The 114,788-nt window shown below is 66.2% G+C and carries 110 protein-coding genes and 3 pseudogenes (1 of these 113 running past the window's edge); 68 read left to right on the top strand and 45 right to left on the bottom strand.

All coding sequences use genetic code 11. The features are described 5' to 3' along the window. Positions 1–496 carry the 5' portion of a class I SAM-dependent methyltransferase gene (locus ABDV69_RS02115; protein ID WP_343571692.1) on the bottom strand. It extends 416 nt beyond the left edge of the window, so the window shows 496 of its 912 coding nt (coding positions 1–496); it begins with the start codon at positions 494–496; its stop codon lies off the left edge, out of view. 305 nt (positions 497–801) lie between these two features. Between ABDV69_RS02115 and secY the strand changes: the two genes are divergently transcribed. The 9 genes and pseudogenes from secY to ABDV69_RS02070 all read left to right on the top strand — a co-directional run bounded on the left by secY (position 802) and on the right by ABDV69_RS02070 (position 10,906). Continuing rightward, on the top strand, positions 802–2,127 hold the full coding sequence (gene secY, locus ABDV69_RS02110; RefSeq protein ID WP_343571691.1) for a preprotein translocase subunit SecY: 1,326 nt from the start codon (positions 802–804) through the stop codon (positions 2,125–2,127). After that, positions 2,124–2,669, top strand: a complete 546-nt coding sequence (locus ABDV69_RS02105) for an adenylate kinase (protein ID WP_343571690.1) — start codon at positions 2,124–2,126, stop codon at positions 2,667–2,669. Before secY ends, ABDV69_RS02105 begins: the two co-directional genes overlap by 4 nt. A gap of 2 nt (positions 2,670–2,671) precedes the next feature. Further along, the gene (gene map, locus ABDV69_RS02100; RefSeq protein ID WP_343571689.1) at positions 2,672–3,472 is read left to right on the top strand and encodes a type I methionyl aminopeptidase; all 801 of its coding nucleotides are present in this window, start codon (positions 2,672–2,674) and stop codon (positions 3,470–3,472) included. Between the two features lie 359 nt (positions 3,473–3,831). Continuing rightward, positions 3,832–3,939: pseudogene (locus ABDV69_RS02095) on the top strand (hypothetical protein); the annotation flags it as partial. A gap of 230 nt (positions 3,940–4,169) precedes the next feature. After that, positions 4,170–5,936, top strand: coding sequence for a thiamine pyrophosphate-binding protein (locus tag ABDV69_RS02090; RefSeq protein ID WP_343571688.1), 1,767 nt, complete (start codon positions 4,170–4,172; stop codon positions 5,934–5,936). Continuing rightward, positions 5,917–6,582: an SRPBCC family protein gene (locus ABDV69_RS02085; protein ID WP_343571687.1), complete on the top strand. Its 666-nt coding sequence runs from the start codon at positions 5,917–5,919 to the stop codon at positions 6,580–6,582. The genes ABDV69_RS02090 and ABDV69_RS02085 overlap by 20 nt, the downstream gene beginning before the upstream one ends. Positions 6,583–6,589: 7 nt before the next feature. Then, positions 6,590–7,609, top strand: a complete 1,020-nt coding sequence (locus ABDV69_RS02080) for a ketoacyl-ACP synthase III family protein (RefSeq protein WP_343571686.1) — start codon at positions 6,590–6,592, stop codon at positions 7,607–7,609. Between the two features lie 97 nt (positions 7,610–7,706). Then, a complete protein-coding gene (locus ABDV69_RS02075; protein ID WP_343571813.1) occupies positions 7,707–8,405 on the top strand; it encodes an ABC transporter ATP-binding protein in 699 nt (232 codons plus the stop codon). Next, positions 8,399–10,906, top strand: coding sequence for an FtsX-like permease family protein (locus ABDV69_RS02070; RefSeq protein WP_343571685.1), 2,508 nt, complete (start codon positions 8,399–8,401; stop codon positions 10,904–10,906). The genes ABDV69_RS02075 and ABDV69_RS02070 overlap by 7 nt, the downstream gene beginning before the upstream one ends. Positions 10,907–10,974: 68 nt before the next feature. On the opposite strand, the gene ABDV69_RS02065 is transcribed toward ABDV69_RS02070, so the two are convergent. From ABDV69_RS02065 to ABDV69_RS02050, 4 genes are all read right to left on the bottom strand, one after another. Beyond that, positions 10,975–11,280: a hypothetical protein gene (locus tag ABDV69_RS02065; protein ID WP_343571684.1), complete on the bottom strand. Its 306-nt coding sequence runs from the start codon at positions 11,278–11,280 to the stop codon at positions 10,975–10,977. 393 nt (positions 11,281–11,673) lie between these two features. Continuing rightward, on the bottom strand, positions 11,674–12,306 hold the full coding sequence (locus ABDV69_RS02060; RefSeq protein ID WP_343571683.1) for a class I SAM-dependent methyltransferase: 633 nt from the start codon (positions 12,304–12,306) through the stop codon (positions 11,674–11,676). Beyond that, positions 12,303–12,905 carry a DUF4389 domain-containing protein gene (locus ABDV69_RS02055; protein WP_343571682.1) on the bottom strand — a complete coding sequence of 201 codons (603 nt, stop codon included), beginning with the start codon at positions 12,903–12,905 and terminating at the stop codon, positions 12,303–12,305. Before ABDV69_RS02055 ends, ABDV69_RS02060 begins: the two co-directional genes overlap by 4 nt. Then, the gene (locus ABDV69_RS02050; RefSeq protein ID WP_343571812.1) at positions 12,893–14,143 is read right to left on the bottom strand and encodes an NAD(P)/FAD-dependent oxidoreductase; all 1,251 of its coding nucleotides are present in this window, start codon (positions 14,141–14,143) and stop codon (positions 12,893–12,895) included. Before ABDV69_RS02050 ends, ABDV69_RS02055 begins: the two co-directional genes overlap by 13 nt. A gap of 403 nt (positions 14,144–14,546) precedes the next feature. On the opposite strand from ABDV69_RS02050, the gene ABDV69_RS02045 reads away from it, so the two are divergent. Beyond that, complete coding sequence (locus ABDV69_RS02045; RefSeq protein ID WP_343571681.1) at positions 14,547–14,753, top strand: hypothetical protein; 207 nt, start codon at positions 14,547–14,549, stop codon at positions 14,751–14,753. A 46-nt stretch (positions 14,754–14,799) separates the two neighbouring features. Beyond that, complete coding sequence (locus ABDV69_RS02040; RefSeq protein WP_343571680.1) at positions 14,800–15,318, top strand: MarR family transcriptional regulator; 519 nt, start codon at positions 14,800–14,802, stop codon at positions 15,316–15,318. Positions 15,319–15,455: 137 nt separating this feature from the next. Here ABDV69_RS02040 and ABDV69_RS02035 read toward each other — a convergent pair whose 3' ends face one another. The 3 genes from ABDV69_RS02035 to ABDV69_RS02025 form a co-directional block, all read right to left on the bottom strand. Continuing rightward, positions 15,456–16,679: a GAF domain-containing sensor histidine kinase gene (locus ABDV69_RS02035; RefSeq protein ID WP_343571679.1), complete on the bottom strand. Its 1,224-nt coding sequence runs from the start codon at positions 16,677–16,679 to the stop codon at positions 15,456–15,458. Continuing rightward, positions 16,676–17,326, bottom strand: a complete 651-nt coding sequence (locus tag ABDV69_RS02030) for a response regulator transcription factor (RefSeq protein ID WP_343571678.1) — start codon at positions 17,324–17,326, stop codon at positions 16,676–16,678. Before ABDV69_RS02030 ends, ABDV69_RS02035 begins: the two co-directional genes overlap by 4 nt. 136 nt (positions 17,327–17,462) lie before the next feature. Further along, entirely contained in the window at positions 17,463–17,747 is a 285-nt protein-coding gene (locus ABDV69_RS02025) for a type II toxin-antitoxin system Phd/YefM family antitoxin (RefSeq protein WP_343571677.1), read from the bottom strand. A gap of 114 nt (positions 17,748–17,861) precedes the next feature. Here ABDV69_RS02025 and ABDV69_RS02020 point away from each other — a divergent pair, with 114 nt between their 5' ends. Further along, a complete protein-coding gene (locus ABDV69_RS02020; protein WP_343571676.1) occupies positions 17,862–18,371 on the top strand; it encodes a haloacid dehalogenase in 510 nt (169 codons plus the stop codon). On the opposite strand, the gene mmsB is transcribed toward ABDV69_RS02020, so the two are convergent. From mmsB to ABDV69_RS01995, 5 genes are all read right to left on the bottom strand, one after another. Continuing rightward, positions 18,368–19,237 (bottom strand): 3-hydroxyisobutyrate dehydrogenase, encoded by an 870-nt coding sequence (mmsB, locus tag ABDV69_RS02015; protein WP_343571675.1) that lies wholly within the window; start codon positions 19,235–19,237, stop codon positions 18,368–18,370. The two genes, ABDV69_RS02020 and mmsB, sit on opposite strands and share 4 nt — an antisense overlap. A gap of 13 nt (positions 19,238–19,250) precedes the next feature. Further along, entirely contained in the window at positions 19,251–20,417 is a 1,167-nt protein-coding gene (locus ABDV69_RS02010) for an acyl-CoA dehydrogenase family protein (protein WP_343571674.1), read from the bottom strand. A 7-nt stretch (positions 20,418–20,424) separates the two neighbouring features. Continuing rightward, positions 20,425–21,945, bottom strand: coding sequence for a CoA-acylating methylmalonate-semialdehyde dehydrogenase (locus ABDV69_RS02005; RefSeq protein ID WP_343571673.1), 1,521 nt, complete (start codon positions 21,943–21,945; stop codon positions 20,425–20,427). Positions 21,946–22,061: 116 nt separating this feature from the next. Further along, a complete protein-coding gene (locus ABDV69_RS02000; protein ID WP_343571672.1) occupies positions 22,062–22,547 on the bottom strand; it encodes a hemerythrin domain-containing protein in 486 nt (161 codons plus the stop codon). Then, a complete protein-coding gene (locus ABDV69_RS01995; protein WP_343571671.1) occupies positions 22,544–23,521 on the bottom strand; it encodes a Rieske 2Fe-2S domain-containing protein in 978 nt (325 codons plus the stop codon). The genes ABDV69_RS02000 and ABDV69_RS01995 overlap by 4 nt, the downstream gene beginning before the upstream one ends. A gap of 205 nt (positions 23,522–23,726) precedes the next feature. Here ABDV69_RS01995 and ABDV69_RS01990 point away from each other — a divergent pair, with 205 nt between their 5' ends. Together ABDV69_RS01990 and ABDV69_RS01985 are read left to right on the top strand one after the other, a co-directional pair. Continuing rightward, positions 23,727–24,260, top strand: coding sequence for a MarR family transcriptional regulator (locus ABDV69_RS01990; protein ID WP_343571670.1), 534 nt, complete (start codon positions 23,727–23,729; stop codon positions 24,258–24,260). 239 nt (positions 24,261–24,499) lie between these two features. Next, a complete protein-coding gene (locus tag ABDV69_RS01985) occupies positions 24,500–24,799 on the top strand; it encodes a PE family protein (RefSeq protein ID WP_343571669.1) in 300 nt (99 codons plus the stop codon). 241 nt (positions 24,800–25,040) lie between these two features. Here the strand turns inward: ABDV69_RS01985 and ABDV69_RS01980 are convergent, their stop codons facing one another. The 5 genes from ABDV69_RS01980 to ABDV69_RS01960 form a co-directional block, all read right to left on the bottom strand. Then, positions 25,041–25,268, bottom strand: coding sequence for a deoxyribodipyrimidine photolyase (locus ABDV69_RS01980; protein WP_343571668.1), 228 nt, complete (start codon positions 25,266–25,268; stop codon positions 25,041–25,043). Between the two features lie 84 nt (positions 25,269–25,352). Then, positions 25,353–25,955, bottom strand: a complete 603-nt coding sequence (gene rfbC, locus ABDV69_RS01975; protein WP_343571667.1) for a dTDP-4-dehydrorhamnose 3,5-epimerase — start codon at positions 25,953–25,955, stop codon at positions 25,353–25,355. 1 nt (position 25,956) lies between these two features. Continuing rightward, positions 25,957–26,952 carry a dTDP-glucose 4,6-dehydratase gene (rfbB, locus tag ABDV69_RS01970; RefSeq protein ID WP_343571666.1) on the bottom strand — a complete coding sequence of 332 codons (996 nt, stop codon included), beginning with the start codon at positions 26,950–26,952 and terminating at the stop codon, positions 25,957–25,959. 22 nt (positions 26,953–26,974) lie between these two features. Then, a complete protein-coding gene (locus ABDV69_RS01965; RefSeq protein ID WP_343571665.1) occupies positions 26,975–27,838 on the bottom strand; it encodes an LLM class F420-dependent oxidoreductase in 864 nt (287 codons plus the stop codon). 20 nt (positions 27,839–27,858) lie between these two features. After that, a complete protein-coding gene (locus ABDV69_RS01960; RefSeq protein ID WP_343571664.1) occupies positions 27,859–28,710 on the bottom strand; it encodes an LLM class F420-dependent oxidoreductase in 852 nt (283 codons plus the stop codon). 912 nt (positions 28,711–29,622) lie between these two features. On the opposite strand from ABDV69_RS01960, the gene infA reads away from it, so the two are divergent. The 8 genes from infA (at position 29,623) to truA (ending at position 34,315) form a co-directional block, all read left to right on the top strand. Continuing rightward, positions 29,623–29,844 carry a translation initiation factor IF-1 gene (gene infA / locus ABDV69_RS01955; RefSeq protein WP_003418601.1) on the top strand — a complete coding sequence of 74 codons (222 nt, stop codon included), beginning with the start codon at positions 29,623–29,625 and terminating at the stop codon, positions 29,842–29,844. Positions 29,845–29,894: 50 nt separating this feature from the next. Continuing rightward, positions 29,895–30,008: a 50S ribosomal protein L36 gene (gene rpmJ, locus ABDV69_RS01950; protein WP_003879483.1), complete on the top strand. Its 114-nt coding sequence runs from the start codon at positions 29,895–29,897 to the stop codon at positions 30,006–30,008. A 255-nt stretch (positions 30,009–30,263) separates the two neighbouring features. Then, entirely contained in the window at positions 30,264–30,638 is a 375-nt protein-coding gene (rpsM, locus tag ABDV69_RS01945) for a 30S ribosomal protein S13 (protein WP_343571663.1), read from the top strand. Positions 30,639–30,642: 4 nt separating this feature from the next. Next, entirely contained in the window at positions 30,643–31,065 is a 423-nt protein-coding gene (gene rpsK / locus ABDV69_RS01940; protein ID WP_343571662.1) for a 30S ribosomal protein S11, read from the top strand. A gap of 15 nt (positions 31,066–31,080) precedes the next feature. Beyond that, complete coding sequence (gene rpsD / locus ABDV69_RS01935; protein ID WP_343571661.1) at positions 31,081–31,686, top strand: 30S ribosomal protein S4; 606 nt, start codon at positions 31,081–31,083, stop codon at positions 31,684–31,686. An 87-nt stretch (positions 31,687–31,773) separates the two neighbouring features. Beyond that, positions 31,774–32,820, top strand: a complete 1,047-nt coding sequence (locus ABDV69_RS01930) for a DNA-directed RNA polymerase subunit alpha (protein ID WP_343571660.1) — start codon at positions 31,774–31,776, stop codon at positions 32,818–32,820. 75 nt (positions 32,821–32,895) lie between these two features. After that, a complete protein-coding gene (gene rplQ, locus ABDV69_RS01925) occupies positions 32,896–33,429 on the top strand; it encodes a 50S ribosomal protein L17 (protein ID WP_343571659.1) in 534 nt (177 codons plus the stop codon). A gap of 10 nt (positions 33,430–33,439) precedes the next feature. Then, complete coding sequence (gene truA, locus ABDV69_RS01920; protein WP_343571658.1) at positions 33,440–34,315, top strand: tRNA pseudouridine(38-40) synthase TruA; 876 nt, start codon at positions 33,440–33,442, stop codon at positions 34,313–34,315. A 55-nt stretch (positions 34,316–34,370) separates the two neighbouring features. On the opposite strand, the gene ABDV69_RS01915 is transcribed toward truA, so the two are convergent. Next, a complete protein-coding gene (locus tag ABDV69_RS01915) occupies positions 34,371–35,027 on the bottom strand; it encodes a cutinase family protein (RefSeq protein WP_343571657.1) in 657 nt (218 codons plus the stop codon). A gap of 39 nt (positions 35,028–35,066) precedes the next feature. Next, on the bottom strand, positions 35,067–35,870 hold the full coding sequence (locus tag ABDV69_RS01910) for a cutinase family protein (RefSeq protein WP_343571811.1): 804 nt from the start codon (positions 35,868–35,870) through the stop codon (positions 35,067–35,069). 187 nt (positions 35,871–36,057) lie between these two features. Between ABDV69_RS01910 and eccB the strand changes: the two genes are divergently transcribed. Continuing rightward, positions 36,058–37,509: a type VII secretion protein EccB gene (eccB, locus tag ABDV69_RS01905; protein ID WP_343571656.1), complete on the top strand. Its 1,452-nt coding sequence runs from the start codon at positions 36,058–36,060 to the stop codon at positions 37,507–37,509. On the opposite strand, the gene mycP is transcribed toward eccB, so the two are convergent. Both mycP and eccD read right to left on the bottom strand, forming a co-directional pair. After that, the gene (mycP, locus tag ABDV69_RS01900) at positions 37,417–38,736 is read right to left on the bottom strand and encodes a type VII secretion-associated serine protease mycosin (protein WP_343571655.1); all 1,320 of its coding nucleotides are present in this window, start codon (positions 38,734–38,736) and stop codon (positions 37,417–37,419) included. The two genes, eccB and mycP, sit on opposite strands and share 93 nt — an antisense overlap. 35 nt (positions 38,737–38,771) lie before the next feature. Next, positions 38,772–40,136 carry a type VII secretion integral membrane protein EccD gene (gene eccD, locus ABDV69_RS01895; RefSeq protein WP_343571654.1) on the bottom strand — a complete coding sequence of 455 codons (1,365 nt, stop codon included), beginning with the start codon at positions 40,134–40,136 and terminating at the stop codon, positions 38,772–38,774. A 98-nt stretch (positions 40,137–40,234) separates the two neighbouring features. On the opposite strand from eccD, the gene eccCa reads away from it, so the two are divergent. The 9 genes from eccCa (at position 40,235) to ABDV69_RS01850 (ending at position 50,491) form a co-directional block, all read left to right on the top strand. Beyond that, on the top strand, positions 40,235–44,062 hold the full coding sequence (gene eccCa, locus ABDV69_RS01890; protein WP_343571653.1) for a type VII secretion protein EccCa: 3,828 nt from the start codon (positions 40,235–40,237) through the stop codon (positions 44,060–44,062). A 347-nt stretch (positions 44,063–44,409) separates the two neighbouring features. Beyond that, a complete protein-coding gene (locus tag ABDV69_RS01885; protein WP_343571652.1) occupies positions 44,410–45,264 on the top strand; it encodes a type VII secretion-associated protein in 855 nt (284 codons plus the stop codon). Between the two features lie 86 nt (positions 45,265–45,350). Then, complete coding sequence (locus tag ABDV69_RS01880; protein WP_343571651.1) at positions 45,351–45,677, top strand: WXG100 family type VII secretion target; 327 nt, start codon at positions 45,351–45,353, stop codon at positions 45,675–45,677. An 11-nt stretch (positions 45,678–45,688) separates the two neighbouring features. Next, positions 45,689–45,994: a WXG100 family type VII secretion target gene (locus ABDV69_RS01875; protein WP_343571650.1), complete on the top strand. Its 306-nt coding sequence runs from the start codon at positions 45,689–45,691 to the stop codon at positions 45,992–45,994. A gap of 337 nt (positions 45,995–46,331) precedes the next feature. Beyond that, entirely contained in the window at positions 46,332–46,775 is a 444-nt protein-coding gene (gene rplM, locus ABDV69_RS01870) for a 50S ribosomal protein L13 (RefSeq protein WP_343571649.1), read from the top strand. A 64-nt stretch (positions 46,776–46,839) separates the two neighbouring features. Further along, the gene (gene rpsI, locus ABDV69_RS01865) at positions 46,840–47,337 is read left to right on the top strand and encodes a 30S ribosomal protein S9 (RefSeq protein WP_343571648.1); all 498 of its coding nucleotides are present in this window, start codon (positions 46,840–46,842) and stop codon (positions 47,335–47,337) included. Positions 47,338–47,437: 100 nt separating this feature from the next. Next, the gene (gene glmM / locus ABDV69_RS01860; RefSeq protein WP_343571647.1) at positions 47,438–48,775 is read left to right on the top strand and encodes a phosphoglucosamine mutase; all 1,338 of its coding nucleotides are present in this window, start codon (positions 47,438–47,440) and stop codon (positions 48,773–48,775) included. A 41-nt stretch (positions 48,776–48,816) separates the two neighbouring features. Then, positions 48,817–49,119 (top strand): type VII secretion target, encoded by a 303-nt coding sequence (locus tag ABDV69_RS01855; protein WP_343571646.1) that lies wholly within the window; start codon positions 48,817–48,819, stop codon positions 49,117–49,119. Between the two features lie 49 nt (positions 49,120–49,168). Continuing rightward, positions 49,169–50,491: a hypothetical protein gene (locus tag ABDV69_RS01850; RefSeq protein ID WP_343571645.1), complete on the top strand. Its 1,323-nt coding sequence runs from the start codon at positions 49,169–49,171 to the stop codon at positions 50,489–50,491. A gap of 8 nt (positions 50,492–50,499) precedes the next feature. Here the strand turns inward: ABDV69_RS01850 and ABDV69_RS01845 are convergent, their stop codons facing one another. Both ABDV69_RS01845 and ABDV69_RS01840 read right to left on the bottom strand, forming a co-directional pair. After that, positions 50,500–51,342 (bottom strand): hypothetical protein, encoded by an 843-nt coding sequence (locus tag ABDV69_RS01845; RefSeq protein ID WP_343571644.1) that lies wholly within the window; start codon positions 51,340–51,342, stop codon positions 50,500–50,502. Positions 51,343–51,368: 26 nt separating this feature from the next. Further along, positions 51,369–51,818: a cupin domain-containing protein gene (locus ABDV69_RS01840; protein ID WP_343571643.1), complete on the bottom strand. Its 450-nt coding sequence runs from the start codon at positions 51,816–51,818 to the stop codon at positions 51,369–51,371. A 77-nt stretch (positions 51,819–51,895) separates the two neighbouring features. Between ABDV69_RS01840 and ABDV69_RS01835 the strand changes: the two genes are divergently transcribed. From ABDV69_RS01835 to ABDV69_RS01825, 3 genes are all read left to right on the top strand, one after another. Next, positions 51,896–52,150 (top strand): hypothetical protein, encoded by a 255-nt coding sequence (locus ABDV69_RS01835; protein ID WP_343571642.1) that lies wholly within the window; start codon positions 51,896–51,898, stop codon positions 52,148–52,150. A gap of 74 nt (positions 52,151–52,224) precedes the next feature. Beyond that, positions 52,225–54,093, top strand: coding sequence for a glutamine--fructose-6-phosphate transaminase (isomerizing) (glmS, locus tag ABDV69_RS01830; RefSeq protein WP_343571641.1), 1,869 nt, complete (start codon positions 52,225–52,227; stop codon positions 54,091–54,093). Between the two features lie 425 nt (positions 54,094–54,518). Then, complete coding sequence (locus ABDV69_RS01825; RefSeq protein ID WP_343571810.1) at positions 54,519–55,118, top strand: DUF1684 domain-containing protein; 600 nt, start codon at positions 54,519–54,521, stop codon at positions 55,116–55,118. A gap of 121 nt (positions 55,119–55,239) precedes the next feature. Here the strand turns inward: ABDV69_RS01825 and ABDV69_RS01820 are convergent, their stop codons facing one another. Further along, entirely contained in the window at positions 55,240–57,033 is a 1,794-nt protein-coding gene (locus tag ABDV69_RS01820; protein WP_343571640.1) for an ABC transporter substrate-binding protein/permease, read from the bottom strand. Between the two features lie 225 nt (positions 57,034–57,258). Between ABDV69_RS01820 and ABDV69_RS01815 the strand changes: the two genes are divergently transcribed. The 8 genes from ABDV69_RS01815 (at position 57,259) to tsaD (ending at position 65,071) form a co-directional block, all read left to right on the top strand. Then, entirely contained in the window at positions 57,259–58,689 is a 1,431-nt protein-coding gene (locus tag ABDV69_RS01815; RefSeq protein ID WP_343571639.1) for an NAD(P)H-hydrate dehydratase, read from the top strand. Between the two features lie 10 nt (positions 58,690–58,699). Further along, the gene (locus tag ABDV69_RS01810) at positions 58,700–60,085 is read left to right on the top strand and encodes a glutamate decarboxylase (protein ID WP_343571809.1); all 1,386 of its coding nucleotides are present in this window, start codon (positions 58,700–58,702) and stop codon (positions 60,083–60,085) included. Positions 60,086–60,187: 102 nt separating this feature from the next. Next, positions 60,188–61,348 carry an alanine racemase gene (gene alr, locus ABDV69_RS01805; RefSeq protein WP_343571638.1) on the top strand — a complete coding sequence of 387 codons (1,161 nt, stop codon included), beginning with the start codon at positions 60,188–60,190 and terminating at the stop codon, positions 61,346–61,348. A gap of 38 nt (positions 61,349–61,386) precedes the next feature. Continuing rightward, positions 61,387–62,472 carry an alpha/beta hydrolase gene (locus ABDV69_RS01800; RefSeq protein WP_343571808.1) on the top strand — a complete coding sequence of 362 codons (1,086 nt, stop codon included), beginning with the start codon at positions 61,387–61,389 and terminating at the stop codon, positions 62,470–62,472. After that, positions 62,465–62,980: a tRNA (adenosine(37)-N6)-threonylcarbamoyltransferase complex ATPase subunit type 1 TsaE gene (tsaE, locus tag ABDV69_RS01795; protein ID WP_343571637.1), complete on the top strand. Its 516-nt coding sequence runs from the start codon at positions 62,465–62,467 to the stop codon at positions 62,978–62,980. The genes ABDV69_RS01800 and tsaE overlap by 8 nt, the downstream gene beginning before the upstream one ends. Continuing rightward, positions 62,977–63,600: a tRNA (adenosine(37)-N6)-threonylcarbamoyltransferase complex dimerization subunit type 1 TsaB gene (tsaB, locus tag ABDV69_RS01790; RefSeq protein WP_343571636.1), complete on the top strand. Its 624-nt coding sequence runs from the start codon at positions 62,977–62,979 to the stop codon at positions 63,598–63,600. Before tsaE ends, tsaB begins: the two co-directional genes overlap by 4 nt. After that, complete coding sequence (gene rimI / locus ABDV69_RS01785; protein ID WP_343571635.1) at positions 63,597–64,049, top strand: ribosomal protein S18-alanine N-acetyltransferase; 453 nt, start codon at positions 63,597–63,599, stop codon at positions 64,047–64,049. The genes tsaB and rimI overlap by 4 nt, the downstream gene beginning before the upstream one ends. Then, complete coding sequence (tsaD, locus tag ABDV69_RS01780) at positions 64,046–65,071, top strand: tRNA (adenosine(37)-N6)-threonylcarbamoyltransferase complex transferase subunit TsaD (protein ID WP_343571634.1); 1,026 nt, start codon at positions 64,046–64,048, stop codon at positions 65,069–65,071. The genes rimI and tsaD overlap by 4 nt, the downstream gene beginning before the upstream one ends. An 8-nt stretch (positions 65,072–65,079) precedes the next feature. Here the strand turns inward: tsaD and ABDV69_RS01775 are convergent, their stop codons facing one another. After that, positions 65,080–65,730, bottom strand: coding sequence for a C39 family peptidase (locus ABDV69_RS01775; RefSeq protein WP_343571633.1), 651 nt, complete (start codon positions 65,728–65,730; stop codon positions 65,080–65,082). 240 nt (positions 65,731–65,970) lie between these two features. Between ABDV69_RS01775 and groES the strand changes: the two genes are divergently transcribed. The 3 genes from groES (at position 65,971) to ABDV69_RS01760 (ending at position 69,465) form a co-directional block, all read left to right on the top strand. Continuing rightward, positions 65,971–66,273 (top strand): co-chaperone GroES, encoded by a 303-nt coding sequence (gene groES, locus ABDV69_RS01770; protein ID WP_163779981.1) that lies wholly within the window; start codon positions 65,971–65,973, stop codon positions 66,271–66,273. Positions 66,274–66,346: 73 nt separating this feature from the next. Beyond that, positions 66,347–67,966, top strand: coding sequence for a chaperonin GroEL (gene groL, locus ABDV69_RS01765; protein ID WP_343571632.1), 1,620 nt, complete (start codon positions 66,347–66,349; stop codon positions 67,964–67,966). A 278-nt stretch (positions 67,967–68,244) separates the two neighbouring features. Next, positions 68,245–69,465, top strand: coding sequence for a CoA transferase (locus ABDV69_RS01760; protein WP_343571631.1), 1,221 nt, complete (start codon positions 68,245–68,247; stop codon positions 69,463–69,465). Positions 69,466–69,482: 17 nt separating this feature from the next. Here the strand turns inward: ABDV69_RS01760 and ABDV69_RS01755 are convergent, their stop codons facing one another. Then, positions 69,483–69,791, bottom strand: a complete 309-nt coding sequence (locus ABDV69_RS01755) for a WhiB family transcriptional regulator (RefSeq protein WP_343571630.1) — start codon at positions 69,789–69,791, stop codon at positions 69,483–69,485. Between the two features lie 319 nt (positions 69,792–70,110). Here ABDV69_RS01755 and ABDV69_RS01750 point away from each other — a divergent pair, with 319 nt between their 5' ends. The 3 genes from ABDV69_RS01750 to ABDV69_RS01740 all read left to right on the top strand — a co-directional run bounded on the left by ABDV69_RS01750 (position 70,111) and on the right by ABDV69_RS01740 (position 72,260). Then, the gene (locus ABDV69_RS01750) at positions 70,111–70,920 is read left to right on the top strand and encodes a hypothetical protein (RefSeq protein ID WP_343571807.1); all 810 of its coding nucleotides are present in this window, start codon (positions 70,111–70,113) and stop codon (positions 70,918–70,920) included. Positions 70,921–71,002: 82 nt separating this feature from the next. Then, complete coding sequence (locus ABDV69_RS01745) at positions 71,003–71,581, top strand: sigma-70 family RNA polymerase sigma factor (protein ID WP_343571629.1); 579 nt, start codon at positions 71,003–71,005, stop codon at positions 71,579–71,581. After that, positions 71,574–72,260, top strand: a complete 687-nt coding sequence (locus tag ABDV69_RS01740; protein ID WP_343571628.1) for an anti-sigma-D factor RsdA — start codon at positions 71,574–71,576, stop codon at positions 72,258–72,260. Before ABDV69_RS01745 ends, ABDV69_RS01740 begins: the two co-directional genes overlap by 8 nt. 30 nt (positions 72,261–72,290) lie before the next feature. On the opposite strand, the gene ABDV69_RS01735 is transcribed toward ABDV69_RS01740, so the two are convergent. Next, entirely contained in the window at positions 72,291–72,698 is a 408-nt protein-coding gene (locus tag ABDV69_RS01735) for a DUF5319 domain-containing protein (protein WP_343571627.1), read from the bottom strand. 168 nt (positions 72,699–72,866) lie between these two features. Here ABDV69_RS01735 and guaB point away from each other — a divergent pair, with 168 nt between their 5' ends. From guaB to ABDV69_RS01720, 3 genes are all read left to right on the top strand, one after another. Next, a complete protein-coding gene (guaB, locus tag ABDV69_RS01730) occupies positions 72,867–74,468 on the top strand; it encodes an IMP dehydrogenase (RefSeq protein ID WP_343571626.1) in 1,602 nt (533 codons plus the stop codon). Between the two features lie 27 nt (positions 74,469–74,495). Next, positions 74,496–75,623, top strand: a complete 1,128-nt coding sequence (locus ABDV69_RS01725) for a GuaB3 family IMP dehydrogenase-related protein (RefSeq protein ID WP_343571806.1) — start codon at positions 74,496–74,498, stop codon at positions 75,621–75,623. Positions 75,624–75,719: 96 nt separating this feature from the next. Next, positions 75,720–77,519, top strand: a complete 1,800-nt coding sequence (locus tag ABDV69_RS01720) for a GMC family oxidoreductase (RefSeq protein ID WP_343571625.1) — start codon at positions 75,720–75,722, stop codon at positions 77,517–77,519. Here the strand turns inward: ABDV69_RS01720 and ABDV69_RS01715 are convergent. The 3 genes from ABDV69_RS01715 to ABDV69_RS01705 form a co-directional block, all read right to left on the bottom strand. After that, positions 77,503–79,896, bottom strand: a complete 2,394-nt coding sequence (locus ABDV69_RS01715; protein WP_343571624.1) for a glycoside hydrolase family 65 protein — start codon at positions 79,894–79,896, stop codon at positions 77,503–77,505. The genes ABDV69_RS01720 and ABDV69_RS01715 overlap by 17 nt on opposite strands. Before the next feature lie 9 nt (positions 79,897–79,905). Next, complete coding sequence (locus ABDV69_RS01710; RefSeq protein WP_343571623.1) at positions 79,906–80,640, bottom strand: beta-phosphoglucomutase family hydrolase; 735 nt, start codon at positions 80,638–80,640, stop codon at positions 79,906–79,908. A 149-nt stretch (positions 80,641–80,789) separates the two neighbouring features. Beyond that, positions 80,790–81,401 (bottom strand): TetR/AcrR family transcriptional regulator, encoded by a 612-nt coding sequence (locus tag ABDV69_RS01705; protein WP_343571622.1) that lies wholly within the window; start codon positions 81,399–81,401, stop codon positions 80,790–80,792. A 23-nt stretch (positions 81,402–81,424) separates the two neighbouring features. Here ABDV69_RS01705 and ABDV69_RS01700 point away from each other — a divergent pair, with 23 nt between their 5' ends. Beyond that, positions 81,425–81,610, top strand: coding sequence for a hypothetical protein (locus tag ABDV69_RS01700; RefSeq protein ID WP_343571621.1), 186 nt, complete (start codon positions 81,425–81,427; stop codon positions 81,608–81,610). Here ABDV69_RS01700 and ABDV69_RS01695 read toward each other — a convergent pair. Further along, positions 81,597–81,677: pseudogene (locus ABDV69_RS01695) on the bottom strand (hypothetical protein); the annotation flags it as partial. The gene ABDV69_RS01700 and the pseudogene ABDV69_RS01695 overlap by 14 nt on opposite strands. 121 nt (positions 81,678–81,798) lie before the next feature. Here ABDV69_RS01695 and guaA point away from each other — a divergent pair. The 3 genes from guaA to ABDV69_RS01680 all read left to right on the top strand — a co-directional run bounded on the left by guaA (position 81,799) and on the right by ABDV69_RS01680 (position 85,835). After that, positions 81,799–83,364 carry a glutamine-hydrolyzing GMP synthase gene (guaA, locus tag ABDV69_RS01690; protein WP_343571620.1) on the top strand — a complete coding sequence of 522 codons (1,566 nt, stop codon included), beginning with the start codon at positions 81,799–81,801 and terminating at the stop codon, positions 83,362–83,364. A gap of 204 nt (positions 83,365–83,568) precedes the next feature. Then, the gene (locus tag ABDV69_RS01685; protein ID WP_343571619.1) at positions 83,569–84,243 is read left to right on the top strand and encodes a hypothetical protein; all 675 of its coding nucleotides are present in this window, start codon (positions 83,569–83,571) and stop codon (positions 84,241–84,243) included. Next, positions 84,240–85,835 (top strand): DNA polymerase Y family protein, encoded by a 1,596-nt coding sequence (locus ABDV69_RS01680; protein WP_343571618.1) that lies wholly within the window; start codon positions 84,240–84,242, stop codon positions 85,833–85,835. Before ABDV69_RS01685 ends, ABDV69_RS01680 begins: the two co-directional genes overlap by 4 nt. 91 nt (positions 85,836–85,926) lie before the next feature. Here the strand turns inward: ABDV69_RS01680 and ABDV69_RS01675 are convergent, their stop codons facing one another. From ABDV69_RS01675 to ABDV69_RS01650, 6 genes are all read right to left on the bottom strand, one after another. Next, positions 85,927–86,964 carry a nucleoside hydrolase gene (locus ABDV69_RS01675; RefSeq protein WP_343571617.1) on the bottom strand — a complete coding sequence of 346 codons (1,038 nt, stop codon included), beginning with the start codon at positions 86,962–86,964 and terminating at the stop codon, positions 85,927–85,929. Between the two features lie 101 nt (positions 86,965–87,065). Continuing rightward, complete coding sequence (locus tag ABDV69_RS01670; protein ID WP_343571616.1) at positions 87,066–89,087, bottom strand: SDR family oxidoreductase; 2,022 nt, start codon at positions 89,085–89,087, stop codon at positions 87,066–87,068. A gap of 63 nt (positions 89,088–89,150) precedes the next feature. Beyond that, positions 89,151–92,051 (bottom strand): MMPL family transporter, encoded by a 2,901-nt coding sequence (locus ABDV69_RS01665; protein WP_343571615.1) that lies wholly within the window; start codon positions 92,049–92,051, stop codon positions 89,151–89,153. Beyond that, entirely contained in the window at positions 92,048–92,494 is a 447-nt protein-coding gene (locus ABDV69_RS01660; RefSeq protein ID WP_343571614.1) for an MmpS family transport accessory protein, read from the bottom strand. Before ABDV69_RS01660 ends, ABDV69_RS01665 begins: the two co-directional genes overlap by 4 nt. Then, on the bottom strand, positions 92,491–93,090 hold the full coding sequence (locus tag ABDV69_RS01655) for a TetR/AcrR family transcriptional regulator (RefSeq protein ID WP_343571613.1): 600 nt from the start codon (positions 93,088–93,090) through the stop codon (positions 92,491–92,493). Before ABDV69_RS01655 ends, ABDV69_RS01660 begins: the two co-directional genes overlap by 4 nt. A 69-nt stretch (positions 93,091–93,159) precedes the next feature. Then, positions 93,160–93,870 carry a histidine phosphatase family protein gene (locus ABDV69_RS01650; protein WP_343571612.1) on the bottom strand — a complete coding sequence of 237 codons (711 nt, stop codon included), beginning with the start codon at positions 93,868–93,870 and terminating at the stop codon, positions 93,160–93,162. 121 nt (positions 93,871–93,991) lie between these two features. Here ABDV69_RS01650 and ABDV69_RS01645 point away from each other — a divergent pair, with 121 nt between their 5' ends. Genes ABDV69_RS01645 through ABDV69_RS01635 form a run of 3 tightly spaced genes read left to right on the top strand, consistent with a single transcriptional unit; the run spans position 93,992 to position 95,506 of the window. Continuing rightward, complete coding sequence (locus tag ABDV69_RS01645) at positions 93,992–94,876, top strand: MaoC/PaaZ C-terminal domain-containing protein (protein ID WP_343571611.1); 885 nt, start codon at positions 93,992–93,994, stop codon at positions 94,874–94,876. A 28-nt stretch (positions 94,877–94,904) separates the two neighbouring features. Then, on the top strand, positions 94,905–95,090 hold the full coding sequence (locus tag ABDV69_RS01640; protein ID WP_343571610.1) for a hypothetical protein: 186 nt from the start codon (positions 94,905–94,907) through the stop codon (positions 95,088–95,090). Next, a complete protein-coding gene (locus ABDV69_RS01635; RefSeq protein ID WP_343571609.1) occupies positions 95,090–95,506 on the top strand; it encodes a PaaI family thioesterase in 417 nt (138 codons plus the stop codon). Before ABDV69_RS01640 ends, ABDV69_RS01635 begins: the two co-directional genes overlap by 1 nt. Here ABDV69_RS01635 and otsB read toward each other — a convergent pair whose 3' ends face one another. Beyond that, the gene (otsB, locus tag ABDV69_RS01630; RefSeq protein ID WP_343571608.1) at positions 95,507–96,604 is read right to left on the bottom strand and encodes a trehalose-phosphatase; all 1,098 of its coding nucleotides are present in this window, start codon (positions 96,602–96,604) and stop codon (positions 95,507–95,509) included. Between the two features lie 61 nt (positions 96,605–96,665). Then, positions 96,666–98,069, bottom strand: coding sequence for a wax ester/triacylglycerol synthase family O-acyltransferase (locus ABDV69_RS01625; protein WP_343571607.1), 1,404 nt, complete (start codon positions 98,067–98,069; stop codon positions 96,666–96,668). A gap of 291 nt (positions 98,070–98,360) precedes the next feature. Between ABDV69_RS01625 and ABDV69_RS01620 the strand changes: the two genes are divergently transcribed. Both ABDV69_RS01620 and ABDV69_RS01615 read left to right on the top strand, forming a co-directional pair. After that, entirely contained in the window at positions 98,361–101,645 is a 3,285-nt protein-coding gene (locus tag ABDV69_RS01620; protein ID WP_343571606.1) for an error-prone DNA polymerase, read from the top strand. Positions 101,646–101,658: 13 nt separating this feature from the next. Next, on the top strand, positions 101,659–102,303 hold the full coding sequence (locus tag ABDV69_RS01615) for a nitroreductase family protein (protein ID WP_343571605.1): 645 nt from the start codon (positions 101,659–101,661) through the stop codon (positions 102,301–102,303). Between the two features lie 44 nt (positions 102,304–102,347). On the opposite strand, the gene ABDV69_RS01610 is transcribed toward ABDV69_RS01615, so the two are convergent. Both ABDV69_RS01610 and ABDV69_RS01605 read right to left on the bottom strand, forming a co-directional pair. After that, positions 102,348–102,818 (bottom strand): tRNA (cytidine(34)-2'-O)-methyltransferase, encoded by a 471-nt coding sequence (locus ABDV69_RS01610; RefSeq protein WP_343571604.1) that lies wholly within the window; start codon positions 102,816–102,818, stop codon positions 102,348–102,350. A gap of 281 nt (positions 102,819–103,099) precedes the next feature. After that, positions 103,100–103,264, bottom strand: a complete 165-nt coding sequence (locus ABDV69_RS01605) for a hypothetical protein (RefSeq protein ID WP_343571603.1) — start codon at positions 103,262–103,264, stop codon at positions 103,100–103,102. A 1-nt stretch (position 103,265) separates the two neighbouring features. Here ABDV69_RS01605 and ABDV69_RS01600 point away from each other — a divergent pair, with 1 nt between their 5' ends. Genes ABDV69_RS01600 through ABDV69_RS01585 form a run of 4 tightly spaced genes read left to right on the top strand, consistent with a single transcriptional unit; the run spans position 103,266 to position 107,310 of the window. Then, positions 103,266–105,851 (top strand): ATP-binding protein, encoded by a 2,586-nt coding sequence (locus tag ABDV69_RS01600; protein ID WP_343571602.1) that lies wholly within the window; start codon positions 103,266–103,268, stop codon positions 105,849–105,851. Continuing rightward, complete coding sequence (locus ABDV69_RS01595; protein WP_343571601.1) at positions 105,852–106,337, top strand: roadblock/LC7 domain-containing protein; 486 nt, start codon at positions 105,852–105,854, stop codon at positions 106,335–106,337. 6 nt (positions 106,338–106,343) lie between these two features. After that, on the top strand, positions 106,344–106,727 hold the full coding sequence (locus ABDV69_RS01590) for a DUF742 domain-containing protein (RefSeq protein WP_343571600.1): 384 nt from the start codon (positions 106,344–106,346) through the stop codon (positions 106,725–106,727). Next, a complete protein-coding gene (locus ABDV69_RS01585; protein ID WP_343571599.1) occupies positions 106,708–107,310 on the top strand; it encodes an ATP/GTP-binding protein in 603 nt (200 codons plus the stop codon). The genes ABDV69_RS01590 and ABDV69_RS01585 overlap by 20 nt, the downstream gene beginning before the upstream one ends. Positions 107,311–107,408: 98 nt before the next feature. Here the strand turns inward: ABDV69_RS01585 and ABDV69_RS01580 are convergent, their stop codons facing one another. Together ABDV69_RS01580 and ABDV69_RS01575 are read right to left on the bottom strand one after the other, a co-directional pair. Further along, positions 107,409–110,096: an FHA domain-containing protein gene (locus ABDV69_RS01580; protein ID WP_343571805.1), complete on the bottom strand. Its 2,688-nt coding sequence runs from the start codon at positions 110,094–110,096 to the stop codon at positions 107,409–107,411. Between the two features lie 52 nt (positions 110,097–110,148). Continuing rightward, entirely contained in the window at positions 110,149–111,351 is a 1,203-nt protein-coding gene (locus ABDV69_RS01575; protein ID WP_343571598.1) for an NADH:flavin oxidoreductase, read from the bottom strand. Positions 111,352–111,510: 159 nt separating this feature from the next. On the opposite strand from ABDV69_RS01575, the gene ABDV69_RS01570 reads away from it, so the two are divergent. Together ABDV69_RS01570 and ABDV69_RS01565 are read left to right on the top strand one after the other, a co-directional pair. After that, positions 111,511–112,359 (top strand): bifunctional methylenetetrahydrofolate dehydrogenase/methenyltetrahydrofolate cyclohydrolase, encoded by an 849-nt coding sequence (locus ABDV69_RS01570; protein WP_343571597.1) that lies wholly within the window; start codon positions 111,511–111,513, stop codon positions 112,357–112,359. Positions 112,360–112,361: 2 nt separating this feature from the next. Beyond that, complete coding sequence (locus ABDV69_RS01565; RefSeq protein ID WP_343571596.1) at positions 112,362–112,634, top strand: DUF3017 domain-containing protein; 273 nt, start codon at positions 112,362–112,364, stop codon at positions 112,632–112,634. Here ABDV69_RS01565 and ABDV69_RS01560 read toward each other — a convergent pair. After that, positions 112,634–113,017: pseudogene (locus ABDV69_RS01560) on the bottom strand (DUF732 domain-containing protein); the annotation flags it as partial. The gene ABDV69_RS01565 and the pseudogene ABDV69_RS01560 overlap by 1 nt on opposite strands. A gap of 140 nt (positions 113,018–113,157) precedes the next feature. Here ABDV69_RS01560 and ABDV69_RS01555 point away from each other — a divergent pair. Then, on the top strand, positions 113,158–114,585 hold the full coding sequence (locus ABDV69_RS01555; protein WP_343571595.1) for an FAD-binding oxidoreductase: 1,428 nt from the start codon (positions 113,158–113,160) through the stop codon (positions 114,583–114,585). The last annotated feature ends 203 nt before the right edge of the window (positions 114,586–114,788 follow it).

The raw sequence follows: 114,788 nt of genomic DNA, 5'->3' as shown, positions 1-114,788 counted from the left end.
TCGGCCAATCGTCGCGCAGGTCGATGCTGACTGTGCGACGGCGCGCCGTCGGTTCGGCGCCCAGTTGGGACATGGTCTCGGTTTTGAACGCGACGACCTCAGGTTGGTCGACCTCGTAGACGACGCTGCCAGCCGGCCAGTTCAGCCGGTATGCCCGCGAGTCCAGGCCGGCGGCCAGGATCACGGCCTGGCCGATGCCCGTCGCGGCGGTGCCCAAGAAGAAGTCGTCGAAGAACTTGGTGCGCACCGCCAGCGAGTCGGTTTCGGTCTGCAGTTCGTCTGTCCCGTTCTCGCCGGCATCAGCCGGGTCGATGTCGCCGTCGACCACCCGGGTGAAGAAGTCGATGCCCACCGCCCGGACCAAGGGGGCGGCGAACGGGTCGTTGATGATGGGGTCGGTGTCCTCGGTGGCCAGCGCCCGGGCCGCCGCGACCATCGTCGCTGTGGCGCCCACGCTGGTGGCCAAATTCCATGTGTCGGTGTCGGTGCGTGTCATGATCACCCTTTCTATGCACAACTCGGCTCTAGCAGTTTCATATTTAGCCAAGGTAAAGAAAACCTTACGCCCTGTTGCTGTGCGGCGGCCTCGGAACGTCAGCCCTGCTAATTCTCCGCCCCAGCCCACCCATCCGCGGGCGGGCGCTTCATGCGCTGTTAGTCTCGTAGACTGTCTGACACGCGCCAGAACACGTCCTGCCTGCATGTGCTCGGCGCGCGACGTAAGACCATCCAGGACAGTCCGGTGCTGGACACACCAGCCAGTAGGCATGCCGCATTTAGACCGGCTGCGCAGGAGGAAGAGTGCTTTCGGCTTTCATCTCATCGCTGCGAGCAGCCGACCTGCGACGGAAGATCCTGGTCACGTTGGCCATCATCATCTGCTACCGGCTGGGTGCGACGGTGCCGTCGCCCGGCGTCAACTACCCCAACGTGCAGAAGTGCATTGCGCAGGTCAGCGGTGGGGACTCGGCGCAGATCTATTCGCTGATCAACCTGTTCTCCGGTGGCGCACTGCTCCAGCTGACCGTATTCGCGGTCGGCGTGATGCCTTACATCACCGCGAGCATCATCGTTCAGCTGCTCACCGTGGTCATTCCGCGGTTCGAAGAGCTGCGCAAAGAAGGCCAGGCCGGCCAGGCCAAGATGACGCAGTACACCCGCTACCTGGCGATCGCGCTGGCCATCCTGCAGGCCACCAGCATCGTGGCGCTGGCCGCCAACGGTGGCCTGTTGCAGGGCTGCAACCTGGACATCATCGCCAACCAGAGCATCTTCGCCCTGCTCGTGATCGTGCTGGTGATGACCGCCGGCGCGGCACTGGTGATGTGGATGGGCGAGACGATCACCGAGCGCGGCATCGGCAACGGCATGTCGCTGCTGATCTTCGCCGGCATCGCCGCCCGTATTCCTGGTGAAGGCAAAAGCATCCTGGACGGCCGTGGCGGGGTGGTGTTCGCGGCGGTCTGCGTGGCAGCGCTGATCATCGTGGTTGGCGTGGTGTTCGTCGAGCAGGGCCAGCGCCGCATCCCGGTGCAGTACGCCAAGCGGATGGTGGGCCGGCGGATGTACGGCGGCACCTCCACGTACCTACCGCTCAAGGTCAACCAGGCCGGCGTCATCCCGGTCATCTTCGCGTCGTCGCTGATTTACATTCCGAATCTGATCACCCAGCTGATACGCAGCGGCAGCGGCGGTCGGGGCAACAGCTCGTGGGACAAATTCGTCGCCAATTACCTGACGAACCCCGCCAGCCCGGTTTACATCAGCATCTATTTCGGGCTGATCATCTTCTTCACGTACTTCTATGTCTCGATCACGTTCAACCCCGACGAGCGTGCCGACGAGATGAAGAAGTTCGGCGGCTTCATCCCCGGCATTCGGCCGGGCAAGCCGACCGCCGACCATTTGCGCTACGTGTTGAGCAGGATCACCCTGCCCGGCTCGATCTACCTCGGTGTCATCGCCGTGCTGCCCAACGTCTTCCTCAAGATCGGGAGCACCGGAACGGTACAGAACCTGCCGTTCGGCGGTACCGCCGTGCTGATCGCCATCGGGGTCGGGTTGGATACGGTGAAGCAGATCGAAAGTCAGCTCATGCAACGCAATTACGAAGGGTTCCTCAAGTGAGAGTGGTGTTGCTGGGCCCGCCCGGAGCAGGCAAGGGCACGCAGGCCGTCAAGCTGGCCGAGAAACTCGAGCTGCCGCACCTGTCCACCGGGGACCTCTTCCGGGAGAACATCGGCAATGGCACCGAGTTGGGGCGCAAGGCCAAGAGTTACCTGGACGCCGGCGACCTGGTGCCCTCCGCGCTGACCAACGAACTTGTCGACGACCGGCTGGATAACCCCGACACCGACGACGGTTTCATCCTGGACGGCTACCCGCGCTCGGTGACGCAGGCCAAGGCGTTGCACGACATGCTGGAGCGCCGCGAAACCGGACTTGACGTGGTCCTGGAGTTCCGGGTGCCCGAGGAAGTCCTGTTCGAGCGACTCAAGGCGCGCGGCCGCGCCGACGACACCGACGACGTCATCCATAACCGGATGAACATCTACCGCGACGAGACCGCTCCGCTGATCGAGTACTACAGCAACGAGCTGAAGACCGTCGACGCCGTCGGCTCGGTCGACGAGGTGTTCGCGCGGGCCCTGCAGGCCCTCGGAAAGTAACGGTGATCGGCCTGGCCGGCCTGCGCAGTCGCAAGGTGGTGGCGCAGCGCAGTGCGGCCGAACTCGACGCGATGGCCGCCGCCGGCGCCGTGGTCGCCGCCGCGTTGGCGGCGGCGCGTGCGGCCGCAGTTCCCGGAGCCACCACACACGATCTCGACCAGATCGCCGAGTCGGTGATCCGCGACGCCGGTGCGACGCCGTCGTTCCTCGGCTACCACGGCTTCCCGGCCTCGATCTGCTCGTCGGTCAACGACCGCGTCGTGCACGGCATTCCGTCGACGGCCGATGAACTCGCAGTCGGCGACCTGGTCTCGGTCGATTGCGGCGCCATCCTGGACGGCTGGCACGGCGACGCCGCGATCACCTTCGGCGTCGGCCCGCTCATCCCGGCCGACGAGTTGCTTTCGCAGGCCACCAAGGAGTCCATGGAGGCCGGAATCGCGGCCATGATCGTCGGCAATCGCCTGACCGACGTGTCGCACGCCATCGAAACCGCCACCCACGCGGCTGAGGTCCGTTACGGGCGAAAGTTCGGCATCGTCGAGGGCTACGGCGGGCACGGCATCGGCCGTCAGATGCACATGGACCCATTTCTGCCGAATGAAGGCGCCCCCGGCCGCGGCCCGCTGCTGGCCGCTGGGTCGGTGCTGGCGATCGAGCCGATGCTGACCCTGGGAACCCGAAAAACCACGGTGCTTGACGACGAGTGGACGGTCACCACCACCGACGGCTCGCGCGCCGCGCACTGGGAGCACACCGTGGCTGCCACCGAAGACGGGCCTCGCATCCTGACTCTCGGCTGACTCCGTCCCGGACCACGTGAACCCGACGGACACCTAAACCGTGTCGTCACCGGAACGCTGGTGATGGACATACCGGAGACCGGCGCAGACTCGGACGCGTTGAGGCGGCTATGGGGCTGACATGCCGCCGCTTTGTGGCGCTTGGCGTAGCGGTTGACCGGTGATCCTGCCGATGCCGAAGATGTGGTGCAAGAGACCTTGCTGCGGGCATGGCAACGCCCGCACGTCTTCAGCAAGTACTGCGCCAGGCTTTGGTTGAGATGGGGCTGGAGACTGGGGGAGCGCAACGACGGAGCCTCGGCAAGGGAAAAGGCCCGGCGAGGGCTAACCGACGTCCGCAGGTCGCTCACAAGTATGCGATGTGGGACGCCGCCTATGTGCTGGGCGCGCTGTCGGACGTCGACCGGCGCGAACTCGAGGCGTACATGCTCGGCTGTATTTCGTGTCGGGAGGCCGTGACCGAGCTGACCGCCGTGTCCTGACCTGCTCACGCCGTTGCTGGCGAAGGCCGACCAGCGGTCGGCTGCTCCGCAGGCCGGCATCTCGACGCCGGTCGATCAGATCGATACAGTGCAAAGAGGGTGTCCGCCGTCGACGGCCAGGTGCTCCCAGAGCGCTCGCTATAAGTTCCGCCGGGCGTGAGATGAAGTTACTTGCCCACAGTGTCCTTGCCATCGCCACGAGTTGGGGTGATCAGATGCCCAGTCAGCACCGAGCAATCGATCACATCGTCGGATGTCTCGCGGCGCTTGGGGTCGACTACATCTTCGGTGTCGACGGCGCCAACATCGAGGACCTGTACGACGCCGCGTATTTCCGGCCGGATATCACAGCGGTGTTGGCTAAACACGAATTCTCTGCCGCCACGATGGCCGACGGGTACAGTCGCGCCGGCACCGGTTTGGGTGTGGTGGCGGCGACCTCTGGCGGGGGCGCGCTGAACCTCGTTGCCGGGCTTGGGGAATCGTTGGCCAGCCGGGTGCCGGTGTTGGCGTTGGTCGGCCAGCCGGCCACCACGATGGATGGTCGGGGCAGCTTTCAGGACACCAGTGGCCGCAACGGTTCGCTCAACGCCAACGCGGTGTTTTCGGCGGTGTCAGTGTTCTGCGAGCGGGTGCTCACCCCAGCCGACATCATTTCGGCGCTTCCTCGGGCCATTTCGGCGGCGCGGGCCGGTGGCCCCGCGGTGTTGTTGCTGCCCAAAGACATTCAGCAGGGACTTATTGGCGTCGATGACCGCAGGTACCCCAATGGCCACGCCACGCAGGATCTGCGATTGCCGCCGGCGCCCATCGGCAACCCGTATCCGATCGTCCAGGCACTGCGCCGCGCGAACGGCACGGTCACGATCATCGCCGGCGAGCAGGTGGCTCGTGATGACGCCCGCGTAGAACTCGAGGAGTTGCGGGCTCTGCTGCGCGCGCAGGCGGCTACCGTCCCCGACGCCAAAGATGTCGCCGGGACACCGGGCTTCGGGTCGTCGTCAGCGCTGGGTGTGACCGGTGTCATGGGTCATCCCGGTGTGGCGGAGGCGGTGACGGGCAGTGCGTTGTGCCTGGTCGTTGGCACCCGCCTGTCCGTGACAGCTCGCACTGGCCTCGATGAAGCGCTCGCGGCGGTGCGGACGGTCTCGATCGGATCGGCGCCGCCGTACATCGCGTGCACGCACGTGCACAGCGACGATCTGCGCGCGTCGTTGCGGATGCTGACCAGCGCGCTCACCGGCCGCAGGCGCCCAACCGGGATTCGGGTGCCCGATGTGGTGCCGCGCACGGAGCTCACCCCGCCGCCTTTCGACGGTCCGGGCGTGCGCTACCGCGACGCCATGATCGCGCTTGATCGCGTGTTGCCCGACGGGACGGATATCGTCGTCGATGCCGGCAACACCGGGGCGTCGGCCATCCATTACCTGCCGGTGCGGCGCGGGGGCCGGTTCGCAGTGGCACTCGGCATGGGTGGCATGGGCTACAGCTTCGGTGCCGGTATCGGAATGGCTTTCGGCCGTGTCAAAAACGAGTATGGCCGGCGTGTCGTGGTGATCGCCGGGGACGGTGCGTTCTTCATGCATGGCATGGAGGTGCATACCGCCGTGCACTACCGGCTTCCGGTGACGTTCGTGTTGTTCAACAACAACGCGCATGCCATGTGCGTGAACCGCGAGCAGCTCTACTACGACGACGTCTATAGCTACAACCGGTTCGCTCCCAGCCGGCTCGGGGCCGGTCTGGCCGCAATGTTCCCCGGGCTGAGATCAGTCGACGTCGCCGACGCGGACGGATTTAGCGCGGCGATGCGCGCAGCGCTTGAAGTCGACGGCCCGTCGGTAGTCAGCGTCGAATGCTCTGCCGACGAAATCCCGCCCTTCGCAACATTACTCAATCAGTCAGTGGTCAAACCCGTTGCGCCCAGACATCATGTCCCAACCGCACAGGAGGACCGCGCCCATGTCACCGCCCGCGCTTGACGATATCGTCACCCACACCGGCACCAGCGCGCCTATCGAAGGCGTGATCCGCATCGAAACCAGCCCCCGGGAGAAGGCCACTCCGATCATCATGGAGATGATGCGGTCGGTCTACCCGCACGACCAAGTCTTCGGCCAGTATTGCACCGTCAACGATTACATCGACTGTCCGCCGGATGAGTTGTACGGGTACTTGGCCGACACTCGCAGCCTGGAAGAGTGGACGTACAGTCTGCGCGGCTTCACCCCCACCGACGAACCTGGTCTGTGGCTGGCCTACGACCGACTCGGTTCCGAGACCAAGATCTACACCCGAACGGTCGCCAACAAGCAGGCCCGTACCGTCGACTACCACTGCGCCTGGGATCAGGGGAAGCACCTGTGGATGATCTACCTGATGCGGGTCCTCGATGCGGAGGTGGTGTTGAACAAGCCCGGTTCGGTTGTGCTGTGGACCAATTGCCACCACCCGTTCTACGACCGCAACCCCTATCCGGAGGCCGCACCACCCGAACGCCCGGTGTGGGTCGGTGACTTCTGGGAGATGTTCGGCGCCGGTCACCTGCTGGAAATGAAGAGCCTCAAGGCAATCGCTGAGTACCGCCATCGCAACGGCCTGCCGGTAACCCCTGCCTGGATGAGATGAGGAGATCATGAGCCAGCCCACCGTCAGTTTGATCGACGTGTCCACCTACCTGCCGGGCGAGCCGATCAGCGCTGATTACTACGCGCAATTCGCCAAGACCGACGACCTGAGCGACAACGTCATGTTCCGCGCTCCGAAGTTCCGCCATCACATCGCACCGGACGAGAGTCCGGCCGACATGGTCGAGCGTGCGGTGCAAGGTTTGATCGAACGGCATGGCCACGATGCCATCGAAGGCGCCGACGTGTTAATCACGCACACCCAGGTACCGGACATGGCGTTCTACGGCGAAGGCGGCGGCATCGCGCACCGCCTGGGCTTGCGGCCCTCCTGGGTGCTCGACCTGAATAACGGCGGTTGCGCTGCGTTTGTGTTGGCGCTCAACGTGGCTCGTAAGCTGCTCTCGTCGGGCGAAGGGCGCACCGCGCTGATCGCTATCGCGCAGAATGCGGCCGGGCAGTTTTTCGATCAGGTTGGAGTTCGCCGCAAGGCGCAGTCGGCGGTGCCCGGCGACGGCGCCGCGGTGGGCCTGGTCACGCTGTCCGACCAATCACCCGTTCTCGATATCGAATGTCGCACATTCGGCGAATACGCCGGTGAGATGACGCTCTCCTACGACCCGCCCCGCAAGTGGTGGCAGGCCGGACCCGGTGAGGGCAGCATCGGTTTCACTGAAAGCAAGATCACCAAGGTGCTGGCCCGCGGCAACCGGCTGGTTCCCGAAGTGGCGCTGGCGGTCTGTGACCGAATCGGCCTGCCCTCCAGAGAAATCGACCTGCTGGTCACTAACCAGCCCAACCGGGCGTTTCTGCGCAATTGGCGCGATGCGCTCGAGCTGCCCAAGGAACGCCATCAGGACACCTTTGACGAGTGCGGCAACCTGTTCGGTGCCGGTATCCCGGTCAACTTGGATCGGGCGATATCCGAGGGTCAGGTCGAGGCCGGTGACGTGGTCATGATGGCCGCCTTCGCGCACGCCGGTGACTTCGCCGGCGCGGCCGCTGTCCGCTGGGGCGGACGACCCTGATGACCGAATCAGGCGCGGCTGTCGCGCGCTGCTAGCGCGGTCTAGCGGGAGGATAATCATCACACGACTCGGTGCCTCGGATTCAGCCGACCACGAACTGACCATCGAACTCCGCAATGTGTTGCGCGAGTACAGGGTCGGCGGTCAATCGGTGCGTGCACTCGACGCGATCAGTCTGCGGCTCTCGGGCGGGCAGTTCGTATCGATCGTCGGGCCGTCGGGGGCGGGGAAGAGCACGTTGCTGCACCTGCTCGGCGCGTTGGATTCCCCCGATTCTGGCTCGATCACATTCGACGGCGACGAGATCAGCCGCCTCGGCGATGAGCAACAGTCGGACTTTCGCCATCATCGGGTGGGGTTCGTCTTTCAGTTCTTCAACCTGTTGCCGACCCTGTCAGCGTGGGAGAACGTCGCGGTCCCCAGGCTGCTCGACGGCGTCCGACTGGGCAAGGCCAAAGCTGATGCGGTTCGGCTGCTGGACCGAGTAGGGCTCGGCAACCGGACCCGGCACCGACCGTCGGAACTGTCCGGCGGTCAAATGCAGCGGGTCGCGGTGGCACGTTCATTGATGATGGACCCACCGCTGATCCTCGCAGACGAGCCGACGGGGAATCTCGATTCCGCAGCGGGCGCTTCGATCTTGGCGCTTCTCGCCGAGGTGGCACACGAGGGCGGGCGCGGTCGGTTGGTGGTGATGGTGACGCACAATTCGAATGCCGCGGCGGCGACCGATCGGGTGATCACCCTGCAGGACGGTCGGATCGGATCCGACGAGTTGTCCGCAGTCCAATGGTGAGGCCGGCCGCCGCAACGGCTGCCGCGGCTAGCCGGCTACGTCTGTTCAGCCTGCGTGAACTCAGTGTGCATCGGAGACGCACAACCGCCTCGATCGCTGTAATGGCAGTGTCCGCAATGTATCTCGTCGCGGTCATCGGCATCTTCGGTTCGATCACCGGATCGGTCAACCGGCTAGCCGATGGAATCGCCGGCATCGCCGCCCTCGAGGTGTCGGGTATCACCGACGCCGGATTTCCCGACACGATAACAGCCGATGTCGCTGCCGTTCCCGGCGTGGCGGCCGCGGCGCCGATGATACGGACGTCTGCATCCACGGCGACGGGATCGGTTCTGCTCTTCGGTGCAGACGCCAGCAGCGCTGCGTTGGGGGGTGCGTTGCAAGATGCGGTGCGCCGACCGTTAGCGGAGCTGTCCGCAAGGCCCAACGGTGTCCAGGTCGGGCCGGGTGTCGGTCATGCGAAAGGCCGGACATTCCAGCTTGGCTCGGGCTCGGTCACCGTCACGGAAGTGCTCACCGGCAAGCAACTCTCGGATCTCAACGGCGGCCACTATGTCCTTGCCCCGCTTGCTTTGGCGCAGAACATTACCGGGCGAAAAGGTCAGCTCGACTCGATACTGATCACCACGAAGCCGGGCGCTGCTCTAGCAACCGTGCGGGCCGGGATCACCGCCGCTGTGAACGGCCGAGCGATCGTTGCGGATCCGGGCATGCGCGCAACTCGGGCCGGCGACGGTGTCAAGCTGATGGATTACATGGCCTTGATGGGCGCGGCCGTTGCTTTGGTGGTCGGTGCATTCCTGATCTACACCACGATGACCATGGCGATCAACCAGCGCCGGCCGGTCATCTCGATGCTGCGCGCGATCGGCGGCCGTCGTGTCACGATCGTCCGCGACATGCTCGCCGAAGCCGCGATTCTCGGACTGATCGGCGGTTCCGTCGGGTCAGGCATCGGAATACTGATGGGCCGCATCGCGATTGGTCGATTGCCTCCGGTGATCACGCAAGGGCTCGAAGCTCGGGTCGAATACCGGCTACCCGGCTACGCGATACCGGTTGCCCTCGTGGCGACGGTGCTCACCAGCGTGGCCGCGTCGGCGATGGCTGCGCGGCAGGTCTACAAGGTTTCACCGATCGAGGCATTGGCACCCGTCGGGGTCTCAGCGGCGGACTTCGTGCCACGATGGCTGCGGATGGCAAGCGGGATTGGAGCCGTCGCGGTGTTCGCGGCGTCGACCCTGATCGTCGTCGACCGACGTGGCACCTTCGCCTTCGGCGCGATCTTCGCTGTGTTCTGTGCCGAGATCGCGCTTGGCTTCGCGCTCACCGTGCTCATCGTCAAAGCTGCAGCCGCAACAGCCCGGATTTTCGGATCGGTTGGTCCACTGGCGGCGGCCACGATCGAACGTGCGCCGCGGCGCGTGTGGGCCACCGTCATGACCGTTCTCATCGCGGTTGTCACCACCATTGTGATTACCGGTACGAACGCCGACATGATCCGATCGGCGCGTGGCATCTTCGCACCGGTCGCAGACGTCGATGTGTGGGTGAGCGCAGACCCTCCCGACACCTATCCCGTCGACGCGCTGCCGCAAGGTCTCACCCGCAAGGTGGCCGCAATGCCGGGCGTGACGCGGATCACCGAGGGCGCATTCGGGTTCGCTGTGCTCGGCGGGACGCGGGTGATGCTTGACGGGTTTTCCTCCGGAACCAGCGATCCGCTCTACCGCGCGCTCGACGAACAGACACGTAACGAGGTACTCGCCGGTCGGGGCGTGGTGCTGTCGCAGAATCTGGGCAAGACTCTCGGCGTCCGGGTCGGCGACCTACTGCCGCTGCAAACGCCGCGCGGTCTGCATCGGACGACCGTGCTGGCCCTGGTGCCGTACTTCTCGACGGTTATCGGCACCGTCGGGATCAACCTCGAGCAACTGCGGACGTGGTTCGATCGTCCGACGGCGACCACACTCCAGATCACCGCGGACCCGGCTGTTGACCCGAATCGTCTGCTGACCGAGGTTCGCCGCGTCGTGCCCCCACCGAACTACGTGTACGACGGTCGCGCGGCGCTGGCAGGGCTCGAGGCGCCGCTGCATCAGAGCATGTTCATCGCCAACGCCGTGTGGATCATCGTTATGTGTGTGGCCGCAGTCGCGCTGTTCAACACGTTGACCCTGTCGGTACTCGAGCGGCGCCGTGAAATAGGCGTGCTGCGAGCGATGGGATCCAGCCGTCGGTTCACCTTGCGGATGGTGCTGGCCGAGGCCGTAGGCATCGGTCTCGTCGGCGGCGTGTTGGGACTGCTGTTCGGGCTGACGGACCAGTGGCTCTACAGCCTGGTCAGCGCGGACATGATGAATTTCAACGTCGCCTTCCGGCCCAGCCCGTTGGCGCTCGTCTTCGCGATCGGCGCGCTGGCGATCAGCCTGCTCGGCTCCGTGGCGCCCGCGCGGCGCGCGGCGCGCTTGAACATCATCGATGCTGTCGGCGTCGAGTAACACCCCGTGCGCCTGCTCGACGGACTCAATCAGCCGAAGTTGCCTCGGCTGGCCGCGGACCGCTGAGATCAGAAGCCCAATGGAAGCAGCGCAGTAAACAGTTCGGCCAACGGGTCCGTGAAAGGAAGCGTGGACGTGAAATCGAGGGCCGGATCGCTCGGAACTATGAAGGTGTTTATTGTCTCCCCGGCCACCCCTATGCCCGTATCTGCGGGCGCCCCGAACGCCGCTAGGCCATCAGAGGGGTCAGCCCCAGAAGTCAAAATATCTGTGAACAACTGATTGGAAATAATAGTCGCAACAAACTCATTGTCCCCGGGGTCGGCAAATGATTGGTCCGTGAATATGCCGAAATCTTGCAGCGGTCCACTCATAAAGTCTGTGTCCCCTCCTGGGGTGGCATCGTCACCGTCGGCGTGGGCGGAAGCGGCGGTTGCCAACGGGATGAGCCCAGCAGCCAGCAAAGCACCGGCAGCCGTACCGAGGACGAGCGAAAAGTACCGAGCCCTCATGGCAGACTCCAATTCGCGAATCGTTGGATGATGTGCATGGCGGGCTCCCCGCAGCCGACGATTCGCCCCGTTCGATTCGGTGATGATGTTGTGGGTCGCCCACAGCCGGCGACTCGCGAGCGACGAGTTACCGTCTGTAATAGATACACCAGCCGACGATGAACTGCGCCCTCCTGAAAGATGAACAAGAGATGACGGTCTGCGGCTGGCGGGAAACTGACTCAGACGAAGGCCATGCGCCGGCGGGCGCCCCGTTCAACCATTGCCCTGCACCACGGTGGCGAATCCCTGCACATGAGGTGTGCACGGCGGCGGCACCGCGGTTCGTCGGATGCTGCGCAATCCCCCGGTATCGAATCCGGCCGCGGCGATGGCATCGATGGTTCGGCGGTTGGGCTCGCAACCGGAAGCCAACCACGACCACGGCTTTGCGATCAGGTCCTGGAATCGACCCATCGCGCCCTCCCCGCGGACATGCTCGAGCACGACCAGTCGGCCTCCGGGAGCCAGCACCCGTCGGATCTCGCCGAGAGTAGCGGCCACGTCGTCGACCGAGCACAACACAAGCCCGGTGTGTACCGAGTTGAAACTGTTGTCCGGGAATGGAATCGACTCGCCGATCCCATAGACGATGTCGACCGCAATGCCGCTGCGGCGGGCCAGCGCGGAAGCCATTCGGCGCATCGCCGCCTCCGGCTCCACGGCGGCGACCGACGTCACCGTGGACGGAAGGAATAACAAGTCGGTTCCCGGGCCGACACCGAGCAGCAGCAGCCGGCCGATCGCATTGCTCATCGCCTCTCGGCGATACCGGCGATAGAACAGCCGGTCGAAAATCGGCATGCCGAGTCGATAGATATACGGGAACAACGGATTACCGCGTGTCATCTGTCGCCCAGATCCAGTCGGAACGGCGGATATTCGTCGCGCATCAAGGAGACATACACGGCCACGCGATACCGCCACCGAGTGATGCCCAGGAGAAGGTCGAACATGCCCCGCGGGATCGTCCCGGTGCACAACAACCACACCGGTGCGATGACGCACAGCAATTGCAGCAGCGGCTCCATCGCCCAGCACATGAGTATCTGCGGGATCGCCAATAGCCACTTGACTAGCACGGCCCAGTTCGTGAGCCGTGCGGGATAGTCCACCTCTAGATCGCCTGGATAGCCGGGCCGAGACGCGAGCGTGAAAGGCGGGTACTTGTCGGTGCTGTTCATCGGAAATCTGTAATTCATGACCCGCCACGACCAGCGCAGCACGCCCACGTTGAAGTCGAAGATGGGGCGCGGATACCGTCCGGTGAACAAGATGGCGACGCCGGCAACCACGGTCAGCAGCGGATACACGAGGTAGAGCAGGATCAATATGGGGTAGTGGGGGACAGCCAGCACGCACCACTTGAGAAGCCAGAGCCAGCGTGAGGGCGCGTCGAAATCGCCGCGTACCCGTACGGAATCGTCCGGATTGTTCACCGGTTCCATGCTTGATACTCCCTGACTTGTTCATCGCCGTCGACAAGACGGGTCGTCGTCGCGGTCGCCAGCTCTTGGCTGATCTCCGCTGACATCCGGCGGTGACTTGTCCAACGCAGAAACATCGTCAGCGCCCAGGTCATCAACCGATCCGAGATCATCGCCGCCGGTCTCAGCACGGACTCACCATGGGAAACCGGCAGCGACGCCACCCAGGACACGGCGATGACCTGGCGTCGCCTGGTCTTCTCGTACCAGCGCAGGGCGCTCGAGAGATCACCGAAGCTGGCGTTCTTTCCCTTCCGGAAATCCGAAAGCGCTTTGCACAGCACCATCGTGTCGAGCAGCGCCTGATTGGTCCCTTGCGCGAGGGTGGGCGGCATCGTGTGCGCGGCATCGCCGAGCAACGTGAGCAGACCTTGGCCCGGCCGGGGACTGGGGTGCCGAAAATGTGGGTAAGGCGAACGGGCCAGATGGTCGTCGGTCAATCTCGCGAGCAGGCGGTCGACCGAATCGGACCATCCGGCAAAGTGGGACCGGATCACGTCGATCGGACGTTCCGGTCTGACGAAATCCGGCGACCATGGCAAGTCGAACCACCACTGCACATCGGAAGCTCCAGCCGGCCACAGGCCCAGGTTTCCGTGCTCGCCGATCACCATCAGGGCGACGCGCCTGTCGGCGACGTCTGGAAGGGCGACCAATCCCTGCCAGCTGCACCAGCCGGTCGGCTCCGCCTGTCGCGCGCCGACAGCATCTCGAACGACCGAGTTCAGCCCATCCGCACCGATCAACAGATCTCCTTCGGCCGAGCTGCCGCCGTCGAACTCGACCCGCACTCCGTCGTGCGTACTGACCACCCGGACCGCACGGGAATTGCAGCGGATGCGATCGACCGGGAAGCCGTGCAGCAACCGTTCGAGTAAGACCCGGCGTGGGACCATCCGAACAGGTGCGCCCAACCGGTCCGCCATTGCGTCGACGTCGGGACTAGTGACCGCGCGACCCGTGGATGTCAGGACGCGCAGGGCGGACAGCAGCTGACCGGCCCCGTCCATGTCGACACCCAGTTGTCCTAGCACCGTCGCGCCATTGGGCCAGATGGTCACGGCGCCGCCACCTGCCCGCACATCCGGCCGCTGATCGAAGACAGTGACGTCATGCCCGTCGCGCAACAAACCCCGAGCAACGGAAATGCCGCTTACACCGGCGCCGATGACGAGGACTCGAAGCGACCGAGTCGACAGTGAGTTCGCTACGAAAACCCGCTTCGCGGAACACCCGTAGCCGGGCAGATGTCGAAATCGGCTTACGTCTGGTTTTGTCCCCACGCCTAAATCTATGACGGTAACGGGCAGCGGAACAAGGTTAGGGCCTTAGCTTGAAACTGCCATGAGCTGCTGCGGTGAGAGCCGTCGTGGTTAGCGTGAAATGCGCCGGGTGCGGTGGCGGCGTCTCGATGATTTTGCGGATACCCGGCAGAAGTTCGTCGGCAGCAGCTAAGTGAATATGTTCTCGACGATATACCGATGCTCTTGCGGAATTTGGTCATCACCGCGGCGTACCAATTGGCCAAAGTTGTCGGCATGTACGGAAGGCTGACCGTCACCCGATCGCCCGACAGGCGGCTTCGTATCGGTCTACACCGCCGTGAAGAACCGGATCGCGATAGGTGTCCACGGCACGGACTCGCACGCCAACTTCGTGTACCTGCCGCCGAGGGGTCGGCCGCGGCACGAGGTGTCCGCCGAGGTCGGGCCACGGGTCCGCTGCTGCCCCGATGGCGCGCGGGTGAACGTCGGTGATCTCCCGGCGACGCTGGCCGTCCCGTCCGCGGTGGAAAACTCGCCGGCATAGCGCCACGGATCGCCGCGGTGCCCCGTCAAGTGCGGTATGAAAGGACGTGGCCCCATCCAGTGACCGCGGAAAACCCGACAACCGCGACCCGATCGCCGTCGCGCGTGCGAATTGGGAACGGGCCGGATGGGGCGGCGTCGCCGAAGGAATGGTCGCGGTCACGTCGGTGATGCGTGCTCACCAGATTCTGCTGGCCCGTGTCGAGAATGCGCTGCGGCCGTACGATTTGAGCTTCTCCCGGTACGAACTGTTGCGCCTGCTGGCATTCAGCCGTAGCGGGGCGTTGCCGATCACCAAGGCATCCGACCGGCTGCAGGTGCACGTCACCAGCGTCACCCACGCCATCCGCCGGCTGGAAGCCAACAAACTGGTGCAACGGGTTCCGCACCCGACCGACGGGCGCACCACGCTGGTCCAGATCACCGACCTGGGCCGTTCCACCGTCGAGGACGCTACCGTCACGCTCAACGAGCAGGTGTTCGCCGACATCGGCATCTCGGAGCGCGAATCGCAGGCGCTGGTGGCGTCCATCGAGACCCTGCGGCAGCGCGCCGGCGACTTTTGAGCGTGAGCAGACGCAGAATCGCACAGGGAAGGCCCGTGCAATGCGATTTCACGTCTGCTCGCGCCGCTACGCTGCTCGCGCCCGCTACGCTGCTCGCGCCCGCTACGCTGCTCGCGCCCGCTACGCTGCTCGCGCCGCTACGCCGTCAGCGCGGGCAGCGGAATCGTCGCGGTGACCGCCGTCCCGGAACCCGGGCGCGAGCGGATGTTCAGCCTGCCGCCGACCAACTCGGCCCGTTCGGCCATCGACAGCACCCCGTAGCCGCCCATCTCGTCGCCTCCCAGCGGGTGCTCGAAGGTATCGAAACCTATTCCATTGTCTAGGATTTCGAGTCGAGCGATGGCTCCGGCGTCGACCGTGAACCGCAGCCGTGCCACCGAGGCATTCGCGTGTTTGACGATGTTCTGCAAACCTTCTTGGGCGATCCGGTACAGCGCGATCTCGATGTGCTCGGGCAGCCGGACGTCGGCGAGGTCGAGTTCGGTGTCCAGGTGCGGGATCGACCGGGCCAGGCTGGCCAGCCCGCCGGCCAAACCCAGGTCGTCGAGCACCGGCGGGCGGAGCCCGCTGATCGCGACCCGGGCCTCGCCCAACGTCAGGCCGACCAGGTCGCGGGCCTCGGCGAGTTGGCTGGCGGCCTCGGCGGGATCGTTGCCCACGGCGCGCGCCGCCGCGTCGAGTCGGTAGGACAGTGTGATCAGGCGCTGCGAGATGCCGTCGTGAATATCGCCGGCGACCCGGCGACGTTCGATCTCCTGCGCCTCGATCACCTGCTCGACGAACAACTCATGGGCGCGCTCCCTGGCCACCAGCTGCCGGTGCAACCGCGCCTGATGCATGGCCCCGGCGATCAGGCGGCCGATCACCCGCAGCAGATCGACGTCGCCGTCGGTGAATTCGCGGCGCGCGACCGTGTGCACGTTGAGCACGCCGACCAGCCCGCCCGGATCGGTCTCCATCGGCATGGACACCATCGAGGTGAAGTCGCGGCCACGCAGCGACTGGATCGGCAGGTAGCGCGGGTCAGCTTCCTTGTCGTCGGTGATGACGACCGGCTCGCGATGTTTGGCAACCCAGCCCGAAATGCCGGATCCCAACGGCAGCCTGATCTTCCCCACCTGTCCGTCGAACGGGGGCGTCGCTCCGGCGAGAGTCAACGACCGGTCGCTGTCGTCGAGGACGTGCACGAAGCACACGTCGGTTCCGGTGGCCGCGGTGATCATCCGCGCCGCGGCGGCGGCCAGCGGCTCGACGCCGGGTCCGGTCGAGGCGGCTTGGATGAGCTCGCGCAGCAACGCCAATTCACGATCGCTGTCGACGAGATCGCGCACGGCATGCGATCCGCGGGACACGGTGCTCATCGGTAGATGCCCTCGCGCAGTGCGGTTGCCACCGCGCCGGTGCGGTCGTTGACGCCGAGCTTGCGGTAGATCGCCCGCAGATGGCTCTTGACCGTCTCCTCGCCGATCACCAGCTTGCCGGCGATCCCCCGATTGGACAGTCCGTTGACCATGCAGGACAAGATTTCGCTCTCGCGTTGCGTCAGCCCTTGCCGGGCGCCCGGCCAGAATTCGTCGCGCTGCATGCGGGCCGCGGTGTCGGCCGCGCGGGCCGCCATCCCCGGATCGATGACGGTGTCGCCCCGATGTGCCAATTCGAGCTGGCGCACCAGGTCGTCGCTGCTGATGCTTTTCAGCAGGTAGCCGCTCGCACCCACCCGCAACGCCTGGTACAGGTACTGCTCGTCGTCGTAGACCGACAGCATCACGACTTTGCGGTCCGACTGACGCTCACGCAGCATCTTGCACAGGTCCAATCCGCTGGAACCCTGCATGCGCACGTCGCACAACACCACGTCGGGCCGCAGTTCGTCGACAACCTCGACGGCGCGCTCGACTCCGACGGCCTGGCCGACGACCTGCACCCGGTCGTTGAACGAGGTCAGCATCGCCTTGAGGCCCTCGATGACCATTTCGTGGTCGTCGACCAGGACGAGACGTACCGGCATGGCAACACCATAGTGCTGACCAGTTCGGGTGCCTGGCGGTGACCGGGACACTTCGTGCGCCGACTCTGGAAGGATGAACACCTTGCCGTTTGCTTTTTCGCCGTCGGCGCCACGACCAACTCGTATCGCCGAGCGGTCACGTCCTAGCTCGGCGCGCCCGCATTGCCGCAGCCAGGCTGTCCTGGTTCTCTTTTTCTCCGCGAGCTAGCTCAGCGTCAGCGTCGCCAAGCGCGTGCAGTGTTGCGGCATCCGACAACACCGCGATGGTTTCCTCAAGTGACTCCAGATCGTCGACAGCGATAAGGACCGCGACAGGACGTCCGTGCACCGTAACCGTGATTCTCTCGTGCTGATCGCCGACGCGGGCCACCAACTCCGACAGATGCGCCTTCGTTTTGGCGAGTGAACTGACCTCGGCCATAGTCATAAGTATGACCAATGATGGGCTGGTCGTCGGAGGAGGCGCAGGTTATCGCCACCACAATCCCCCTAATGGGGGAGGCTGGGCAGGCCCTGTTCGGGGCAGTCTGTGGGCGTGCGAATCGAGGGGCAGACTCGTCCGATTCGGACGTTCTGGTGGGACCGGGAATCACGGACGGAAGCCGATGAACTGCGTGCGGTGATTTTCGACGCGGATTCCGCGCTGGCTCGAATCGAACATCGCGGTCCCGGGACCGATCTCGTCGATGCAGTGGTGAGCCTATTTGTCGCGGGTATCTGGGTGAGCGTGGTGAGCACCCGGCCGCGGTCCCAGGTGGAAAAGCTGGTGCGGCACATCCTCGGCGACGGTCTGGTCGAGACGATCGTAACCATCGACGACCTCACTGAGCCCGACGCGACGCTAGCCCGTGGTGGCGAATTGTACCGGCTCGCGTTGTGGGAGATGGGAATTACTGCCCGTAGCGCTCTGGCCGTCACGGGCCCGGATGCCGATGCGCTTGCGTCGACCGCTGCGGGATTGCCCGCGGTTGTTGTCGATGACTCGTTGTCGGTGGCCAGTTGCCAGCAGGCGCACCGCCGCTGGTGGATACGCCAAGCTGCCTAACGCAGCGTCTCGATGATCGCGCTGAAGTCCAAGGCGGCGTTGGCGGTTGCGAATTTGGCGTAGAGGTCGGCGGCGTGGCTGCCCAATGGCGCCGATGAGCCGGTCGAGTTGACCGCATCCATCGCCAGGCCGAGGTCCTTGTTCATCAGCGCGGTGGCGAAGCCGGGTTCGAAGTGGTTGTTGGCCGGCGACGTCGGCACCGGGCCGGGCACCGGGCAGTTGGTGTGCACGGCCCAGCAGTTTCCGGTGGCGCCGGTGATCACGTCGAACAGCGACTGGGCTGACAGGCCGAGCTTTTCGGCGAGCACGAACGCCTCGCCGACCGCGATCTGGTGTACGGCCAGCACCATGTTGTTGCAGATCTTGGCGGCCTGGCCGGCTCCGGCGTCGCCGCAGTGAATGATCTTGCCCGCCATGGGTTCCAGCACCGGGCGGGCCCGCTCGAGCGCAGCACTGTCGCCGCCGACCATGAAGGCCAGCGTGCCGGCCGCCGCCCCTGTGACTCCGCCGGAGACCGGCGCGTCGAGCTGGTCCACGCCGTGCGATGCGGCGAGCGTGTGGACTTCACGGGCGTCGTCGACGGAAATGGTTGAGCTGTCGATGAGTAGCGTCTCCGCGTTGGCCGCGGCCAGCAGCTCGGCATAGCAGCGCTTGACCGCATCGCCGTGCGGCAGCATGGTGATGACGACGTCTGCGCCGGTCACCGCTTCCGGGCCGCTGCCGAACACCGCGACGCCGTGGCCGATCGCGGCTTCCACCGCTGCCGGCATCGGGTCGAATCCCCGTACGGTGTGGCCGGCGTCGACCAGGTTTTTCGACATCGGGCCACCCATGTGGCCGAGCCCTAAAAACGCCACGGTCGACATTGCTCTGGCCCTCCTAGGCGCTGGCGCGGACGCGGGCGGCTTCGGCACGGCCGATGACCACCCGCATGATTTCGTTGGTTCCCTCCAGGATGCGGTGCACCCGAAGGTCGCGCACGATCTTCTCCAGACCGTACTCGCGCAGGTAGCCGTAGCCACCGTGCAATTGCAGGGCCTGGTCCGCGACCTCGTAACACGTGTCGGTGACGTAGCGTTTGGCCATCGCGCACAACTCGACCTTGTCGGCAGCGCCGGCATCCAAAGCAGACGCGGCCCGCCACAACATCAGTCGCGACGCCTCCAGCGCGGTGGCCATGTCGGCCAGGGTGAATCGGATGGTGGGCTCGTCGAGCAGGGCAGCGCCGAACGCCTCGCGGTGTGCGACATAAGTTGCGGCCTTGTCGTAGGCGGCCTGCGCGCCGCCCAGTGAGCAGGCGGCGATGTTGATCCGGCCACCGTTGAGGCCGTTCATCGCAATGCCGAAGCCGCCGCCCTCGCCGTCGGCGCCGCCGAGCATCGCCTCAGCCGGCACCCGGACGTGATCCAGAACGACCTGTGCGGTCGGCTGGGCGTGCCAGCCCATCTTTTCTTCGTGGGCACCGAAACTCAGTCCCGCGCTGTCTTTTTCGACGATGAACGCCGAGATTCCGCGTGGGCCGCTCGATCCGGTGCGCGCCATCACCAGGTAGAGGTCCGAGGTGCCGGCACCGGAGATGAATTGCTTGACGCCGTCCAGCACGTAGTCGCCGCCTGCCCTGACGGCCTTGGTGCTCAACGCGCCGGCGTCCGAACCGGCGCCGGGCTCGGTCAGGCAGTAGCTGGCGATGGCGTCCATCGAGGCCAGCCGCGGCACCCAGTCCTTGCGTTGCTCGTCGGTGCCGAACGCGTCGACCATCCACGCGCACATGTTGTGGATCGATAAGAACGCCGCGATGGTCGGGTCGGCCATCGCCAGTTGTTCGAAGATCCGCACTCCATCGAGGCGGCGCAGCGCACTGCCGCCCACGTCGTCGCGGCAGTAGATCGCCGCCATCCCCAGACCGGCCGCATCTCGCAGCTCGTCTATCGGGAAATGGTGGGCCGCATCCCATTCCAGCGCGTACGGGGCAAGCTTCTTGGCGGCGAACGCGGCGGCCGTCTCGGTGATGACCCGTTCGTCGTCGTCCAGACCGAAAAGTTGCATCGTCGGGCTAGTTCATCGTCGGGATGGAGAAATCGGCGCCGTCTTTGATGCCCGAGGGCCAGCGCTGCGTGACGGTCTTGACCTTGGTGTAGAACTGGATCGAGGCGGGCCCGTGCTGGTTGAGGTCGCCGAAGCCGGACCGCTTCCAGCCGCCGAAACTGTGGTAAGCCACTGGAACCGGGATCGGTACGTTCACCCCGACCATGCCGACCTGCACCCGGGACACGAAGTCACGGGCGGCATCACCGTCGCGGGTGAAAATCGCCACCCCGTTGCCGTATTCGTGCTCGGAAGCAAGCGCAAGTGCTTCTTCGTAGTCGTGCGCCCGCACGATGCACAGCACCGGGCCGAAGATCTCGTCGGTGTAGATCGCCATGTCGGTGGTGACGTTGTCGAACAGCGTGGGCCCGATGAAAAAGCCCTGCTCCAAACTGGTGTCGTCAAAGGTCAACTCGTCGGTGGTGCGCTCGCGGCCATCGACCACCAGATCCGCACCCGCCTGCACACCCTGGCCGATGTAGCCGCGCACCCGCGCCAGCGCGGCCTCGGTGACCAGCGGGCCGTAGTCGGCCTTCGGGTCCAGGCTGTGCCCGACCCGCAACCCGTTGATCCGTTCAACGAGCCGATTCCGAAGCCGATCCGCCGTTTCCTTGCCGACCGGCACCGCGACGCTGATCGCCATGCACCGCTCACCGGCGCTGCCGTAGCCCGCCCCGATCAACGCGTCCACCGCCTGGTCGAGGTCGGCGTCGGGAAGGATGACCATGTGGTTCTTCGCCCCACCGAAGCACTGCGACCGCTTGCCGTTAGCTGCCGCGGTTTCGTAGATGTACTGCGCGATATCGCTGCTGCCGACGAACCCGACGGCCTGGACGTCGGGATGGTGCAGGATGGCGTCGACGGCTTCCTTGTCGCCCTGGACCACCTGGAACACCCCCGCCGGCAGACCGGCTTCGAGAAACAACTCGGCCAGTCGCAACGGCACCGACGGGTCACGCTCAGAAGGCTTGAGAATGAACGCGTTTCCGCATGCCAGCGCCGGACCGGCCTTCCACAGCGGGATCATCGCCGGGAAATTGAACGGCGTGATGCCCGCGACCACACCCAACGGCTGGCGGATCGAGTAGACGTCGATTCCGGTGCCGGCGCCCTCGGTGAACTCACCCTTGAGCAGGTGCGGGATACCGATCGCGAACTCGATCACCTCAACCCCGCGCTGAATGTCACCCTTGGAATCGTCGACGGTCTTGCCGTGCTCCAGGGAAAGGAGCTCGGCCAATTCTTCTACGTTGGCGTTGACCAACTCGACGAACTTCATCATCACCCGGGCCCGGCGCTGCGGGTTGAACGCCGCCCACTGGATCTGCGCCTGCACCGCCGAGGACACCGCGGTGTCGACATCGGCCTTCGACGCCAGTAGCACCTGCGCCTGCACCTCACCAGTGCTCGGGTTGAGCACGTCGGCGGTGCGGGTCGAGGACAGGTTGCTCCGTCGCCCGTCGATGAAATGCGGAATCTGACTGATCATGGCGTCCCTCGGACATGGAGAGTGAGCACGTTAGTTACTAGGATATCCTAGTAACTGGTTCCGGGTGCTGGCAAGCGGCTGCGCGCCAGGACGGGGCGGCCGGCTGGTGCGCGGCGCTAGAGCGAGTGGACCAGGGCCGCCCGGCCCTTGGTGCGCAAGCGGTGCACTGCGGACCTGCGGTACTGCTCCATCCGAGTAGACATTGCCTGACCGAGAGTCTCGAGTTCTTCCGCGGAAATCTGAACCTCCGGCGGAGCCGGGATCAAGTCGCGCTCCTCCTCGTCAGCGTGGGCCTCCAGCACCGTCTTGAACGAGTTCCATTCGTCCTGGTAGCCGGGGGCGCTCGGCGAAGTTTTCAACAACACCGACAGTTGGTCGACCACCTGACGGTGCTCGGCGTGCGCAATGGCAATCAGCTGGCTGGCCGCGTTGAGTGCCGGGTAGTACAGGTCATCCTCGATGCGAAAGTGAATGTCGAGTTCGACCAGCATGTCGTCGAGCAGTGCGCGACGTTCGTCGCTGCCGACCGGTGCTTCGCTGATCTTTTTGCCGAAACCCTTGAGCACGATGTGATGTTCTTTGAGTACCTGGTAAGCATTCACTGCGTCGGTCCCTTTCCAACCGCGCGTCGCGACCGGGAACGTGTCGGATCTTCGCCGCGCACTTCGATCATCCCGTCGACCACCCTGGCCTGGTAGCACGGCAGCGGCACCGCCGACGGACCACGCAGCACTTCGCCAGATTCGGTCGCGAACCACGATCCGTGCCAGGGGCAGACGAGTCGGCCGCGATCGACCCAGCCGTCGGCCATCGGGGCCGCCAGATGCGGGCAGAACTCGCCGAAGGCCGAGACCCGCCCCGGTTCGGTCTGGCACACCACCAGGCCCACACCAGCTACCTCTACGCGCACCGGCTTGCCGTTCAGCTTGTGCACCGGGAGTACCGACGTCCACTCGGTTGTCCGCAACCGCCGGCCCGATTGGTCGACCCCGATGCCGGAATCGAATACCAGGGCCCCGCCCAGATAGCTGCCGCCGACGGTGACGGCGTATCCGAGGGCGGTAAGCGCCATTCCGCGACCGTTTCGTCCCTGCAGCCGGTCCCACCAGGACTGCGCGTAGAGCGCCGTGGCCGCCACGTTGATCACACCGTGCACCAACCCCACGCGGCGATCGCTCTCGTGGGTGTGCTGCCAGTCGGTGACGCCGGTAATAGCCGAGCCGATGCTGGCAAGGATCCCGATCCCCAGCGAACGGCGGGCAAACTGCGATGCGCCGGCGCCTTCGGAGGTGGGTCGGTACGGCAAGATGCTGAGCGCGTCGAGCACTACCGTCGTACCCAGTGCACCGCTGGTCAGCGAAGCCAACGGCGGGTGCACGGGATGGCCGAGCCAGACGCCGTTGAGCGCGTTCATCACGGTGTTGCGCGCGCCGCCCAAGCTGTTGTAGGCGAAGCTCAGGACATGCTCCAGTCGGTAACTGGGCCGGTCCAGCCACTGCTGTCGACCGATTGCAGCCACTGCTGCGGGTCCGAGCCGGCGTAACCGAGCTCGCGTGCGCTGTGACTGGGCCGCCATGGCACCAACTCCTCGGTCTTTACCAAACATCGGCGAGAAAAATTTAGCATAGCAACTGTTGCTTATGGCAAGAGTATTAGTAAGGTGCAAAACCCCGGGCAAGTTCTCCAGGGTCGCGACGGAAACCGACCGTTGTCTGCGGCGATAGTCGCCGGCGGCAATGGTGGCCTGGGCGAATTAGTTCGCCGCTGCTAGCATTCGCCGGATGGCCCGCCAGACTGTAGGCAAAAACCGGACGTCGCCGGTCGGGAGCGGGAAATCGTCCAGTGGGGATGCGGCGCAAGATGATTCGGTAGACGCGATCGCCGATGCGCTGCTGACCGCGTCTCGGCTGCTGGTGGATATATCTCGACGCTCCATCGCGCGGGTGGACGGGACCCTCACGATCCCGCAATTTCGCGTCTTGCTGATCCTGTCGTCTCAGGACACCGTCAATCTTGCAACGCTTGCCGGCCTGCTAGAGGTCAAGCCGTCGGCGGCAGGCCGGATGGTCGATCGGCTCGTCGGCGCCGAGCTTATCGATCGCTGCCCACACCCGACTTCGCGACGCGAACTGCTGGTTGCCCTGACCCCGCGGGGGCGCAAGGTCGTACGGGAGGTGTTGGTGCGGCGGCGCAAGGAGATCGCGGAAATCGTCGAGAACATGCCCACCCCGGACCGGCGAGGCTTGACGCGGGGACTGAAGGCCTTCACCACTGCCGGTGGTGAGCCCGCTGTCCTTCTCGACGACGAACCCTGATCGACCCCGATCAGATTGCGCGGCGAAGCATCTGGCCACCCGTGATCGTGATCAAAGACGAGGAGTTGGCCGGAGAGCAGCCGCGCTTTAGTTTAGGCACGTCAGAGCTGGTTCGGGCCGCGGACGACCAGATGCTGTCCAGCCTGGTCAAGAGGGCGCAAAGCGCGTAATACGCGCCAGGCGGGCCAACAGGCCTACAGTATTCGTAGATGCGATGTTCGTACTTGAGGAGATAGCACATGTCATTCGTGACCACACAGCCCGAGGCCCTGAGCTCGGCGGCAACTGCGCTGGGCGGCATCGGCTCGTCGTTCAGCGCGCAGAACGCCGCGGCCGCGGCGCCGACGACCGGTGTCGTTCCCGCCGCGGCTGACGAGGTGTCGGCCCTGACTGCCGTGCAGTTCGCCGCGCACGCGCAGTTGTATCAGGCCGTCGCCGCGCAGGCCGCCGCGATCCACGAGCAGTTCGTGAACACGCTGGGCACCAGCGCCGGGTCGTACGCGGCGACCGAAGCCGCCAACGCCGCGTCGGCGGGCTGACCAACAACGCTGTGGCCGTGCGGGACGCTCTCGGTCTCCAAGACGGCGACGACGTTCTTTTTCGCGTGGAAGGCGATCGCGCGGTGGTCGCCTGAACGCCGAAATTTCCTGACCTTGCCGATACGGTCCGGATGTCAGCGGCGCAACGCAACGTCGCGTGCGTCGCCGCAACCGGAAGCCAAGGGTCTCAGTGCAACTCCCGATCGTCGCCAACGACGAGTCACCGCTCTGCTGGGCGAAGCTACTTTTTGGACGGGATGAAAATCACCACGATCAGGGTCAGGATGCTGAAGAGCAGCCCAAGGATTCCCCACCCGAATGGGTTGCGGCCCTTGATCGCAGCGATGGCTCCACAAATGATTGCCGCGAATATGCTGCCGATGGCGACAAAGATTCCTTTGATGCCGCGCAGAATAAAGCCTGCAGCTTCCGGCTGGCTGTAGCTGGCCAGCAAAAGTTGGTGAACCATGACGACCTCCTCGACGTCGAAAGGGGTCTTCCGTCTGAAACCCAGGCTGAAGATACCCCAGCCGGCCCGAACCAAACCGCCGTTCTAACCGTTGCGCAGGCCCTCGACGAAAGCCCGGGCTTCGTCCCACGACGGCAGCAGACCGGCGGCGCGCACCTCGGCCAAGGTCGGCGCGGCGGCGTCCCGGTCAGACAGCACGGGTCGGTGGCCGCTCGGCCACTCGATCGCCAGGGCCGGGTCGGTGGCGGCGATGGTGTGTTCGCGCTGTGGGCTGTACTCGGCCGAGCACAGGTACATCACCGTCGAATTGTCTTGCAGTGCAAGGAAGCCGTGGGCGAGTCCTTCGGAGATGTACACCGACTTGTGGCTGTGGTCGTCGAGCGTCACGGCGTCCCACCGGCCGAACGTCGGCGAGCCCACCCGAACATCAACCACGACGTCGAACACCGAACCGGACAGGCAGGTCACGTATTTGGCTTGGCTCGGCGGGAGTTGGGCGTAATGCAGTCCGCGCAGCACGCCGGCCGCCGACACCGAGCAGTTGGCCTGCCGGACGTCCAGCCGATGACCGGCGAATTCCGCGAATTCACCGGCCGTCAGCCATTCGAAGAACAGGCCGCGTGAATCGGTGCGCAGTTGCGGGGTGATCTCCCACGCGCCGACGATGTCGAGTTCCCGGACTTCCATGTCACTGAGCCCATTGTTCGTATCGCGCCTCCACGGCGTCTTTGATTGGCCGCCACCAGGTTTCGTTGCTGCGGTACCAGTCGATGGTGGTGCGCAGGCCCTCGGTGAAGTCGGTATGTTTTGGGGCCCAGCCCAATTCGTTGCTCAACAGCGACGGGTCGATCGCGTACCGAAGGTCGTGACCAGTCCGGTCGACAACCTGGTCGAAGTCGTCGGGGTCCTGTCCCAGCAACTCGAGCACGGTGCGCAGCACCGAGAGGTTGTCGCGCTCGCCGTCGGCGCCGATCAGATAGGTCCGCCCCGGCTGGCCGTTGTCCAAAATGCGGCGGACCGCGTCGTTGTGATCGTGGACGTGGATCCAGTCCCGGACGTTGGCGCCGGCGCCGTACAGCTTCGGCCGACGCCCGGTCAGCACGTTGGTGATCTGCCGGGGGATGAACTTCTCCACGTGCTGATAGGGCCCATAGTTGTTGGAGCAGTTGGAGATTGTCGCGCGCACGCCAAAGGACCGCACCCACGCGCGCACCAGCAGGTCGGAGGCGGCCTTGGTCGAGGAGTACGGACTCGACGGGTTGTACGGGGTGGCCTCGGTGAACCGCTGCGTGTTGTCCAGCTCGAGGTCGCCGTAGACCTCGTCAGTGGAGACATGATGCAGCCGCACACCGTGTCGGCGGACCGCCTCCAAGATCGTGAACGTCCCGACGACGTTGGACTGTAGGAACGGCGCCGGGTCGGCCAGCGCGTTGTCGACGTGGGTTTCGGCCGCGAAGTGCACCACCGCGTCGGACTCGGCGACCAACTGGGAAACCAGCTCCGCGTCGGTGATATCGCCCTTCACCAGCGTGATGTCGCCCGAGACGGGAGCCAGCGATTCGTGACTGCCCGCGTACGTCATCGCGTCGAGCACCGTCACCGTGTCGTCGGGATGGTCGCGCACAGTGGAATGCACGAAATTGGCGCCGATGAATCCAGCACCACCGGTAATGAGCAACCGCATGGAGCAAACCCTAGCCCTGCGGTCAGTTCGGAGGCGTCAACCCCAGCGGTTCGGCCAACGCCTCCAGCGCGCCCAGCAGCTTGCCGTCGGGCCCGCCCAGCACCTGGATCGCCACGTGATCGGCCCCGGCCGCCAGGTGTTCGTCGAGGTGCGCGGCCACTTGCTCGGCGGTGCCGTGGGCGACCACCGCGTCAATCAGCTTGTCGCTGCCGGGTTTACGCACATCGTTGTCGGTGAATCCGAGTCGGCGCCAGTTGTTCACGTAGTTGCTCAGGTCCAGATAGAACTCGACGGTTCGCCGCCCGATTTCGCGGGCCTCGTCGGCGTTCTCAGTCAGGACGACTTTGTGTTCGGGAGCCAGGAACACCGTATTGCCCACCACTTCGCGCGCCTGCGCGGTGTGCTCGGGCGTCGTCAGGTACGGATGGGCGCCGGCGCTGCGCTCGGCTGAGAGCGCCAGCATCTTCGGGCCAAGTGCCGCCAGCAGCCGCCGACTGGTCGGCACCGAGGCCCCGTCCAACTCGTCGAGATATCCGACGAGTGCGTCGTAGGGCTTCTGGTACACATCGGTGTGTTCCGGATGACCGACGCCGATGCCCAGCAAAAACCTTCCCGGGTAAGCACTTTCGATGCGGTGGAACGATTCGGCCAGCTGTGCGGCCGGCGATGCCCAGATGTTGATGATCCCGGTCGCCAACTGCAGCGTCGACGTCTCCGCCAGCGCGGGTTCGACCCAGCTGAGGTCGGCGTCGGGAGATCCCCCGACCCAGACGGCGCCATAGCCCAGCGATTCGATCTGTCGCGCGACGTTCGGACTGACGGATCGGCTGGCAAGCCAGACGCCGTATCGACCCAAGTCAGGTATGAGCGAAACGCCTTCGGTCATCGAGATCCCCTTATGGTTCGTCAGGCAGGTGTCAGTCCGAGCGGCCCCGCGAGTTCGGCCAGAGCCGACACCAGGTTTTCATCTGTGGTCAGGACCTGCACAGGCACGTGATCGGCACCGGCGTCCAGGTGCTCTCGCAACCGCGCCGCGATCGCCTCCGGAGTGCCGTACGCCACCAGCGCATCGATCAAGCGGTCACTGCCCGGGTAAGTGGTCTCGTCTTCGGAGAACCCGAGCCGTTTCCAGTTGTTGCGGTAGTTGGCCAGGTTGAAGTACACCGGCAGCGCTTTGCGCGCGACGGCGCGCGCCTGCTCGGCATCGGTGGTCAGCACCACCTTGTGCTCGGGGGCCAAAAACGCCGCCGGTCCGATGAGTTCGCGAGCCTGCGCGGTGTGCTCCGGAGTGGTCAGATACGGGTGCGCGCCCGCACTGCGTCGCGCCGACAGCTTCAGCACCTGCGGCCCCAGCGCCGCGACGACTCGACGGTTGGCGGGGACACCGTGTTCGTCGAGCTGATCCAGGTACTCCACCAGCGCGTCGTAGGGCTTGCGGTATTCGGTGATCGCCTCGGGATGACCGACGCCGATACCCAGCAGGAACCGGCCCGGGTAGGCGCGGTCGATGCGGTGGAACGACTCAGCGACCGGCTCGGCCGCATCCGACCAGATGTTGACGATGCCGGTGGCCACCTGCAAAGTCGTGGTCGCCGCCAGAATGGGTTCAACCCAGGCCAGCTCGGCGGGCGGCGAACCGCCGACCCAGACCGCCCCATAGCCGAGGGCTTCGATGTCTTTGGCTTGCTCAGGCTTTACCCCGCGGCCGAACGATCCGAACCGGCCGAGGTTGGGTTTACTCGCAGCTGAATCGGTCATGGTGACTCCAACTTACCGCTCGGCCTCCGCTATTCCAGGTCTGGGCTGGCTGGGCCTGGGCAGCACTGCCTGGACGCTTTCGCTGCCGGCTCGGCTCGTTATCGCGGCCCCAAGCACGTGCTTGACGCAGTGCTTTTGCCGACCGTCGTCGCGGCCGCATGTGGCGTCACCGTCTCGGAATACGTTGCATGGCATGGATTTTGGAACAACATATAAGTGTTCTTTACGACCGCGCACGTTCTTCGGCGGCGTCGCCGTCTTGCGGCAGCGCCACGTCGACGACCGGCGACATCCCGTAGAAGTCGCCGAGATTGGTGCCCAGTAGCTCGAATTCAGGTAGTGCGACATGGATGCTTCCAACGACGGCCCGCGCATCAGGATCGTGACCGATTTCGGGCGGCGGGACAGATGCATCGCCGCTCGACCCGCCGCCGACCCCGATTTCCAGGCCTCGAGGGAGTCGTCGATACAGCTTCTCCTCGGGTGGAATCCCACGGCTTGAGCTGCTTGAGGGTGTCGAGCGCGTCGGGGCCCGATTCGGCCCGGACGATGCGGTTGGCGGCGCAGATCGCGGGCAACGGCCCGAGACACCGCGGGATCGTCGTCGACGGTCAGCAGCACCGGTTTGCGGGAGGTGGCATCGACACCTGCGGGATCAGTTATCAGCGCCGAGTACGCGCTCGTCAGGGCTGGCGCGTGCGGCGAGCGCGGCGCTCCCGATTTCTTCGACAGCGATTTTGGCCAACACGTATCAGCAGGTATCGTAGAGCAACGGTGCTTCATCGCGCTGGTTTCTCGCGTGCCCTGTCTTAGGAATTTCCTGTCACTGGCTCACGTTGTAGGGCTGGCGCGTGCTGCGCTGACACGGGCTCAGAAGAGACGAAACCAAAGACGAGGATTCGAAGAGAAGTCATGGCCAAGAAGGACGGCGCCATCGAGGTCGAAGGCCGCGTGGTCGAGCCCTTGCCCAATGCGATGTTCCGCATTGAGCTGGAAAACGGCCACAAGGTGCTTGCCCACATCAGCGGCAAGATGCGGCAGCATTACATTCGCATCCTGCCCGAGGACCGGGTGGTGGTGGAGTTGTCTCCCTACGACCTGTCCCGAGGCCGCATCGTGTACCGCTACAAGTAACAGCCCGAACAACTAACCGACGAGAAGACAGAACAGGATCGAAAACAGCCGTGAAGGTGAACCCGAGCGTCAAGCCGATCTGCGACAAGTGCAGGGTGATCCGTCGGCATGGGCGGGTCATGGTGATCTGCTCCGATCCACGCCACAAGCAGCGCCAGGGCTAACCGTCCGGTGACGATTCAGGCCGTGAAGCGGCCTGAGCAGGAGCCGGACAATTATTGAGGCTCAGTCCCTCCGCTTGACACGCGCACACAACTGAATGCAGACCTCCCAGCACCACTAGGCAGCTGGCATCTTTCTCCAGATGGGCATGCCTAGCTACGTCCGGAACGGAGGCCGGACCCCGGAGCCCTGAGTTGTTTTCTGGGCCAGGGAACGGGCTGGGATTTAGACCTCCGCATAGAGAAGGAATGCCGTTCATGGCTCGACTAATGGGCGTCGACCTCCCGCGCGACAAGCGCATGGAGGTCGCGTTGACCTACATCTTCGGAGTTGGTCGCACCCGTTCCAACGAAATCCTGGCCGCTACCGGGATCGACAAAGATCTGCGCACCAAGGACCTCACCGACGATCAGGTGGTCCAGTTGCGCGACTACATCGAAGGCAATCTCAAGGTCGAGGGTGACCTGCGCCGCGAGGTGCAGGCCGACATCCGTCGCAAGATTGAGATCGGCTGCTACCAGGGCCTTCGGCACCGCCGCGGGCTGCCGGTGCGCGGTCAGCGCACCAAGACCAATGCGCGTACCCGCAAGGGCCCGAAGCGCACCATCGCCGGCAAGAAGAAGGCCAGGTAATACCATGCCACCAACCAAAAAGGCAGGGCAGGCTGCTTCTGCCAAGAAGGGTCAGAAGACCCGGCGGCGGGAAAAGAAGAACGTCCCGCACGGCGCCGCGCACATCAAGAGCACGTTCAACAACACGATCGTGACGATCACCGACCTGCAGGGCAACGTCCTGGCCTGGGCGTCGTCGGGTCACGTCGGCTTCAAGGGGTCGCGTAAGTCGACGCCGTTCGCCGCACAGCTGGCCGCCGAGAACGCGGCCCGCAAGGCGCAGGAGCACGGCGTCAAAAAGGTCGACGTGTTCGTGAAGGGCCCGGGTTCGGGCCGCGAGACCGCGATCCGCTCGCTGCAGGCCGCCGGCCTGGAGGTCGGCGCGATCTCCGACGTCACACCGCAGCCGCACAACGGCTGCCGTCCGCCCAAGCGGCGCCGGGTCTAGGGAGGAACATCAATCATGGCTCGTTATACCGGACCCATCACCCGTAAGTCGCGCCGCTTGGGTGTCGACCTCGTCGGTGGAGATCAGTCGTTCGAGAAGCGCCCCTACCCGCCCGGTCAGCACGGCCGCGCGCGGATCAAGGAGAGCGAATACCGCCAGCAGCTGCAGGAAAAGCAGAAGGCCCGCTTCACCTACGGCGTGATGGAAAAGCAGTTCCGCCGCTACTACGCAGAAGCGGCGAGCCGTCCCGGCAAGACCGGTGATGAGCTGCTGCAGATCCTGGAAAGCCGGCTCGACAACGTCGTGTATCGCTCCGGCATCGCCCGGACTCGTCGGATGGCCCGTCAGCTGGTCAGCCACGGCCACTTCACCGTCAACGGCGTCAAGGTGACCATTCCCAGCTACCGGGTGTCGCAGTACGACATCATCGACATCAAGGGCAAGTCGCTGAACACGGTTCCGTTCCAGATTGCCCGCGAGATCGCCGGCGACCGTCCGGTCCCCAGCTGGATTCAGGTGGTCGGCGAGCAGCAGCGGATCCTGGTCCATCAACTGCCCGAGCGCGCCCAAATCCAGGTGCCGCTCACCGAGCAGCTCATCGTCGAGTACTACTCGAAGTAAGCGCAGACCCCCGCCGCTGCAACCGCACCGGCGGGATAGGAAAACGGCATCAAATAGCGGGTGCCGAGATGGAGATAAAGAAACACCATGCTGATTTCGCAGCGACCTACCTTGTCCGAAGAAGTCATCAGCGACAGCCGTTCGCAGTTCGTCATCGAACCGTTGGAGCCGGGTTTCGGCTACACGCTCGGTAACTCGCTGCGGCGTACGCTGCTGTCCTCGATTCCGGGTGCGGCCGTCACCAGCATCCGCATCGACGGTGTGCTGCACGAGTTCACCACCGTGCCGGGCGTCAAGGAAGACGTCACCGACATCATCTTGAACCTGAAGAGCCTGGTGGTGTCCTCCGAGGAGGACGAGCCGGTGACCATGTACCTGCGCAAGCAGGGCCCGGGCGAGGTCACCGCGGGTGACATCGTGCCGCCGGCCGGTGTCACCGTGCACAACCCCGAGATGCACATCGCGACCCTCAACGACAAGGGCAAGCTCGAGATCGAGCTCGTCGTCGAGCGTGGTCGCGGTTACGTCCCGGCCGTGCAGAACAAGGCCTCGGGTGCCGAAATCGGCCGTATCCCAGTCGATTCCATCTACTCGCCGGTGCTCAAGGTCACCTACAAGGTGGACGCCACCCGGGTCGAGCAGCGCACCGACTTCGACAAGCTGATCCTCGACGTCGAGACCAAGAGCTCGATCGGCCCCCGTGACGCGCTGGCGTCCGCGGGTAAGACGCTGGTCGAATTGTTCGGTCTGGCACGCGAACTCAACGTCGAGGCCGAAGGCATCGAGATCGGCCCGTCGCCGGCCGAGGCCGACCACATCGCGTCGTTCGCCCTGCCGATCGACGACTTGGACCTGACCGTGCGCTCGTACAACTGCCTCAAGCGCGAGGGCGTGCACACCGTCGGCGAGTTGGTCTCGCGCACCGAGTCGGACCTGCTCGACATCCGCAACTTCGGGCAGAAGTCCATCGACGAGGTGAAGGTCAAGCTGCACCAGCTCGGCCTGTCGCTCAAGGACAGCCCGGCCAGCTTCGACCCGTCGGAGGTCGCCGGCTACGACGTCGCCACCGGCACCTGGTCCGCCGAGGCCGCTGCCTACGACGACGCGGACTACGCCGAAACCGAGCAGCTCTAAAGCCCAATTGCTCGAAAAGAGCGCCGTCCCGGCCCTACCTGATACGGGGGTCGGCCCCATAAAGGAGAAGTGGCAATGCCCAAGCCCACCAAGGGTCCTCGCCTCGGCGGATCTTCTGCGCACCAGAAGGCTATCCTGGCCAACCTGGCGACCGCGCTGTTCGAGCACGGCCGGATCAAGACGACCGAGCCCAAGGCGCGGGCACTGCGCCCCTACGCCGAGAAGCTGATCACCCACGCCAAGAAGGGCACGCTGCACAACCGTCGTGAGGTGCTCAAGAAGATCCGCGACAAGGACGTGGTGCACGCCCTGTTCGCCGAGATCGGGCCGCACTTCGCCGACCGCAACGGCGGCTACACCCGCATCATCAAGGTCGAGAACCGCAAGGGCGACAACGCCCCGATGGCGGTCATCGAGCTGGTGAGGGAGAAGACGGTGACGTCTGAAGCCGACCGCGCGCGCCGGGTGGGCGCGTCGAAGGCTGCCAAGGCTTCGGCTGCCAAGGAAGAGCCCAAGGCCGAAGAGCCCAAGGCCGAAGAGGTCGAGGCCGAAGAGCCCAAGGCCGAAGAGGTCGAGGCCGGCGAGGCCGGGGACGCTGACGAGTCCTGAAGATGTGCCGTTGAACGACACACCCGCCATCGACACCGATGGCGGGTGTGTTCGTCTCAGGCTCGATATCGCCTACGACGGAACAGAATTCGCCGGCTGGGCCACCCAGTCGGGTCAACGCACTGTCGCGGGTGTGCTCGAAGAGTCGCTGTCGACGGTGTTTCGCAGCGAGTTGCGGCTACGCGCGGCAGGCCGCACCGACACCGGTGTGCACGCCACCGGCCAGGTCGCTCACGTCGATGTTCCGCTCGACGCGCTGCCCAACGTATATCCGCGCAGACCGCGGCCGAGTCAACCCGAGTTCCAGCCGCTGCTGCGCCGGCTTGGCCGGCTGCTGCCCGCCGACGTGCGGGTGCGCCGAATCAGCCGCGCGCCTGCGGGTTTCGACTCGCGATTCTCGGCGCTGCGCCGACATTACGTCTACCGGATCTCGACCGCCGACTACGGGGTGGATCCGCATCAGGCCCGCTTCATCACCAGTTGGCCGCGGCTGCTCGACGTCGATGCCATGTCGGCGGCCTCAGAAAAGCTGCTGGGACTCAACGACTTTGCCGCGTTCTGTCGTCACCGTGAAGGAGCGACGACGATCCGCGACCTGCAGCGGTTCGACTGGGACCGTGACGGCGACCTGATCACCGCGTATGTGACCGCCGATGCGTTCTGCTGGTCGATGGTGCGGTCGCTGGTCGGCGCGCTGCTGGCCGTCGGCGAGCACCGGCGCACCGCGGACTGGTGCTCCGAATTGCTCACCGACACAAGGCGTTCCAGCGACTACGCCGCGGCTCCGGCGCGGGGTTTGACGTTGGTTGGCGTGGATTACCCGCCCGACACCGAGTTGCAGGCGCGGACGTTGATCACCCGCGACCTTCGCACCCGGGATCCATAGTCCGGCTCCTCCTCGGCCCGCTTCGCGCGCCGCATTGTCGCCAGAGGTGACTGAGCTACAGCTTGCCGGCGACGAAGTTGGCGGCCTGATTGACCATGCCGTCCTGGATGTAGCCGGCGGCCATGTGTTGGTTCCAGTTGTCCGACCAGGTGTGCGGGTCTGCCGGGTTGCAGATGGGATCGGCGCCGTGGCACAGATCGATGGTCCGATCTTTGTAGATCGGGTTGACGTTCGTGATCGGTCCGATCCAGTTGGCGCCGTTGCCGAAGAGGGCGACCGCGGCGATGTGCTGATCGGCGCCCGGCGGCAGCGGGTTGGTGAAGCCGAGCATCGCGCCCGGAGCCGCTATCACGACGTCGGTGACCGCTGCGCCAAGGGAGTAGCCGCCCAGCACTATGCGAGTGTGCGGGCAGCCGTTGATTGTCGACTGCACGTGCGCGCTCATGTCATTGGCGCCGACGGCGACCTCGGTGTCGGCCGGGTAGCGAACCGCGTAGAGACCGATGCTTTTGTCGACCCTGGACCGCAGCGCGCTGACGAAGGCATTACCGAGGACTCCGGCGCCGGGTGGTTCCTGCCGTCCCCGGGCGAACACCACTTCGGTGTTGGGGCAGGCAGCGAATGCGGTCGGGATCGTCGCGGGGGCCAGCATCAAACTGGTGGCGAGCAGCCCGGTGGCGGCCATTCTGGCGACGCTGCTGCGCAGGCTCATATTCTTACTCAGCGACTGGCGATCTGGAGTGCCGAGTGATCAGTGAAAGACCGCGGGCCGGGTCTGGTCGACCACGGTCGGACCGGGCGTGACGGGCCCGGGCGGCGGGCCTTGGCCGGGGCCGGGCGGGACGAGCCCAACGGGGCCGGGCGGGACGAGCCCAACGGGGCCGGGCGGGACGCCCAGTGGCCCTTCCGGTGCGGTCTGGGGGAGCACCGCCAGCAGCCGGGTGGCCACGAAGCTGGCGGCCTGGTTGGTGTATACGGGAACGTAGCCGTCGGTGTGGCCCTTCCACTCGTTGCCCTGGCCGGCGTGGCAGATCGGGTCTTCAGGGTTGCAGTAATCGACGGCCTTGGCGCCAAACATCGCGCTCTGCGCCGTGATCGATCCGCCGCTGCGGTCGGCCGGGTTGCCGAATGTGGTGACCGCGATGATGTGGTCGGCGTACTGCGGCGGCAGCGAGTCGCCCCAGCCGATGCCGCCGATCTGCGTTCCGGTGACGATGTCGACCACCGACGCGCCTTGGGAGTACCCGCCGAGCACCTGCGGGGTGGTCGGGCACTTGTCGGCCATCTCCTTGATGTGCTTGATCGCGTCCTTGGCGCCGTCGTTGCCGTGGATCTGCAGCAGGGTGGCACGGTAGTTGACCGGGTAGGCGTCGACGTTCTTGCCGGTGTCCCGGCGGATGGCGTCCGCAAGGGCCTCGCCGACGCGTCCCAGACCGGCCGGCTCGTCGGTGCCGCGCGCAAAGGTCAACGCGATATCCGGGCAGTTGTCGGCGTTGGCCGAGGGGGCCGCGTTGAGTACGGCGCTGGGTGCGACGAGCAACACGCCCGCGACCAGCAATGCGGCGGCGGTCCGGCTCAAGCGGCGTGACCAGGGGCGATGTCGCGCGGAACGGCTCAGGCAGTCAATGCTCACCAGATGATTCTACGGATTCTTGCGTTCGCGGCCACATCCACGAATTTCCGGTCCCTGGCTGTGGATCGTGGGCGGACCGCTCAGTGGCTAGTGCCTATCGTCAGACGGGATGGCATGGCACCCGACGACGAGGCTGGAGCTCAGCGGTCATCGATTCCTGCGGCGACGAATCGAGTGCGCGCTGCTGGGCATCGACCTGCGGTCCGTCAACGAGGCGATCCGTGCACCTGCGCAGTCGCTGGCGGTCGGCCTGGTGTTCGCGATCGTCGCACTGGCCGGGTGCCTCGTCCTGGCCCTGCTGCGTCCCCAGTCGGACGCGGAGACCGCGCCGATCGTGATGGAGCGACAGTCGGGGGCGCTCTACGTCCGATTGGCCGACACGCTGCACCCGGTGCTGAACCTGGCCTCGGCCAGATTGATCATGAAGATCAATGCAGACCCCGAACCGATGGCCGCGTCCGCTTTCGGGCGCAACAAGATGGGCTCGCTGTTGGGTATCCCCGGCGCCCCGCAGTTTCTCGGAAAACCGCTGGGCGGAGGCGAATCGCAGTGGACCGTCTGCGACGGCGGCGATCGCACGACGGTCATCGTCGGTGCGCAGCCGCAGTCCAATGTTCTGGGCCGCGACCAGGCTCTGCTCGTCACGCCGAGCACGGGCGGCTCGACGTACCTGTTGTTCGACGGCCGACGGGCCGTGGTGAACCCGGACGACGCTGCGGTAGCACGCGTCCTGGGGCTGGACGGCCAGCTGCCACTGCACGTTTCGCCGACACTGTTGAACCTCGTCCCGGAGACATCACCGATCGCGGCACCGCCGATTCCCGACGTCGGCGAACGAGGACCCGACTCGCTGCCCGGCTTTCGGGTCGGCACCGTGCTGCGGGTGGCCCGCAGCGGCGGCGACGATTACTACGTCGTGTTGCGGGAGGGGGTCCAGCGGGTCGGCGCGCTCGCTGCCGAGCTCGTGCGATTCTCCGAGCCGCAGGGAACTCGTACCGCCATCTCGGTTGCACCCGATGTCATTCGGACCACCAAATCGGTGACCCGTCTGCCGGTGTCGGAGTTTCCCGACCGGGTCTCGCCGCAACCGGTCGCCAGCGGTACGACGCTGTGTGCCAGCTGGGCGCCCGCCGTGTCGGGAAGCGTCACCGTCTCGTTTTCGCTTGCCGGCCTGCCCATTCCGGTTGGACAGGCACCCGTCGAGTTGGCGCAGGCCGACGGAAAAGGACCTGCCGTCGACGCGCTGTACCTGCCGCCGGGGCGCATGGCGTATGTCCGCGCGACCAGTCTGTCCGGTGCGGACGCTCGCGCGGGTCCTCGATACCTGATCTCCGACACCGGTGTTCGCTTCGCCGTTCACGACGACGAAGCGGCCAAGGACCTAGGAATGCCGGCCACCATGGTCGCCGCACCTTGGCCGGTTCTGGCCCAGCTACCCGCGGGACCGGAGTTGAGCAGAGCCAATGCGTCAGTCGCGCAGGACATCCCCGCCGTTGCTCGACCGATCGGCACGACGCAGTCGGGTCCGCAACGCGCTGCCGGACAGCACCGACGCCAATAGGCCGCCACAGACAGCGGCCCCGACGAACGCCTCGTGCCGTGCGCGGTGATCCGCCGGCGCGGGATGTGCAGGTTCGACGACGGGCGCCACGGTCCGGGCCGACGGTGGTGTCGGAGCGGTCGGCGTATCGGTGCTCACCGCGGCAAGGAAGTCCACTTTGCCGGCGCCGACTCGTGGGTTCCATCCACCGGGCGGATGGTGCGCGGTCGCCTTGATGCGTTGCATCACCTGACGAGCGGTCCACCTCGGGAACCGGGAGCGGATCAGTGCGGCCAATCCGCTGACCACCGGCGCGGCATAGCTCGTACCCGAAAGCGGCGTCGACCCTTCCTGTCCGTCAAGCGCGTTCGCCAGTCCATCGGCCGAGGAATTCAGCGAGATCACCCCTTCGCCGGGTGCGGCGACATCGACCCACGGCCCGGCGAGGGTGAACGACGACGGTTCGCCCTGCGCATTCACCGACCCGACGGTCAGCACGTAATCGTCATACCAAGCCGGGCTCACCACTACTGCCGGATCGGATTGCTGCGCAGGGCACTGGCCGGTGCCGGCATTTCCCGCGGCCGCCACCACGACGACGTTCTTGGTCTCGACGGCATAGGCCAACGCCGCGCCGAGTGGGCGATCGTCGAGAGCTGAGCCGGCGCGGGCGCAGGCAACCGACGAAATGTTGATCACGGTGGCGCCCAAGTCGGCGGCGGTGCGTACCGCTCGCGCCATCGTGTCCACGTCTCCGAATCCGGACTTTGTCGGGTCCGATGCCGCTGCGAACTTCGTGCTGGACTGCCGGATACTGATCAGCTCGACTCCTGGAGCGACACCGCTGAAATCGTCGTCATGCTTGGGATCTGTTGTCGCGCTGATAATCCCAGCGACCACAGTGCCATGGCTATCGCAGTCCTGGGTTCCGTCGCCGGTGAAAACATAGTCCCCACCCGCCGCCAGGTGCGGCAGGCGCGGATGCGGCGCAACACCGGTGTCGATGACGGCGACGCGCTGGCCCGAACCGCTGGTGAGTTTCCAAACCTGCTGCAGATCAAGGCCGGAGAGCTGGGATACGTCGGCATCGGGCAGGGCTGACGACACCGCGCAGATCTCGCGTTGGACGGTCGGTCGCGGTGGGCGTGCGGGTGCGGGCCGTGGGAGCAGACTGTCGTCGATCGGTGGCGGCGATACCGCGTTAGCAAGCGGTATGGTGCAGCCCGGCAGAATGGCCAGAGCTGCCATCGCCGCACATCGCCGCAGCCCCAATCGCCCTGACGTCACGGTAGATTCAGGTTGCGCGCGGCTCCGTAGAGGCCGCAGAGCCAGAACGCCAGCGGGGCAATCGTCGCCAGCGTGAAATACTGCACCAACTCCACGCTTCGCCGCCCGGTCGGAAAAACCGGCGTTGAGCCAGGCATGAATCCTAGGTGCAGCGCAACAATGCTCAGCGCCATCGACAGTGCCGCGATGGGCAGCGCGTGCTGCGGGTAGGCAAGGGCAGCAGCGACCAGGGCAGCGCAGAGAGTGGCCGCCCCGCAGACGATCGGCGGCACCGAGCGGCCGACGTCCTGATGCCCACGCGCCCGCAGCACCAGGGCGCCGCCAACCATCCCGGCGAAGCCGATGCCGCTCAGCGAGGCCTCGCCTGCTGCGCTGATGCCACCCAGGGCGGCCGAGGCGGAGAAAGCCGTGATCAAGCTGTCGAGCCAGGTGTGCGCGCGGATTGCTCTCGCGTGCAAATGGTCTGGACTTTCAGCGGGCCCAGGTGATAACCGCGCGAGCATGACCGATACCGGCGCTGCCGCTTCGATGAGCGCCAGTGAGATTGCCGCCAATCCCGCGCCAACTGCCGGAAGTGGAGCGGCGACGACCGCACGCACCGCGGCCGTAGTCGCGCAGGCCATTGCGAGTAATGCCAGCGCCGTGAATACGACTGTGTGGCGGGCGAACACGCGGACTATCGCCGCGACTGTACCCGCAGCGGCGGCTGCCAACAGCGCGTTTGGCGCACCAGGTCCGCCGGGAATGGCGAAGAGCCCGGCAAGGGCAGCAGATCCGGCGCCCATCAGACCCAATGTCAGGCCTGCCCCTGGTTCGTCGAATACCCGATACGCCGCCCCCGCCGCCAGCAACGTAAGGAGAGCGGCCGTCCAACAAACACCGATGCAGCCGGCGCGGTGCGCGTCGGCGGCAAAGGCTGTTCGAATCAGCACCGCAGCGGTAACGCTTGCCAGGCAGGCAGACACCAGCACGCCGAGAAGCCGAGTCGCTCGTCGGGTCCGGGGCCGTTGCACCTCGGCGACCGCAGCCGCGACCGCCTCGGCTGCATCGTCACAGGGCGGAGGGACGAATGCCGTCGGCGGGCGGACCAGAAACAACGTGCATCCATCTCGAATCCCCAATTCATTCAACGTTTTCGACGCATCCAGTGCATCGCCGCCGGATCGGGACAGCTGACACGTGACAGAGCTGAGGCAGGCATCGACGTGGCCCCTGCCGGCGAGGGCGTCGATGATCGACGGAATGAGGGAACCGACCGGTACCTCCGCCGATACCACCAGATCGAGGCTGGTGGTATCGGTACGAATGGCCAGCCGCCGCTGAGCGGTCGTCACCGACACCTGATGCACACCGACCTCCATTCGCCGAACTGGACGATAGCCGTGCCGCAGTTGCCCCGTATGCGTTGCTCCACAGCCGACTTGTCGCCAATGACGGCCGCGCCTACCGTGCCCGGAACATGGAGGTCGAGCAGGCGTTGGACGGGGGTGCGACCGCAGTGCACGTTGCGATCGAGCGCATCGCGGCGCCGGTGCACGAGACCAAGGACATCGCGGTCGCGGCGCCACCGGAAGTAACCCGCCAGGCGCAGTCGAACCAGTTGATCCGCTTCGTGCCGTTGCTGACCGCCGTCGCGACGGTAGGCGCGATGGTTGCGGCCTACTACGCGCGCTCGACCGTGGCGCGCAATCCGGCGTTCATGATGTTCCCGCTGATGATGCTGGTGTCCACGGTCGCGACGGTGCTGTCGGGCTCCGACCGGCGTCGTGGCGAGGTCAATGCGCAGCGCGCGGATTATCTGGGCTACCTGTCCGACATTCGAGCTTGTGCGCTGAAGAATGCAGAAGCACAGCATTATTCGTTGACCTGGCACCACCCTGATCCTGACACGCTGTGGACTCTGGTGGGCGGGTGCCGGATGTGGGAGCGGACAACGACGGAGTCGGATTTCTGCCGGCTCCGGATCGGTGTCGCAGACCTGCCTCTTGCGACTCGACTGGTGGCGCCGGCCCTGGAGTCGGTCAATCGGCTGGACCCGGTGGGGGTGGCTGCGCTGCAGCGCTTGCTCCGCATGCACTCGACGGTGGCGAACGCGCCGATCGCGATCTCGTTACGCGGCCAGTCGGTGGTGAGTATCCGCGGCGACGGCAGGCAGGCACGCGCACTCCTGCGGGCCATGCTGTGCCAGCTGGCCGTCCTGCACAGTCCGGCAACGGTCTTGATCGCCGCGGCCGTCGCCGACGCCAACCGGCCGGACTGGGAATGGCTGAAATGGTTGCCGCACAATCGACATCCCTATGTGTCGGATGAGCTTGGCCCTGCCCGGATGGTGTATGCGTCGGCAGTCGCGGCGCGTGAGGCGCTGGACGGATTGATGGACGGCGGGCGAGTCGGCGATGCGACGGCGCCTTACATCGTGGTTGTCGACGACAGCGACGAGGAATCCAACGACATTGCTGCCGAGGGCGTCACCGTGCTCACTGTGCGATGCGGCGACGGCAAGCCGGTGGTCGTCACCGCCTCTGGCGAAGAGGTTGTCGCACATACCGATCAGTTGAGCCGTGCCGCGGCGCTGGTCTGCGCGCAACGACTGGCCGGCTATCGCCCCGGCCTCCCGCGCGCGGCATCGAACCGGACTGCGTGGCAGGACCTGATCGGCATCAACGACATTGCCTGCTATTCGCCGGTTGCGCATCGGAGCATTCGAAGCACGCCGGCGCTGCTACGAGTTCCGGTCGGCACGAATGACACCGGCACGCCAGTGGAATTGGACATCAAGGAGGCCGCGGCGAACGGCATGGGACCGCACGGGCTCTGTATCGGGGCAACGGGTTCAGGGAAATCGGAGTTTCTCCGGACGGTGGCTCTGGGCATGATCGTCAGTCACTCGTCGGAGGAGTTGAACCTGGTCCTGGTCGACTTCAAGGGCGGCGCGACGTTCTCCGGACTCGAACCCGCGCCGCATGTGGCCGCGGTGATCACCAACTTGGCCGACAAAGCAGCGTTGGTCGCACGAATGCGTGATGCGTTGATGGGCGAGATGAACCGCCGTCAAGAGGTGCTCCGCGAGGCCGGCAACCTCGACGGTTTCTCGGCTTACCAACGCAGGCGGCGCGCCAGGGGCCAGCTGCCCCCGCTGCCGGCGTTGTTCGTCATTGTGGACGAGTTCTCCGAATTGCTCAGCCGGCATCCAGATTTCGCCGATGTCTTCGTCGCGATCGGCCGGTTGGGGCGATCGCTGGGCATACATCTGTTGCTGGCGAGCCAGCGTCTGGATGAAGGCAGATTGCGCGGTTTGGAATCGCATCTGTCGTATCGGGTGTGCCTGAAAACCCTGTCGAGCAACGAATCGCGTACGGTCCTGGGTACGTCGGAAGCCTACGAACTACCCGCAAATCCAGGCGCCGCGTATCTGCGTGTCGGTACCGATGCACCGATGCGGTTCCAGACGGCGTTTGTATCTGGCCCCGTTCCGGCACGCTTCGGTACGGGCGATTGTGTCCTGCCGGAGCGCGGTTCACGGTCCGCAATTGTCCGGCTATTCACCACTGAGCCCGTCGGATCAGTCGTGTCTGGCCGCGACGACGAGGCGGACCTCGGCGAATCCCCTACGGTGCTGCAGGCGATTGTCCAACGGCTGTCAGGAGATGGCCCACGAGCGCACGAGATATGGCTACCACCCCTCGGAGCGGCCCCAGCTTTGCAGTCGGTCCTGCGGCACGCCGAGCCGACCCGGCCGCTCACGGTCCCTGTCGGCCTCGTTGACCGTCCGTTCGAGCAACGGCGCACACCGTTGATTGTCGATTTGGCAGGGGCCGCAGGTAATGTCGCGGTAGTCGGCGCACCTCAATCCGGCAAGTCGACGGCGCTGCGTACTTTGGTCACCGCGCTCGCGGCGACTCACGCTCCCCACCTGGTGCAGTTCTACTGCCTCGACTTCGGCGGCGGCTCGTTGGCGTCACTGCGAGACTGGCCGCATGTCGGTTCGGTAGCCGGACGCGGCGACCCGGAACGACTCCGGCGCACAATCGCCCTACTCTGCGCTGTCGTCCGGTCACGCGAGACGCTTTTCCGCGAGCACAACATCGAGTCGATGGCGAACTATCGACTGCTCAAGGCGCAGCGCGATGCACGGTGTGACCGGTTCGGCGACATCTTTCTGATCGTTGACGGGTGGCTCAGCCTGCAACGCGAACTCGAGACGGCCGAAATGTCGGTGACATCCCTTGCCGCAGAGGGGCTCTCGTACGGCATCCACCTCGTGTTGTCGGCTACGCGATGGCCCGAGATTCGACCCGCTCTGCGGGATCAGGTCGGGACACGGATCGAGCTGCGACTGGGTGATCCCGGTGATTCGGAACTCGATCGTCGGCGGGCTCAGCAGGTTCCAGACGGGAGTCCAGGGCGAGGACTTTCGCACGACGGACTGCACATGGTCGTCGCACAACCACACCTTGACATCGGCGCCGCTTCGAGCGTGGGGGAGATGTTGCGGCGCCGGCACGGCGGGTGGACTGCGCCGCCAGTGCCGGTACTCCCACTACAGATAGAGCACACCGCCGTGGTCGGGCTCGCTGGCGTGCGCCACGCCGGCGCTGTACTGGGCGTCGAAGAAACCGAGCTTCGGCCGCTGGCAATCGATTTCATGCACCACCCGCATCTGTTGGTTCTCGGTGACGCCGAATGCGGTAAGACTGCGACGTTGCGCACCGTGTGCGTCGAACTGCTGAGGACGACGACTCGGGCGGGGTGCCAACTATTCATCGTCGACCCTAGGCGCTCGCTACTTGGCGTGGTTGAGCAACAAACCGGGAGGCTCGGCGGCTACCTTCCATCCGGTGACGCGGTGGCCGAAGCAGTGCCGCGTTTGATGGAAATGCTGCGTCGACGCGTGCCCACTTCGGATACCACCCCGGCGCAATTGCGTAACAGGTCGTGGTGGTCGGGACCGGAAATATACATTGTGGTCGACGATTACGACCTGCTCGGCGGCGTGGCTGTCAATTCTTTCGCGCCGCTGCTGGAGTTTCTGCCGCATGGCCGAGACTTGGGTCTACATCTTGTGCTGGCGCGCCGCAGCACTGGTGCAGCCCGTGCCATGTTCGAGCCGCTATTGACCGGACTTCGGGACGCAGGTTGTGCGACGTTGCTGATGAGCGGAAGTCCGGACGAGGGGTTGACCATCGGCCCGGTACGCCCGTCTCCGCTGCCACCCGGGCGCGGCGTGCTTGTGCCGCGTCGCGGCGACCCGCAGACGATCCATGTCGGTTGGACGCCCGCGCCGTGAGGGTGCATCTCATCGAGATCAGTCCGACCGCGATCCGCCGATTATGTTGCGGCGGAGCCACCGTCGCCGAGACTGGGGTCGAGCAGGCCGCGTTCGAGAACATCGACCACCCAGTGGCACTGGTCGACCTGCGACCGGTCAGCGTCGAATCGTTGTGGCAAACCATCTTCGAGTCGCTCGACTGCGGCGCCGCCGAACCCGTGACGGTCGTGCACCCATCCTGGTGGTCACCGCCGCGTATCGACGTCGTCAGCGCCGCCGCGCGGGTTTTGCCGGGCGATGCCGAAATGCGGTCGCGGCGGTGGTTGCTGACTCGGGCGTCTCCCGCTTCGTCTGCGACGTCAACCGTGGAAATCACCGACGATTTCGTTGTCGTCACGGGCACGACGGTGACAGTTGAGCCCCGGCAGGGCCGCGTCGAGGCCGTCGCCGAATCGGTCGCGCTGTCAATCCTGACTGCTGCGTCGGGCGCCACTGAGACGGTGCTCATCGACGCCCCCGCGACTGTGCGCGGGGCGAAGACGCTTGCGGCGGCGCTTGCCAGAAGGGTACCGAGTAGCGGCGGGATCACTGCGATCGTTGTGGATGATATCCGCCTGAGAAAGCTTGCCGGAGAACTGAAGCCGACCGACAACAAACCTCACCGGCCGAAACGCGCCTGGACTTCGGGGAAGAGCCTGCGGGCGCTGACGTTGGTGGTGACGGCGACCGGCGTGTTCATCAGCGTCGGTACACTGCCGCGTCACGGCGCACCGCGCGCAACCGGCCCCTTTCCGACCACCGTTGTTGTGGAAGGCCACGTTGCAGTGGAGGTTCCGGCGCACTGGCTCATGCGGAGAGTTGTCGCAGGGCCAGGGTCGGCGCGGGTGCAGCTCACGTCCCCGGCTGACCCGGAAGTGGCGTTGCATGTGACCCAATCGCGGGTCGCCGTGACAGGTTTGGACGCGACTGCCGAGTTCCTCAAGAGCGCGATAGACGCAGCGCCGGCCGGCGTATTCGTCGACTTCAACCCCACCGGCCGCAGTGCAGGACGTCCGGTGGTGACCTACCGGGAGGTTCGGGCCGGCCATGACATCCGCTGGACGGTATGGGTGGACGACGCGGTCCGGATCAGCATCGGATGTCAGAGCCGCAGAAGTCGCGACGACGCTGTGCGCCGGGAGTGCGAACTGGCGATCCGGTCGGCGCGGGCGTTGAACTGAAAATGGGCGGAACCGGACGGCGCCGGCGGGAGTCTTACTTTTCGTTAGCGCGGTGAGGGCCGCGGCCATGGGCGGAAAGAGGACACGTGAGCGCACCGACTGGTGGCAATTCACTCAGCACCGATTTCGACCTCATGCTCTCGGTCGCTGCGGCCATCGATACCCGCAACGATGAGATCCGTGCGGCACTGCAAGCGTTTATCGGCCGCATGAGTGCCGTGCCGCACTCGGTGTGGGGCGGAATGGCGGCGTCGCGATTCAAGGACGTAGTGCATCGATGGAACGCGGAATCGTTGAAGCTGCATCAAGCGCTGCACGGCATCGCGGAGACCATTCGTTACAACGAAGTCACGCTGCGAGATGCCGCCGAGAACCACGCGCTGCACATTGGCACTGCAGCCGGACATCTGTGAGGCCGTCGGCAATGGATCCGCGACTGTCATACAACTTCGACGAGATCGAAGCCTCTGTTCGCCGGGAGATTCACTCCGCGTCGACGACATTGAACGCCGCGTTGCAGGAACTCAAGTCGCACGTTTCGCCCCTGCAGGAACTATGGACCCGCGAAGCCGCAACGGCCTACGGCGTCGAACAGATCAAATGGCATCAAGCCGCCACCGCACTCAACGAAATCTTGGTGGACCTGGGAAACGCCGTCCGCGATGGCGCTGACGAGGTCGCGGCCGCGGATCACCGGGCGGCGGGCGTGTGGGCCCGCCAGGGACGGTGATTGCACAAAGACTCAGCGCGGTTCGGTGACTCTGCGCGGTTCCGCCGGTAAGGAGAGACCGGCGGGACCGCGCAGTCAGCTCCGGTGGAGCCGAACCGGGGCCGTGTTCGGCGTTGTCAGTTCTTTTCGCCTATCCACGGGCATGAACATCGAGCTGGCATTGACGCGTTTTGACCTGCGTGGATAACCGCCGGTAAGCTGCCGTGTTGGCGTGCGGAACGTCGGGCCTCGGGTCAACGCCGGTCGCCGAGACCATCCCCTCCGCAAGCGTTTGACTGGCACCCGGGTCACCGGGATCCATAACCGGGTCGAAGACCCAAAGACGAGAGGTAAGCGCGTGTCCACATACGTGCCGAAGGCGGGTGACACCACGCGGACGTGGTACGTCATCGACGCCCAGGACGTGGTGCTCGGTCGCCTGGCCGTCGCGGCAGCCAACCTGCTGCGCGGTAAGCACAAGCCCACATTCACGCCCAACGTCGACGGCGGTGACTTCGTCATCATCGTCAACGCGGAAAAGGTCGCCCTCAGCGGCGACAAAGAACACAAGAAGCTGGCCTACCGCCACTCGGGTTACCCCGGCGGCCTGAAGAGCCGCACGATCGGTGAGTTGCTGCAAAAGCACCCCGACCGTGTGGTGGAGAAGGCGATCGTCGGGATGATCCCGAAGAACAAGCTCGGTCGTCAGATTCAGCGCAAGCTGCACGTCTACGCTGGCCCGCAGCACCCCCACGCCGCGCAGCAGCCGACCCCGTACGAGATCAAGCAGGTGGCCCAATGATGACCACGCCGGTGACGATCAACAGAGCAGTGCGATCTGAGAATGGTAAGAGGAGCGGCGCCAAATGACTGAGACCGCAGCAACTGAGACCGAAGTCGTCGTCGAAGAGGCCGCCGAGTCCCCAGAGGCTGTCGAGGCTGCCGCCCCGGCGCCGCGCGAAGACCACATCGTCATCGAGCGTCCGATCCAGACCGTCGGCCGCCGCAAGGAAGCCGTCGTGCGGGTCCGTCTGGTGCCCGGGACCGGCAAGTTCGACCTCGACGGCCGCAGCCTGGAGGCCTACTTCCCGAACAAGGTGCACCAGCAGCTGATCAAGGCTCCGCTGGTGACCGTCGATCGGGTGGACGCTTTCGACGTGTTCGCCCACCTCGACGGCGGTGGCCCGTCTGGCCAAGCCGGCGCGCTGCGGCTGGCAATCGCCCGGGCGCTGATCATCGTGCAGCCCGACGACCGTCCCGCGCTGAAGAAGGCCGGCTTCCTCACGCGTGACCCGCGTGCCACCGAGCGCAAGAAGTACGGTCTGAAGAAGGCCCGCAAGGCGCCTCAGTACAGCAAGCGCTGATCCTCAGCGGCGATCACGGCCGCGTACCAGTTGGGTGGCACTCCGGCGAATCCTCATGTCGTGTGGGTGCGCGGTCACTAACTGTGAGAGGTTTGACCGCATGGGTCGACTATTCGGCACTGACGGCGTCCGAGGGGTTGCCAATCGCGAGCTCACCGCCGAGCTCGCGTTGGCGCTCGGCGCTGCGGCCGCCCGGCGTCTGACCAGGGCAGGAAGCGGACGGCGGCGGGTCGCAGTGATCGGCCGCGACCCCCGTGCCAGCGGCGAAATGTTGGAAGCCGCGGTGATCGCCGGCCTCACCAGCGAAGGCGTCGACGCGCTGCGCTGCGGCGTGCTGCCGACGCCGGCGGTGGCATACCTGACGCACGCCTACGACGCCGAATTCGGCGTGATGATCTCCGCGTCGCACAACCCGATGCCCGACAACGGCATCAAGATATTCGGGCCGGGCGGGCACAAGCTCGACGACGCGACCGAAGACCAGATCGAGGACCTGGTCGCCGGTGGTCCGGGTCTGCTACCTGTCGGCGCCGGCATCGGCCGCGTCATCGACGCCGAAGATGCGCTGGAACGCTACCTGCGTCAGGTCGGCAAGGCCAGCACCGTCCCACTCGACGGGCTGACCGTGGTGGTCGACTGCGCGCACGGTGCCGCCTCGATCGCCGCACCCCGTGCTTACCGCGCTGCCGGCGCCCGCGTCATCGCAATCAATGCCGCACCCAACGGTCTGAACATCAACGACCGCTGCGGCTCGACGCACCTGGATGTGGTGCGAGCGGCGGTCTTGGAGCACGGTGCCGACCTCGGTGTGGCACACGACGGCGACGCCGACCGCTGCCTGGCCATCGACGCCGCCGGCGAGATCGTCGACGGCGACGCGATCATGGTGATCCTGGCGCTGGCGATGCGGGAGGTCGGTGAACTGGCCGGCAACACACTGGTGGCCACCGTGATGAGCAACCTCGGTCTGCACTTGGCGATGCGGGCGGCCGGGGTCGAGGTTCGCACCACCAGCGTCGGTGACCGATACGTGTTGGAAGAGCTGCGATCTGGCGCATTCAGCCTCGGCGGTGAGCAGTCCGGACACATTGTGTTGCCTGGCCTGTCGACCACCGGCGACGGCATCCTGACCGGTCTGCGGCTGATGTCGCGGATGGCACAGACCGGTACCTCGCTGGCCGGGTTGGCTTCGGCGATGCACACGCTGCCGCAGGTGCTGATCAACGTCGACGTCGCCGACAAGGTGGCTGCCGTCGCCGCGCCGTCGGTCCAGACCGCGGTGCAAGAGGTCGAGGATGAACTCGGCGACACCGGTCGGATCCTGTTGCGGCCCTCTGGAACCGAGCAGATGATCCGGGTGATGGTGGAAGCCGACGACGAGCATGTCGCGCACCGGCTTGCCGCCCACGTCGCCGACACGGTGCGCGCCACCCGCTGACGGGCGGAACCTCCGCGCGATTCGCTTCGTCGAATCTAGGTATGGCACAACGAGACGCATTCGTCGACGCTGTAGCGGTACAGGCCGTCGCGAACCGATTTGACGACGCGGCACATCTCATCGACGTGGCGGTACGCACCCATTTCGGCCGGTTGGCCTTCGACGGGACAACCTCAGGGCGCGCCTATACCGGTCAGGGCGACGCGCTGCGGTTCGCCCTGCATCGGCTCAGCGGCGACCTTGCGCAGTGGGCGCGGGCCGGTATGGAGGTCGCGGCCGCGCTGCGGGCCGGTGTCGACCGCTACGCCGACGCCGACCAACTCGCCGCCGCGCGGATCGGCTGATGGGCGCCGGGGACGGTGCAGCGCCCGATGACGAAGAGGAGCGGCGCCAGTGAGTGACCGATACGACGTGGCGGCCCGACTTGCCGAAGGTAAGGCCGCTGTCGAGCACATTCAGACCTACGTGCAGGCCTGCCAGACGCTCGGTTACCAGCAGCCGGACCTCACCGCGCACGCCTCGCAGGTGGGGGACTGGTACGACACCGAAATGGGCCTTGACCTCCGAGTGCTCGACGGTGACGCCGCCGAGCTCCGCGCCGCAGTGACGGCCATCGACGAAGCGCTGTGGGTGCAGCGCACGCAGGTCACCGAGCTTGCGGCGGCCTGGCGAGGTTCGGGCGCCGAGTCGGCAGCACGGTTCATCCAGCATCACTGCGATGCCGCAGAACAGGTGGCCGCGCATCTTCGTGCCGCCGCCGAGTGCTGCGCCACATTGCGCGACGACCTGTGGCAGGCAGTCGACGGCAAGGTCGCGACCACTGTCGCCATCGACGAACGGAGCGCGGCGGAGCGCTCAGCCTGGCTTGCCGCGGCCGGGGCGGTCAGATCGGGCGCGGGTGACCGATCGGCGGCTGAGGTGATGGTGCATCAGCAGGTAATGCCATATGTAGACAGCGACATTCGCAATGACTGGCTCGCAGCGATGAGTGCAGCCAGTGCATCTGTGGCGGCGTCCTACGACGCGGCTATACACGCGTTGACGTCGATGTGCGACACTCGGTTCGACATCCCGGGCGACTTGGGCCCGAGGTGGCAGCCAGGGGAGTGCCCGGTCTCGGCTGCGCCGCCGGTGATGTCGCTGCCCGCCGGTCCACTGTCGACGGTGCCCGCGGCGGCGCCCGCGCCGCAACCGATATCCGAAGCACCGCAGCATCTCCCAGTTGACGAGCCTGAGGCGACGCCGCCGGAGTCGACAACCCCGCTCGGTGAAGCAGCCGGATTATCCACGGGTGCAGGTGGTCTCGGTGGCGTGACCGGTGGAATTGGCGGCGTGGTCGGGAGCATCGTCGACAGTATCGGCAGCCTGCTGGGTTCGTTGGCCGGCGGGTTGAGCGGTGACCCTGCGAACGACCCGATAGACCTCGACGACGATGACGATCCGGCCCTCGATGACGTCGACAGACTCGACGAGGCAAGGGACGCCCTCGCACCTCCCACCCTCGACGACGAGGTCACACCCCACCTGCCTGCCGTCGAAAGTTCGCTGCCGGCAACCGAAGCCGCCGCGGAGCCGGTCGCACAACCCGTCGACGCTCCGGTAGTCGATGCACCGCCACCCGTCGAGCCGTCTCCACCGGCGGCAGCGCCGCCAACGGCCGACGGATCGACGCCGTGTGAGATCGCCGAGGATCAACTGCCGCAGGCCGGGCAGTAGGCCAAGGCTCAGCCCTTGATCAGCGCGACGAATTTCTCCTCGGGTGTCAGCGTCGCGGCCTCGTCGTCGACGGGAAGGGTCTTGGGCAGTTGGACGTCGGGGTCGGCAAAGTCGCGATACGTCTTGTCGCCGCCGAGTGTGTAGAGCAGGTAGCCCGTGAGTAATGCGCGAATTGTCTTCTGCGTCCTGCGATCCGGACCGCCCAGCCCGAACGCGGTCGTCAGCCGTCGCCCCTCGGCGAGCCCGTTGGCCTGCGCCTTGCGGACGATTCGCAAGGTCGCGGTGTCCCAGGCCTGCCAGAGTTCAATCGCATTGGAGCGCAAGCTCTTTGCTGAACCCGGTGCGCTGAACACCACACCGGGCACCCGAAGCGTCGAGGCCGGCCGTTCGGCGGCCGGGGTGGTGACCGCCGGGAATAACGCGGCTACCGCTCGAGGCTTGGCCTTCATTCCCGCGGCGGTGAACACCGCGGCCGAGGCGCCGAAGCCGTGCCCGATCACGCCGAGCTTGTCGGGATGCACGCTGATCTTGCCTGGGCCCAGTCGCACGCCGGTGGCGATGTTCAGCGCGGTCCCCATGTCGTAGGCGAGTTTCAGCACTGACGGTGCCATCCCGCGTTCCGTGTCGGGGGCCGCGGCGACAATGCCCCACGACGCCAGATGTTCCAGCAAACCCGCATAGCGCTCGACCCCGGTGAGCCAGTCGTGGCCGAACGCCACGGCGGGCAGATGCAGCCCGGCTTCGGGCGTGTACACCACGCCGGGCAGGCCGGCGAAGGACAGGTCGCCCCGCAGGACGCGATGCGAGCCGCGCCGGCCAAGGGCGGCGACGAGTTTGCTGGTTCGAACCACCCGTCGACGGTAGCGCACCCACGGGCCTACAGCGGGTACAGCTTGGGCAGGTTGACGACGATCGCCTCCTGGATGCTGCGGGCGATCACGACCACGGCCGGTTCGTCCGGTCTCGGATTCTCTTCGCGGTGCGGCAAATACGGCGGGATGAAGACATAGTCACCGGGGCCGGTGGATATCCGGATTTCTTGTTCGCCGTCGCAGTAGACGAAGTCGGGATGGCCGCTGCGCACGAATATCGCCGTTTCGGCCTCGCCGTGGTGATGGTTGGCCGACACCGTCTGCGGCTCGACATGTGTTTCGCCCATCCACAGCTTTTCCGATCCGACCGCACCCGCGCTGATCGCGGCGAAGCGCTGCATTCCTTCGCTTTGTGCGGTGTCGGCGTCGAGTTCCGATGACCGGACGACACGCACCCGAGTGCGCGTCGCTGCCGAGCCCGGTTGCAAGTCGGGATGAAACCCGTCGTGTGGCACTGATTTCTCCGTCCTGCATTGTCTTGCCAGTTTCGCCCCGGATGGAGCCGGCTACTTAGTGCCGTACGAAATCTATCGTGCGTACCGCAGCGGCGGCGGCAGTGGCATTCACGGCCGGCCTGGGAGTCGTCGGGTTAGGTCTGGCCGCCGCGGGCCAGGTGCAACCGCTACAGCATGTCTCCGCACAAGGCCTCGGTCCGGGCGGCGGCGGTGGCCACGGCGGAGGCGACGGCGGTGGCGATGGCGGCTGGCAGAACGGTGGCGATGGCGGCTGGCAGAACGGTGGCGATGGCGGCTGGCAAAACGGGCAGGGCCAGAACCAGCAGCACTGACGCGGGACGCTTGCGGCCGCGTCGTTAACCACGATGTTTAGCCCTAGCCGAGCCCTGCACTAACCTGGGTCTTTATGTGCGGAATCGTCGGCTACGTCGGGCACCAGCCTGCCCTCGATGTTGTCGTCGACGCGCTGCGTCGGATGGAATATCGCGGCTATGACTCGGCCGGTATCGCGCTGGTCGATGGCGCGGGCGATCTGACCGTTCGGCGGCGGGCCGGCCGGTTGGCGAACCTGGAGATCGCGCTCGCCGAGACCGACCCCGAATCCCTGCGCGGCACGACCGGCGTTGGCCACACCCGCTGGGCGACGCACGGACGTCCCACCGACCGCAACGCGCACCCGCATCGCGACGCGGCGGGCAAGATCGCGGTCGTCCACAACGGCATCATCGAAAACTATGCATCCCTGCGCCACGAGCTCGAGACCGCCGGGGTCGAGTTTGCCAGCGACACCGACACCGAGGTGGCCGTCCACCTGGTTGCCAGGAATTACCACCACGGCGAGACGGCGGGTGATTTCATCGCGTCCGTACTGGCCGTGCTGCGGCGCCTCGAGGGCCACTTCACTCTGGTGTTCGCCAACGCCGACGAACCGGGCACGATCGTCGCCGCGCGGCGTTCGACACCGCTGGTGGTCGGCATCGGCAACGGCGAGATGTTCGTCGGCTCCGACGTCGCCGCGTTCATCGGCCACACCCGCGACGCGGTCGAGCTCGGACAAAACCAGGCCGTCGCCATCACCGCGGACAGCTACCGGATCACCGACTTTCACGGCAATGACGACACCGCGAACGCCCGGCCCTTCCATATCGACTGGGATCTCGACGCCGCCGAGAAGGGCGGCTACGAGTTCTTCATGCTCAAGGAGATCGCCGAGCAGCCCACCGCGGTGGCCGACACCCTGCTCGGGCACTTCGTCGACGGCCGCATCGTCCTGGACGAGCAGCGCCTGAGCGATCAGGAACTCCGCGAGATCGACAAGGTCTTCATCGTCGCCTGTGGCACCGCGTACCACTCCGGGCTGCTCGCCAAGTACGCCATCGAGCATTGGACGCGGCTGCCCGTCGAGGTCGAGCTGGCCAGCGAATTCCGCTACCGCGACCCGGTTCTGGACCGCGGCACGCTCGTCATCGCGATCTCGCAGTCGGGGGAGACCGCCGACACCCTGGAAGCCGTCCGGCACGCCAAGGAGCAGAAAGCCAAGGTGCTGGCGATCTGCAACACCAACGGCTCGCAGATCCCGCGGGAATGCGACGCGGTGCTCTACACCCGCGCCGGCCCGGAGATCGGGGTGGCGTCGACCAAGACGTTCCTGGCACAGGTCACCGCCAACTACCTGGTCGGCCTGGCGCTGGCGCAGGCGCGCGGCACCAAGTATCCCGACGAGGTGATGCGCGAATACCGCGAACTGGAAGCGATGCCAGAGCTGGTGGCCCGCGTCATTGCCGAGATCGAACCGGTTGCCGCGCTGGCTCATCGGTTCGCGCGAGCGTCGACGATCCTGTTCCTCGGTCGCCATGTCGGCTACCCGGTCGCGCTGGAAGGCGCGCTGAAGCTCAAGGAACTGGCCTACATGCACGCCGAGGGCTTCGCCGCCGGCGAGCTCAAGCACGGCCCGATCGCGCTGATCGAAGACGACCTGCCGGTGATCGTGGTGATGCCGTCGCCGAAGAGTTCGGCCATACTTCACGGCAAGTTGTTGTCCAACATCCGTGAGATCCAGGCCCGTGGCGCGATCACCATCGTGATCGCCGAGGAGGGCGATGACACGGTGCGCCCGTACGCCGACTACTTGTTCGAAATCCCCTCGGTTTCAACGCTTTTGCAGCCGCTGCTGTCGACCATTCCGATGCAGGTGTTCGCGGCCGCGGTGGCGCAGGCCCGTGGCTACGACGTCGACAAGCCGCGCAACCTGGCCAAGTCGGTCACCGTCGAGTAGATGTTCGTGTGACGACCGCGGACCAGTCCGCGTTGAGGCGCCCCGGGCTGACGGTGAATCTAGCCTTGGCAGATCCTGTTGCACGCCAACCTCATTGGTGACCAGTCGGTGAACGTCAGCCGGGCGACCGCATCGATCTCGCTGACCCTGTCGTCCCGGTCGAGGTCGTGCGGGTCGGCCCGCGCGCCGTCGAGGCCCTTTGTCGGATCCGGGCCGCAGCACCAGGAGTCGATAACAGCGCTGCTGTCGGTATCGCACCGAACTCACTTCGCACCTGTTAGTTTCTGCACGATTCCGTCGGTATATTACAGAGAAATCGTCCGACAGTCGGGCGCGGGTTGCATTGGCAGCTTGTATTCAGGCTTGGGCGAAAGCAGATGTCAGCATATCTTGATCTTTATGATTATCGTCGCCGCGTGGCAGCCATGTACGCGGAAAGATATGAGGCGGTCCAGGCGGGCGAGAACGCGGAACTGATCTGGCGGCGTTATCGTTTGCACCGCGAGACCCTTTTTCGGGACCACCCACAATCTGCGCTGGATGAGGAGCAGCGGCGGGCATTTCGGGGCTTGCCCTATTTCCCGTACCGCGCTGATCTGCGTGTACCGGCGCGCATCGAGACAGGTATCGAACCCACCAGCCTGACTATCCCAATGGATGCAGATGAGCGGATGACCATGACTGCCGTGGCGCGTCTCCATTTCACAATCCAGGGGCAGGCCGGCTCTCTTGTGCTGTACTGGTTGAACATCTATGGCGGGGGTCTTTTCTTGCCATTTCACGATACGACCTGCCCGCTTGAGAGCTACGGCGGTGGGCGCTACCTCTGCGACACCATCAAAGGCAGCGATTTACTGCCACTCCCCGGCGCTGATCCGCAGGATTCGCTTTTACTCGACTTCAATTACGCATACAACCCTTCCTGCGCCTATAACAATCGATCGGTTTGTCCACTCGCTCCGCCTGAGAACCGTTTACCGTTTGCTATCAGCGCGGGCGAAAAGAAGTTTCGTGCCGAGGTGTGACGATCCGACGGACCGATCATTGCCACCGTGCTGGCCGCGGGCAGGTCGATGTCGAACTCGCGCAGCACGACGTTCTGACCGAATGCAAGGCGGGCCTCTCGGCCGGCCAGTGAAACTGGCATTACGTCTGCTCCTGACTCAAGGCGACGGTATCGAGCCGGTCATCCGGCTTTCCCGCGGCCTGTCCCCGGCGGAGGCGGTTGTCGACCGCGTTGACCAGATGCGTCAACGGGATGGTCAACGCGAGGTAGAACAGCCCGGCGGCCACCAGCGGCGACAGGCTGCCGGTCTGGGCGTTGAGGTCGCGGCCGACCTGGAACAGCTCGCGTTGACTGGCGATCAGCCCGAGGAAATACACCAGCGACGACCCCTTCAGCAGTGCGATGAGCTGGTTGACCAGCGCCGGCAACACCCGCCGGATCCCTTGCGGCACCACCACCAACCGCATTGAGGCCCGGTAGGACAATCCGAGTGCACGGGAGGCTTCCAACTGGCCGGTCTCGACGCTTTGGATGCCCGCGCGGAAAATCTCCCCGACGTATGCCGCGGCCGTCAGCCCGAGCGCGGCAATACCCAGCGGAAAGGGGTTGTTGCCGGTCAACCCGCCCACTAAGGGCCCGACCCCGAGCCCGATGAGCAAGATGATCACCACTTCGGGCAGCCCGCGAAAGATGTCGGTGTACACCCGCGCCGGCCAGCGCAGCCAACGAGTTCGGGAGATCCCGCCGATCGCCAGCACCATCCCGAGCGTCAAACCGATCACAGCGGCGCTGGCGGTCAGGATCAACGTGTTGGGCAGCCCGGTTGTCAGCAGCGCCGGGATGGCCTGCCGATAGAGGCTCCAATCCAAAAACGAGTCGCGCAGCTGGGCCAGTGTGGACGTCGGCACGGGCGGCCCGGTCTTCGGCCGGTGATGCTGCTTCGCGATCGCTGCGAAATCCGGCAGCTGCGGGGTCGGCGCCTCCTTCGACCCGGGTTTCCAATCCGGCGGTAGTGGTCGCGGCACCCACTGCGAGTACAGGCCCGACCAGGTGCCGTCGGCGACGACGGCGTCCAGCCCAGAGTTGAGGGCGGCGATCAGCGGCCGGTTTTCTTTGGCGACCGCGTAGGCCACGTAGTAGCCCTCGATGAACGTGCTGTCGACGATCGCGGCGGGGTCGCCGGGCCGCACGGCGCTGATCGCCTCCAGTGCACCCGTCACCCACGCATCGATCTGGTGGGTTTTCAGGCTGGCATAGGCCGTGATGGGGTCGGGAAATTTCACCGGCTGCAGGTGGAGCGCCTCGACGACGTAGGCGTCCTGCGCCGTGCCCACAACGACGCCGATCCGCTGTCCGGGCGCCAGGTCGTCGAATCCGGTAATCGGCGAGCCGGGTGGCACGACCAGCGAGGCGTAGCCGAAGTCGTAGCCGTTGGTGAAGCCGACGGTGCGCCGCCGAGCGTCGGTGGTCATGATCGCCGCCGAGCCGACGTCGAAACGCCGGGTCGCGACTTGGGCCAGCAGAGCAGAGAATTCGGTGCCGACGAAGCGGACCCGCAAACCCAGCTTTGCGGCGATGGCCCGAAGTAGCTCGTCGTCGAAACCGGTGAATCGCCCGCCGGAGCTTATGCAGGAGTACGGCGGATCCTCCGACGTCGCACCGATTGTCAAGGTGCCCGGCGTGATGAGGTCCAGCTTGGCGGTGTCCACCGAAGCCAGCGGCTCGACGCTTTCGGTCGTGTAGGTGTCCTCGCGAGGCCGGTCGGCTCCGGCCAGCTTCGACGGCAACGCGGACGCGCTCTCCACTCCGGGCGGAGCACACCGGTCGGGCCGGGCGCCGGCCGACGCGGTCGGTGCGACGCTGAAGAGCAGGGGTACGGCCGCAAGCAGCGCGAATAGTTTGCCGACGACGCCAGGACCAGACGTGTGATGCATTACCGCAACGTATCTGCCCGCGGGCCGTTGATCACGGCGGCGGTGATTTCAGCGACCGTCGGCCATACCAGCAGGATGTCACCCAGCACGCTGGGCAGACCACTAGTTGCATCGCTCATGCAACGGGTAACGAACGCAACCAGGCTTCGACGACGGGAGCCTGCCCGATTCGCGTCGCGCCCGACCCTGACTGTGCCCGTGTGCCAGGCACGTAACGTGGACACAATGCGGCACTATTACTCGGTTGACGCGATCCGCGAGGCCGAGGCGCCGCTGTTGGCCAGCCTGCCCGACGGCGCGCTGATGGCCCGCGCTGCCTACGGATTGGCGACCGTGATCGTCGGTGAGTTGATCGCCCGCACCGGGGCACTGGCGGGGCGACGGGTGTGCGCGGTCGTCGGCTCGGGCGACAACGGCGGTGACGCGTTGTGGGCCGCGACCTACCTGCGGCGCCGCGGAGTGGCCGCCGACGCCATTCTGCTCAAGCCCGAGCGGGCCCACCGGAAGGGCCTGGCGGCCTTCCGTAAAGCCGGCGGCCGGATCGTCGAGCACGTCGACCCGACCACCGATCTGGTGATCGACGGAGTCGTCGGTATCTCCGGCTCAGGACCGCTGCGACCGGACGCGGCTGAGGTCTTCAACGACGCGAAACGAATCCCGGTGGTGGCGGTCGACATCCCCAGCGGGGTCGACGTGGCGACCGGCGCCATCGGCGGCCCGGCCGTGCATGCTGCGCTGACCGTCACGTTCGGCGGTCTCAAGCCCGTGCACGCGCTGGCCGACTGCGGACCGGTGCGGTTGATCGATATCGGCCTGGACCTGCCCGACACCGACATCCACGGCTTCGAAGCGGCCGATGTCGCGGCACGCTGGCCGGTGCCGGGGCCGCACGACGACAAGTACACCCAGGGTGTCACGGGCGTCATGGCGGGCTCGTCGACCTACCCGGGCGCCGCCGTGCTGTGCACCGGCGCTGCTGTCGCGGCGACGTCGGGAATGGTTCGGTATGCGGGTAGCGCGCACACCGAAGTGCTCGCGCACTGGCCCGAGGTGATCGCATCGCCCACGCCGGCCGCGGCCGGTCGCGTCCAGGCGTGGGTCGTCGGGCCTGGGCTGGGGACCGACGAAACCGGCGCTGCCGCACTGTGGTTCGCGTTGCAGACTGATCTGCCGGTGCTGATCGACGCAGACGGGCTGAGCATCCTGGCCGCGCACCCCGACCTGCTGACCTCCCGTCGGGCTCAGACCGTGCTGACGCCGCATGCCGGTGAGTTCGCCCGGTTGGCCGGCACCCCGCCCGGCGACGATCGCATCGGCGCCACTCGCAAGCTCGCCGACGCGACGGGCGCGACCGTGCTGCTGAAGGGCAACGTCACCGTCGTCGCCGATCCCGGCGGCCCGGTCTACCTCAACCCGGCCGGGCAGTCTTGGGCCGCGACCGCCGGATCCGGCGACGTGTTGTCCGGGATGATTGGCGCCCTACTCGCCGCGGGTATGCCTCCCGCCGACGCCGCGGCCGTCGCGGCGTTCGTGCACGCGCGCGCCGCGGCCATGTCCGCTGCCGACCCCGGGCCCGGAAACGCACCGACCTCGGCGTCGGGCATTCTCGGTCACATCCGCACCGCCATAGCCGCGCTACTGCCACAACCGCTCTAACCGAAGGGATCTGCCCATGTCTCACCCGCCCGCTCCAACGCATTCGTTGAGCCCCGCCTACACCAGCCGGCTGTTCACCACGCCGGTGCCGGCATTGCGGCTGCCCGAGGAGTCGATGGATCCCGACGCCGCCTACCGCTTCATCCACGACGAGCTGATGCTCGACGGCAGCTCGCGGCTGAACCTGGCGACGTTTGTCACCACCTGGATGGATCCGCAGGCCGGCAGGCTGATGGCCGAGACGTTCGACAAGAACATGATCGACAAGGACGAATATCCGCTGACCGCGGCTATCGAGCAGCGCTGCGTATGCATGGTGGCAGACCTGTTCCACGCCGATCACCTGCGCGACGACGACCCCTCCAGTGCGATCGGGGTGTCGACGATCGGCTCCAGCGAAGCGGTGATGCTCGGCGGGCTGGCGCTCAAATGGCGGTGGCGCGCGAAGGTCGGCAAAGGCTGGCAGAAACGCACCCCCAACCTGGTGATGGGCTCCAACGTGCAGGTGGTCTGGGAGAAATTCTGCCGATACTTCGACGTCGAGCCGCGGTATCTGCCGATGGAGGAGGGGCGTTACGTCATCACGCCCGAGCAGGTCGTGGACGCCGTCGACGAAGACACCATCGGGGTGGTCGGGATCCTGGGCACCACCTACACCGGTCAGCTCGAGCCGATCGCCGAGATCTGTGCGGCATTGGACAAGTTGGCGGCGGGCGGTGGCGTGGACGTCCCGGTGCACGTGGACGCGGCCAGCGGCGGGTTCGTGGTGCCCTTCCTGCATCCCGAGCTGACGTGGGACTTCCGGCTGCCCCGGGTGGTGTCGATCAATGTCAGCGGGCACAAATACGGCCTGACCTACCCCGGTATCGGTTTCGTGGTGTGGCGCAGCAAGGAGCACCTGCCCGAGGAGCTGGTCTTCCACGTCAACTATCTCGGCGGCGACATGCCGACCTTCACGCTGAACTTCTCCCGCGCCGGCAATCAGGTGATCGGCCAGTACTACAACTTCCTGCGGCTGGGCCGCGAGGGCTACACGCAGGTCATGCAGACGCTGTCGCAGACGGCCCGTTGGCTGGCAGAGCAACTGCGGGCGGAGGACCACTGCGAGGTGATCTCGGACGGCTCGGCGATCCCGGTCCTCAGTTTCCGGCTGTCCAAGGATCGCGGCTACACCGAGTTCGACGTGTCGCATGAGCTGCGCGGATACGGCTGGCAGGTGCCCGCCTACACCATGCCCGACAACGCCACCAACATCGCGGTGCTGCGCATCGTGGTGCGGGAAGGGCTTTCGGCGGACCTGGCCCGTGCCCTGCACGACGACGTGCGCAGCGCGCTGACCTCGCTGGACAAGCTCAAGCCCGGCGGGCATTACGACGCCGCGCACTTCGCGCACTGACCGTCGAGCGCCGAACGTCGACTTGTCGAGCGCACGGGCCCGAATCTCGGCAACAAGTCGACGTTCGGCGGCGCCTTTTGCGGTTCTGGGACAATGAACGCCGTGGCCGTATCGCAGACATCCCGGACACCGGGCGTCCTCGCGGAGGCTGTGGTGGATCTGGGCGCCATCGAGCACAACGTGCGGGTGCTCCGCGAGCACGCCGGCAGCGCCCAGGTGATGGCCGTGGTCAAGGCCGACGGGTACGGCCACGGCGCCGTCGAGGTGGCCCGCGCGGTGCTGGCCGCCGGGGCTGCGGAGCTCGGCGTTGCCACCGTCGACGAGGCGCTGGCGCTGCGGGCCGCCGGGATCACCGCGCCCATATTGGCCTGGCTGCATCCGCCCCGGGTCGACTTCGGTCCGGCGCTGCGGGCCGACGTGCAGATCGCGGTGTCCTCGGCGCGCCAACTCGACGAGCTCCTTGGTGCCGTCCGCCGATCCGGCCACACTGCAGCTGTGACCCTCAAGGTGGACACCGGCCTCAACCGCAACGGTGTCCCGCTGGCTCAGTACCCGTCGATGCTGGACGCACTGGCTCCCGCCATCGCTGAGGACGCCATCACATTGCGTGGCCTCATGTCGCACATGGTGTTCGCCGACCAACCCAACAACCCGATCAATAGCATTCAGGCGCAACGGTTTGCCGAGATCGTGGCGTTGGCCCGCGAGAAGAGGGTGCCGTTCGACTTTGCCCATTTGTCGAACTCCTCGGCCACCATGTCGCGGCCCGAACTGGCCTTCGACATGGTCCGTCCCGGCATCGCGCTGTACGGCCTAAGCCCGGTGCCGACGTTGGGCGATATGGGTCTGATTCCGGCAATGACGGTGAAATGCTTTGTTGCACTGGTGAAATCGATTCAGGCTGGCGATGGCGTGTCCTACGGACATACCTGGATCGCGCAGCAAGACACCACCGTCGCGCTGATGCCGGTCGGCTACGCCGACGGCGTCTTCCGGTCGCTGGGCGGGCGGCTGGAAGTGCTGATCAACGGCCGTCGGCGTCCCGGTGTCGGCCGCATCTGCATGGACCAATTCCTGGTCGACCTGGGCCCTGGGCACGTCGACGTCGCCGAAGGCGACGAGGCGTTCCTGTTCGGGCCGGGCACCCACGGCGAGTCGACCGCGCAAGAGTGGGCAGACCTGCTGGACACCATCCACTACGAAGTGGTGACCAGTCCGCGCGGGCGTATCGTCAGAACCTATCGCGAGGCTGAAAAGCATTGATCGAAGACTACTTTGACGGCGTCCGTATCGGCAATCCGGTGCGGGGACGTTGGTTGGCCGGTGCTGCCGGGATCGGTGTCGTCGGCACTATCGCGGGAGCAACCGTGGCCCGATCGATGCTCAATCGGCGGTCGGGCATCGACGATCCGTTTGCCCACGAGGATTTCGAGACGCTCGACGGTGACCGCAGTTATCTGGTGACCACCCCCGACGGGGTGCACCTTGCGGTTCGTGAGGTCGGGCCCACCGACGCGCCGCTGACCGTCGTATTCGCCCACGGCTTCTGTCTTCGGATGGGCTCCTTTCACTTTCAGCGCATGCGACTGGCTGATGAGTGGGGCTCGCAGGTCAGGATGATCTTCTACGACCAGCGCGGTCACGGGCGTTCCGCGGAGGCGCCGCCAGAGACCTACACGCTGAGCCAGCTCGGCCAAGACCTCGAGACCCTGCTGCAGGTGATCGCCCCGCGCGGTTCGGTTGTGCTGGTGGGCCATTCGATGGGCGGGATGACGGTGCTGGCGCATGCCCGGCAGTTTCCCGAGCACTACGGCAGCCGGATCACCGGGGTGGCGCTGATCTCGTCGGCGGCCGAAGGTGTCGGCAAATCGCCGCTCGGTGAAATCCTGAACAACCCTGCGCTGGAAGCCGTTCGGCTGGCGGCGCGCTCCGCTCCCAAGCTCGTTGACCGCGGCCGCACCGCCGCGCGCTCGCTGATCGGGCCGATTCTGCGGGCGGCGTCGTACACCGATATGCGGGTCAGCCCAAGCATCGTGGCGTTCTCCGAGAAGATGATGCTCGGCACACCTGTCCGGACCATGGTCGAGTTTCTGCACGCTCTCGAGGTGCACGACGAGACGGCGGCGCTGGCTACGCTGGCCAAGATTCCGACCTTGATCGTCTGCGGCGATCGCGACCTGCTCACTCCCGCCGACTACTCCCGGAAAATGGCGGAGGTGCTGCCAGACTCCGAATTGGTGATCGTCGGCAAGGCGGGCCATCTGGTGTTGCTGGAGAAGCCGGCATCCGTCAGCGATGGGTTGGTGCGATTGGTCAAGCACGCCAGCCCCGGCAGATTCACGGTGCTGAGCCGGCGGTTGCGTGATCGGGTCATGCGCCGTGACTGACGCTGAGTCCGATGTTCGTGTCGACCCGTCACGGCCGGCTTCGCCGCGCTCACGATCGGGCATCGCGACACTGCCGAACGTCGAAGACACCGTCGCGCTGGGCTCGCAACTCGGCGGCCAATTGCGCGCGGGCGATGTCGTCGTGCTCTCCGGTCCGCTCGGCGCTGGAAAGACAGTGCTGGCCAAGGGAATTGCGGCAGCGATGGATGTCGACGGGCCGGTGACCTCGCCGACGTTCGTGCTGGCGCGGGTCCATCCGGCACGGCGGACCGGTGCCCCCGCGCTGATTCACGTCGACGTCTACCGGTTGCTCGACCACACCGGCGCAGACCTGCTCGACGAGCTGGAAAGCCTCGATCTAGATACCGAGCTCGACGATGCCGTCGTGGTGGTGGAGTGGGGCGAAAATCTTGCCGAACGGTTGTCCGATCGCCACCTCGACATTCGTCTGGAACGAATTAGCAATTCCGACAACCGAATTGCTACTTGGCAGTGGAGTTGCTCATGAGTCTGGTGTTGGCCATCGACACCTCGACCCCCGCGGTGACGGCGGGCGTCGTTGCCGACGGTGAACTGTTGGCCGAGCGGGTCAGCGTCGACGCGCGTGCCCACGCCGAGCGGATCACCCCGAATGTGTTGGCCGCATTGGCCGATGCCCGGCGTTCGATGGCCGACCTCGACGCGGTGGTGGTGGGTTGCGGCCCCGGCCCGTTCACCGGGCTTCGGGTCGGGATGGCGACCGCGTCGGCGTACGGCCACGCGCTGGGCATTCCGGTCTACGGGGTGTGCAGCCTCGACGCCATCGGCGGGCAGACCAACGGCGAGGTGTTGGTGGTCACCGACGCCCGTCGACGCGAGATCTACTGGGCCCGTTACCGCGACGGCGTCCGTGTCGACGGCCCGGCGGTCAGCGCCCCGGCCGACGTGGTCGCGGGCCGCGCCCAGTCGGTGGCCGGCTCGCCCGACCACGCCGGGCTGTTCGGACTGCCCTGCATCCAACCGGCCTACCCCGACGCGGCGGGCCTGGTTGCCGCGGTGGCCGACTGGTCGCGGCCGCCCGCGGCGTTGGTGCCGCTGTATCTGCGCCGGCCGGACGCAAAGACGCTGGCCGAGCGGGCGGGCCAGTGACCGTGACCATTGACGGGCTGACCGAATCCGACGCCGACCGCTGCGCGGATTTGGAAGCCCTGCTGTTTCCCGGCGACGACCCCTGGCCCACAGTCGCATTCGTGCGCGAACTCGGCGCCGACCACAACCATTACGTGGCCGCGCGCGACGGCGACACCCTGGTCGGCTACGGTGGCATCTCCCGGCTGGGCCGCACGCCGCCGTTCGAATACGAAATCCACACCATCGGCGTCCACCCCGCCTACCAAGGCCGCGGCATCGGTCGGCGAATGCTGGACACGCTACTCGACATCGCCGCGGACTCCGTCGTACATCTGGAGGTACGCACTGACAACGACGCGGCGATCGCGCTGTATCGCAGCGTCGGGTTCGCGCGAGTGGGCGTGCGCAAGCGGTATTACCGGGTCAGCGGTGCCGACGCCTACACGATGCGACGGGAGGCAACGTGAAAACCGTCTTGGCGATCGAAACGTCCTGCGACGAAACAGGTGTCGGCATCGCCCAGCTCGACGATGACGGGACGCTGACCCTGCTGGCCGACGAGGTGGCCTCCAGCGTCGACGAACACGTCCGCTACGGCGGTGTCGTACCCGAGGTCGCTTCGCGGGCACACCTGGAGGCGCTGGGCCCAGCGATGCGCCGCGCACTGGACGTCGCCGGCCTACCGAAGCCCGACGTCGTCGCGGCCACCGTCGGGCCCGGCCTGGCCGGCGCCCTGCTGGTGGGAGTGGCTGCGGCCAAGGCGTATTCGGCCGCGTGGGATGTGCCGTTCTACGCGGTCAACCACCTGGGCGGTCACCTGGCCGCCGACGTCTACGCGCACGGGCCGCTGCCCGAGAGTGTGGCGCTGCTGGTCTCCGGCGGCCACACGCACCTGCTGCACGTCCGCTCGCTCGGCGAGCCGATCGTCGAGTTGGGTAGCACCGTCGACGACGCCGCGGGGGAGGCCTACGACAAGGTGGCTCGGCTGCTCGGGCTCGGCTATCCGGGCGGCAAGGTGCTCGACGAACTGGCGCAGACCGGCGACCGGGAGACGATCGTGTTTCCGCGCGGCATGACCGGACCGCGCGACGAGCCGCACGCCTTCAGCTTCTCGGGGCTCAAGACCGCCGTCGCCCGCTACGTCGAGAGTCACCCGGACTCCTCGACCGCCGACATCGCCGCCGGGTTCCAGGAGTCGGTGGCCGACGTGCTGACCATGAAGGCGGTCCGCGCCGCCACCGACCTAGGCGTGTCCACTCTGCTGGTGGCCGGCGGCGTGGCCGCCAACTCGCGGCTGCGGGAGCTGGCCGCTCAGCGCTGCGAGGCGGCCGGCGTGGCGCTGCGGATCCCGCCGCTGCGGCTGTGCACCGACAACGGGGCGATGATCGCTGCGTTCGCCGCTCATCTGCTGGCGGCGGGTGCGTCGCCGTCGCCGCTGGATGTGGCCAGTGACCCGGGTCTACCGGTGGTCACAGGTCAGGTGCGTTAGCGCTCAAACTAGAGTCGGGGTGCCCACGGGACGGTCCCGTAACCGGTGGCGTCGGTGACGATCAGCAGGTTGTCGCTCGTCGACCACGCTTGACTGAAGACGTCCATCGGGATCTGCTCGTCGCGACCGTTGGGCGTGCCGCTGTCGTTGAGATGGACGATGTTGGCGCCGGTGTCGACCCCGGTGACGACGACGGCGTGGTCAGGCCGGGTCCGATTGCCGTCGATGTTCCAGATCGTCTCGGCGTTGAGCGCGGCGATGACCTTGTGGCCTTGGGCCAGATCCTGTTCGAGGCCTGCCATGGTGTTACCGGTGGTGAGGTTGTTTGCGATGCCGTAGCGCTGCAACAGCATCACCATGTCTTGAGGAGAAGTGCCGTCGAAAAAGTAGACGTCGCCGCCGTGGGACTCGCTCGGGGTGAAGATGCCGCGCATCTCGATGCCGATCTGGCTTGGCTCGTGGCCGGTGAGCTGGCCGACCACGTCGGAAATGGCCATCAGGCCGCAGTCCTCCTGGTGCTGGTACCGCCAGTAGGGCGCGGCGGTCGACGGGTCGCCGTACATCTCGGCGTGGGCGAGCGGGGTCGACCCGAGTGCGGCGACCATCAGCAAGGTCGCGACGGCGCCGGCGCGGGTGGCGTTTCGCAAATAGTTGAGCATTTCTCCAGTATGGGTCTGTCAGTCTGGCAAGTTACTGAAAGCCAATGCGGCAAGTTCGCTCAAAGCACCGACCCACCCTTGAGTGCTAGCACTCGCATGTATAGAGTGCTAGGTGGCAATCGGACATTCCCGGCGTCGGCTCCCGCGACGACGACGCCTAAGGCACGGACGAAAGCCGAAACACCTGGTAAATCGGGGCAACCGCCCCGGATCTGACTAAGTAAGTGGAGGGCTCCAATCGTGGCGAGCGTCAACATCAAGCCACTCGAGGACAAGATCCTCGTACAGGCCAACGAGGCCGAGACCACGACCGCATCCGGTCTGGTCATTCCCGACACCGCTAAGGAAAAGCCCCAAGAGGGCAAAGTCGTCGCCGTCGGCCCCGGCCGGTGGGATGAGGACGGCTCGAAGCGGATCCCGCTGGACGTGTCTGAAGGCGACACCGTCATCTACAGCAAGTACGGCGGCACCGAGATCAAGTACGGCGGCGAGGAGTACCTGATCCTCTCGGCCCGCGACGTGCTGGCTGTCGTCAACAAATAGGCACTCTTGTACCGCCCCGGATCTTCCCGTTTCGACGGGTGAGTTCCGGGGCGGCACTAGTTAGAAGGAAAAAATGAGCAAGCAGATTGAGTTCAACGAGACCGCGCGCCGGGCGATGGAAGCCGGCGTCGACAAGCTCGCCGCCGCGGTCCGCGTGACGCTGGGGCCGCGTGGCCGCAATGTGGTGCTGGCCAAGGCCTTTGGCGGCCCGTCCATCACCAATGACGGCGTCACGGTCGCCCGCGAGATCGACCTGGAAGACCCGTTCGAGAACCTGGGCGCCCAGCTGGTGAAGTCGGTGGCCACCAAGACCAATGACATCGCCGGTGACGGCACCACCACCGCGACTGTGCTGGCGCAGGCCATCATCAAGCACGGACTGCGCAACGTGGCGGCCGGCGCCAACCCGATCGCGTTGGGGCTGGGGATCGGCAAGGCCGCCGACGCGGTTTCCGAAGCGCTGCTGGCATCGGCCACCCCGGTATCCGGCAAGACCGGCATCGCGCAGGTCGCCACCGTGTCGTCGCGTGACGAGCAGGTCGGCGAGCTGGTCGGCGAGGCCATCAGCAAGGTCGGTGACGACGGCGTGGTGAGCGTCGAGGAATCGTCAACGATGAGCACCGAACTGGAGTTCACCGAGGGCGTCGGCTTCGACAAGGGTTTCCTGTCGGCCTACTTCGTCACCGACTTCGACGCTCAGCAGGCCGTGCTCGAGGACGCCCTGATCCTGTTGCACCGCGACAAGATCAGCTCGCTGCCCGACTTGCTGCCGCTGCTGGAGAAGGTCGCCGAGGCAGGTAAGCCGCTGCTGGTGATCGCCGAGGACGTCGAGGGCGAGCCGCTGTCGACGCTGGTGGTCAACGCGATCCGCAAGACGCTGAAGGCCGTCGCGGTCAAGGCGCCGTTCTTCGGCGACCGCCGCAAGGCATTCCTGGAGGACCTGGCCATCGTCACCGGCGGCCAGGTGGTCAACCCCGACGTCGGGCTCTCACTGCGCGAGGTCGGTCTCGAGGTGCTGGGTTCGGCCCGTCGCGTGGTGGTCAGCAAGGACGACACCGTTATCGTCGAGGGCGGTGGCGGTGCTGACGCGATCACGAACCGAGCCAAGCAGTTGCGCGCCGAGATCGAGGCCACCGACTCCGACTGGGATCGCGAGAAGCTGCAGGAGCGGTTGGCCAAGCTGGCCGGCGGCGTGGCTGTGATCAAGGTCGGCGCGGCCACCGAGACCGCGCTCAAGAAGCGCAAGGAAGCCGTCGAGGACGCGGTCGCTGCGGCCAAGGCCGCGGTCGAAGAGGGCATCGTCGCCGGCGGTGGATCCGCGCTGATACATGCCCGCAAGGCGCTCGCCGATCTGCACAAGTCGTTGTCCGGCGACGAGGCCAGCGGCGTCGAGGTGTTCTCCAAGGCGCTCAGTGCGCCGTTGTACTGGATCGCGACCAATGCCGGGCTCGACGGCGCGGTAGCGGTGAACAAGGTGGCCGAGCTGCCGGTCGGGCATGGCCTGAACGCGGCGACGCTGGAGTACGGCGACCTGGCGGCCGACGGGGTCATCGACCCGGTCAAGGTCACCCGGTCGGCGGTGCTCAATGCGGCGTCGGTGGCACGCATGGTGCTGACCACCGAGACCGCGATTGTCGAGAAGCCCGCCGAGGCGGCCGACGACCACGGCCATCACCACGGGCACGCGCACTAGAACCGCCTACCCGGACCACCCCCGGCCAAGCGTCGGGGGTGGTCGGTCTTTACCGTCTCGGGTAGATGCTTCCGGCGATTGGATCTAGTTGGAGCGGTCCCCGCCGCTAATCTTTGAGGGATCAGCGAAGGAGGCAAGCCGATCGACGCGCATCGAGACGGCTACGCGCCCCAGGCCACGTCGCCCGAGCAGGCACGCACCGATATCCGCGCGGCATACCGTCGGTTCAGGCTCATCGACGAATAACTGAAAACTATTGCGAAAACCGAGGACTCGTCATGACTGACGCCAGACCGCTGAGCGGCATTCGCGTACTGGAAGTCGCGGCCTGGACATTCGTTCCTGCCGCCGGCGCGGTTCTGGCCGAGTGGGGTGCCGACGTGATCAAGGTGGAGCCGCGTGAAGGCGGCGACCCCCAGCGCGGACTGGTCACCATGGGCCTCATTCCCGGCGGACCCACCGCCGTCAACTACATGATCGAAATGCCCAACCGCGGAAAGAAATCCATCGGCATCGACTTGACCACACCGGGCGGCCAAGAGGTCGTCCACGAGCTGGCGAAATCCAGCGATGTGTTCCTCACCAGCTATCTGCCCGGCCGTCGCAAGCACTTCGGCATCGAGGTCGAGCAGATTCGCGCCGCGAACCCCGACATCATCTACGTCCGCGGATCCGGTTATGGACCACAGGGCGTCGATGCCGACCGGCCCGGCTATGACGGCGTGTCCTTCTGGTCACGCGGCGGAATCGCCGACGCGCTGACCCGCGAGCAGCCGGAGCCGGTGATGCAAACCCCGGCATTCGGCGACCTGATGGGTGGGCTGACCATCGCCGGCGGCATCGCCGCCGCGCTGTACAAGCGCAAGGCCACCGGCGAGACCTCGATCGTCGACGTCTCGCTGCTCGGCCTCGCGGCGTGGGCGATGACCCCGCAGGTCACGGCAGCGAACCTGTACGGCGGCGACCCGATCCCGACCTTCGCCCACCGCGCGATGCCCAACCCGCTGGTCGGCAACTACCAGACCAAGGACGGCCGCTTCATCACGCTGATGATGCTGCAAGGCGACAAGTTCTACCCCGAGTTCATGACCGTCATCGGCCGGACGGATCTGATCACCGACGAGCGATTCGCCGACGGTCACAACCGCTTCGTGAACCGTGGCGAGCTGATCGACATCATGGATGCCGAATTCGCGTCCAAAACCGTCGATCAGTGGCGAAAGATCCTCACGCCGTTGTCGGGCGCCTGGGCCGTCTTGCAGAAGTCGAGCGAGTTACACGAAGATCCGGCCGTCATCGCCAACGGTTACATTCCCGAGGTGACAGCGATGAACGGCACGCCCTACATCCTGCCGACCAACCCGGTGCAGTTCGACGGGCGCCACGTCCAACCGACGGGCGCACCCGAACACGGCCAGCACACGGAAGAGATCCTGCTGGACGCCGGGGTCGACTGGGGCAAGATCGAGCAGTACAAGCAGGACGGATCGATCCTCTAGGTCGACCCGTCGTCGAACTAGGCGCTGCGGCGGATGCTGCGCCTGCCGCCGATGTCGCGCTTGAGAAGCAGTTCGCGCTCGGTCTCGGACAGGCCGCCCCAGATGCCGTACGGCTCGCCCACGTCCAGCGCGTGTGCGCGGCACTGGGTCATCACGGGACAGCTGCGGCACATCTCCTTGGCCCGACGTTCGCGCTGCAGTCGCGCTCGGCCACGCTCTCCGTCCGGGTGGAAGAACATCGACGAATCCACGCCGCGGCACAGACCTTGTAGCTGCCAGTCCCAGATGTCTGCATTCGGGCCTGGTAATTGCTCCGGTTGCGGCATTGGAGTCCCTCTCTACGCGCCCATGTTCTGGTCGAGCGGGTCGTCGGTGACTACTCGTCGCAACAAACGTAGAGGCGCTAGGGAATTCCCGTCAACACGCTGCACGCCGCCGAATGCTCAACCGCGGCTAGGGAATTTACCCCGAATTCATCGACACGAGTGCTTCGTCGAGTCGAGGTTTGCGTGCCGACGGCACGGTATGTAGAAATATCGCAGCTCGCGGCCGAATCATCCGGCCAACACACCAAATACGACCATCGTTGGATTTAATGTCGGTGTAACTCAGAAACCATGAAGTCTTAACGTGTAGAACGCCGTGATACATCTCTCTTCCGACTCGTCCGGCGAGTCGGGCCTGCTGGCTGCCGCCTTCGGCGAGCTGCCCGGAAGCTGGCCGTTACCCACTGCTATTACACCCGATCAGCTGTGGTTACGCGCGGTGGCCGCCGGGGGACAGGGCCGCTACGGCAGCGCGCACGCCGATCTCGCGGTGTTGCTTCGAGCCGGCCCGCCGGGTCGACTGGCCTCGCTCGCGCTCAGCGCACGGGCATCGTTTCTGCGCCAATTGGGCTGGCACGAACTGGCCCGCGGATGGGACGGCCGCGCGCTGGCGCTGGCGGGTGACGATCCGGAGTCGGTCGGCGATGCGCTTACCGGGCTGGCCGCCGACGCGCTAGGTGTCGGGCGGTTGGCGGCGTCCGCGACGCTGCTGGCGCGTGCCGAACCGGTCGTGGCACGCGCGCCGCACCGGGTCGCGGTGCGCCGCGCCTGGGTCTCCGCGGAGTTGGCGATGGCCGCCGGCGAAGGTAGCTTGGCGGTTCGCAACGCCGAGTTCGCGGTGGAGTTGGCGGCGACCACGCTCGATGTGGCAGCCCGGCATCGGGCCAAAAGTCAGGTGGTGTTGGCCGCCGCACTGTGCAGCGCCGGCGCCGTCGACCGTGCCCGGACTGTCGCCGACGCAGCGCTGGAGCTCACCGGCGGACTGGGGCTGACCCCGTTGCGATGGGCGCTGGCCTGCCTGCTGGCCGACCTCACCGACGCGGAAGGCAGGATCACCGAGTTGCGCGACATCCGGGACGACTGTGCGCGCCGCGTCGAGCACTGGGGCGGAGCCTGGCGACGGCCCTGAAATCCGCCGGGTGGTTATTGTCGAAGTGACATCCCACGGGCCGGGCGCCACCCGGCTCGTAACGCTGGAGACGTTGCCGCCGATGACAACGCAAGAGGACCATCTCGACGCGATTGTCGCCGACGCCGTCGCAGGTGATCGGGACGCGCTTCGAGAGGTCCTGGAGACGATCCGCCCGATCGTGGCCCGATACTGCCGCGCGCGCCTCGGCACATTCGAGCGGAACGGTCTATCGGCCGACGACGTGGCACAGGAGGTTTGCTTGGCTGCCGTGATGGCGTTGCCGCGATACCGTGATCGCGGCCGCCCGTTCTTGGCTTTCGTATACGGCATCGCTGCACACAAGGTCGCCGACGCCTACCGCGCCGTAGGCCGTGACCTGTCCTATCCGACCGAGTCCGTTCCGGAACGGCTGTCGAGTGAGCCGGGACCCGAGCAGGCGGCGATGGATGCCGACTCAGTGACCCGGGTGAGCGAACTGCTCGACGTCCTACCGGACAAACAACGCGAGATACTGATCCTGCGTGTGGTGGTCGGGCTGACCGCAGAGGAGACGGCCCAGGCCGTCGGCAGCACCGCCGGCGCGGTGCGCGTCGCCCAACACCGCGCGCTGGCGCGGCTCAAATCCGCGATCACCGCGGCGGGACGTGACTATGTCTGAGCCTGGTGACCAACCCCGCCCGCAAGAGGTGGTGCGCAGCGCGCGTCTCGTCGACGCCCTGGCCAATCGCGGGCCGGTCGACTTCGCCGACCTCGCCGGTGACGGCGACGCCGGAGACCGTGAGCTGGCCGCAGTGTTGGAGGCCTGGCGCGACGATCTGCGGGGCCGCCCGAACACCGCGGTGTGCGCCGTGCAGGACGCGGCGGAAGCGCTCAACCGAGGGCTGACCGGTCGCCGACGCGCCCGGCGCCGGATGACGCTGGTCACGGCGGTGGCCGCGGTGGTGCTCGGCGTCGTGGCAATCGGTGCCGTGTTGGGCCAGGTCAAGCTGGGTTACGCGTTTTACGGACTCCGGACGACGCTGTTCGGCGAGCCGGCGTCGATGCATGACGAAGAGATCGCGTCGTCCGCCGAGGCCGATCTGGATCAGGTTGAGCAAATGATCGCGTCGGGGCAATGGGATCAGGCCAACGAAAAGTTGGCCGCGGTCGGCGCACACGTTCAGACGGTGAAGGACGTCGGTCGCAAGCAAGGGCTGATCGCGAAGGTCAATCGGCTGAACGCCAAGGTGGTCAGCCGCGCCGCCCACCCACCGACGGCCGACGCGACCACCTCGGTGGCGGTGACACCGCCAGGCGTTTCGGTGATAACCGTTGCACCTAACCCATTTAGTGGGTGAGCGGGAGGAATCGCTCAGCGGCGAGCCGCGCTATTCCCGTGAAATCGAAGTGTCCGTGTTCGCCTCGTTCAGCGAGGCATCGGCGTATCCGCGGCAGTAGTCCCAGGTCACGTAGGAATCGGGCTCGGGGTCGTAGGCCGGCTCGTGCGGACGGACTGTGCCGTCGACCAGCAGCTGAAGCAGGTTGGCGCGCAGCATGTCCCAGTCGTGGTAGTGGTCTTGCTGACACTCGTCGCAGCACACCACGAGGCCGTGGATTCCCTTGTGCGCCAACAGGGCTTCGTACACCGCCAGGTCAGCCAGGTCGGCTTCGACTGCCATCCGCTCCTGCGGGTCCAGCGGCTGGCCGGGCTCGACAGCGTCCAGCGCTGCCGACGGATCGCAAGGGTCGTCGGCAAATGGGTCAGGCGGCAGGCCGGGCGGAAGATAGTCACGCACGGGTCTACAGTACGCATTCTGACGGGCATCCCGCCAGCGCGACCCCCGCAGCCCAGCCGTCATGTCGCGGTCTGGCGAGTGTTGCCGCGGCGCGGGTCGTGAGCACCAGCCGGGTGAGCCGATAGGATGAGTCGATCACTCCGCGCTCGTATTGGGAGGGCCCCGGCTATGTCATCTGGCTTGTCCCGTCTCGAAGGCGGTAGCGACCTGATCGTCACCTCGTATCCTCGGGTTGGTGGCTTCCCGGAGGATCCGGTGCCGACCGGTGGTGACGATCCGCAGAAGATCGCGATGCTGGGACTGACCTTCGACGATGTTCTGCTACTGCCCGCTGCCTCCGATGTGGTGCCGGCGACCGCCGACACATCCAGCCAGCTCACCAAAAACATTCGGCTGAAGGTGCCACTGGTCAGCTCCGCGATGGACACCGTGACCGAGTCGCGGATGGCGATCGCGATGGCCCGGGCCGGCGGTCTCGGCGTGCTGCACCGCAACCTGCCGATCTCCGAGCAGGCCGGACAGGTCGAGACCGTCAAGCGCTCGGAAGCCGGCATGGTCACCGACCCGGTCACCTGCAAAGCGGACCACACGCTGGCCGAGGTGGACGCGATGTGCGCCCGGTTCCGGATCTCCGGGCTGCCGGTCATCGACGACGCGGGCCAGCTGGTCGGCATCATCACCAACCGCGACATGCGCTTCGAGGTCGACCAGTTCAAGCACGTCGCCGAGGTGATGACCAAGGCGCCGCTGATCACCGCTCAGGAGGGCGTGAGCGCGGATGCGGCGTTGGGCCTGTTGCGCCGGCACAAGATCGAGAAGTTGCCGATCGTCGACGGACACGGCCGGCTGACCGGGCTGATCACCGTCAAAGACTTCGTCAAGACCGAGCAGCATCCCCTGGCGACCAAGGACAGCGACGGCCGCTTGCTGGTTGCCGCCGCCGTCGGTGTCGGCGACGACGCCTGGGTGCGCGCGATGACGCTGGCCGACGCGGGCGCCGACATCTTGGTAGTCGACACGGCGCACGCCCACAACCGGCTGGTGCTCGACATGGTCCGTCAGCTCAAGGGCGAAGTCGGCGATCGCGTCGAGATCATCGGCGGCAACGTCGCGACCCGATCAGGCGCTACCGCGCTCGTCGAAGCGGGAGCGGATGCGGTCAAGGTCGGCGTCGGTCCCGGATCGATCTGCACCACCCGCGTGGTGGCCGGGGTCGGGGCCCCGCAGGTCACCGCGATCTTGGAAGCAGTAGCGGCGTGTCGTCCGCATGGTGTGCCGGTGATCGCCGACGGCGGCCTGCAGTACTCCGGCGACATCGCCAAGGCGCTGGCGGCCGGCGCCTCCACCGCGATGCTCGGCTCGCTGCTGGCCGGTACCGGCGAAGCGCCCGGCGAGCTGATCTTCGTCAACGGCAAGCAATACAAGAGCTACCGCGGCATGGGATCGCTGGGCGCCATGCAAGGCAGGGGCCTGGCAGGGGGATACGCCAAGTCCTACTCCAAAGACCGCTACTTCCAAGACGACGCGCTGTCCGAAGACAAGCTGGTCCCCGAGGGCATCGAAGGCCGGGTGCCGTTCCGCGGGCCGCTGTCGTCGGTGATCCACCAACTGACCGGTGGACTACGCGCCGCGATGGGCTACACCGGTGCCGAGACCATCGAGGCACTGCAGCGGGCGCAATTCGTTCGCATCACCGCGGCGGGTTTGAAAGAAAGCCATCCGCACGACATCACGATGACCGCCGAAGCGCCCAATTACTACGCTCGGTGAACTGATCTAAGGACACTCATGCGTGACATGGTTGAGATCGGCATGGGCCGAACCGCCCGGCGCACCTACGAACTCGATGACATCAACATCGTGCCGTCGCGACGCACCCGCTCGTCGCAGGACGTCACGACGGCCTGGCAGCTGGACGCCTACCGGTTCGAGATCCCGATCGTGGCGCATCCGACCGACGCGCTGGTGTCGCCGGAGCTCGCCATCGAACTCGGGCGGCTCGGCGGGCTGGGTGTGCTCAACGGCGAAGGACTGATCGGCCGTCACGCCGACGTCGAAGCCAAGATCGCCCAGGTCGTAGCAGCAGCAGCGGCCGCTCCCGAGCCGTCGGCGGCTATCCGGCTGCTCCAGCAATTCCACTCGGCTCCGCTGGATCCCGATCTGCTCGGCGCCGCGGTGGCCCGCATCCGCGAGGCCGGGGTCACCACCGCGGTCCGGGTCAGCCCGCAGAACGCGCAGGCGCTGACGCCGGCGTTGCTGTCGGCGGGCATCGACCTGCTGGTCATCCAGGGCACCATCCTCTCCGCCGAACGGGTCGACAGCCACGGCGAGCCGTTGAACCTCAAGACGTTCATCTCCGAGCTCGACGTCCCGGTGGTGGCCGGCGGCGTGATCGATCACCGCAGCGCGCTGCACCTGATGCGCACCGGCGCGGCGGGCGTCATCGTCGGCTACGGCTCGACCAGGGGAGTGACCACCAGCGACGAGGTGCTTGGCATCAGCGTGCCGATGGCCACCGCGATCGCCGACGCCGCCGCGGCCCGGCGCGAGTACCTGGACGAGACCGGCGGCCGCTACGTGCACGTGCTCGCCGACGGCGACATCCACACCTCCGGCGATCTTGCGAAGGCCATCGCGTGTGGCGCCGACGCCGTCGTGCTGGGCACCCCGCTCGCTGAGGCCGCCGAAGCGCAGGGCGACGGCTGGTACTGGCCGTCCGCCGCCGCCCACCCGTCGCTGCCACGCGGTGCCCTGCTGCAGATCGCGGTCGGCGAACGGCTGCCCTTGGAGCACGTTCTGAACGGCCCGTCCGACGACCCGTTCGGCTCGTTGAATCTGGTCGGCGGGCTGCGCCGTTCGATGGCCAAATCGGGCTACTGTGACCTCAAGGAATTCCAGAAGGTCGGCCTGACCGTCGGCAGCTAGCGCCCGGCCAGTTGACGGCCCGGCGAGCAGACGCACAATCGCATGACCACGGCGGCTTTTGTGCGATTCTGCGTCTGCTCGCCGTAGGCTGGCGACGTGAAACCTGACTACGACGTCTTGATCATTGGTTCGGGTTTTGGCGGCAGCGTCACCGCGCTGCGGCTCACCGAGAAGGGCTATAAGGTCGGCGTGCTGGAGGCCGGTCGCCGCTTCTCCGATGAGGAATTCGCCAAGACCTCCTGGAACCTCCGCAAATTTCTGTGGGCGCCGAAATTCGGCATGTACGGCATCCAGCGCATCCACTTGCTGCGCAATGTGATGATCCTGGCCGGCGCGGGCGTCGGCGGTGGATCGCTGAACTACGCGAACACGCTGTACGTGCCCTCGGATCCGTTCTTCAAAGACCGGCAGTGGTCGCACATCACCGACTGGCGAGAAGAACTGCTGCCGCACTACGAGCAGGCCAAGCGGATGCTCGGCGTCGTCACCAACCCGACCTTCACCGACGCCGACCGCATTCTCAAAGAGGTCGCCGAGGACATGGGTTGCGGCGACACCTTCGTGCAGACCCCGGTCGGGGTGTTCTTCGGGCCCGACGGCGCCAAGACGCCCGGGCAGACGGTGCCCGACCCGTATTTCGGCGGCGCCGGCCCGGCCCGGACCGGCTGCCTGGAATGTGGCAGTTGCATGACGGGCTGCCGGTTCGGCGCCAAGAACACCTTGGTGAAGAACTACCTGGGTCTTGCGGAATCCAATGGCGCAGAGGTAATTCCGATGACCACCGTCACCGGTTTCGAACAGCGCGCCGACGGCCTGTGGGAGATCCGCACCGCGCGCACCGGACGGGCGCTACGCCGCAAGAAACGCACCTTCACCGCCGAGCATCTGGTGCTGGCCGCGGGCACCTGGGGCACCCAGCATCTACTGTTCAAGATGCGCGACGCCGGAAAATTGGCCAAGCTGTCGGACAAGCTGGGCGAACTGACCCGCACCAACTCCGAGTCGATCGTCGGAGCGGGCCGGCTCAAGGTCAGCCCCGACTTGGACCTGACCCACGGGGTGGCGATCACGTCGTCCATCCACCCGTCGTCGGACACCCACATCGAGCCGTGCCGCTACGGCAAAGGCTCCAACGCAATGGGTCTGCTGCAGACGTTGATGACCGACGGCCCCGGCGAAGGCGGCAGCGACGTCCCGCGGTGGCGGCAGTTGCTGGACTATGCCGGTGACGATCCGCGGGGCATACTGCGAATGCTCAATCCACGTCAGTGGAGCGAGCGCACGATGATCTCGCTGGTGATGCAGAACCTGGACAACTCGATCACCACCTACACCAAACGTACGAAGCTGGGTCGTCGCCGCTACGTCAGCAAGCAGGGCCACGGTGTGCCGAATCCAAGCTGGATTCCGGTCGGCAACGAGGCCACTCGCCGCATCGCCGAGAAGATCGACGGCGTCGCCGGTGGTACCTGGGGTGAGCTGTTCAACATCCCGCTGACCGCACACTTCCTCGGCGGCGCGGCGATCGGCGACAGCCGCGAGGCCGGCGTCATCGACCCGTATCACCGGGCCTACGGCTACCCGACGCTGTTCGTGGTGGACGGCGCCGCGATCTCGGCCAACCTCGGCGTGAACCCGTCGCTGTCGATCACCGCGCAGGCCGAGCGGGCCGCATCGCTGTGGCCGAACAAGGGGGAGAACGACATTCGTCCCAAGCAGGGCGAGGCCTACCGTCGGCTCGACCCGATCGCGCCGGCCCACCCGGTGGTGCCGGAGTCAGCGCCGGGCGCGCTGCGCTGGTTGCCTTCCGTCGGCGACGATCAACAGCGCAGTGCGATCCGAAACGAGCAGGAGGAGCGGCGCATCAGTCGGCGGCCGATCAGCTCGGCGGGCTGACCGCGACGATCTTCGGCTGCGCCAAGCCGCTGCGCCGGTGCATCGGCTCGCGGCCGGGGGGTTGCAGCGGACGCGGCAACAGCGGCTGACGTTCCTGGATCTCGACGGTGAGCGGTTCGTTGCTGTTGAGCACCAGGTCTGCACCGGCGTGACGGATTTTCAACTCGCCGTCGGGCCCGTCACGCAACGTGTAGGTGACGTCCTTGTGAGTGACCGACACCGTCAGCCGGTATCCCTGCCAGTTCAGCCGAAAGCGCAGGTGTGCGAAGCTATCCGGCAACTGGGGATCCAGCGACAGCACACCTTCGTCGTCGCGGAGACCGCCGAAGCCGTTCACCAGAGCCATCCAGGCGCCGGCCAGCGATGCCATGTGCAGACCATCGCGGGTGTTGGAGTGCAGGTCGTGCAGGTCGACCAGCGCCGCTTCGAAGGCATAGTCGTGTGCCAGCTCCAGGTGGCCGACCTCGGCGCACATCACCGCCTGGGTGCACGCCGACAGTGACGAGTCGCGCACCATCCGACGCTCGTAATAGTCGACATTGCGGGCCTTTTGCTCCGGTGTGAACGCGCGGCTCTGCCATTGCATCGCCAACACCAGGTCGGCCTGCTTGATCACCTGCGCGGGGTAGAGCCGGACGTAGGGCTCGTGCAGCAGCAGCGGATATTTGTTTCGGTTCTCGAAGTCCCATTCGGCGAAGGTGGTGAATCCTTCGCACTGCTGGTGCACGCCGAGCTCTTCGTCGTACGGAATGTTGGCCGCATTGGCCGCATCACGCCAGGCGGCGGTTTCCTCGGTGGTGACACCGAATGCCCGGGCCTGCTCCGGATGACGGGCGCACGCCGCGGCGGCGACCTGAAGGTTGTGTGCCGCCATCAGATTCGTGAAGACGTTGTCGCGCACGATCGCGGTGTATTCGTCGGGACCGGTCACCCCGTCGATGTGCCAGACGCCATGCCGGTCGTGGTGACCCAGCGAGCGCCACAGCCGGGCCGTCTCAATCAGGACCTCGAGTCCGCATTCCGCTTCCAGCGACTGATCGCCGGTGACGATGCGGTACCGCTCGAATGCCATCGCGATGTCGGCGTTGATGTGGAAGGCCGCAGTGCCCGCCGGCCAGTAACCCGAACACTCCTCGCCGCGAATCGTCCGCCACGGGAACGCCGCGCCTTGCAGGCCGAGTTCGACCGCGCGATCCCTGGCCAGATTCAGCGTCGACGCCCGCCAGCGCAGGTAGTCGGCCGCCGCGTGCGGCAAGGCATAGGTGAGCACGGGTAGAACGTATCCGTCACTGTCCCAGAAGATGTGGCCGTCATAGCCGGTGCCGGTAAGCCCCTTGCTCGGAATGCCGCGGCCCTCGGCGCGTGCGCTCGCCTGTACCAGGTGGAAGAGCCCGAACCGGACGGCCTGCTGGATCACGGGGTCGCCTTCGACCTCGACGTCCGCGTTGTCCCAGAAATTGTCGAGGTATTCACGCTGGGCCGCCAGCAGCCCGTCCCATCCGGCGTAGCGGGCGCCGGCCAGGGCGCCGGCGGCCTGGTCGCGCAGAGCGGGGCGGGAGCGCAGGCTCGACCAGCCGTACGCCAGGTACTTCACGATGCGCAGTCGCTGACCCGGTCGTAATCCACAGATCACCGTGGTCCGGCCCAAGTCCGGGCGAGCTTCGGTGTGAACCTCGACGCGACCGGGGACCTCGATCTCGTGATCCATCGCTGCCGACATCATCAGCCCGCTGGCCCGGGTCCGGTGCATCAGCATGCATCGGTTCTCGGTGGCCTCGTGGTCGACTGCCTCCAGCGGCCGGTCCAGCACCGCCGATACCCGTGGGTCGCTCGATGTCTCCGGCTGGTCCTCGTTGCTGACAAGCTCGGATTGCACTGTGATACGGACGAATTCGTCGACCGCCTCGACCACATACTCGATCGCTGCGACGCTGCGGTGGGCCAGCGACACCAGCCGGGTGGAGGTCAACTTCACTTGTCGGCCTGTCGGCGAACGCCAGTGCACGTGGCGAACCAGTGTGCCAGCGCGCAGGTCGAGGATCCGCTCATGGTCGATCAATTGGCCGTAGCGCACGTCGAACAACTCGTCGTTGACCATCAGGCGAAACACTTTGCCGTTGCTCACGTCGACGACGGTCTGGCCGGCTTCGGGATAACCGAACCCGCCCTCCGCGTACGGCAGCGGCCGGACTTCGTAGAACGAGTTGAGGTAGGTGCCCGGGAGTCCGTGCGGCTCACCTTCATCGAAGTTGCCTCGTAATCCGATGTGCCCGTTGGACAACGCGAACAACGACTCTGATTGAGCCAGCATGTTCAGGTCGAGCTTGGTTTCCCGGACCTGCCAGGGTTCGACGGGGAAGGCGTCTTCGTTGATCATGCGTGGCTCCTAAATCAGATCGCCGAGGTCGGTTACCACGAGATCGGCTCCGTGACTGCGCAATTCGTCGGCTTGGCCCACGCGGTCGACGCCGACGACGTAGCCGAACTTGCCGGCGTGGCCAGCCGCCACCCCGGAGAGGGCGTCCTCGAAAACGGCTGCGGCAGAAGGCTTTACCTTCAGCAGCTCCGCGGCGCGCAGGTACGAGTCGGGTGCTGGCTTGCCCGCGATGTGCTCCTCGCGCAGCGTCACGCCGTCGACGCGTTGCTGGATGTACTTCTCGAGCCCGGCGATCTTGAGTACCTCGCGAGCGTTGGCGCTGGCCGACACCACCGCGGTGGCCAGGCCGGCGGCGGCCACCTTCTCCAGGTAGCGCCGTGAGCCCTCAAAGACCTTGACGCCGTCGGCGTGCAAAGTCTTTTGAAAGGCGTCGTTTTTGCGGGTGCCCAACCCATAGACGGTGTCCTTGTCGGCGGTGTCGTCGGGATCGCCGTCGGGCAGTTCGATGTCGCGGCTGGCCAGGAACGAGCGCACCCCGTCTTCGCGCTTCTTGCCGTCGACGTATTTCAGGTAGTCCTCGTCGGCGTCGAACGGCACGAACTGTTCCCCGTTGTCCTTGGCGTGCTGCTTGAGAAAGGCGTCGAACACCACCTTCCAGGCCTTGGTGTGCACGCTCGCGGTGTCGGTGAGCACGCCGTCGAGATCGAACAGGCAGGCGTGCACTTTTTCCGGTAGACCCAGCAAGGCGGGCCTCCCTTCTGGGATGAGGTCGGTCAGGGATGGTTTCTACCGTGAGCAGTTACCACCTCACCATGCCCGCTGCCGGTGCGCCAAATGTTCCGGCCGACCGACTTTTTTCGGCGGCGTTGCTGCGGCCGAACTGCGTCGAGCAGTCAGGTCGGTGGTGCGCCGGTGAACACGCCTTCGGCCAACCGGAGCCACGCTTCGCGGAACCGCTCGGCGTCGATGTCGCCGGGAGTTCGCCCGATCAGCAACTGCGCGATCGGCAGATAAGCCAGTGCTGCCACCAGCACCGTAGCCGTCGCCTCGGGATCTTTGACCGGCGCGACTCCGGTTTCCTTGGCGGCGGCCAGTGCCCGGCCGGTCCGCTGGTAGGCGGTAGTTGTCGCCGCCGACCACAGCTCGTCGATCATCTCGTCGATCGCCTCGGGCTCGCGGAACATCACCCTGAGTAGCTGGCTGTTGTAATCGAGACTGGCCCAGATCTGCTCGGCGCCTTGGCGCAGCGCACCCCGGACATCGGTGGGCCGCGTCCGGTTGTAGTCGTCGCGCATACTGCCCATCTGCTCCACCTGCCGCCGCGTCGCTTCCTGCAGCAGCGCCCTCTTCGAGGGAAAGTGCTTGTACAGGGCGCCGGAGCCGGGGGACAGCCCGCACGCCTGTTGGATGTCGGCGATGGACGTGGAGGCATACCCCTGACGGGCGAACAACTCCATGGCCGCTTCGAGCAGGCGATCGCGAGTGCTGGCCGCAGGGGAGGTCATGGGCGCGACCGTACCTTGGCTAGGTGCTGATCGGTGAGTGGATACTCACCAATCAGCTCGCGGCGCTTTTTGCCGCCCGCAGCGGCGCGCCGCTGATCGTTCGGCTGCGCCGGCCGTGGATGTCGACCGGAACGTCGCCCGCCACCGCGACGCGGTTGATCAGCCGATGTTGGTCGTCAGCGTCGATCCGCCCTAGCTCGGTAGGGTGACGGCGCGCAGAACCGATGCAGCCGGGTAATTCGCGACGAACGTGACGTCGGTGTGCCAGCGATTGGCGTGGTGACCGGCATGTTTTCCTGCTGCACGGCGGGGTGGGCGATGGCGGCATGAACGGCTGTGTTGACATTTGCCTACACCTACGTCAAGCGCGGAGCGCCGACGGGTGCGCCTCTAGACTATGCCGGTGGAGTCCGCATCGCCCCGTCCCGTGCTGGTCGTCGATTACGGCGCGCAATACGCCCAGTTGATCGCCCGCCGGGTGCGTGAGGCGCGGGTGTTCTCCGAGGTCATCCCGCACACCGCGGCGGTCGACGAGATCAAGGCCCGCGATCCGCTGGCGGTGGTGCTGTCCGGCGGTCCGGCCAGCGTGTACGCCGACGGCGCTCCGCAACTCGACCCGGCGTTGTTCGACCTGGGTGTGCCGGTGTTCGGTATCTGCTACGGATTCCAAGCGATGGCGCAGGCACTCGGCGGCACCGTCGCGCGAACCGGCACCAGCGAGTACGGCCGCACTGAACTGAAAGTCGTTGGCGGCGAATTACATTCCGATCTTCCCGGCACCCAGCCGGTGTGGATGAGCCACAGCGACGCGGTGACGTCCGCGCCGGACGGCTTCGAGGTGATCGCGACCAGCGCGGGCTCCCCGGTGGCGGGGTTCGAGAACCGGGCGCGGCGGCTGGCCGGCGTGCAGTACCACCCCGAGGTCCTACACAGCCCGCACGGGCAACAGGTGCTGACCCGGTTCCTGCACGAGTTTGCCGGTATCGCACCGGATTGGACCCCGGCCGGTATCGCCGAGGCGTTGATCGAGCAGGTGCGCAGCCAGGTCGGCGACGGTCACGCGATCTGCGGGCTGTCCGGTGGCGTCGATTCGGCCGTGGCCGCGGCGCTGGTGCAGCGGGCCATCGGAGATCGACTGACGTGTGTGTTCGTCGACCACGGTTTGTTGCGCGCGGGTGAGCGCGCACAAGTCCAGCGTGATTTCGTCGCCGCCACCGGCGCCAACCTGGTGACCGTCGATGCCGAGGCGACCTTCCTCGAAGCGCTGTCCGGGGTGACCAACCCGGAAGGCAAGCGCAAGATCATCGGACGGCAGTTCATCCGGGCGTTCGAGGGAGCTGTTCGAGATGCGCTGGGGCACAACGACAACGAGGTTGAGTTCCTGGTGCAGGGAACGCTGTATCCGGATGTGGTGGAGTCCGGCGGTGGCACCGGGGCGGCCAACATCAAAAGCCATCACAATGTCGGCGGCCTGCCCGACGATCTGAAGTTCGTTCTCGTCGAGCCGTTGCGACTGCTGTTCAAAGACGAGGTGCGCGCGGTGGGGCGCGAGTTGGGTTTGCCCGAGGAAATCGTTGCGCGCCAGCCGTTTCCGGGTCCGGGCCTGGCGATCCGCATCATCGGTGAAGTCACCGCGGCCCGGCTGGAGACACTACGTCGGGCCGACTCGATCGCGCGTGAGGAATTGACCGCGGCCGGCCTGGACTCCCAGATCTGGCAGTGCCCGGTGGTGCTGCTCGCCGACATCCGGTCGGTGGGCGTGCAGGGGGACGGCCGGACCTACGGGCATCCGATCGTGCTGCGACCGGTGTCCAGCGAAGACGCCATGACCGCCGACTGGACCCGGGTGGCCTACGACGTGCTGGAGCGGATTTCGACGCGGATCACCAACGAGGTGGCCGAGGTCAACCGGGTGGTGCTGGACGTCACCAGCAAGCCGCCCGGCACCATCGAGTGGGAATAGCCCGACGACGATGCGCGCCGCGAGGAGAAGTCGGGCAATCGGAATAGCCCGACTCGTTCGTCGAGGCCTGTCCCGAACGCGAATTCCTCTGGAGCCATCGCGACACGCTTCCGCTTGACCTTGTCGGTGGGTGGGTATTGACTGATGGGCAATCGAACACATATTCGAATACCAGTAGTAACACCCGTACCGTAGGAGTGCTCGATGACGGCGATGCTTACTTCCGAGCAGCCGCAGCACAACCGTGCTGAACAGCTAAAACAGCTGCGCAGGCAGATGGCGGCGGTATCCGGGAAGATTGGCTCTCTGCGGCGCGGCCACGCCCATCTGGACGACCTGCTTCCGGATTCGGAAGCCAGGCTCCCGGTCCCGCAGTTGCTGACGGACTTGTTGCCGGATGCGTTGCCACGAGGAGCGGTTGCGGTGTTGTCGGGTGCCCGGTCGTTGCCGCTGAGCATGGTGGCCGCGGTGACGGCCGCCGGCGGGAATGCGGCCATCGTCGGCCAACCGGATGTCGGACTGCTGGCCGCGGTGGAAATGGGCGCCGATCTGAGCCGGCTTGCGGTGATCCCGGATCCCGGCACCGACCCGGTGGAGGTGGCCGCGGTGCTCATGGACGGAATGGACCTGATTGTGCTGGCGCTGGGCGGACGCTTGGTGCCGATGACTCGGGCCCGGGCCGTGGCGGCCCGGGCTCGGCAGAAAGGCTGCACGTTGCTGGTCACCGACGGCAGCTGGCAGGGTGCGTCGATCCGGCTCAAGGCTCGGGTCTACGGTTACGAAACCACCTCGGAAAAGCCGGGTTTCGGGCGGATCAACAAGGTGCGGCTCGAGGTGTGTGCAGCGGGGCGGGCGATCCGGCAGGCTCGAACGGGGTGAGTGTGGCTTCGCGGGTATTGGCGATTTGGTGCATGGACTGGCCCGCGGTTGCCGCCGCGGCGGCGGCGGGACTGCCGGCGACGTCCCCGGTGGCCGTCACGCTGGCCAACCGGGTGATCGCCTGTTCGTCGGCGGCTCGTTCGACGGGTGTCCGGCGAGGGCTGCGACGGCGCGAAGCGTCGGCCCGCTGCCCGCAACTGCACGTGGTGGCCGTCGACCCGGACCGTGACGCCCGCTTCTTCGAAGGAGTGGTTGCGGCGGTCGACGACCTGGTGCCCCGGGCCGAGGTGCTGCGTCCCGGCCTGGTGGTGATGCCGGTGCGCGGGGCGGCCCGGTTCTTCGGGTCCGAACAGCAGGTCGCCGAGCGGTTGACCGACGCGGTGGCCGCGGCCGGCGCCGAGTGTCAGGTCGGAATAGCCGATCAGCTCCCGACTGCGGTCTTCGCGGCTCGGGCGGGCCGGGTCGTAGCGCCGGGGGAGGATGCGCGGTTTCTGTCGACGCTGTCGATCCGGCAACTCGCCACCGAGCCCAGCCTGTCTGGTCCAGGGCGGGCTGGGCTGGCGGATCTGCTGTGGCGGATGGGGATTCGCACCATCGGTCAGTTCGCTGCGCTGTCGCGAACGGACGTCGCCTCCCGGTTCGGCGCCGATGCGGTGAGCGCGCACCGGTTCGCCCGGGGCGAGCCGGAACGCGGGCCGTCGGGGCGTGAGCCGCCGGCCGAACTCGATGCGGTGTTGCAGTGCGATCCGCCGATCGACCGGGTCGACGCCGCGGCGTTCGCCGGGCGCTCGTTGGCCGGCGCGTTGCATCAGACGTTACTCGCTGCCGGAGTGGGTTGCACCCGGCTGGCCATCCATGCCGTGACCGCCAACGGTGAAGAGCTGAACCGGGTTTGGCGCTGCGCCGAGCCGTTGACCGAGGATGCCACCGCCGACCGGGTGCGCTGGCAGCTGGACGGCTGGTTGAACACCCGGATCGTCGTGGATCGGCCTACCGCGCCGCTGGTTCAGTTACGGCTGCAGGCCGTGGAGGTGGTGTCGGCGGGGGCGCTGCAGCTACCGCTGTGGGGTGGTCTCGGCGAAGAGGACCGGATGCGGGCACGTCGGGTGCTGATCCGGGTGCAGGGTCTGCTCGGGCCGGAGGCGGTGCAGGTGCCCACGCTGTCCGGCGGTCGCGGGCCGGCCGAACGCATCACGTTGACACCACTGGGCGACGAGCCGGTGCCGCTCGCCGATCCGAATCGGCCGTGGCCCGGCCAGCTGCCGGAGCCATCACCGGCGGTGCTACTCGACGACCCAGTGGAACTGCTTGATAGTCAAGGCAATTCGATTCGGATAACCAGTCGCGGGTTGTTCTCCGCCGACCCGGCTCGGCTGACCGCCCGCGGCCGCGACAATCAGCTGCACTGGTGGGCCGGCCCATGGCCGGTCGACGAACGGTGGTGGGATGACCGGCTTGATGCCGGTCAAAAGGCGGGTCGGACCGCTCGGGTGCAGGTGTTGTTGGAAGGCGAGCGACCGGCCGATCCCGGCACCGCGCTACTGCTCTGCTATCGGCAACGGAGGTGGTACCTGGAGGGAATCTACGAGTAACGCGAGCTTCCGTGCGCCGAGCGTGCAGTCACTGCGAAAAAGCGGCGAAAATCGGCTCACAGCAGTTACACGTTCGGCGAGTAGAAGCCGATCAGCCCAGTCGGCTGGCAAACGGGCCCACCCGCTCGATGAACCGGTCGAAGAACACCGTCGGGTCTGCCTGAACAGCGATCAACGCGTTGGGCTTTCGAGCCCAACGGCCCGACCAGTCGGTGACTGTCATGCCCCGGGTCAGGGTGCCGGTCAACTCGACGTCCACCGTGGTTTGCCGGGTCTCGACAAGCTGCGGATCCAATGCGACCGCCGCGGCCAATGGATCGTGTAGATGCGCGAGGTAGCCATGGCCCCGGTCGTGATACGACTCCAGGTAAAACCGCGTCGCATCTTCGATCACCCGGATGAGCGGGTTGGAGGCCGACGACCGGGTGCCGCGCTGATCCTCGGCGCTCAGGGTGGTCGTTGTCGACTCGGCCGCGGCGGCCAGGCGGGAAAGAATGTCCGGGGTGAGTGCGATCTGCCGGGTTACGTCGAGGCCACACAAGATCGGAAGACGTTGTGGGTCGACGTCCTCCGAAGGTGACCAACCGGCGAATACCTCGGCCGCCGCCTCCGGGTCGAAGGCGATGTTCCACTCGGCCGCCGGGGTGGTGTTCCCTAGGTGGTCGTAGGCGCCGCCCATGATCACCAACCGGCGCAGCAGTTCCGGCAGCGCAGGCTCTTTGCGTAACGCCAGCGCCAGGTTGGTCAGCGGCCCGGTGGCCACTCCGATCAACTCGCCCGGATGCTGTTGCGCCGCTGCGACCCACGCCGTAGCGGCATCGTCGCCGCTGATCCGTCGCTCGGTTGGTGGCAAGTCGGCGTAGCCCAAGCCGCGCGGTCCGTGGACCGGACTGTCCGTGCGCACAGCGGAGTTCAGCGGGTGATCGGCACCCCTCGACACCGGTATGCCCTCGACGCGGCACAGGTCGAGCAGACCGAGATTGTTGTCGCAGACTTGGTCGACGGGGACGTTGCCACCGGTCGAGGCGATGCCGACGAGTTCCGCGTCCGGGCTGGCCAACAGGTAGATCAGTGCAATGGCGTCGTCAACGCCGGTGTCGACGTCGGCGAAAACTGGTGCGGCGGCCACCGCGGACACGATACCCGCTCAGGCCTGGTCGATCCGGTTGGTGACGCAAGGGCGCATGGCGAGCCAGACTGCCCGGCGACGCGATCGAACCGAGTTCGCTGTTACCAGTGCACACCGGGAACCAGGCGCACGACGCGCTTGACCGGGCCGGGGATCCGTACCCGAGCAACCGAGGCACGCGTCGGCGGCTTCGGTCGGCGTGACGAAGGCTGTTCCACAACAGGATTCGGGTCTATCGGTTGCGCCTCACCACGCGCCGCGGCCGAATCCGGGTAGCCGAGGTACACCTGGTGCAGGATTCGCCGCGACAGCTTCGGAGTGAAATAGTGGCCGGCCTCCGACAAGGTGCCCAGCGGCGTGTCGATCCGTGATGGCTTGTCGATCAATCCACGAACCACCATCGCGGCCGCGTGTTCGGTGCTGATCGGCGGAATCGGGTTCAGCCGCCGGGACGGCTTGATCATCGGGGTGGCCACCAACGGCATGTGGATGTTGGTAAATGTCACGTGGTCAGACAGTGTTTCGGTGGCAACCACTTCGGAGAACGCGTCAAGTGCGGCCTTCGTGGGCAGGTACGAGCTGTACTTGGGGCTGCGGGCCTGCACGCCGGCGCTGGACACGTTGACGACGTGGCCGAAACGGCGCTCACGCCAATGCGGCAGCAGCGCCAGAACCATTCGCACCGCGCCAAAGTAGTTGACCGCCATCACCCTTTCGTAGTCGTGCATCCGGTCGGTCTGATTGACCACCGATCGACGGATCGATCGACCCGCGTTGTTGACCAGATAGTCCACGTGATCGAAGCGGCCCAGGATGTCTTTGACGGTGTGGTCCACCGACCCGGAATCGGTGACGTCGCAGGTGAAGGCGTAAGCCTGTCCGCCTTTCGTACGAACCTCTTTCACCAGATCGTCGAGCGCATCACTATTGCGAGCCAGCGCGAACACGCATCCGCCACGTTCGGCGACCGCAAGCGCTGCCGCCCGGCCGATACCGCTGGATGCTCCGGTGATGATCACGTGCCGGCCGACCAGCGGGCCGTCCGGATCGTCGCGGCGGGCCCGGTCGGGATCGAGATGCTCGGCCCAGTACCGCCAGAGCGCCGGCGCATAGCTGCTGAATTCGGGCACCGTAATTCCGCTGCAGCGCAACGCGTTCTGCGTCTGGTCGGAGATGAAAGTCGGGGCAAGGTCGACGACGTCGAGAACCTCGCCGGGGATGCCCAGTTGAGTCGCGATCATGTTGCGCCACACCTTGGGCCGGCCACGCGCTTTTAGCACCGGCGCCGCCACCGACTTGGGTAGCGACCCGCGCAGCATCGGCAATCCCGCTGCGGCGGCAACCCCTCGGTAAATACCTCGCAGCCCAATGGTTTTCGGCGAGGTGAGGTGGAACGTCTGCCCGTCGCGCCCGTCGGCGTGCAGCAATGCGACCAGGGCGTCGGCGACGTAGTCCACCGGAACGATGTTGGTGCGACCGGTGTCGGGCAACATCATCGGCGTCAGCCGCGGCAGCACCGCGAGCTTGGCCAGCACGGGAAAGAAGTAGTACGGCCCGTCGATCTTGTCCATCTCGCCGGTGCGCGAATCACCCACCACGACCGCCGGCCGGTAGATCCGGTACCGCAGCCCCGACGTCGAGCGGACCAGCAGTTCAGCCTCGAACTTCGTCTGGTGATACGGCGTCGGCAACTGTTGACCGATGTCGAAGTCGTCCTCGGTGTACTCGCCGCGGAAGTCGCCGGCCACCGCGATCGACGACACGTGATGCAGGGTCGCATCGAGCCGGCACGCCAGCTCGATCACGGCCTGGGTGCCCTCCACGTTGGCCGCGCGCTGCGCGGCTTCGGCGGCGGTGATGTCGTAGATCGCCGCGCAGTGCACCACGTGGTCGACCGCGCCCAGCTCGGCCAACGGCTCCTCGGTCAACCCGAGCTGCGGCTCAGTCAGCTCGCCAACCAGCGGCTTTGCTCGATCACCCCAGGCTGCGGCCAAGCGTTCGAAGCGGCCGAGGGAGGATCGGCGAACCAGGACCCATACTTCGGCGTCCGGGTGGGCGTCCAACAGACGCGACACCACGCGGCGCCCAATAAACCCGGTACCGCCGGTAACGATATAGCGCATGTAGGACATCGTGCGCGTGGCGTGGTCGGACGTCAACGCAGTGTGACGTGATCGTTGAACCGGTCAGCGGGACGGCGCCACCGAGTCTTTTTCATCTGGGTCGTCCCACAGCAGCAGCTGGCGAACCGCGGGGCGCGGGCCGTAGGGGCGCAGCATCGAACTGGCCGGACGCGGGCGCACCCGCAGCGGCCACCAGAACCACCGGCCGAGCAGCGTCGCGATCGACGGGGTCATGAACGACCGGACGATCAGGGTGTCGAACAACAGTCCCAGACCGATCGTGGTGCCGATCTGACCGAGCGTCTGCAGGCCGCTGAAGACGAACCCGCACATCGTCACCGCGAAGACCAGACCGGCGGCGGTCACCACCGAACCGGAGCCGGCCATGGCCCGGATGATGCCGGTCTTGAGCCCCGCGGGGATCTCTTCCTTGAACCGTGAGATCAGCAGCAGGTTGTAGTCGGATCCCACCGCCAGTAGCAGGATGACCGCCAAAGGGAGTACCACCCAATACAATTCGATACCCAGGAGGTACTGCCACAGCAGAACCGAAAGACCGAACGAGGCGCCCAGCGACAATGCCACGGTGCCGACGATCACGATCGCGGCGACCAGGCTTCGGGTGATGATCATCATGATCAACAAGATCAGGCTCAGCGAGGCGACGGCGACAATCAATATGTCGTAACTCGCCATGTCTTGGATGTCATGGTAGGTCGAGGCCGTCCCGCCGAGATAGAAGCTCGCGCCCGCCAACGGCGTGTTCTTCACCGCCTCGTGCGCGGCTTGCTTGATCGGCTCGACGTGGGAGATGGCGGCGGGCTCTGCCGGGTCGCCTTCGTGGGTGATGATCATCCGCGCCGCTTTGCCATCCGGCGACAAGAACAGTTTCAGCCCCCGCTGGAAATCGGCGTTGGTGAAGACTTCTGGCGGCAGGTAGAACAAATCGTCGTTTTTGGCCTTGTCGAACGCCTGCCCGAGTGCGGCCGGATTGTCGTTGGCGACGCTCGACTGCGCGGCGATGCCGGAATTGGTGGCGAAGTTCTTCAGCACCAGCTCCTGGTTGATCTCTTGGCTGGCGATCTGGGGCGGGATCAGCCCCACCAGCCGCGGCTGGATCGCATCGAGCTGGTCCAGGCTGGCGGTGAGGTCTTTGAATTTCTCGGTGAGCTGGTCGATGCTGTCCAGCGTTTCGAAAGTGTTGCGCAGGGCGAAGCACACCGGAATGTCATAGCAGTGCTTTTCCCAGTAGAAGTAACTGTGCAGCGGCCGGAAGAAGTCGTCGAAGTTCGCCAGCCTGTCTCGTACCTCGGAAATGATCGCCAGGGTTTCGTGAAATTTCTTGGTCTCGTCATGGGTGGCGCCGGCGAGTTGCTGTTGCAGGACATATTGCTGCCGCAGGATGCCAATCGTCTTCGTCAGTTCGTCCGACTGCCTTAACAAGTCGCGCGCGCGATCCATCTGGTACTTCAGATTCTGCACCTGTCCGACGCTCTGCTGGCTGATCTGGAAAGCGATCGAACTGTGGTCCAGCGGGGCCCCCAATGGCCGGGTGATGGACTGCACCTGGGCGATACCGGGTATGTGCACAACGCCTTTGGCCACCTTGTCCAGGACCAGCATGTCGGCCGGATTACGCAAGTCGTGGTCGGCCTCGATCATCAACAGCTCGGGCTCCAACCGGGAACGGGAGAAGTGCCGCTCCGCGGCGGTGTATCCGACGTTGGCCGCGGCGGTGGCCGGCAGATAGGGCCGGGTGTCGTAGCTGGTCTTGTAGCCGGGCAGGGCGAGCAGGCCGATGAGAGCAATTGCGATGGATACCACCAGGATTGGCCCGGGCCAGCGGACGATGGCGGTGCCGATGCGCCGCCAGCCGCGGGTCTGCAGCACGCGCTTGGGGTCGAACAGACCGAAATGGCCGGCGACGACCAGCACGGCCGGGCCCAGGGTGAGCGAGGCTGCCAGCGCGATCAGGATCCCGATCGCCGCGGGCAAGCCCAAACTCTGAAAGTAGGGCAGCCGGGTGAAACTGAGGCACGCGACCGCGCTGGCGACGGTCAGGCCCGAGCCCAAGACGACATGTGCGGTTCCGCGATACATGCTGTAGTAGGCGGCTTCTCGCTCTTCGCCGGCGGAGCGGGCCTCTTGATAACGGCCGACGAAAAAGATCGCGTAGTCCGTTCCCGCCGCGATCACCAGCAACGTCAGCAGATTCGTCGCGTATGTCGACAGCCCCAGGATTCCGGCATTGCCCAAGAAGGCGACGAATCCGCGCGCCGCGGCCATCTCGACGAGGACCGTCGCGAGGACCAAAACCGTGGTGACGAACGATCGGTAGACAAAAAACAGCATCACCGCGATCACCGCGACGGTCAGGGCGGTGACCTTGTTCGAGCCTTTGCTGCCCTCGGTGAACTGATCGGCGATCAGCGGCGCCGCGCCGGTGACATAGGCCTTGACGCCCTTCGGCAGCTGCACATGATCGACGATGTCGCGGACAGCATCGACGGACTCGTTGGCTTCTGCCTCGCCCTGGCTTCCGGCCAGGAATAGCTGGACGTATGCCGCCTTGCCGTCACTGCTCTGCGAGCCCGCCGCCGTCAGCGTGTCGCCCCAGAAGTCCTGGATGTGCTGGACGTGCTTGGTGTCCTGCTCCAGTTTGTGGATCAACGCGTCATAGAACTTGTGGGCTTCGGCGCCAAGCGGCTGGTCGCCTTCCAGGACGATCATCGCCGAACTGTCGGTGTCGAATTCGTGGAACACTTTGCCGATGTGTTTGAACGCCTGATACGACGGTGCCTCGGGGGAGCTGAGGCCGACGTTGTGCAGCCTGCCGACCTCTTCTAGTTGCGGCACAAAGATATTCGGTATCGCGGCCAACGCGATCCAGAACAACAGGATCGGCACGGCCAGCCGACGGACGGTGTGCGCGGTGGTGGGCTGCCGATCGCTGTGATCGCTCATCCTGACTTGTCCAGGCAGAAGGTGTAGGCGCTCATTTCGTTGACGGTCCTTTCGTCTTTGACGACGCCGTTGACGATGATGCGGCAGCCCAACGTGGGGCCGTTGCCTTGCGCAACCAGGTTGGCGATGACCGCGGGATCGGTGGTCGTGATGGTGTAGGACCACGGCAGCGGCGCGTTGTCGACGCGTTGTGGTGCGGCGTGGACGTCTTGGTAGTTGATGGTTGCGGTTGCGCCCGGCGCGCCGAAAACCTCATAGACAACGTGTTTGGGGCTGAAGGGAATGATCTCGTTCGAGATTCCGCTGGCGTGCGACGCGCTGTTGTGCGAGCCGGACGCGCCGTGCAGTCGGTAGACGCCGAACCCGGCGAGCGACACCACCACGACGGCGACCAGGATCATCCACCGCCGTCTCACCAGACCGGTCACCGAGAAGCGTTTCATCCATTCACCTTTCGGGTCAGGCTCGGGATGACGACGTCGTCGACCAGGGCTTCCACCGTCTGCTCGGTGGGTGGTCGGTTCGGCATGATCGACCGGAAGATCAGATAGCCCGGCAGCAGGTCCCAGAGCTCGTCGCTGATGGCAGCGGCGTCGATCTCACCGCGCAGTGCGGCGTCGCGCAGGACGTCCTGCATCAGGGCCTTGCGCTGGTCGAGAAACTGCAACTGCAGGGCGTCCCGTAGCGCGGGCTGATGCGACACCTCGACGAGCACGGCGCGGATGACGCCGGCCTGTTCGTGGGTTTGCCGGCTGATCAGGTGCCCCAGGCGCAGCAGATCGCCGCGCAGCGTGCCGGTCTGCGGATGCACCGCGATCTGGCGGACGCCCTCGATAAAAGCCGCCAACACCAGCTCGGCCTTCGAGGGCCAGCGCCGGTACACGGTGGCCTTGCTGGCCCGTGCGCGGGCGGCCACAGCGTCCAGGGTCAGGCGGTCGTAGCCGTGCTCCTGCAACAAGTGCAGCGTGACATCGAGCAACTCGGTTTCGCGCGGCGACCAGGGTGAAGGTGCTGCGCCACGCTGAACTGTCCCGGCCACAGCTGCTAACCATAGGGAAATAATGACAGTACTGTCCAGTACCGTACTGTCGGGGACGACCTGTTCAGGTCAATAGCTGAAGTCTTTGATCCCGTCCCAGTCGAGCAACGTCCAGCCCATCGTGGGGCTACCGGTGATCACCACGCGGCCCAGATCGGGCAGCGGATGTTTGGTCGCCAGGCTGTCCTTGGGGTTCTTCACATTCATCAGCGTCCAGTACATGATCGACTCGCCATGCGAGAAAGCCACCGGCTTGCTGTTACCGCTGTCGTAGATCTTCTGCACCGCCGCGCTGAACTGCTCGTTGAACTCCTGACCGCTAATTGACCCGGGGATGGCTTCTTGCAGATCGCCATTCAGCCAACCGGCTGGCGCGAGCAGATACGTCAGGTCCGCGCGCTTCGCCGGGGTGTCGTTGTACCAACCCGCGTTGATTTCCCGCAGTCCGGGCAAAATTTCGACGTGCTTACCCAGCGCGCGGGCCAACGGCGCCGCGGTCTGCTGGGCTCGGAGCATATTGGAGGCGTAGACGCCGTCGAAGTTGTTGCGGGACAACTGGTGGGCGAGCTGCTGGGCTTGGCCCTGCCCCTCCTCGGTCAAGTCGGGGCCTGGGATGTCGGTGTTGATGACGTGCTCGGCGTTGCTCTGCGACTGGGCATGCCGGATGAAGGTCAGGGTGATGCTGCGTACATGCGGTGATCCCGAGCAGGCGCTGACGGTGACAACGGCGGCGAGGACGGCAGCGGCCTTCCAGATGACGGTGCGGGTGCGTTTGCGCATAGCCACAGCCTGCCTTGCCGAGGCCCTCGACGTGGGGCGTTTGCCAGGGTTGGCCCGATAAATCAGCCAAATGGCCGAGTGATGGAATGGCCCTCCGAACCTGACCGAAAAGGAGACCCGCATGGCGATCGACCCGAATGCCGTCGGCGCGACCACCGAACCCATGTTGTTCGAGTGGACCGACCGCGACACCTTGCTCTACGCCCTCGGTGTGGGCGCCGGTCTCGACGACCTGAAGTTCACCACCGAGAACAGCCACGGCATCGACCAGCAGGTGCTGCCGACCTACGCGGTGATCTGCTGTCCGGCGTTCGGTGCGGCCGGCAAGGTTGGATCGTTCAACTGGGCAATGCTGCTGCACGGTTCGCAGGGCATCCGGCTGCACGCGCCGCTGCCGCCCGCGGGGAAGCTGTCGGTGGTCACCGAGGTGGCCGACATTCAAGACAAGGGCGAAGGCAAGAACGCGATCATCATGTTGCGCGGTCGCGGCAGCGACCCCGACACCGGGGCACTGGTCGCCGAAACGCAGACCACGCTGGTGATCCGCGGCGAGGGTGGCGTCGGAGGACAGCCGGGCGAGCGCCCCGTCGCGCCGGAGATCCCCGACCGCGAGCCCGATGCCCGGGTCGCGCTGCCCACCCGCAAAGACCAACCGCTGATCTACCGGCTCTCCGGCGATCGCAATCCGTTGCACAGCGACCCGTGGTTCGCCAAGGAGTTGGCCGGCTTCCCGGAGCCGATCATGCACGGCCTGTGCACCTACGGGTTCGCCGGTCGCGCGCTGATCGCCGAACTCGGCAGCGGGGACGCCCACGCCATCACCGCCATCGACGCGCGATTCACCAAACCGGTGTTTCCCGGCGAAACGCTGACCACGCTGATCTGGCGCACCGAACCCGGCAAGGCGGTGTTCCGCACCCTAGCTTCTGGCGCCTCCGGCCCCGAGGACGGCAGCAATGCCCGGCTGGTGCTCGAGGACGGTGCCGTGGAGTACACCGAGGTTTAGCCGCGCCCTCAACGTGGCAGTCTCGGGCATGGCATTCAAACTCACCTACAGCGACGGGCAGGCCACCGACTACGACGACAGCACCACCTGGGAAGTCGACAGTGGTGTCGTCAAGCTGGGTCGCGACCACGGGGACTGGACGGTCTTCGTCTCGCCGAGTCATTGGGCGACACTCGAACTCGACACCGGCAAAGACGACGACGAAGACGGCTGATGTCGCTGGGTGACTTTGACTGCCGCCCGTTACCTGTCAGGTTGTCGGGCTGTCCGGGCGGCCCGACCGAACGCGCCGAGCCCACCGATGCCGCAGGCCCCGAAGTGGTTGTGCTGAGCCTGGATTGGGTGCGTGGTTTGACCACCGGCAACGACATATTGCACGGCGGGATCGTGATGGCACTGGCGGACTCGTCCGGCGCGGTGTGCGCATTCCTGAATCTCCCCGAGGGCACCGCCGGCACCACCACCATCGAATCCAAGACCAACTTCATGGCTGCCATCCGCGCCGGCACCGTCAAGGCGCACAGCCGTCCGCTGCACGTCGGACGGCGTGTCATCGTGGTCGAAACGGAGATCCGCGGCGACAACGGCAAGTTGGCGGCTAAAACCATTCAGTCGCAAGCGGTTTTGTGATCAATCCGCGAGCCGGCGGGCGAGCCGCTCGGTGAATTCCCGGACCCGGTCGGGGTCGTCCAGCGCATAGCGGGCAGCGGTGGCGCGGTCCCCGTCGTCGCGGTGTCGCACCAGGATTGCGATACCGTCGTCGGCTACCGCGTCGAAGGCATCCTCGTCGGTGATGTCGTCGCCGAGATAGATCGGTAGTCGCGGGCCGCCGCCTTCGTTGTCGCGGATGTGGTCGAGCACCCAGCGCAACGTTTTCCCCTTGTCCCAGTCGACATCTGGACGTAGCTCGATGACTTCGCGGCCGGTCGTCACGCGCAGGGCGGTTCGCTGCCCGGCGCTGCGCACCGCCGCAGCCACCTCGCCGACGCGGTCACGTGCCGCGTTGCGATAGTGCACAGCCACGCCGAATCGCTTGTGCTCCACCATCACACCCGGAATATCGCCGAGCTGGTCGGCCAGCTCGGCGGCGGCTTCCGCCAGCAGCGGGACGCTCGCCGCGGCCTCCGCGTTCTCGTGGTGCTCGCCGTCGGGACCGGTCAGCTCGAATCCATGACTGCCCGCGTACCACAGGCCGGGCAGGCCGATCCGATCCCGCACGTCGGCCAGGTCGCGACCGCTCAAGATCGCCACCGGGCATCGGGCGCTCAGCGATGTCAGCGCATCGGCCGCGCCGTCGACCAGCCGCGCGGAATCGGGGTCGTTGACGATCTCGGACAGTGTGCCGTCGAAGTCGTAGAACACCGCGGGTTCAGCCAGGGCATTGAGCGCCTGCATACCGTCGAGCAGTTCGGACATCCGCCGATCCCCGGTGCGAACGCCGATGTCGTTGACATCGTTGACCACGGCGTCGGCACCAGGCAATTCAGCGGTCGCGATCACCAGTGCGAATCCGGCGGCCCGCGCAACCGACGCGCCCTCATCGGTGGACGTGACGACGGCGCAGCGACCCGCTCGCACCTCAAGTCTGTCGGCCGACGCGGCAAGCGCAGCGGCCTGCGATCGCGCGACGCGCACACCGGCGTCGCGCAGTCTCGCCAGGAACGCGGCGTTGGGCTCACCGTCAAACAGCACGGCGTCCAGGCGGCGTGGGTCGATGGTGACCGACATTGCCCGCCCTGCCTTCCCGCCCCGTCGTCGCGGTGCCGATAGTCAGGTTAGTCGGTGAGCGTCAGACGGTTTTCTTGTCGAACAGCAAGATCGAGTCTTGGGTGAGCAGGTCCAGGCGTGCGACCGCGATTTTGATGCCGTCGGCCAGTTCGCCGATGTCGGCTCCCGTGTCGTAGTCTGCGGTGATACCGAACACCAGGTCGTCGGCGTAACTCAGCACCGCGACTCCGGTGCGCAGCTGCAACGCGATCGGCGGGATCGGCAGCAGCCGACTGACTGTGCGGCCCATCATCTCCAGCCGACGGTGCGGACCCGGGACATTGGTAGCCAGCGTCACGATGCCACGCTGAGGCAGACGGGTGAGCAGTCGAATCAGCCACGAGGACAACATGAATGGGACGTAACCGGTCACCGATACCGCCATGTTGCCGGCCTGGCGCTGCCCGCCCTGCTTGGTCCGGGTCATCCGGCTGTGCACCGTGCGCAATTGCTGGAGCGGATCGTCCTGGTCGACTGGCAGGTAGGGCAACAGCATCGAGATTTTGTTGCCCGGCTGGTCGGCCGTGTCGGGGGAGCGCACCGACACCGGAACCAGGGTGCGTAACGAGTCCGGTCGGGGTTGCTCGCCGCGGTGCAGCAGAACGGAGCGAAAGCCCTCGGTGATTGCAGCCAGCGCGACGTCGTTGACGGTGACGTCGAACTTGTGGCAGACGTGCTCGACGTCGGCGAGCGGTACGCGGACCGCACGGTAACGGCGCATCGACGTCACGGGCCCGACCAGCGACGACCCAGCGGTCGGGCGCATCAGGCTGGTGGCGATTTCGGTCGCGCCGCCGACCGTACGGGTGACCGTGTTGGTGATTTCGGTGGCGGTTCGCCAGAGGCTGCCCAGTGGGCTGGTGCGGGGCGGGTTCTCGGGCACCGGCGTCAGATGCGGGCGCCGCTTGCCCCGCTTGCCCCGCTTGGCCACAGCGGGCCGCGCGAAGACGTCGCCGTCGAACTCATCGCACAGGCCCGCGAGAATCCGGGTCGCCGAGATCCCGTCGGCCATGCAATGGTGGACCTTCATCAAGATCGCCCACCGATTGCCCTTCAGGCCCTCGATGACCCAGCACTCCCACAGCGGGCGATCGCGATCCAATCTGCGCTCCAAGACGTCGGCGACAACGCGGAACAACTCGGTGTCATCGCCCGGCCGCGGCACTGCGATCCGGCGCACGTGACGGTTGACGTCGAAGGCGGGATCCTTCACCCACTGGGGCGCGCGTGCGTCGAAGAGTTGGATGCGCAGCATCTGGGTGCATCGAGGAATCGACTGAACACGCTCTGCCAGCACAGTTTTGAATTCTTCGTAGTTGGGTGCCGCGCCGTCGATGACGGCGATTGCGCCGATCGCCAAGCTGACATTGCGGTCCGAATCCTCGGCCATCAGGAAGCTGGCATCGAGCGTGTTGAGTTGCTCCACGGATCATCACCGCTTCTTCTCGGGGTCTCGCTTGGAATGTGTTTGATTATGGGTGGTGACCATTGGTCAGAGGTGGCGACGAGATTAATTTGTGTAAACAACTGGGGTCGGTTGTCTGGCAACGCAGTTGGATTGCCGCAGCGCGTTGGGTGGGTGGCGAACGATCACCGTTGTTTCTGAGAGTCTCTGATAATCAATCGAATTGGCGATGCCGGACGCACATCGACTTCGGCGACCGTGACAGCACACCCGCCGCTAGTCATTCGAACATATATTCGATACGCTGACTCGGTGGGTTGGAACAACGGACCGCCGGGCTGGTCGGAGATGGAGCGGGTGCTCTCCGGCAAGCCACGCCGTGCCGGCACGCCGACCGTGTGGACTCCGGCGGACGAGGCGCCCCGATCGCCCAGGCGAATGGCCTACCAGCCGCCGGACGAAGACCGCCCGAATCGCTCATCCGTCCCGTACGCCGAGTTGCACGCGCATTCCGCGTACAGCTTTCTCGACGGGGCCAGCGCGCCGGAGGAATTGGTCGAAGAGGCGGTGCGGCTGGGGCTGCGGGCCATCGCGCTGACCGACCACAACGGGCTCTACGGCGCGGTGCGCTTTGCCGAAGCGGCTGTGGAGTTGGACATGCGCACGGTGTTCGGTGCCGAGCTGTCGTTGGGGTCGGGTGCCCGAACCGACGACCCCGATCCGGCCGGCCCGCATCTGCTGGTGCTGGCTCGCGGGCCAGAAGGCTATCGCCGGCTGTCGCGGCAGCTGGCCGCGGCGCATCTGGCCGGCGGCGAGAAGGGCAAGCTGCGCTTCGACTACGACGCGCTCACCGAGGCGGCGGACGGCCACTGGCACATCTTGACCGGTTGCCGCAAAGGCCACGTCCGCTCCGCATTGTCCGCCGGCGGACCGGACGCGGCCTCGGTGGCACTGGCCGACCTGGTGGATCGGTTCGGTCGGAGGCGAGTCAGCGTCGAGCTGACCCACCACGGTTGCCCGGTCGACGACGACGTCAACGCCGAAATGGCTTTGTTGGCAGAGCGATTCGGACTCACCAGCATTGCAACTACTGGCGCGCATTTCGCGGCACCGGCGCGGCGCCAGCTGGCGATGGCGATGGGCGCGATACGGGCCAGGCAATCGCTGGACGAGGCCGCCGGCTGGCTGGCCCCGCTGGGCGGCTCGCATCTGCGCTCCGGTGCGGAGATGGCCCGGCTGTTCGCCCAGCACCCCGACGCGGTCACCGCCGCTGCCGAACTCGGCGAGCAGTGCGCCTTCGGCCTGGCGCTGATCGCCCCGCAGTTGCCGCCGTTCCCAGATGTACCGTCCGGTCACACCGAAGACAGCTGGCTGCGTGAGCTGACGATGGCCGGGGCGCAGCGTCGGTACGGCCCGCGCTCGCAGGCGCGCCAGGCGTATACCCAGATCGAGCACGAGCTGGAAATCATTGCACAACTGAAGTTTCCGGGTTATTTCCTGGTGGTCTACGACATCACCCGGTTCTGCCGGGAGAACAACATCCTGTGCCAGGGCAGGGGATCGGCGGCCAACTCGGCAGTCTGCTACGCGCTCGGCGTCACCGCGGTCGACCCAGTGGCCAACGAGTTACTGTTCGAGCGTTTTCTGTCGCCGGTCCGCGACGGCCCGCCCGACATCGACATCGACATCGAGTCGGATCTGCGTGAGCAGGTCATCCAGTACGTCTACGACAAATACGGCCGCGACTACGCCGCTCAGGTGGCCAACGTGATCACCTATCGCAGCCGTATCGCGGTGCGCGACATGGCTCGCGCCCTGGGATTCTCGCAAGGACAACAGGACGCCTGGAGCAAACAGATCAGCCATTGGAGTGGCCGCCCGTCGGACATCGACGGTATCCCCGAGCGGGTGATCGACCTTGCCGACCAGATCCAGAACCTGCCCCGGCACATGGGCATCCATTCCGGCGGCATGGTGATCTGTGACCGGCCGATCGCCGACGTCTGCCCGGTCGAATGGGCCCGCATGGAAAACCGCAGCGTGCTGCAGTGGGACAAAGACGATTGCGCGGCAATCGGTTTGGTGAAGTTTGACCTGCTCGGTCTGGGTATGCTCTCGGCGCTGCACTACGCCATCGACCTGGTGGACGAGCACAAAGGCATCAAGGTCGACCTGGCCACGCTGGACCTGTCCGAGCCGGCGGTCTACGAGATGTTGCAGCGCGCCGACTCCGTCGGCGTGTTCCAGGTGGAGTCGCGCGCGCAGATGGCCACGTTGCCGCGGCTGAAGCCGAGAGTGTTCTACGACCTGGTGGTCGAGGTGGCGTTGATCCGTCCGGGCCCCATTCAGGGCGGATCGGTGCACCCGTACATCCGGCGGCGCAACGGCCTCGACCCGGTCGTCTACGACCACCCGTCGATGGAACCGGCATTGCGGAAGACGTTGGGAGTGCCACTGTTTCAGGAGCAGCTGATGCAGATCGCGGTGGACTGCGCCGGCTTTACCGGCGCCGAGGCCGACCAACTGCGCCGCGCCATGGGATCCAAGCGGTCGACCGAACGCATGCAGCGGTTGCGCGGCCGGTTTTACGACGGCATGCGGAACCTGCACGGCGCCGCTGACGAGGTGATCGACCGGGTCTACGAAAAGCTGGAAGCATTCGCCAATTTCGGCTTCCCGGAGAGCCATTCGTTGAGCTTCGCGGCGTTGGTCTTCTATTCGTCGTGGTTCAAGCTGCATCACCCCGCGGCGTTCTGTGCGGCGCTGCTGCGGGCCCAGCCGATGGGCTTCTATTCACCGCAGTCGCTGGTGGCCGACGCCCGCCGGCACGGCGTGACGGTGCACGGTCCATGCGCGGCCGCCAGTGTGGTGCATGCCACGCTGGAGAACGCCGGAACCGAGGTGCGGTTGGGTCTGGGTGACGTGCGTCATATCGGCGAAAACCTGGCCGAGAAGCTGCTCGAGGAGCGAAAAGCGCACGGCCCCTTCAGTTCTCTGCTGGACATGACGAGCCGGGTCCAGTTGTCCGTGCCGCAGACCGAGGCGCTGGCCACCGCGGGAGCGTTGGGCTGCTTTGAGATGTCGCGGCGCGAGGCGCTGTGGGCGGCCGGCGCGGCCGCCACGGGTCGGCCTGATCGCCTGCCGGGGGTGGGCTCTTCGTCGCATGTGCCGTCGCTACCCGGGATGAGCGAGGTGGAGTTGGCCGCGGCCGACGTGTGGGCCACCGGCATCTCGCCGGACAGCTACCCGACCCAGTTCCTGCGGTCGGATCTCGACGCGATGGGCGTGATACCCGCCGCAGACCTGCTGTCGGTGCCCGACGGCGACCGGGTGCTGGTGGCCGGGGCGGTCACCCACCGGCAACGGCCCGGGACGGCGCGAGGGGTGACGTTCATCAACCTCGAGGACGAGACCGGGATGGTCAACGTGCTCTGCACACCGGGAGTGTGGGCACGTCACCGCAAGCTGGCCCAGTCGGCGTCGGCGCTGCTGATCCGCGGCCAGGTTCAAAATGCCAGTGGCGCAGTCACCGTCATGGCCGAGCGGTTCGGCGAGCTCACGTGCGAGATCGGATCGAAGTCCCGCGACTTCCGGTGAGTAGTCTCGCACCATGACCCTTGACCTTTCTGTCGACGAACTCCTCACCACCACCCGTTCGGTCCGTAAGCGCCTCGACTTCGACAAGCCGGTGTCGCACGAAGTCCTGATGGAATGCCTCGACTTGGCGCTGCAGGCGCCCACCGGGTCCAATTCCCAAGGCTGGCAATGGGTTTTCGTCGAGGACGAGGAGAAGAAGAAGGCGATCGCAGAGATCTACCTGGACAACGCCCGCGGCTACCTGAAGTCGCCGACGCCCGAATACGGCGACGGCGACGCCCGAGGTGAGCGGATGGGCGCGGTCAGGGATTCCGCGAGCTACCTCGCCGAGCACATGCATGAAGCGCCGGTGCTGATGATCCCGTGCATCGAAGGACGCGAAGACACCCAGCCTCTTGGCGGGGTGTCGTTCTGGGCGTCACTGTTCCCGGCGGTATGGAGCTACTGCCTGGCGCTGCGCTCGCGCGGGCTGGGCACCTGCTGGACCACGCTGCACCTCATTCGTGGCGGCGAAGACAAGGTGGCCGAGATAGTCGGCATCCCCTACGAGAAGTACAGCCAGGGTGGCCTGTTCCCGATCGCCTACACCAAGGGCACCGAGTTCAAGCCCGCCAAGCGATTGCCCGCCGAGCAGCTCACGCACTGGAACACCTGGTAGATCACCCAACGACCGGCACCCGGACCGCGACGGGGCCGGTGCTGTCACATCGTCGCCGCGCCGGCGAAGTTCTGCTGCCGCCACGCCTCATACACCGCAACCGCGGCCGCGTTGGCCAGGTTCAGCGACCGCCGCCCAGCCAGCATGGGGATGCGCACTCGCTCGGTGATGTGCGGATCGGCCAGTGTCGCCGCATCCAGCCCGGTGGGCTCGGGGCCGAACATCAGCACGTCGCCGGCCTGATAGCTGACGTCGGTGAACACATGCGTCGCGTGGGCGCTGAATGCAAACACCCGATGCGGCGCGATCGTCGCCCACGCCTCGTCCAGTGACGGATGGACCGTGACCGACGCGAGGTCGTGATAGTCCAGCCCGGCCCGACGCAGGTTGGGCTCCGAGAGGTCGAATCCCAACGGCTCAACGAGGTGAAGTTCTGTTCCGGTGGCGGCCGCCGTCCGGATTGCATTGCCCGTGTTCGGTGGGATTCGAGGTGAGTAGAACAGCAACCGGAACACAACACACGGTAACCGGGCAAGAGTCAGGCCCCATCACCCGATACCCGCCGTCGTCGGCGTGCGGGAGGCTTTTCGGATTGGTTGCCCGGCCTTCCACTGCAGAGTCTGAAGCGCGTCGGTGAACTCTGTCTGTTCAGTAAGAGTTGTGGTCACTGCCGCCACAGCCTGGCATACTCGCTAAATTGCCAGGCGGATAACGCTGGCCCGTCGCTCGGGGTGAGCGCAATTAGCAGGAAGTCTCATGAACGACGCGCTAACACTGGGATTCAGCGGAGCGGACGCTAACACCGCTCTGGTCCGGTGACCATGTTTGCCCGCTCCAAGTGGGCGATCTCGTCGTCGAAAAACGAACCCGCAGAGAGCAACAGAGTCGAGTCGGCATCGACGAAGCGGCCGGCATCGTGGTCGCTGCGAAATTGGCCGGTCCGGTGGAAAATCGTCGCCATTGTGGCGCTGCCACTCGTGCTGGCAATGGTGTTCGGCGGATTTCGCATTGCTGGTGCGCTCAGCGACGCGCATCGGCTCCGGTTGGCGGCCGACCGTGCCGAAATGGTTCCGGCCATTACCAAATACATGTCGGCGCTCGACGTCGCATTGCTGGCCAACTCGACCGGAGGCGACGCGAACGGCGCGAAGAAGAACTACGACGCCCGTAAAAGTGCGCTCGAAGCCCGGTTGCACGGCACCAACGTTGCGCCCGATGTGGCCGCCGGCGTCGAGGCCATGCTCGACGGCGGACAGTCGTTACTGGACAACGTCGAGTCGAACACCCTCGGCCTGCGTCCCCGAGTGACGACCTACGCGCCCATCTTGTTGACCGCCGAGAATGCGATCGACGGATCGGTGCGCGTTGACAGCGAGCAGATCCGGGCCCAGGCGCAGGGCCTCAGCCGGGCGATCGGGGCCCGCGGCCAGATGGTGATGCAGCAGATGCTGATTGCTGGCGGCGCCGACCTGCCCGAGCCCGAGCTGCGGACGTCGATGATCACCCTGGCCGGTACCGAGCCGTCCACCCTGTTCGGCATGGCCGAAGTGCTGGGTGTCGGCTCCCCGCAGGCCAAGATGCTGCAGCAGCAGATGGTGATCCGGATGGGCCTGATGTCCGATCCGGCGCAGAAGCTGGTGAACAACCCGGCGTTGCTGCACTCGGTGCAGACCACCGACGGGATCGCCGCGCAGATCGTCAAGGACAACACCGAGAAGTTGACCAAAGCCGTCGAGAACCAGGCCCACAACCGTCGCAACGCCGCGATCCGCGACACCGCGCTGGTGCTGTCCGCCATCGTCGCAGCACTCGTGATCGTGTTGCTGGTCGCGCGCTCGCTGGTCGCGCCGCTGCGGGTGCTGCGCGACGGCGCGTTGAAGGTTGCCCACGTCGACCTCGAGCGTGAGATCACCCGGGTGCGGGCCGGTGACGAATCGCCGCCCGAGCCGTTGCCGGTGTACACCACCGAGGAAATTGGCCAGGTCGCGCACGCAGTCGACGAATTGCACACGCAGGCATTGCTTTTGGCGGGTGACGAAGCGCGATTGCGGCATCTGGTCAACGACATGTTCGAGACGATGTCGCGGCGCAACCGGTCGCTGGTCGACCAGCAGCTCTCGCTGATCGACCGCCTCGAGCGCAACGAAGAAGATCCCGAGCGTCTCGACAGCCTGTTCCGTCTCGACCACCTGGCCACCCGGATGCGCCGCAACGGCGCGAACCTGCTGGTACTGGCCGGCTCGCAGAGCTCGCGCGGAGATCAGCGCACGGCCGTGCCGTTGTCGTCGATCATCGGTGCGGCCGCGTCCGAGGTCGAAGACTATCGCCGGGTCGAGACGTCGATGGTGCCCGATTGCACAATTGCCGGCGGCGCCTCCGGCGACATCGTCCACCTGCTTGCGGAGTTGATCGACAACGCGCTGCGCTACTCGCCGCCGGCGTCGCCGGTGCGGGTCTCGGCCGAATTCCGCAGCGACGGCGCGGTGCTGCTGCAGATCGTCGACGTCGGGCTGGGCATGACCGACGGCGACCGCCGGATCGCCAACATGCGCCTGCGGTCCGGGGGAGAGGTCAGCCCCGACAGCGCCCGGCACATGGGTCTCTTCGTGGTCGGTCGGCTGGCCGATCGGCACGCGATCCGGGTTCGGCTGCGCGGCTCGTCACTCGAGGAGGCGCGGTCGGGCACGACCGCGGAGGTGTATCTGCCGTCGACCGTGCTGGCCAGCGCCGACGGTGCGCCGGCGGCGCCGCACGAAACCGGGCCCGTCGCAGCAGCGGCCTTCCCGGCGCCGCCCGAGCCGCTGGTCGTCGCGCCCGAGTTCCCCTCGGAGTCCGAGGACAGTTCGCAGCGACACGGCTTGCACTCGACCGAGTCGTCGATCAGCCTGCTGCCTCGGCGCAGGCCCGGCAGTAGCGGTATCACCGGCGTCCCGGCCGCGCCAGCGCAGCACCCCGAGCCGTCGGGCACTGCCGAAGGGGCCACCGAGCCTTCCCCGGAACAGCCAGTGGCACAGCCGGTTTCGAATACCTCGTCGTTCTTCGGCTCGCGGGCCCGACTCAGCCGGGCGAACCTGAGGCGGTCCGAAACCGAGCCTGCCGCGCAGCGCGAAGTCGACGACGTCTGGGTGGCCGACGCGGCGCCGTCCGGCGATTCCCCCGACGACGACCTGATCTACAAGCAGATGCTCTCCGAGTGGCTGGTCGACCCCCGCGAGTTGGCGCAGAGCCCCGATCTGGACTGGCAGTCGGTGTGGGATCATGGCTGGTCAGCTGCCGCCGAAGTGGAGAACACGCCCGTGCAGACGCACACCGAACAGGGCCTGCCGGTGCGCGATCCCGGCGCACGACTGGTGCCCGGCGGTGGCGAGCGCAAGGGCAACGCACACCACCGCGCCGACGACAACGGGACCATCAACGGCGGAACCCGCACTCCCGCGCATCAAGCTCCGCTGCGCGACCCGGAGGCGGTACGCGCCTCGATGAGCAGCCATTTCGGCGGCGTCCGCGCCGGACGCTCGCATGCCCGCGACAACGACCAAGGATCTTAAATGACCTCTGGCTTCCCACCCGTGCAGCCGAGCCAACCCGCGCCCTCCGACAATTCCCTGGACTGGCTGGTGTCGAACTTCGTCCGCGAAGTCCGCGGGGTGTCGCACGCCATCCTGGTGTCCGTCGACGGGCTGCTGATCGCGGCCAGCGAGCGTCTGCCGAAGGAGCGGGCCGACCAGCTCGCCGCGGTCTCGTCGGGTCTGGCCAGCCTGGCCAACGGTGCCGCTCAGCTGTTCGAGGGGGGTCAGGTGCTGCAGTCGGTCGTGGAGATGCAGAACGGCTACCTGCTGCTGATGCAGGTCGGTGACGGGTCACATCTGGCAACGCTGGCGGCGACGTCGTGCGACATCGGGCAGATCGGATACGAGATGGCCGTCCTCGTCGAACGGGTGGGCAACGTCGTGCAATCGACCCGACGCGCTGGGTCGGATTATTCGGCTCCCGCTGGACGGCCCGCATCGTCACCGAGCGCCTCGCACTCGTGAGCTGCCATGGACATCCGCGAGCCAACGGGGTCTGAGCCGCCGCCACCTGAGGTGAGTCTGGTCCGGCCGTACACCCTGACCGCGGGCCGGACGAAGGCCAACATCGACATCCCGCTGGAAGCGCCGGTGCAGTCGCTCCAATCGGCGATGTTCCACCGGTGGCCGCGGGGCGACGTACGGGGCAGGATTGTGGATCTGTGCGTCAAGAGCCCGTCGGTGGCCGAAATATCGGCTCGGCTCAATTTGCCGCTCGGTGTCACGCGCGTGTTGGTCGGCGATTTGGTGACTTCGGGCTACCTTCGAGTTAACCGGACGTTGACCGAACGCTCCACCGTCGATGAACGCCGCGAATTGATAGGAAGGACGCTCCGTGGCCTACGAGCGCTCTGATTCGGGGGTCGCCCCTTCGCATAGGTCGCGCGACAACGCGTCAACCAAGATCGTCATCGCCGGTGGATTCGGCGCGGGCAAGACAACATTCGTCGGCGCGGTATCGGAGATCATGCCGCTGCGCACCGAGGCGATGGTCACCGACGCCTCTGCCGGCGTCGACATGGTGGACGCCACCCCGGACAAGCGGACCACCACGGTCGCCATGGATTTCGGCCGGATCACCCTCGATGAGGATCTGGTGCTCTACCTGTTCGGGACGCCCGGGCAGCGCCGATTCTGGTTCATGTGGGATGACCTGGTGCGCGGCGCGATCGGTGCGGTGATCCTGGTGGACTGCCGGCGTTTGCAAGACTGCTTCGCCGCCGTCGACTTCTTCGAGCATCGCAACCTGCCGTTCCTGATCGCGGTCAACGAATTCGACGGCATGCCAAGGTATCCCGCTGCCGAGGTGCGTAAGGCCCTGACGCTGCCGGCGCACGTCCCGGTGATCAACGTCGATGCCCGCGACCGCAGGTCGGCGACCGATGCCTTGATCGCGGTCAGCGAATATGCGCTGGCGAGTTTGTCGCCCACCGCGTAGTGGATTGGACTGATTGCGAGCGTTGTTGACGCGAGCACGCATCGCCGTCGAGCAGGCGCTGGCCCTTCGCGCGGCCCACGGCTTGCGGCTGGACGGTGCTAGCGCTTGAGCCTGATGGTCCACCGGACGTAGCCGGCGTAGAACAACGACAGCGCCGCGAGCATGCCCATGTCGAGAAGATAGATGTGTTTCGAGTACTGCCAGATCGGGTCGTTCGTCGGGATCTGCTTGACCTTCACCAAACCCGGGAAATCGATCGACGACGCCCCCGCGGCGTAACCCCAACGGCCGGGCGTCAGCCAGGACAGCTGGTTGAGTCCCGCCCGGCCGGTCACCGGGATCATCCCTCCAGCGAGCACCAGCTGCGACATGATCGACACCACCAGCAGCGGCATGATCTGCTCGTTGGACTGTGCGATCGCCGAGAGCATCAGGCCGAGAATGGCCGAGGCCACGCAGGTGCCGGCGACGGTGACGAACAGCGAAAACGTCGAGTCGTCGAAGAAGGGCGGGTGCGCGGTGGGCGCGCCCTTGCCGAATCTGACGATGATGGTCGCGATCGCCGCCTGGACAGTCGCGAACGCGCAGAACACGGCGACTTTCGCCAGCAGATAGGCGGTGGTAGAAAGACCGACCGCCTGTTCTCGCTTGAAGATCGGTCTCTCGCCGATCAAGTCACGGATGGTCAGCGCCGTGCCCATGAACACGGCCCCGATATTGAGCAGCACCATGATGTACTGCGGCTGGGTGGGCGCCAGTCCGAGCGGGTTGGCCGGACCCAGACCAGGTTTCGGCCCTTTCACGGTCAGCGACAGCGCACCGATCAGGAACGGCAGCACCGCCAAGAATATGGAGTAGCCGCGGTCGGAGATGACCAGCCGAATCTGGCGACGCGCGATCGTGGAGAACTGGCGCCGCAGGTCGGTGTGCACAGGTTCACCGAGGTCGGCAGGTGTTTGCGAAATCGGTGGCTTGGACTCCCGCCTGCTGCCGTCGCGTTCGATGAAGCGGCGGTTCGCTTCGTCGGGATCGGCGCCGACGTTGGCGAAGATGTCCGCCCAGTTGGTGGTACCCAATGCTTCGCCCACCTGGCTGGGGGGCCCGTTGAAGGCCATCTTGCCGCCAGGGGCCACCAGCAGAATCTGGTCGCAGACGTCCAGGTACGACACCGAGTGCGTGACCACCATCACCACCCGGCCGGCGTCGGCGAGCTGGCGCAGCATCAGCATCACCTGACGGTCCAGCGCCGGGTCCAGGCCGGAGGTCGGCTCGTCGAGCAGCAGCAGCGACGGCTGGGTCAGCAGTTCCAGCGCAACCGACGCGCGTTTGCGCTGACCGCCGGAGAGCTTGTCGACGCGGGTGTCGGCGTGCTTGGTGAGTTCGAGCTCCTCGAGCACCTGTGCGACGACCTGTGCGCGTTCCTCTTTGCTGGTGTCCGGCGGCAGCCGCAGCTCGGCGGCGTAGCCCAGCGCCTGGTTCACCGTCAGCTGGCGGTGCACCACGTCGTCCTGGGGCACCATCCCGATCCGGCTGCGCATGGTCGCGTACTCGGTGTGGATGTTGTGACCTTCGAACGTGACCGTTCCGGCGCTTGGCTTGGTGTATCCGGCGATCAACCGCGACAGCGTGGTCTTGCCCGCGCCGGACCCGCCGATGATCGCGGTCAGCGTGCCCGGCCGGGCCGTCAGCGAGATGCCGTCGATCAGTTCCTTGCCGTCGATCCGGAAGTGCACCCCGTTGACTTCCAGGCCACCGCTGCGTGTCGCGGCTTCGGTGCGGCGGACCAGGGTGCCATTGGTCAAGACGAGGTCGATGTTGCCGATCGTGACCACGTCGCCCTCGGTGAGCACCGCCGAGCCGACCCGCACGCCGTTGACGAAGGTGCCGTTGATGCTGTTGGCGTCCCGGATTTCGGTGCCGAGCGGCGAATCGACCAGGAATGCGTGGTGGCGCGACGCCAGCACGTCCTGGATCACGATGTCGTTGTCGTTGGCGCGACCGATCGTTGCCGAGCCTAGGGGCTTGTCCGGTGTCTGCGACCCGGGCATGATCGCCTGGATCATCTTGGTGGCCAGGTTGCCGACTTCGGGCGGTTTGCTGAGCGCTGTCGGACCCATCTCGGTCTTCGGCGCGTAGTTCGGCGGCGGGGGCGGCGGTTGCCGGTGTAGCGGCGGCGGGGGCGGCGCGTGATGGGGCGCGCTCGGCGGATACGTCGGCGGCCGCTGCGAAGCGCTGGGTTGGTAGGCCGGCTGCGGTGGCGCCGAGTAGGGCCGCCGCGGGCCCGGCGGGGGAGGGGGACCCGGAGGCCTCAGCCCGGGCTGCTGGCGCGGCATCGGTTGCGGTGCGTGCAGGGGTTGCGGTGCGTGCAGGGGTTGCGATGTGGGCAGCGGTTGCGGTGCGTGCGCCGGACCTGCGGGCGTCGGTGGGCTGGCGATCCGCATCGACGTCGTCTGCGGCGGCCGGCCGGCGACACCGTCGTGGCGGCCGATTTCGAATCTCAGCTGGGGACCGTCGGGATTGCCGATGCTGATCGTTTGGCCGTCTTGCAGGTCAATCACCGGCACCCGGTGCCCGTTGGCGTAGGTACCGTTCAGCGAGCCGTTGTCGATGGCCCGCCAGCGGCCCTGCTCGAAGCGCAGCAGCAGGTGTGCCCGGGATATCAGCGGATGTGTGATGCGCATGTCGGCGCGCAGATCACGGCCGATCACAATGTCGTGACCTGCGGCGAAGGTGCGTTGAGATCCGTCGTAGCGGACTGTCAGCGCGGGCGGGGAGACGTGACTCATCGCCCCCACATTAGCTGGATGGCTCACTGCACCGATCTTATCGGCTGGGCGTTCAATCCCTGCTGATTGACACGTTGTCAGGTGATCCGGTCACCACGCAGCGGGTGCGGGTGTAGACCGTCGGCATGCAGCGGTTGCAGTGCGTGCACGCGGAACGCACGCCGGCGCCGTCGCGGCCGATCCGGTTGATCAAGTCCGGCTCGGCCAGCAGCGCCCGACCCATCGCGACGAACTGGAAGCCTTCCGCCATGGCCAAATCCATCGTCTCGCGGTTGGTGATGCCGCCCAGCAGAATCAGCGGCATCGTCAGCTCGGCGCGGAATTGCTTGGCTTCGCGAAGCAGATAGGCCTCGCGGTAGGGGTATTCGCGCAGAAACTTGTTACCGGTCATCCGCATGCCCCAGCGCAGCGGTGGCTTGAACGCGCCGGCGAATTCCTTGCGCGGAGCGTCGCCGCGGAACAGGAACATCGGGTTGACCAGCGAACTGCCTGCGGTGAGTTCGATCGCGTCCAAGCCGCCGTCGGCCTGCAACCACTTGGCTGTGGTGAGCGCCTCCTCGACGGAAATACCGCCGCGCACGCCGTCGGACATGTTTAGCTTGGCGATCACCGCGATCTGGTCTTTGACAGCCCGCTTGACGGCCAGCACCATACCGCGGGCCACTTGGGCCCGGTTCTCCAGCGATCCGCCGAACTCGTCGGTGCGGCGGTTGATCAACGGGCTGAGAAACGAACTCGCCAAATAGTTGTGGCCCAAATGCACTTCGACGGCATCGAATCCGGCGTCCACGGCCAGTTTTGCGGCGTCGGCATGCGCGGCGATCACGTCGTCGATGTCCGCGCGGCTGGCCTTCCTGGCGAACCGCATGCCGATCGGGTTGAAGAACCGCACCGGCGCCAGCGCGGTGGCCTTGTTCGAGCGGGCGTTGGCGACCGGGCCCGCGTGCCCGATCTGGGCGCTGACCGCCGCGCCCTCAGCGTGAATCGCCTCGGTCAGCCGCCGGAAGCCGGGCACGGCTTCCGGACGCATCCAGATGCCGTTGCCCTCGGTGCGGCCGCCTTGCGACACCGCGCAGTAGGCCACCGTGGTCATGCCAACCCCGCCGGCGGCCGGCAATCGGTGATACTCGATGAGGTCGTCGCTGACCAGCGCGCCGGGTGTGCGGGCTTCGAAGGTCGCGGATTTGATGGTGCGATTGCGCAGCGTGATGGGTCCGAGTTTGGCCGGTGCCAGCACGTCCGGGGCTTCGGACATGGTCGGGAGCTTACGGTGATCGCAAGGGCGGCGGAGCCGAACGCAGCGGGTCGCCGTCGATCGGCCTTACGGTGATCGCAAGGGCGGCGGAGCCGAACGCAGCGGGTCGCCGTCGATCGGTACCGGGTCGGCATCGGCGGGCATGCCAGACTGAACGACGTGGCTGCAATCACGTTGGACGGCAAAATCACACGTGACGAGATCTTCGTCGCCCTGACGGAACGGGTGGCCGCGCTGACAGCGGCGGGCAAGACGCCCGGGCTGGGCACTGTCCTGGTAGGCGAGGATCCGGGGTCGCAGGCCTACGTCCGCGGCAAGCACGCCGACTGCGCCAAGGTGGGAATCACCTCCCTGCGCCGCGACCTGCCAGCCGACATCACCCAGGCCGAGCTCAACGAGACCATCGACGAACTCAACGCCAACCCGGAGTGCACCGGCTACATCGTCCAGTTGCCGCTGCCCCGGGGCCGGTTGGACGAGAACGCGGCTTTGGCACGCGTCGATCCCGCCAAGGACGCCGACGGCCTGCATCCGACCAATTTGGGCCGGTTGGTACTCATGGACCCCGCCCCGCTCCCGTGTACCCCGCGCGGCATCGTGCATCTGCTGCGGCGCTTCGACGTCGAGATCGCGGGCGCCCATGTCGTGGTGATCGGCCGTGGTGTGACGGTCGGCCGACCGCTCGGACTGCTGCTGACCCGCCGCTCCGAGAATGCGACGGTGACGTTGTGCCACACCGGAACTCACGATCTCGGTGCGCTGACGAAGCAGGCCGACATCATCGTTGCCGGAGTCGGTGTGCCGCACATGCTGACCCCGGACATGGTGCGTCCCGGCGCCGCAGTGATCGACGTCGGCGTGAGCCGGGTCGACGGAAAACTCACCGGCGACGTGCATCCCGACGTCTGGGAGGTCGCCGGCCACGTATCGCCCAATCCCGGTGGTGTGGGTCCGTTGACGCGTGCGTTCCTGCTGACCAACGTCGTCGAGTTGGCCGAGAGCCGCTGACCATGCGCCGACTGCGACCGCAATGGCCTTTTCTGTGGGTGGTCCTGATCTTTGTGGTCGCGTTCAGCTTGGCAGCGGCCAACTTCTGGCGTCGCGGCGCGCTGTTGATCGGGATCGGGGTCGGCGTGGCCGCTGTGCTGCGTTTGGTGCTCACCGAAGATCGCGCAGGCCTATTGGTGGTGCGTACCAAGGCAATTGACTTCACCACGATGGCGTCGGTCGCGGCAGCGATGGTCTACATCGCCTGGACGATCGACCCGCTGGGAACGCGTTAGACGCCGGGCCCTCTCGTTATGCCACTGGTCGTTACGCCGTTGCCGCCCAAGAGATTTGCCATCTGCTCGGGGCAGTAGGTCCGGATCGCGATAGTGGTGAACAGCCGGGCCGCCTGCGGCGACATGCCGCGATGCGCAACACCCGACGCGGCGGCGGCGAAACTGCCGCCCGGTTGGGCGAGCATCGGGCAGATGGACTGACCCACCGCCATCGCGTTGCCCGGTTCGCCGTACTCGATTCCGGCGTGGCTGAGCGCGTCGATGAAGTTGTCGTCGCTGGGATCTGCCCCACCGGGTATCGAGAATGCGGTGGCCACGCTGATCAGACACCCGACGCCCACCAGCGCGCGCACCATCAACGGCTGGTTGCTGAGCAACGGCATCCCCATGGCCACGAACTGTGCTCTACCCCAGTCACGTCCAGAACACGGCGCGGTAAAGGTTCACGCACATTTGGGGCGACACTCGGGTATGCGCGTGCTGTCGCGGCGTGTCTGGGGTTCGCGTGCATGACAATTCGGGTATGACGGGTGAGATCTCACGTCAGACGTTTCTGCGCGGCGGCGCAGTGGCGTTGGCGGCCGGCGCCTTTATCGGTTCGGGCCGTGCCGGCGGTGCGCCCGTTGCCTCCGGATGGGAGGGATTGGCTATCGGCGGGCCGGTAATCCAGCCGGATGCTCCGCAATTCGGTCCGGCCAAAGCGGTTTTCAACACCAACTACAACGGTTTGACGCCGGCGGCGGTCGTGGTCCCGATCTCGGCAGACGATGTGCAGAAGGCAATGGCGTTCGCTGCCACGAACAACCTCAAGGTCGCTCCGCGCGGCGGCGGGCATTCCTATGTCGGCGCGTCGACCGCTAACGGCACGATGGTGCTCGATCTGCGGCAACTGCCCGGCGGCGTCGAATACGACCCTGCCACCGGGCTGATCACCGTGCCGCCCGCGACGAGTCTGTATGCAATGCACCAGGTGTTGGCGGCGGCAGGCCGGGGCATTCCGACCGGTACCTGCCCGTCGGTCGGCGTTGCGGGCCACGCCCTGGGCGGTGGGCTGGGTGCGCATTCCCGGCACGCCGGGCTGATGTCCGACGCACTGCGATCGGCCACGGTGGTGCTGCCCGGCGGCCAAGCGGTCACCGCGTCGGCGAATTCCCAGCCCGACCTGTTCTGGGGATTGCGCGGCGGCGGGGGCGGAAACTTCGGCGTGACCACCTCACTGACGTTCGCGACGTTCCCGGCCGGTGAGGTGGACGTGGTGAACCTCGACTTCCCGCCGCAATCGTTCGTTCAGGTGCTGGTGGGCTGGCAGAACTGGCTGCGGACCGCCGACCGGAGTTGCTGGGCGCTGGCGGATGCCGCCGTCGACCCGATGGGCATGCACTGCCGCATCCTGGCGACCAGCCCGGCCGGATCGGGGGCCGGTGTGGCGTCGGCCATCACGTCGGCCGTCGGCATTCAACCGAGCGGCACCGAGAGCCACACGTTCAACTATCTGGACCTGACCAATTACCTCGCGGTCAACAACCTCAACCCCGCGCCGCTCGGATACGTCGGTGGCTCAGACGTTTTCGCGACCATTACGCCGGCTGTGGCGCAGGGTATCGCCGCGGCAGTCGACGCGTTTCCGCGCGGTGCGGGTCGCATGCTGGCGATCATGCATGCGCTCGACGGTGCCCTCGCCGATGTGCCGGTGGGAGCAACCGCCTTCCCGTGGCGCCGGCAATCGTCGTTGGTGCAGTGGTATGTCGAGACGTCCGATGTCTCAGGTGCTCGCGACTGGCTTGCTGCCGCCCACCGAGCCGTGCAGCCGTATTCGGTTGGCGGGTATGTCAATTACCTCGAGGCGTACCAGCCGGCGTCGCGGTACTTCGGCCCGAATCTGCCGCGGCTGGATGCCGTTCGGCAGAAGTACGACCCTGGCCGGGTGATGTTCTCCGGCATGCCGGTCTGAAATGGCCTGTTTTATCCACAGTTCTGCCTTTGTCCACCGTTGGCGTTCAGCGGGGTGCGGGGTGTCGGACCGTGTCGTTACAATTCGAACATGCGTTCTAGTAGTCGGGAAGAGGTGGTCGAGGTCCTCGACGCGCTCGAGGCCGATTACAAACGCGCCGTGGACCTGACGTTCGATGTGCTCACCACACCTGAGCGGTTGGC

The organism is Mycobacterium sp., assembly GCF_039583785.1.
Lineage (GTDB): Bacteria > Actinomycetota > Actinomycetes > Mycobacteriales > Mycobacteriaceae > Mycobacterium.
The sequence above is the reverse complement of the archived record's forward strand: the minus strand, read 5'-3'. Positions and strand labels throughout refer to the sequence as shown.

Coding starts and splice junctions, on each gene's coding strand:
- ABDV69_RS02090 (WP_343571688.1), top strand. CDS start 4,170: ATGCCCAGTCAGCACCGAGCAATCGATCACATCGTCGGATGTCTCGCG.
- ABDV69_RS02085 (WP_343571687.1), top strand. CDS start 5,917: ATGTCACCGCCCGCGCTTGACGATATCGTCACCCACACCGGCACCAGC.
- ABDV69_RS02080 (WP_343571686.1), top strand. CDS start 6,590: ATGAGCCAGCCCACCGTCAGTTTGATCGACGTGTCCACCTACCTGCCG.
- ABDV69_RS02070 (WP_343571685.1), top strand. CDS start 8,399: ATGGTGAGGCCGGCCGCCGCAACGGCTGCCGCGGCTAGCCGGCTACGT.
- ABDV69_RS02065 (WP_343571684.1), bottom strand. CDS start 11,280: ATGAGTGGACCGCTGCAAGATTTCGGCATATTCACGGACCAATCATTT.
- ABDV69_RS02060 (WP_343571683.1), bottom strand. CDS start 12,306: ATGACACGCGGTAATCCGTTGTTCCCGTATATCTATCGACTCGGCATG.
- ABDV69_RS02055 (WP_343571682.1), bottom strand. CDS start 12,905: ATGGAACCGGTGAACAATCCGGACGATTCCGTACGGGTACGCGGCGAT.
- ABDV69_RS02035 (WP_343571679.1), bottom strand. CDS start 16,679: ATGAGCACCGTGTCCCGCGGATCGCATGCCGTGCGCGATCTCGTCGAC.
- ABDV69_RS02030 (WP_343571678.1), bottom strand. CDS start 17,326: ATGCCGGTACGTCTCGTCCTGGTCGACGACCACGAAATGGTCATCGAG.
- ABDV69_RS02025 (WP_343571677.1), bottom strand. CDS start 17,747: ATGGCCGAGGTCAGTTCACTCGCCAAAACGAAGGCGCATCTGTCGGAG.
- mmsB (WP_343571675.1), bottom strand. CDS start 19,237: ATGTCGACCGTGGCGTTTTTAGGGCTCGGCCACATGGGTGGCCCGATG.
- ABDV69_RS02010 (WP_343571674.1), bottom strand. CDS start 20,417: ATGCAACTTTTCGGTCTGGACGACGACGAACGGGTCATCACCGAGACG.
- ABDV69_RS02005 (WP_343571673.1), bottom strand. CDS start 21,945: ATGATCAGTCAGATTCCGCATTTCATCGACGGGCGACGGAGCAACCTG.
- ABDV69_RS01995 (WP_343571671.1), bottom strand. CDS start 23,521: ATGGCGGCCCAGTCACAGCGCACGCGAGCTCGGTTACGCCGGCTCGGA.
- ABDV69_RS01990 (WP_343571670.1), top strand. CDS start 23,727: ATGGCCCGCCAGACTGTAGGCAAAAACCGGACGTCGCCGGTCGGGAGC.
- ABDV69_RS01985 (WP_343571669.1), top strand. CDS start 24,500: ATGTCATTCGTGACCACACAGCCCGAGGCCCTGAGCTCGGCGGCAACT.
- ABDV69_RS01980 (WP_343571668.1), bottom strand. CDS start 25,268: ATGGTTCACCAACTTTTGCTGGCCAGCTACAGCCAGCCGGAAGCTGCA.
- rfbC (WP_343571667.1), bottom strand. CDS start 25,955: ATGGAAGTCCGGGAACTCGACATCGTCGGCGCGTGGGAGATCACCCCG.
- rfbB (WP_343571666.1), bottom strand. CDS start 26,952: ATGCGGTTGCTCATTACCGGTGGTGCTGGATTCATCGGCGCCAATTTC.
- ABDV69_RS01965 (WP_343571665.1), bottom strand. CDS start 27,838: ATGACCGAAGGCGTTTCGCTCATACCTGACTTGGGTCGATACGGCGTC.
- ABDV69_RS01960 (WP_343571664.1), bottom strand. CDS start 28,710: ATGACCGATTCAGCTGCGAGTAAACCCAACCTCGGCCGGTTCGGATCG.
- infA (WP_003418601.1), top strand. CDS start 29,623: ATGGCCAAGAAGGACGGCGCCATCGAGGTCGAAGGCCGCGTGGTCGAG.
- rpsM (WP_343571663.1), top strand. CDS start 30,264: ATGGCTCGACTAATGGGCGTCGACCTCCCGCGCGACAAGCGCATGGAG.
- rpsK (WP_343571662.1), top strand. CDS start 30,643: ATGCCACCAACCAAAAAGGCAGGGCAGGCTGCTTCTGCCAAGAAGGGT.
- rpsD (WP_343571661.1), top strand. CDS start 31,081: ATGGCTCGTTATACCGGACCCATCACCCGTAAGTCGCGCCGCTTGGGT.
- ABDV69_RS01930 (WP_343571660.1), top strand. CDS start 31,774: ATGCTGATTTCGCAGCGACCTACCTTGTCCGAAGAAGTCATCAGCGAC.
- rplQ (WP_343571659.1), top strand. CDS start 32,896: ATGCCCAAGCCCACCAAGGGTCCTCGCCTCGGCGGATCTTCTGCGCAC.
- ABDV69_RS01915 (WP_343571657.1), bottom strand. CDS start 35,027: ATGAGCCTGCGCAGCAGCGTCGCCAGAATGGCCGCCACCGGGCTGCTC.
- eccB (WP_343571656.1), top strand. CDS start 36,058: ATGGCATGGCACCCGACGACGAGGCTGGAGCTCAGCGGTCATCGATTC.
- mycP (WP_343571655.1), bottom strand. CDS start 38,736: ATGGCAGCTCTGGCCATTCTGCCGGGCTGCACCATACCGCTTGCTAAC.
- eccD (WP_343571654.1), bottom strand. CDS start 40,136: ATGGAGGTCGGTGTGCATCAGGTGTCGGTGACGACCGCTCAGCGGCGG.
- eccCa (WP_343571653.1), top strand. CDS start 40,235: ATGGAGGTCGAGCAGGCGTTGGACGGGGGTGCGACCGCAGTGCACGTT.
- ABDV69_RS01875 (WP_343571650.1), top strand. CDS start 45,689: ATGGATCCGCGACTGTCATACAACTTCGACGAGATCGAAGCCTCTGTT.
- rpsI (WP_343571648.1), top strand. CDS start 46,840: ATGACTGAGACCGCAGCAACTGAGACCGAAGTCGTCGTCGAAGAGGCC.
- glmM (WP_343571647.1), top strand. CDS start 47,438: ATGGGTCGACTATTCGGCACTGACGGCGTCCGAGGGGTTGCCAATCGC.
- ABDV69_RS01855 (WP_343571646.1), top strand. CDS start 48,817: ATGGCACAACGAGACGCATTCGTCGACGCTGTAGCGGTACAGGCCGTC.
- glmS (WP_343571641.1), top strand. CDS start 52,225: ATGTGCGGAATCGTCGGCTACGTCGGGCACCAGCCTGCCCTCGATGTT.
- ABDV69_RS01825 (WP_343571810.1), top strand. CDS start 54,519: ATGTACGCGGAAAGATATGAGGCGGTCCAGGCGGGCGAGAACGCGGAA.
- ABDV69_RS01820 (WP_343571640.1), bottom strand. CDS start 57,033: ATGCATCACACGTCTGGTCCTGGCGTCGTCGGCAAACTATTCGCGCTG.
- ABDV69_RS01815 (WP_343571639.1), top strand. CDS start 57,259: ATGCGGCACTATTACTCGGTTGACGCGATCCGCGAGGCCGAGGCGCCG.
- tsaB (WP_343571636.1), top strand. CDS start 62,977: ATGAGTCTGGTGTTGGCCATCGACACCTCGACCCCCGCGGTGACGGCG.
- ABDV69_RS01775 (WP_343571633.1), bottom strand. CDS start 65,730: ATGCTCAACTATTTGCGAAACGCCACCCGCGCCGGCGCCGTCGCGACC.
- groL (WP_343571632.1), top strand. CDS start 66,347: ATGAGCAAGCAGATTGAGTTCAACGAGACCGCGCGCCGGGCGATGGAA.
- ABDV69_RS01760 (WP_343571631.1), top strand. CDS start 68,245: ATGACTGACGCCAGACCGCTGAGCGGCATTCGCGTACTGGAAGTCGCG.
- ABDV69_RS01755 (WP_343571630.1), bottom strand. CDS start 69,791: ATGCCGCAACCGGAGCAATTACCAGGCCCGAATGCAGACATCTGGGAC.
- ABDV69_RS01745 (WP_343571629.1), top strand. CDS start 71,003: ATGACAACGCAAGAGGACCATCTCGACGCGATTGTCGCCGACGCCGTC.
- ABDV69_RS01740 (WP_343571628.1), top strand. CDS start 71,574: ATGTCTGAGCCTGGTGACCAACCCCGCCCGCAAGAGGTGGTGCGCAGC.
- guaB (WP_343571626.1), top strand. CDS start 72,867: ATGTCATCTGGCTTGTCCCGTCTCGAAGGCGGTAGCGACCTGATCGTC.
- ABDV69_RS01725 (WP_343571806.1), top strand. CDS start 74,496: ATGGTTGAGATCGGCATGGGCCGAACCGCCCGGCGCACCTACGAACTC.
- ABDV69_RS01715 (WP_343571624.1), bottom strand. CDS start 79,896: ATGATCAACGAAGACGCCTTCCCCGTCGAACCCTGGCAGGTCCGGGAA.
- ABDV69_RS01705 (WP_343571622.1), bottom strand. CDS start 81,401: ATGACCTCCCCTGCGGCCAGCACTCGCGATCGCCTGCTCGAAGCGGCC.
- guaA (WP_343571620.1), top strand. CDS start 81,799: ATGCCGGTGGAGTCCGCATCGCCCCGTCCCGTGCTGGTCGTCGATTAC.
- ABDV69_RS01685 (WP_343571619.1), top strand. CDS start 83,569: ATGACGGCGATGCTTACTTCCGAGCAGCCGCAGCACAACCGTGCTGAA.
- ABDV69_RS01670 (WP_343571616.1), bottom strand. CDS start 89,087: ATGCGCTATATCGTTACCGGCGGTACCGGGTTTATTGGGCGCCGCGTG.
- ABDV69_RS01665 (WP_343571615.1), bottom strand. CDS start 92,051: ATGAGCGATCACAGCGATCGGCAGCCCACCACCGCGCACACCGTCCGT.
- ABDV69_RS01660 (WP_343571614.1), bottom strand. CDS start 92,494: ATGAAACGCTTCTCGGTGACCGGTCTGGTGAGACGGCGGTGGATGATC.
- ABDV69_RS01650 (WP_343571612.1), bottom strand. CDS start 93,870: ATGCGCAAACGCACCCGCACCGTCATCTGGAAGGCCGCTGCCGTCCTC.
- ABDV69_RS01645 (WP_343571611.1), top strand. CDS start 93,992: ATGGCGATCGACCCGAATGCCGTCGGCGCGACCACCGAACCCATGTTG.
- ABDV69_RS01640 (WP_343571610.1), top strand. CDS start 94,905: ATGGCATTCAAACTCACCTACAGCGACGGGCAGGCCACCGACTACGAC.
- ABDV69_RS01635 (WP_343571609.1), top strand. CDS start 95,090: ATGTCGCTGGGTGACTTTGACTGCCGCCCGTTACCTGTCAGGTTGTCG.
- otsB (WP_343571608.1), bottom strand. CDS start 96,604: ATGTCGGTCACCATCGACCCACGCCGCCTGGACGCCGTGCTGTTTGAC.
- ABDV69_RS01615 (WP_343571605.1), top strand. CDS start 101,659: ATGACCCTTGACCTTTCTGTCGACGAACTCCTCACCACCACCCGTTCG.
- ABDV69_RS01605 (WP_343571603.1), bottom strand. CDS start 103,264: ATGGCGACGATTTTCCACCGGACCGGCCAATTTCGCAGCGACCACGAT.
- ABDV69_RS01595 (WP_343571601.1), top strand. CDS start 105,852: ATGACCTCTGGCTTCCCACCCGTGCAGCCGAGCCAACCCGCGCCCTCC.
- ABDV69_RS01590 (WP_343571600.1), top strand. CDS start 106,344: ATGGACATCCGCGAGCCAACGGGGTCTGAGCCGCCGCCACCTGAGGTG.
- ABDV69_RS01580 (WP_343571805.1), bottom strand. CDS start 110,096: ATGAGTCACGTCTCCCCGCCCGCGCTGACAGTCCGCTACGACGGATCT.
- ABDV69_RS01575 (WP_343571598.1), bottom strand. CDS start 111,351: ATGTCCGAAGCCCCGGACGTGCTGGCACCGGCCAAACTCGGACCCATC.
- ABDV69_RS01565 (WP_343571596.1), top strand. CDS start 112,362: ATGCGCCGACTGCGACCGCAATGGCCTTTTCTGTGGGTGGTCCTGATC.
- ABDV69_RS01555 (WP_343571595.1), top strand. CDS start 113,158: ATGACGGGTGAGATCTCACGTCAGACGTTTCTGCGCGGCGGCGCAGTG.